Below are 110,604 nucleotides of genomic sequence, written 5' to 3'. Positions count from 1 at the left end.
GAGATCGAGGAATTCCTCGAGATCCGCAAACCCAGCGGCGACTTCAACCGCAAGGCGCTGAACCTGCACCATGGCGTGCTGCTGTCTGACGCCTTCATGGAAGCCGTGCGCGACGGCGCCGAGTTCGACCTCGTTTCTCCGCGCGACGGATCGGTCCGCAAGACCGTCGACGCGCGCAGCCTGTTCCAGAAGCTGGTCGAAACGCGGCTGGCGACGGGCGAGCCCTACATCGTGTTCAACGACACGGTGAACCGCATGATGCCCAAACATCACCGGGAGCTGGGGCTGAAGGTATCGACCTCGAACCTGTGCAGCGAAATCACCCTGCCGACGGGCCGCGACCATCTCGGCAACGATCGCACCGCGGTGTGCTGCCTCTCTTCGCTCAACCTCGAAAAGTGGGACGAGTGGAACGGGGACAAGCGGTTCGTGGAAGACGTCATGCGCTTCCTCGACAACGTGCTGCAGGACTATATCGATCGTGCGCCGGACGAGATGGCGCGGGCGAAATACTCCGCCGCGCGCGAACGCAGCGTCGGCATGGGCGTGATGGGCTTCCACTCCTTCCTCCAGATGAAGGGGCTGCCGCTCGAAGGGCCGATGGCGAAGGCTTGGAACCTGAAGATGTTCCAGCACATCAGCGCCAAGGCAGACGAAGCATCGATGGTGCTGGCGAAGGAGCGTGGACCGTGCCCCGACGCCGAGGAAATGGGCGCGATGGAGCGCTTTTCCTGCAAGATGGCGATCGCCCCGACCGCGTCGATCAGCATCATCTGCGGCGGCACCAGCGCCTGCATCGAACCGATCCCGGCGAATATCTACACTCACAAGACGCTGTCGGGCAGCTTCATCGTGAAGAACCCGTATCTCGAAAAACTGCTGCGCAAGAAGAGCAAGGATTCGACCGCGGTGTGGAATTCGATCCTCGAGCGCGGTGGATCGGTGCAGCATCTCGATTTCCTCACGGCCGAGGAAAAGGCGGTCTACAAGACCAGCTTCGAGATCGATCAGCGCTATCTGCTGGAATTCGCGGCCGACCGGTCGCCCTATATCGACCAGGCGCAGTCGCTGAACCTGTTCATCCCCGCCGATGTAGACAAATGGGACCTGATGATGCTGCACTTCCGCGCGTGGGAGAAGGGCATCAAGTCGCTTTACTACCTGCGCTCGAAGAGCGTGCAGCGCGCCGGCTTCGCGGGCGGGGTGGAAACCGACAACACCCCCGACGCGGCGAAATACGAACTCGCCGCGGGTGATGGTGCGGAAACCGATTACGAGGAATGCCTCAGCTGCCAGTGAGATTTCGGTAGTCCCCAAGCGGGTTCAAATTAAAGACCCTCGCACTCCGGACAGGATGCGGGGGGTTTCGTTTGGGTGCACGACTTTCAGTCCAAGCCGATGCGAATACCCGCACGACCATTGCGCCAACCTGTCTCGAATTCGTGCGGCCGTCCGATCATTCGTTGCATGCTCGTCCCCGACAGGACAGGAACAGCGTCGATGCGGGCGACCCCGGTATAGGGCGCGAGTCAGTCTGGGGATTTGCATGAACGACGTCGGTTGCCGTTCGATGGGATGCGTCACGTTGTGACAGGCCCGCTGTCCCTCCCACACGGCCTCGCCATCGGTCCCGGTACCTTCCGGGTGATCCTCGCCGCATTCGTGGTGGCGAGCCATCTTTCGAACTTCGAGATCGGGCGTCCGGCGGTGTTCGTGTTCTTCTCGCTGTCCGGATACTGGATCAGCGCCATCTACGACCGGCGCTACAGCAAATATCCGACGCTCTGGATATTCTACCTCTCGCGCTTCCTGCGCATCTGGCTGAGTTTCGCCGCCGCTTTCGTGTTGGCGCTGGGCGTATTCGCGCTGGTCGGAGAGCCCCGTCCGCCCATCACCCTGGCGGGGCTGGCGCTGTTCGGCATCGCGTCCAACCGGCTCGACGTATTGGGAACCGCGTGGTCGCTCGACCTAGAAATGCAGTTCTACCTCCTATTCCCTCTGCTGTGGCTCCTCGGGGCGCGCATCCGCAGCCGGGCGGTCATCGCCGCGGGCGTGATCGCCGTCACCGCCTTCGGCTGGTTTTTGCGCGAAGGGCCCGGCCTGTGGACGGCCCTCGCCTATGCCCCGTCGTTCGTACTCGGCATGGCGATCTACGCCACGCGCTGGGCACCTTCGCGGGGCCTCGTGCTCGCGGGCTTGCTGGCCTTTGGAGCGGTGGGTGTGCTGGTGTTCCTTTCGCCCACGCTATCGGCCCTGTTGATCAAGAGTGATCCGGGCCCGATCGACGAAGATATCTTCGGGCAGCTGTGGGTCGTGTTCCTGTTGCCCTTCGTCGCCTGGAACGTGCGACAGCAGAGCGGGCCCATCGATCGGACGCTCGGCAACTTCTCCTACCCGCTCTACATCATCCATTGGCCGGTTGTCGCCTTGCTGCTGCCATCGCTCGCCGCCTATGGACTGGCTGGAAAGGTGGTGGTGCTGGGCGCGATACTGATGGTCGCGATCGCCTTCTACGTCCTGGTGGACAGGCCCGCCGAAAGCCTCCGGACCCGCCTGTTGGGCGCTGCGCTGGAGAAAGTGGGATGGCAACCGGAGCATGCTTCACGCGCCGTCCGCGGCCCCCCGCTAGGTATCGATCGCGACGGCGCTCCGTGACGGCAGCACCAGCGGGACGTAGCGGGAATAGAGCGACGCGGTGAACGCCTGCGCGTACCGCAAGGCGACGCCCGCCAGTACCGACAGGAGCAGGATCACCGCCAGATTGTCGTAGTGCCAGACGAACAGGAACATGTGCACGACGATGTTGTGTGCCAGGTAGATCTGGAAGACGGCTCCGGCGATTTCGGTCACGACGCGGCGTGCGATGCCGGGCAGCGCGAGGCGCGGCAGCCATAGCAGGATCAGGGCCGATCCGACGAACCAGACGATCTGTTGGGGCATCTTGAGATAGGCGCCGGATTGCCCCTGGGAAATCGTGGCGATGGCGACGGCCATCGCGATGGCGAGGACGCTGAGTATCGTCTTCTGCGTGCGATCTTTCGCCAGCCCCACGCACCACCCGAAGGCGATGAACCAGAACAGGAATTCGGGCAGGCGGAAGGCGAGATCCGGTCGCGGAAAGGCGATTTGCGAGACGAGGCCGACGGCGCTTGCCACAGTGAAGAAGCCCAGCCCGAATGTCCATGGCGATCGCGCGGCGAGGGTGCGAACCGGCTTAAGGGAAAACAGCACCGTCAGGATCAGCAGACATTGTGCGACCAGCTCCAGAAACCAGTACGGTTCCATCAGATTGCCGAACCGGCCGGTGAAATTGCTTACGAGAAAAAAAGCGGGCCAGTCGTACTGACCGGTGCCGACACTGTAAGCGATCAGCAGAGCGTAATAGGGCAGGATGATCCGCAACAGGTAGTTGCGCAGCGGCACCAGCCGATCGAGGCCGGTCAGATGGGCACCTTGATACCGCAGGAAGTTTAGCCCGAACAGGACGAGCAGGACATTCGCACCCCCGCCGACCAGCCAGGTATCGGAAGCGTGATTGATTACCACCGCGAGGATCGCAGCGGCGCGCACCAGGATATCCGATCCGAAGGTTCGCGGCGTCCACCACGAACGGGTGCCTTGCCCGGCCCGAGGGAGCGCCGAAAGTTCGTCGATCGTCTTGTCCTGCCACTCCAGCGGAAGCTGGCGGAGGATTTCCTCCAATCCGATCGATGCCTGAACGTAAGTCAGCGAATCGCCGCCCAGACTGACGAAGGTGTCGTCACCGGACAGCGATCTGCCGGGGAAGATGTCGGCGAACAGCTCGCGAACGGTCCGGTTGTCTTGCGGCTCCGATTGATCCGCTCGTTCGCTCGCCGCGGCGATGATGGTTCCGTAATCCGGTTTCCCGGTGGGCAGGCGCGGTATCTCGCCGGTTGCGACGTGGATCGCGGTTTCCGGCAGCTTGAGCCGACTGGCGAGCCACGCGCGCTCTGCCCCGGCGTCGTGGCCGGCGGGCAATACCATCGCCAGCATGCGATCGTCGCCCGCCGCGACAGCTTCGATCCCGCGATCGCGGTAGAGTGCTTCCACGTCGTCGAGCCCGATCCGCAGGCCGAACAGCTTCACGAAGCGGCTCATCCGCCCGACGATGCGATAAAGCCCGGCCTCGTCCCGCATGGCGATGTCGCCGGTATGCAGTTCCTCGATCTCGCGACCCCGCGCCAGATCCTGGGGACCTTGCGCATATCCCAGCATGACGTTCGGGCCGCTATATACCAGTTCCCCCGCTTCGCCTGCCCGCTCGATCGTTCCGCCACTGCCGTCGGCGAGGCGAAATTCCCCGCCGGGGATCGCGCGACCGATGGCGGCCGGATTTTGCAAAGCGAGTCGGGCGGCAGATAGGCCATGCGCGCGGTGGCTTCGGTCTGCCCGTACATCACGAACAGCCTTGCCCCCTGGTCACGCGCGCGCGCCGCCACGCTCTGGACTTTCTCCGGCCCGAGACGTCCCCCGGCCTGGGTCAGGGTATCGATGGATGGCGGCAGCCGGTCGAGGAAGCCGCTCTGCTCCATCAACTCGTAGCTGTAGGGCACGCCCGCGACGCCGGTCACTTCGTGGCGCTCGCAGAGAGAACGAAACGCGGCGTCGGCCACGGATGCGTCGGTCAGGACGATCGAGCCACCGGCGACCAAGTGCGAGGTTATGACAGACAGCCCATAGCTGTAATGCAGTGGCAGCGACGTGATCGCGCGCGACCCCGCCCCCAATTCGAGATAGGTCGCGATCGACACTGCGTTCGCCTGAAGCGAGGCCAGCGACAGGCGGACCAGCTTTGGCGAACCGGTGGAACCCGACGTGGACAGCATCAGCGCGAGCTCGTCGTGCAGTGCGACCGGCGGGGCACCGGTATGCTCGGCGATGGGCGGCAGATCATCGTCGGAGCCGGCGCGGATGATGGCACTCGGATGGTAGGTGGATGCGATCGCGGCTCCCGTTCCGCCGCTTCCGGTCAGGATGACAGGATGCCCGGTTTGCAAGGCGGCGAGGAGCGAGACGACCGTGCCAACGTCGTTCTTCGCTTCGAGCAGTAGCAGCCGGCGGTCAGGCCCCAGCGCCCGCGCGGTGTCCTCCACCGCTTGCGCCAGTTCTGCATAGGTCAACTCGCGCCCGTCTCCGGCGATCAGCGCGATCCTGCTGCCGAAACGGGTAAGGTCACTAAGATCGGGCTAGTGCGTCATACCCGTACCGCGTGCCCCCAATTCGTGCTTCGCCGTGTCGCCCGATCGCAAGTTAGCGACCGTCAAGATAACTTGTCATAGAACCGGAACCGCTTCGCAGCATCCGGCGCAATCTACCCTTCGAGAAATCCGCCTAATGCGGTGGTCCAGCCAAGTATCGCCTTATTTCGTTTGGCGAGGCTCTGTCGACAAATTAGTGTCCGTCAGTCCCGATCGCGAACATCTGCTCGCCCACCCTTGTCGGATGAACGACCTCGTGCAATGGCGACAGCCAAAGGCCGAAGGGGCACCGCCGAAGTGCGAACTGCAATAAGACGAGTGCGATCCAAATATCGCGAACTCAACGAGCGTTTTCGTTACGGGCTGACCAGCCGCGATGCCTACGATGCGATCATGGTATCCTATGGCGGGAGCGGCACGACCTTCATCCTGCAATATCTCTCGCAATATCTCGCGGTGAACAGCTGGGACAGCCACAACGACGGGATAAAGCACGCGAACCGCCCCGATCATCCGATTTTCGAGCCGTTGCAGATCGGCAAATGCGTCTATGTCTACAGCGACCCGATCCAGGCGGTCCTCTCGCTGTTCCGGCGCGAGTTTCAGTCGCACATGTCGCTGAAACTGACCGACGAGGGATATTCTTCGGTCCGCGAATACAACCGCCGGACCAAGGGGCAGGGCGAGAGCTTCACGCTGGAGGAAATGCTGGATGCGGGCGAGGACAGGTTCGGCATCATCAGGCACTGGCGCAACTGGAACGACATTCCGGTTCGCTTCCCCACGCTGTTCGTGCGGTTCGAACACCTTTACGAAAACCTTCCGGCGTTCTTCGATTTCCTCGAGCTGACCGAGGAGCAGCGTGCGGCCTTCCCGCCGCAACGCAAGCGCCTGTCCTCGGTATCGCAGGTCGACGATGCGACCCGCGATGCCCTGCGTGCGATCTACGGCGAAGTGTATGACGAGATGGAGCGGCTGCCGCCGGTCTATCGGCGCGGCTAACCGACCGTAGCCAGTTGGCGAGGCGATGCCTCCCCCTCGACCTCGTAGCCCAGTTCCTCCAGAGCGAAGGGGCAGAACCGCTGCACACGCGCATTCGACGATCCGAAGCGCCCGCGGACCTGTTCATTCACCTGGCTTCGCAGGATCCGCGTCGCTCGCTCATTGCCGAGCGTCCAGCGATAGCCCAGGCTCATCAGCGCCGAACCCAGAGGCTTGAACGGCAATACGGGATCGTTGTCCATCGGACTGCGGCGGAAGTGCGAGGCAAAGCGCAGTATGGGCAAGCCGCTCGCGGGAGGGCTGCCCCCGGCGCGCTTGGCGCGCGATATCGATACGCCCGCGGGAGGAGCATTCCCGGTGGCGAAGCGGACCAGCGCTTCGAAAAACGCGTCCGGATCGCGGGCGAGCACTTCCTGCGGCAGGACGAGCACGTTCTCCTCTCCGTAAAGCATGGCGTAGTGTTCGATCAGGTGGTGATAGGCGAGCTGCCTGATGTCGAAAAAGGTATAGCCCGGCTCCGGTTCGAACGTCAGGAAATCGGCGAACGATTTCCTGCCGCCCCGCTTCACGAACTGCATGTAGGAAGCGCGCAAGGTTCCCGGTTGCGACCGAATGGTGAAAAGGATCTTCGCCGGGCCGGTAATCGCCCCCAGGCGGTCGGCGATGGTGCGGCTCTCGCGCTGGCCGGTGGTGCGTGTTCCGCACAAAACCTCCGACGAGAGGACATCGACCAGACCGTCGTTCCGCCGGCTGCGACTGCGGTCGAGCACCGCGCGCGCCACCTCCGGCTCGAAGTCGAAATCGTGCGGTTTCACGATGGCCTGGAATGCCTCTTCGTGAGACAGCGTCATGTGGAACAGGCGGCGGTCGGTGTAGACCTCCGTCTGGAGCCAGCTGGTGCCGGTCTTGTGAAACCCGGGATGAATCAGAAGGGTCATTTTCAATCCTAACTGGATTTCAAGCGCGAGCGCTGTAACGGCTCGCATGCGGTTATCGCGAGCCGTGGCGCTGATGAAGGGCCATTCAACGCAAATCGAGGCTGGATCGGACGAATGAGCTGAAATGGCGATGAAGAAATCAGCGATAGCCTATGTCAGAAATCATTTAGATTCCTTGATCTCGATCGCCATTCGCGTGGCCGGGGTGGGGCTCGGGTTCGTCGTCACCTTCTTCATCGGGCGGACCATGGGACCGGAGGCGAACGGCCAGTACGGCATAATCGCGCAAACCGGCATGTTCCTCTCGATCGTGTGCGTCGGAGGGATCGACCTGTCGGTGGTACGCAGTTTCTCCGCTGCCACGGCCCACGGCACGCTCCCGTCGCGGCACTCCCTCAATCGCCTGTTCGGCTACAGCCTCGCGCTGATCGCCGTCCTGTGCGCCGCGATCCTGATCCTGCACGACGTCGTTACCCAGCGGCTGCTCGACAATTCCGCAGTGCCGGGCGCGCTGCTGTTCCTGTGCGCGATCCTGTTCTCCCGCGCGGCGACCAGGCTGACCAGCAGCATCCTGCGTTCGCAGAAGGTCTACATCTTCGGCCAGGTCGTGGAGGTCCTGATCATTCCTGGCCTCGTCATCGCCGGGGTCGTCCTCGGCGTCACGCGAACGCTCTACGAGATTCTCGCGTCCACCGCGGTCGCAGGCCTTATCGCGGCGGCGATCGGGGTGGCGGCGTCCTATCGCAAGACGAGCGCGGCACCCGGCGCGCTGGATATTCCGATGCGCCCCCTGCTGAAGCGTGCAGGGCCGCTATGGGGCGTGGCGGTGTCCAAGAACCTGAGCGACTGGTACAGCTTGGCGGTGGTGGCCGCGAGCCTCTCGCTCTACGATGCGGGCGTGTTCCGCGTGGCGATGCAGGTGGCCACCGCGCTGCCGATCATCACCATCGGCATCTTCAGCGTGTTTTCGCCCCAGATCGGTGCCGCTCATGCACGCGAGGATTATGGGGCGATTGCCAGGCTGGCGCGATCCGCGACGCTGCTTTCCACCGTGCTGGTCATTCCGTCCGGACTGATCGTTCTGCTGTTTGCGCCAGAGGCGCTGGCGGTGATCGGTCCCGAGTTCCGCAGCGGCGCGACTGTCCTGCAGGTGCTGATCCTCGGTCAGATCTGCTATGTCTGCACGGGCCCTTCCGGGCTCGTACTCGCGATGACCGGAAACGAGCGCGTCAATTTGCTGTTCACCATGGTAAGCCTCGTAGCACTGCTCATCGGATTGCCGCTTGCAGCAGAGTACTCCGGCCTGCTGGCCCTTTCCCTCACGATGTCGGCGATCCTGGTGCTGCGCAACATTGCGAGTCTCGTGGCAGTCAGGAGGTTGACCGGTGTTTCCATTCTGACAGGCCGGTACCATCCTCTTTGATCGAGTCCGAGCAGCCTCCCGCGCGGGTTAGTCGAAGGTGGGGATGTTCATGATCCTTAGGTCCTTCACGGTGCGAACGCGCATATTCAGCAGAGAATATAGCAGGCCAGCGAGTATCGCCAGCACCGCCCCCAGAGCGAAAGCCATAGGGATCGAGAACCGGTAATCGGGATAATAGACATTTCCGGTCGCGGTCGGTTCGTCGTCAGCCTGCGCGCCGGATTGGATGGTGTTGGAGTCGAGTTGTGCGTTGGACGAAGATTGCTGCAACGCCTGATACTGTTGTTGCAGCGCCTGAAGTTCGGTAAAATACCGCTTGGCCGTCGCTATGTCGTTCGCCTTCGCGAGAAATTCCGAGCGGATTTTTTCCAGCGAGGGACCTGTGGGCGGTGGGGTTGGGACTACGCGAGCGCGTTCGGCGGCCGCTACCGATTGCTGAAGGGCGTCGCGCTTCTCCTCAAGATCCTTTATTTGCGGATGGTTCGGCCCGAGGGTTTGGGAAAGGGCCGCCAGCTGACCTTCCACTGCGGTCAGGTTCTTGCGCTCGAGCGACACGATCGGGCCAGGCAGGGTCGTTGGCTGCTCGATCTCGACTGCTGACGCTGCGTTGCGCAGCCTGATTTCAGCCAGTGCCAGACCATCCTGCGTTAGAACGACGCCGGTTTTCTTGCTGAACTCGGCCGATCGTTTCTCCAGCGTGCGGATCTGTTCCTCGAGATAGGCTTTGCGCTTCCCTACCCAGTCGACCTGGCCGCGCGCGTCGGCGCGTCGCCGGTCGAGCAGGTACTCGATATAGGCGTCGCGCAGCAGCCCAGCCATCGACTTGGCTTCTTGCGGATCGAAGCCGGCGTAAATGATGGCGAAGCCGGAACTGCCTTCCTCGAACTGGAGGGAGGTGTTGGCACTGATACGTGAGGCAAGCCAGGTTCTGAAGTCGAGCCCGGTACGGCGCCCGTAGGTGTTGTATTGCTGGGCAAGCTCGTTGGAAGAAGTCCAGTTGAGTTTGTCGACGACCCTGCCGGTGACGCGGTAGTCCTTCACCAGTTCAGCCTGTGAGCGGACATAGGTATCGACTTGCTTGTTCGATATCGAGTAGCTCCGCTGCTCGGAATTTATCTGGGAATCCATCGATACTTCCGCGATTCCGGCGTATCGGTGGGGCAGGAGATAGGTGGCGCCAATGGCTGCCATCCCGCTGATCATACTCGAAGCGAGTATGAACCACCGAAGCCTCCAAATCCTGCCGAAGAGCTGGTCGATACCCATTCCCGTTCCGTCCTACCCCGGTATCCCGTCCTGCTGCTGCGCCTTGCGAATTTGCCAGCATAGTGCCGTGATGGCACCCAGAAACATGAACAGCAGAGGATGATTTTCCTGCTGCGCGAACACCGTCTTGATGATCACGAAATTCGTTACCGAAATCATCAGGGGTATGAGCAACAGCTGCTCGCTTGTCCGGTAATTGAACAGGTTCCTGGCACCATACGATGCCGAGCTGAGGAATATGCCGAAATAGACCAGGAAGCCGATGACGCCGAATTCCAGCCCGATCAGCAGGAAATAGGAATCGATCGTCAGTCCGCCTGCCAGATTTCGGTACCCGAGCTCTAACGCGCCACGCCCGATCCCGCGCCCCCAGGGCTCCGACCAGATCAGGGGCAGGCCGCGCTCGACCTGCGCCTCGCGCGCCTGGCTGCTGAACGACTGGGCCTTCGTGCCCCAGACCATTGCTCGCATCCGGCCGATCAAGAATGTCGAGGCGATGAAGGCTGCGAAGACGGCCGGGTACGCAAGGGTCAGTGCGGGGCCGAAGAGGCTTGTGCGCTCGCGCCACCACCGCAATGCCGCCCAGGCCGCAAGGAAGAGCATGAACGACATGAAGAAGCCGGCTGCTCCCAACCGCGAGTCGGTTCGCGATATCGATATGAAAATAAGTACAAGCGTGGCGACCGCGGCCCCTTTCAGCAGCCAGTTCCGCGCAAAGACGAAGAAGAAGATGATGAAGGGGGTGGCGAGCGCGAGGAACTCCGCAAAGCCGAGCGGCGTAGTGAACTTGCTCTGCACCCGGTATATGCCCGTCGTCGATCGCGATTTGGCGGACAGGATATGCTGGACGACCGGGTCCTCGATGCGCAGGAAGCTTGGAATATGGCCTGCCCAGGGAACGGACTGCAACCGCCATTCCTGCAGACCGATGACCGAGGTAATCAGCACGAAAAGCCAGACGATCCACGCGAGTTTGCGTACGTTCCCAGGCTTGGAGAATACCCACGCGGACGCGAAGAAGATGATGATCCAATAGAGATACGCGACCACCAGCTTGTTGAGCGATGTCGCCGGGTCGTTCGAGAGAGCGACGCTGAGGGTAGCGATAGCCGCAAATCCGACGACCAGTCCGGTGGTTATCCGCGTCGCTCCGACGATTTCGAACAATCGCGCGCGGAACGCCCGCGATACCGAAAGGCATATGAACAGAAACACGGCAAGCGGCACACCGGTCAGCCGTAACGCGGTGATCCAAGGTGTTCCGGGCAGCGCAAGGGCAAGATAATCGGGCCAGACGAGCAGGGCGACGAGGAACGCGAACACGAGCGCGTTCAACCATCGTGTCGGCGGGCGTGCGCTGTCGGGAAGCGCCCAGATCACGACCAGCGCCAGGATGGCAAGCGGTGCTGTCAGCGGCATGAGCACGCTCGGCCCGAAATAGGTCAGCGCCACCCCGTAGACGATCAGGATGCCGGTATAGGCAAGAACACCCAGGATTGTGCCGGCACGAAATCTGACGGGCACGTGATAGCCGGCCAGGACCGGGCCTCGGGCAGAGCGCCCGATAAAAGGAAGCGAGGGCAGCTTCATTTCAGTCCTGCATTCCTTTCCAGCCCGTTCCGATCGTTAGGCCATGCGCCTGGGCGGGCGCGACACCGTAATGAGCGGAGGTTAATAGGACGAGCGAAAGATGGCATCGCGCCAGTTCAATCGAACGCCGACTTATCGCTTCGAAGTGAAGATCAGTCTTTGTTGGTCCCAGAAGCGCCATATTCGCTGCGCAGCGAGCGTTCCGAACGCCCGCGCCCGGTTTCCCGTCCCCGATAGCGATTTGGACGTCAAGACCTTCACGGCGTGTGGTCCGATCGACGCGGGAAGCAACCAGGTCCTTCCGAGCCATCCGGCGACTGATTTTCCCTCTGCCCGCCACAGGGCGTAGCTTTCGCGATTGATGCGTTTCCACTTCTGCAGGAAATCCCGCCAGTTGGTACGCGCAGGATGGCCAACGACGGCATCGTGCGCGTAGCCCAAGGTAAACCCGAGTTTCGTCGCTCGCTTGCACCATTCCTTGTCTTCGGAAACCACTGCTTCGAACGGGCCGATCGTCGCTGCGGTTTCCGCTCTACAGAAAAGATTGCCGGCCCCCGTGAAGCCCTCTTCCGCTACATATCGGGCGTTGTTGAAGGCGAAGACCCTTTCGAATGCTTCGACGCCGTTCATCCTGCTTTCGTGTTCGACCAGCACGACTACCCGCCCCCCGACCAGGTCGAAATCGTTTAGGCGGCTGAGCCCAGCCTCCAGCCAGCCGGGTTCGGGGACGCAGTCGCTATCGGTGAAAGCGAGAAGCGATCCGCGCGCTGCGCCAATCCCGGCATTGCGCGCTGGTCCGGCACCCTTGTCCATGGCGACGACGACGCGTGCCCGGTCACCGACAACTTCCGCGACCGCCTCGAGCCCTACGGGCGAATTGTTGTCGGCCACTATTATCTCGAACTCGCGCGCTGGCGTTATAGTTTGCAAACGCAGCGCTTCCAGGCACTTATCTAGCGCCTCGAGGTCCTGATAGTGAGGAATGATAACACTTATCTCGGGTTGCATGGTCAAGCCTGCGCCTGTCGTAAGTGCGTGCGTGCGAACGTGGGAGCCACTTTCCTCTCGCGCTCGTTCCAGCGACGCAAACTTTCGCGCGTTGGTCGCAAGAGAAGTGTGGGATCAAATTCGGCGAGCGCTCTCAACTCGGGAATCGAGAGGGTCCACCATTGCGAGGCCTCGATCTGGTCGATCACGTCCGGCGGAAAGCGATCCTTCAATTTCCGCGCCGGATTGCCAACCACGATGGAGTAGGGCGCCACATCCTTTGTTACGATCGATCCCGCACCGATTACCGCTCCTCTACCGATGAATTTGCAGGACGGAAGAATGATCGCATGATGTCCGATCCAAACGTCATCCTCGATGACGAGACAATCGTCGGACGTGAGGTCCTCATCCACTACGCCGAATCTACGCTCGTAGGATAAGGGATTGGTCGTCAACGCATGGTAGGGATGATTGATCGGCGTGTATCGCACCGTGCGCGCGATCGAACAAAACCGGCCGATCTTCATCGGGCCAGGCATGCGCCATTGGTCGAAGCAGCCGTAGCTGTGCATGCCAACGTCGATCCGAAACTTATCACAAAAATAGCTGCGTAATTCTGTACTAGTGGTCTGGTTGCGCGACCAGAGCCTGATCTTCAGCTTCTCGATCAACGTTCCAAACATGAGGCACCCATTGTCGGATACCGGACTTCCGGTTTGAGCCGGCGGTACGGAAGCCGGATGATTTGGATAAGCGATGAATCCTTAGCCCTGCATCCATTGCGATTAGATGAAGAGGCCGCAAAGGAAAAAGGGGCCCCGAACAAGTCCGGAGCCCCTTAGAATTCTGACAATCCCGGTCCTGGTGGACCGAAAGTCTATCAGGCGTAGGTCACGCGGGTCGCGACGTTGGCGGCCTTGCGACGCATGCCGAAGCCGATCGCGCCGAAGCCGAGGATCAGCATCATCCAGGTGGCCGGTTCGGGAACGCCGCCGGCGGCGAAGATGATCGCACCGTTATAGGCACCGTTCGGGCCCGAAGCGCCAGCAACCTGAATGGTTTGCTTGCCGGGCGAAACCCGCTGGGTGATCGTCTGTACTTCGGGATTACCCTTGTTGATCACGGTGAAGTTCTCGGAATTCAGCTTCACGCCGTTCACGATGAAATTCACGTTCTGATCGATAGTCTGGTAAACCGACTGAAGGGTGACGGTCAGCACGCCGTAGGTCGGCAGATTGAACGTGAACACGTCGCTAAAACGCGATTCAGGATCGTTATTCCCGTATTCGCCCGTCGGGTCGCCCAACGTCGGCGCATCGATGTAAGGTGCCGCAGTCGCCGTACCGCTCAGGCCGAGGCCCAGAGCTACGGTCGAGGCTGCAAGCGCGCATTTCTTCATAAGATTCATGGCGGAAGCTCCTGTTGAGGCCCCAATTCCGACTGCCGCGATCCACCAACGCAACAATCTTCCCCAAGGCGATTTATTAACACCGCAACAACCTTAATACCATTTTAAGGCTACAGTGCAAGGTGCCAATACGCTGGAGTGATGCCGGTTCCTAAGAATTATGCTGGCATCACCAGCTTGAGCGGAGGGGCTCTGAAGTCGTTTGGGTGCCTGATAGGTGGGTCAGACGCGCGCTATCCAAGCTTTCAAGCCAAATATAAGGAGCCAGCGCCTCTTCGACGAACTGCCATTCGGGCGCATTGCCCAATTTGAGCTCTTCCGGAGCTGTCTCGAATAGGGACGATTTTGTCGCTTCATCAACCTCGGAGAGAGCGGGTTCGTCGAGCATCCCGAGCGATTGCATCGCCTTTCCGGCGACCTCGCCGAGCGTCGCCCAACCGATTCGGTCGGCGGCGGCCTGCACCGCCCGCACCCCTTTCGCGGAGACACGGAGCCGCAATTCCCCCGCCGCCAGCTTTCCCGCCTCGACGATGTCGGCCTCGTTGACCACATCGCGACCGTCCTGACGTGCTGCCACACTGGCATGCAGCCCCAGGAGCTGCGCGAGATAGGGCAGCCCCTGCGAATAGGCGATCAGGCGTTCGCGCGCCTTGTCGTCGAATCGAACGCCGGACTTCGCCGCCCCGTTCTCCAGCAATTCTTCGACCTCCTTGGCACCCAGCGGGTCGACTTGCAGTCCGGTAAGATTGCGGCGAATGGACGGAATGTGGGATATCAGGCTGTTAAGGTTCGATGCGACGCCGGCGATCAGGAACTGGATCGTAACGTTGCGATCCGACAGGTTCTTGATCAGCTCGGCGAGCTGTTCGCGCATCCGCTCCGATTCGACGCGGTCGAATTCGTCGATGACGATCAGCAGCTGCGTTCCGTCCAGCTTCTCGAGCAGGCCGGTCATGTCGGCCACTGTCACCGGGCCTTCGCCCAGTTCGTCAGCGAAGGTTCGCCCCTCTTCCACCTGCGTGCTCGTCGGACCGAAATCGCGGTGGAACAGCAACGGCACCTTGCGCGCCTGGCTGCGCATCAGGCTGTCGAACGTCGTGTCGGACCCGCATGACGCGTACACGACGCGATAATTGGCGCTTTCGGCCAGATCGGAAACCATGCGCAGAATCGAGGTCTTGCCGATGCCGCGATCGCCATACAGCACGACGTGAAGCCCCTGCAGCTCGATCAGGTCGATCAGCCGGGCGAGGATATCGTGCCGCCCGGCAAACAAGTCGGGATCGGAAATCGGGTGCGACGGCGTAAATGCCCGTCCCAGCCGGGCGATGGCCGCGTGGCCCGAAGCATTGCCGCCGGCGACGGCTGCGAACTGTGGAAACCGAGCCCGGCGGTCGCGATCGCGTGCCTGCCGCGACGGCACGCCGGCGAGGCGCCAGTGAACCCGGTCTTCGGCCCCTTCCTCATCGACGGGATCGGAAGACTCTGCCGCTCCGGTATCGTTGGATGCGTTGTTTCGAAATATGCTTGAAAACCAGCCCACTGTCTTTTCATCCGGATTAAGGGTTGCCGTCGTGCGGTAACGATCGTGAAGAGTGCCCGTTTCCTCTTCTTCGGTGCGCATAGGGTGTTTTGTATCTCCGCGCGCGAACTTCCTGCCAGCCAACAATCTGCGCAATCGAACGAGAAGCGGTTTTTCCACCAAATAGTGAATGGGCAATGAAATCGCCACAGCCGCTGCGATCAGGATGATCTGCCCCAGTCCCCGATCCAGGAATATCGATGGAAGCTGTCCTATCCCGCTATGAAGAAAGGCGTTGAGCGGCAGATGGATGAGGTAAAGGACGTATGATGCACCGCCCAGCGCGACGAAGCCCCTGGGGGCAGGAATGCCTTCGACGCGTAGCAGGCCGTGCAGGATCAGTGCGAAGATCGATCCCATGATCGCCACGCCCAGCGTCGCGCCCGGCGAAATGTAGTCGTATTCCCCCACCCGGCCGAGACCGAGATCGTCCCGTAGTGCCAAATATAGGGTCAGCGCAGCCAAACCCGCCAGCAAGGGAATTGGCGTGCGGGCAAAAGTCCGCTCTCGATGGATCATCGCCAGCGCAATGCCCAGGACGAAATCAAGCTGGTAGGTCGAGAGGAAAAAGGCCGGCAGTCCCCCGACGGGCGAGCCCGCCACGGACGCCAGAAGCTGCGCGAGGATCAGCAACAGCCACATCGCGCCCAACGCCGAACCCGCCCGGCGCGAAAGAAGCAGAGTGGCGAAGCCGCCGTAGAACAGCAGACCGTGGCGTAAGGCCCAGATCACCTTGGGCAGTGCAGGTTGGAGCGAGGGGTAGGGAAGGAGGGATCGCAGGATCGCGGCACCCGCGATCGGCACACCGCTCGCCATCTGCGCGACCGCGGCGACCAGCACAGTCAGCCAGAGCATCGGAAACAGGCGGATTGCCCGTTTCGCGAGATAGGGAGCAATCGCCCGGGGCTTCCCGATATCGCGGTGATACGCCCGCATGACGACGAAGCCGGAGAGGACGAAGAAGAAGTCCACGCCATAGGCGAGGCTGTCCATCCACCGGAAGGTCGGCGCTCCCGCGAGCCTGCACGAAACGTTCGCGTGAAACGCCACCACGCAAAGCGCGGCCAGACCGCGCGCCATTTCCAGCGTGGTAAGCTTCGGCCGCGATCCGTTTGCCTGCGGTGCCCCTGCTAGGATGGCGTTCGGGGCGCTCGGCATCGCACCGCTAGCGCGATCGGAACGGCTTCAGAACGATGTGGGTGTAAGCCAGAACGGCGACCAGCAGCGCAACGGCTGGGATCATGTAGCCTTCGTTGCCGACATAGTTCGCCAGCGCACAGCCCACCGCGGGCGGCAGATAGTGCCAGATCGTGTCTGGCGGATTCTCCATCGAGGAGCGCTGCAGGAACAGGGTGATCAACCCTGCGAACACCAGGACGGAGACCCAGTCGTAAACAGTTTCCAAGGGTCGGCGCTCCAAAAAGGCTCATGGACGGGTCGCCATCGCGACCGCCGGGGTCAGTAGAGATACGCGGCGGGCGAAGATAGCGTAATGCTCGCCGCGTACCGGGATATGACACAATATCAGAAAACGTCGGTCAGGCCATTTAGCAGCGTGGGGCGGTGTCGGGAAGGGTGGCGCGTCGCCGATACGCGGGCGGGCTCGCCAACTAGGCCACGGTGCGGCCGACCATCATGCCGTAATGGCCAACGCGGATATCAGACCGGATCACGCGGGCCGGATTGCCGGCCACCAGCGATCTTTGCGGCACGTCGCGCGAGACGACGGACCCCGCCGCGACGATGCAGCGGTCGCCGATCCTTACGCCGGGAAGGATGATCGCGCCTGCTCCGATGAAGCAATTGTCGCCGATATAGGTGTCGACATGGCGTGCGCGCACGAAATCGTGGGTGAAGATCTGCACCCGGGGCGTCACCATGGTGTAGGCGCCGATATGGATGCCCGAAGGATTCGTGAAATCGAGATCGGCCTTCAGCGAGATTCGCGAACCTTCGCCCAGCGTCATGCCCCAGACCTTCGTCAGGTACAGCCGCCGTGTTCCGCTCATCCTGCGATGAAGGAAAGTCCGTATTTTCTTCAGCACCATATCGATCCCGACCGCCCCTGCGCGACTGGCCTTCGCCAACCTTTCGCCACCGCGATATATCCATGTCGACGACTGAGCAAAAGCGGTGTCGGGCGCTGCCCCAAAGCGAACCGGTTGCGCCATTCCCCGAGGGCTGTCACCGCAGGCGGAATGGCGCTCCGCTTGTATCGAGGAAGACCGATCGATGACGCATTTCCAGCCGATAACAGTTTCGACCACCCCGTTCGAAGGGCAGAAGCCGGGAACCTCCGGCCTGCGCAAGCAGACCGAGGTGTTCCGGCAAAAGCATTACGCGGAGAACTTCATCCAGTCGGTCTTCGACACGATCAAGGATCGTAAGGGAGCCACGCTGGTCATCGGCGGCGATGGCCGGTTCCATAACCAGACGGTGGCGCAGACCGCGATTCGCATGGCAGTCGCCAATGGATTCGGGCGTGTCGTAGTGGGGCGCAACGCCTGGCTTTCGACCCCCGCGGCCTCGCATCTCATTCGTAAACACGATGCGATCGGGGGCCTGATCCTGTCGGCAAGCCACAACCCCGGCGGTCCCGACGGGGATTTCGGCATAAAGTTCAATATCGCGAATGGTGGCCCGGCACCCGAGGCGGTGACGCAGGCCATCCATTCGCGCAGCGAATCCATCGCACAATATCGCCTGATCGATTCGCCCGAGCTGGATCTGACGCAGCTGGGATCGCACGACCTTAACGAGACCACGATCGACGTGGTCGATCCGGTCGCGGACTATGCGGATCTGATGGAAAGCCTGTTCGACTTTCCCGCGATCGCCGCGTTGCTCGCAGATGGCTTCACCATCTGCATGGACGCGATGCATGCGATCACCGGGCCATACGCAATGGAAATACTGGAAAGGCGCCTGGGAGCGCCTGCGGGCAGCGTTATCAATGCGGAGCCGCTACCCGATTTCGGGGGCGGGCATCCCGACCCCAATCTGGTCCACGCAGAGCAACTGCACGACACGATGATGTCCGCCGATGGGCCTGATTTCGGCGCGGCCTCCGACGGGGACGGGGATCGCAATCTGATCTTGGGCAAGGGCATCTATGTCAGCCCGTCCGATTCGCTGGCGGTTCTGGCGGCCAACGCCCATCTAATTCCGGCCTTTGCGCGCGGCATCGCGGGTCTCGCACGGTCGATGCCAACGAGCCGGGCGGCAGATCGCGTGGCCGAGCGGCTGGGCGTAGAGGCCTACGAAACGCCGACGGGGTGGAAGTTCTTCGGAACCCTGCTCGATGCGGGGAAGGTGTCGATCTGCGGCGAGGAGAGCGCCGGCACGGGTGGCGATCACGTGCGCGAGAAGGATGGCCTTTGGGCGATTCTGTTCTGGCTCAACGTCATCGCAGCGCGCCGCGAGCCGGTGGCGCAGATAATGGCCGACCATTGGCAGCGCTATGGGCGCGATTATTACGCGCGCCACGATTACGAGGCGCTGGACACCAAAACGGCGCAGGCCCTGATGGGCGATCTGAAGGAGCGACTGGCTGATCTGGCGGAGACGCGCGCGGGCGAGCTGACCGTCGAGCGTGCCGACAGTTTCAGCTACACCGACCCGGTCGACGGCTCGGTGTCGGAAAACCAGGGTTTGCGCCTGGTCTTCACCGATGGCTCGCGTGCCGTCTTGCGGCTTTCGGGGACCGGTACGCAAGGTGCGACGCTGCGCGTCTATCTAGAGCGGTACGAGCCCCCGAGCGGACAGCTCGACCGGGATGTCGGGGAGGTGCTCGTCCCGCTGGCGAATGCGGTGGATGAACTGGCGGGTATCAGGTCGCGAACAGGGCGCGATGCGCCCGACGTGGTGACCTGAAGCGGTTCGAAGCCGCTTCGATACCTAAAAAATGAGAGCGGCGACACCCACGACGCCGCCGATGAGCGCGGCGATACCGACTGCGGCGGAGATCGCCCGCTCGATCGCGTAGGGGGAGGTGGCTCCCTGCTGCTCGAAGATGAAGGCCGCGTTCGCTTGATCGACGCGCAGACGCGATTCGATCAGCGCATGCATGTCGCCGACCGGGCCGCCGCTTGCAGAGAAATCGCCTGCGGGCCTTGCCGGGGCGGGGCGGGGCGCCTGATCGACCGCGTCATCGATATCGTATCGTGGTTGGGGAAGCGCCATCGCCGTAACTCCTTTTCAATCGGAGCTTGCGGCAAAGGCGTTTAGAACCGGTTAAGGGATCAGCGGATGGCTGGCCGGAGCGCCTCAGCCTGCCGAAGGCTCCACAGGGCGAGGCCCGATCAGGACTGCGCGCTTGGAGGGGGGCACGGCCGAGACAAGCCCGCTCAGGAAAGCGCCGAGCTCCTCGAAATGCGTCTCGCCGTCGTCGCGGATGAGCGACGCGCGGATCAGGACACCGTCGGGGATGATCCCCTTCATCGCCAGTTGCAGCTTGTCCGACCGTTGCGCCCCAGCGGTCTGAGGGAAGCGCGGCCCCATTCGCGTCCAATAGACGATGTCCTCCGTCCGCCCGGGGGCCTGCGCCACCAGGGCGACGGACGGTATCTCGCGCCCGGCGACAGGCAGGGTGAAGCGTTCGCGCTCCACGATGCGCATGCCCACGGCGGGGTAGCAGGTTTCCGGACGGTGGAGCTGCAACGCGTCGGTCTGCGTCCCCCCATAGGCGATCATGAGGTAAATCTGCGCGCCGGTGGCCGCATTGACGTAACGCCGGGTCAACAGCTCGTCGTACAGCGTGTCGGTCAGGCTTCCTTCCTTGATCGGAACGACAAGGCTGGGGTCGTAGCTTGATTTCCAGGCACCGAAGTTCTCCGGCACAAGAGCTTCCAGGTCCTGCCGACCGAGCAGGTTCATGCGGGTGCGCGGGGTCAGCCAGGTCGCCATGCCCAGCGCCCCGAACAGCAGCCCGCCGGCCAGCATCTCTCTGCGCGCCATGCTCATGCCGGGGGCCCTTTGCGGAACAGCGTGCGCTGTAACAGCGCGTCGATCGCGATCATCATGAACAGCGCCATCGCGAACAGCGCGATGCCGGCGGTGTTGTGGAGGAAGCCCTGCGCAACCGCGTCGCCGTAATGATAGGTGAGGAGGATCAGCACCACCACGCGAATGAAGTTCGCGAAGATCGCGATCGGCAGGATCAGGAGCACGAGCAGCGCGGCGTAGCGCCAGCTCGACCGGTGGAGAATGTAGATATAGAACAGCGTTACCGAGATCAGGCCGATGATCGAGTTCATTCCCGAACAGGCCTGCTCAACCAGCAGCTGGTATTGCGCGATGTAGATCGTCACCCCGCTGCGCATGACGGGATAATCGAACATCTGCAGCAGGCTGGTGGCCGAGTATGAGATGAATTGCTGCAGGGGCGCGGTCGTTCTGTCGATGACCCATCCCGGCAGGGGAATGAGAAAGCACAGGTAGAACAGGGGAAAGGCGTTTCGCCGCAACGGCGCGAGGCCGATGAAAGCCGCCGCGATCGCCAGCACCGCACCATAGGCCGCCGCCGCCTCGACGCTCAGAAAATCATAGGCGCGCGCGAAGGTGTAGGCGGCCAGCGCAATTACTTCCAGCGCGATGAAGAACCAGAACCCGGCCGTGGTGCGGTGATCCTTTCCTGGAGAGGAAGCGGTGCTGAAATCGCCCTGGCTCAAGAGCCACACGCCGGTCGCAAGGACGATGGGAGCATGGGCACCGGCCTCGGTCGACCACGCCTGAGTCGCCATGCGATAGAACGTCGGGATCAGGAACAGCAGTACCGCGACGATGATGATCGCGTGCTGGCGGACAAACAGAGCCGCCCTGCCGACACCCCCCCGCGCCGGCCGGTCGATCGTGTCAGAAATCATTGAGATAGGTGCCGAGCACTTCCGCGCGATTGACCCTAAGATCGTCCACCAGCTTGCGAATATCCTTCACATAGCTGCGGTCCTTGCGCGCCACGATCAGGGCATAGCGCAGGACGTTGGCGATCCGCAGCGCGTCGGAGCTCTTGTTGGCGGGCGGCGTGTCGATGATCGTGAGTTCGTAATCGCGCATGCAAGCGCCGACGATATCGGCGAACCGGGTCGAGGAAAGTAGGCCCGACTCCCGCGAACTGCCGCCGCTGTAGATGATCGACAGGTTGGGGATCACTTCACGATGGACCACGGAACCGGGGTCGCGCTGATCGGTCCCCAGGCAGTCTAGTAGGCCGCCGCGGTCCTCGCGGGGGGTAAAATACCCGTCGATCTCCGGATCGCGCAAATTGGCGTCGAGCAGCAGCGTGCGGATGCCGGACATCGCCATAGCGCATGCGATGTTCGCCGCCATGTAAGAACAGCCGGTGCCGTCGCTCGCCGAACAGAACGCGATGCCGCGCCGATAGTCGTGCACATGGCGCGACAGGAGCTGCGAATGCAGCATCGAGATCGATTCGGCCTGTGTCGAGCCGGTGCGCGACAGCATGACGAGCCGATCGGACAACTCGTGCCCCGGCGCTACGTCCTGATCGACAGGTATCGCGGCCGCGCCGGAACGCTCGTCCACCAGCTCACCCATGTTGGTATTTTCCATGTTCATGCTCGTATATGACCTAGGGTGCGGCGAGGCGGGGCTGGAAGGTCAACAGGCGCGGACCGCGTCGTTCGTCTTCTTCCGGCTCCCGGCCCATCGCGCCCAGAATGGGGGCGTCGATCAATTGCAGTTCCTCGACCCCGCGCACCTTGCGGCGCAGCAGTTCGATCAGCAGCGACAGCAGGACGCCGAATGCGAAGCCGGCTGCGAGCGCACCCACGACGATGAGCGGATATTTAGGAAATTCGCGCGACTGGGGCACGACCGCATCGCCGAGAAGAGTCAGCCCGGATTCGGTCGACTGCGCTTCCTGCTCGAGCTCGGCCGCCCGGGCCGCCGTCTTCTGGTACTGGTCGCGCAGGACCGCGACGTTCGTCGCCAGGCGGCGGGCCTGATCGGCCGCGCCCGCCTTGCGCAGCACCTTCGCCTGCTGCTCGTTATAGAGCGAATCGAGCGAACGCCCGCTGGTGACGACCTTGGGCGCGGCCTGCGTTTCGCGGGCCACCGCAGCGGCCAGCGCGGTGCGCTGCTGGCGCAATTGCTGAAGGTCTGGGTGGTTGGGGCCAAGCGTCTGCGAGGCGGCGGCGATCGCTGCGTCGATCTGCGACAGTTGCGCGGACGAGGGCGCAACGGTTCCGCCGGTCATCATCTGCGTCTCGCCGGCAGGGGCGGAGCCCGCTAGTGCGGCAAGACGGGCAATGTCGGTATCGACGAGATCGTCGGTCAGGATGACGCCATTGGCCTTCTCGAAATCGTTCTTTGCCGCCTGGGCCGCCGCGAGTTCCTCGCCCACCTTCTGCGTCTGCTGCTCGAACCACTCGGCATTGCGGCGGGCGGCTTCGCGCCGGAACGCCAGCGTCTGTTCGACATAGGCGTCGCGCACGAGATCGGCCATTCGCGCCGCCGGTTCGGGCGACGTGCTGGAATTCTGGATTTCCAGGATGTTGCTGCCTTCGACCAGTCGCGCCGAAGTCCGATTGATGACGCGCTGGGCCAGCCATCGGCGGAAATCCATATCCTCACTCGCGCCGCTTTCCTTGTACTCGGCTGCCAGGATGGGCGAATCGCTCCACCCCAGCTTGTCGGCGACTATTCCGGCGACGCGGTAATCGCTGATCAGTTCGATCTGCGTCTTCACGAAGGCGCGCGCCCATTGAGAGGCGATCACTTCACCGGTGACGGGGTCGGGCTTCACGATGTCCAGCATGACGCGCGAGGTCGCGACGTAGCGCGGCGGCATCATCCATGCCACGAACAGCGCAGCGAACAGGGCCCCGAAGGTCGTGAAGGCGATCAGAAGACGCTTCGACCAGAGGATGCGGAAAAATTGGACGACGCTCATGCAGGAAATCCGTTCAATCTGGAGCGGTCAGAAGAACCGCTCGCCTACTTTGACGACGTCGCCCGCCTGGACGATGTCGTCGAGCTTGGTGTGATCTAGTTCGACGCCGTTGCGATAGACGTCGACTTTCTTCTCCGATCCGAGCGAGGTCAGACCGCCACCGCGTGCCAGTGCCATGCGCAGCGACATGCCTTCCACGACGGGGTAGCTGCCGGGGGCATTTACCTGACCGTAGATGTAGAAGACCGGACGCTCGCCCTCCTCGACCCGGGCGACATAGATCTTGTCGCCGGACTCGACATAGGGGTCCATCGCCGCACCGCCGGTAGCCATCTGCTCGACCGTGAAGGACAGCTGTTCGCCGTTCTGTCGGGTCAGTGAGACCGTTTCCGATCCGTTGGGCCCGATCCCGCCGGCGCGGGCGATGATCTCGGACAGGCGGAAATTGCGGTTGATGGGCAAGAGGCCGGGCTGATTCACCTGGCCAAGCACCGTCACGTAGCTGCTGGAATATCCGGTCACCACGACATTGACGATCGGATTGGTAAAATATCCGCCGGCCATGAGCTTCGCCGCGATCGCATCCTGCAGGCCCTGGGGTGAGAGTCCGGTGGCGCGGATGCTGCGCACATAGGGGAGTTGTACCGTGCCGTCGGGCTGGATCTGGACTTGCGTGTTGAAATCGGCTCGCCCCGGAATCGAGACCTGGATCGCATCGCCTTCGCCGAGGACATAGCCGTCCGGCAGAGGTACTGCACCACTCGTGGCGGGGGCAGGCTGGTCCTGCGCGGCGAGCGGCGAAGTGGCCGCGCCGACAGCCGTCAGCAGCAGCGCACACGACGCAAAGGCGCGAAAGATGCTAGCAATCACGTAAATGCTCCTTGCTCAGCGGACCAGCGCGATGCGACCGGTCAAACCGACGAAATATCCGTCGTAATCGAAAAAGGTGCCATTCGCGTTACGATTTTCGTATCCTCCGAACAGCGTGAAACTCAACTTCTGACTTGGCCGATAGGTCGCATTGGCCGTGACCGTCTGGAACTTGTCGTTCAGCAGCGCCCGGTCGGCGACCGGGGCCAGGAAACCGCTGTACACATAGCGCCGATTTTCGAACCGGTAGCCCGCATCGATGGTCAGCCTTTCATTGACGGCGTAATCCGCGGCCACGCCATAGGACCCGGTGCGCGTATAAAGCGCATCGTTGTTTAGCGCAGTCTGAACGTCCTTGTTGATGTTGAAGCGCAGCCGTGTGCGGGGCGTTGCGACCAGGCTCAGATCGAGATTGTAACCCGAACCCTGGAAGTCGCGGCTGACCGGCGCCCGGGAATCCACGTCGATGTAATAATATCCTAACGAACCCGACAAGCGGGCCCCGATGTCGCGCGCGAACGAAGCGCCGTAGCGACGGACCGAATATCCATCCTGCTCGCCATTGCTGAACAGGCGGTTGGGGAACGTCGTATCCTGCTTCGAGACATACAGGGATATCTCGCCGATCGAGGGCTGGGTGTACCCCACCCCGGTGCGATAGTTGTAGGTCTCATAATCCGATGTCTGGCGCCGCGGATTGCTGTTGTCGCCGCGGCTGTATCCAAACCCGCCCTGCGCCCGCAGACCAACGGGCGGGCCGCAGGAAATGTTCGCCGAGTAGGTCTGTTCAGCTTGCGTGTTGTCCACCACCAGCGTGGGATCGGGGTCGAGCAACTGATATCCCAGCTCGCTCTGCGCGCGCGAATAGGAAATCGTCGGGCTGACCCGGCAGAGGCTGGCCTTGATATCGCCGGTCGCGTCCAACGAAATTCGCTCGCTGTCGAGCCGTGTGTTGCGCGTATGGAAATCGTACCCGGCATAGGCGCTCAGCTGCACCGAATGTGGCCCGAAAGCGCGGCGCAGCGCGATCGTCGCCGCCGGGCTTATGACCTGCTCTGCCTTCACCAGGCCGCGCTGGGCGGTCCGTTCGTCGCTCGAATTGGCGACATTGCTGTCGTGCCGAAGCTGGAGCTCGAAGCCGAGCGAGAGCATATCGTCCTTGACGCTCTGTGCATGCGCGGCGGTTGCAACGGACAGTGCAAGCGTTGCCACCGTCGCTCTCAGGATCGGTCTGTTCACTCGCACGTCCCTCGCGTTAATCCTGAAATCTCAACGGTGCGGCTCTTATAGGAACCATTTCGCCTTGGGAAGAACTCCGCGCAGCCTGTTCTATTTAGGTGCGTTTCAAGTGCGCTTCATTACGATACGACGCGCAGTGCCGATCGCTTCCTTGAGCTGCGCTGCGATCTTTTCTCGGGTGGCCGCTTTGCCCACCAACAGCCCATCCATAGCCGGTACAGGTCGCGCCAGTGCCCGGGCGGCGAAGGTACGCGCCGCGACCCGCCGCTTGCGACGGGCTTGTGACGGCTGCATCAAATCGATCTCGCCAACCGGGAGCGAAGAAACTTCCATCGCACCAGCCTGGACGACCGCGTCCAGCAACGCATCCCCGACAGCCGTTCGGCTCATGATGAGGCTGCGCCCGTCCGCCTCTTCGAACTGCGGGTAGCCGCTCTCGCCGCCGTACCATGCGTCGGCACAAGCGATATCGGCGGTCCCACCCACCGCATCGGGGCAAATTTTGCAGCGGAATTGGACCTCTTTCGAGAGATGCCCACCCCAGCTATCCTCGTACAGCATTTTCCCGCTATTGCCCTGATCGTCGCGCGCAACCGTCAGACCGGGCCAACCTTCGCCGCGATAACGGAAATGGACCAATCGCTCTGGATCGAGGCCCATGGCCCGGGTGATGCGGTCGGCCCCGGCATGGCTTGGCAAACCACCGCAAAAGAAGGACAGCTTGATCGGAAAAACGTGATCGACGCGCTCGTCCTTCCTGGCGAGACGTCGCAGCGCGGAAACATCGCACGGCTTGCCGATGAAAACGGTCGGCCGTCCGCCGGACAAATGATCCTCGATCCGTTCCAGTGGTGACGATGCGGCGTAGCGCGATCCCGACCCCGCCAGCACGTCTTCAGGCGTATCCGAGATGGTGATAAGGTTGCGGGTCGGGCGTGCGGGATCGGGTGCGACGTGAAGCACGCGTTCGACCAGTCCGCTCTTCAGTGCGTGAATGGCAAGCGCCGATATTGCACCTCCGGATGAGCCGCGGTGGCGAACCTCGGGATCGGTGGCGAAGCCGGTCAGGCAGCGGCGATAGGGCCCCCAGGATGGCTCGACGGTCGTGTCGGCGAAGATCGGTTCGTCCCAGCGGGCGATTTCAAGACCTGGACAACATTCGCGAATGATCGCTTCGGTCTTGTCCGGGATTGGGGCGGTCTGCAACGGCCGGCTGTAACCGGGGGCCCGCGTGATCATGGCAATGGCCCCATCGCTCACCCCCGCGCACAAGCCGCAGCCGGAACAGAGCGAACCCTTCTCCACCCGTTGCAAGGCCGGGGACGTCTTCATCAGGCGGCAGGCACCAGTGCCGCGAACTCGCGGCCCAGCACATCCCTGTAGCCGTCCATCAGCGCGTCGACCTTCGCGAGCCCGGCCTGTTCGTCCGCTCGCAACGTGTCGCGCCGGGCAAAGGCGTCGAGCACGAAAGCGAACGCTGCGTCTTCGTCTATCCCGGTCACCGGGGTATACCAGGGATAGCCCAAAAGATCGAACAACCCGCTGAACTTGCGACTATAGGCGATGGGAACGACCGGCGTCAGCGAAGAGAATGCGCCAATGCAGGCATGCATGCGTCCGGCCACCAGAAAGTCGAGGCCGGATATGTAACTCTTCGCCTCGCTCGGCCCAGCGAAATTCGGCACGCGGACGGTCCCCGGGAACTCCTTCGCCAAGAGATCGGCACGGTGGCCGTCGTCGTCCCGCTTGTCCCCGGCGCTGTTGGCGTGGGTGATCAGGTGGACTTCCACCCCGTCGGCCTCTTGCCAGTGCGCGATAAGCCGGCGTTGCAGTGCAAGGTAATCATAGGAAAGCCCGAACCGATTCTGACCGCTTTCGGCCTGTTCGCACAGCAGGCCCGAGGCGTTGATACCGACCCGGACCTTGTCCGGTCTCCGCTCGTGCGAGCGATCCTCGAACGGCAGCATGAAGGCGACGTCGACGGCCAGATGGGCGTCGGCGCCCGGCGCGATGTCGTTGATCGCCTGCAGCGAGGTCGGGTCTCTGGCCACCACTGCCGCGGCATCGCGCATGACCTTGCTAGCGAAGGGCTTGTACGCAGGCTTGGTGAAGGGGCCGATCGTCTGCGGGGCGAAGATGAGGGGCTTTCTTTTCCGCAAGGCGATGAATTTCGACAGCCACAGGAAAGCGAACCGCTTCGCGCCGTATATGTCGGCAAAGCTGTCCCCGGCCCCGATGTCGATGACGCAGTCGAGCCGATCCAGCAGGCGCGCATAGCCGTCCGGCTTCAACAGGGTGCGCGTATCGATCTCGAACTGCTCGACACCGGGAGCGATCGATTCGGTGAACGCTTCGCGCATCGAAACGACCACGAAGCGGACCGTCACCCCCAAATCCCGCGCCACGTCTTGCACGATGGCCATGTTGGCGAGGGTCAACGCCCCGATCCCGAGATTGCCCGCCCGGAGGGAATGCCACAGCAGTCCAACCCGGATGGTCGTGTTATCCTGGCTCATCGGATCTCCGACTGGTTTGGCGATTGTACGATGGTCAGCGATCAGGGGGTGTTGGTAGAACCGGCAGCGCCGGCGGGAGCGTTTGCCGCAGATGCGGACGTCGCGCCCGGCTTGGTCTTGGGCGGCTGGAATTCCTTCGCGTACTTCACGTCGCCTTTGCGACTTTCGACGGCCTTCCCGAACGCGTTCGCCGTCTGGCCGTTGACGCGTTGTTCGAACACCATCTCGCTGGCGAGCTTCGTCGCATCGGCACCGGTGATCGGAATCGTCTGACGCGACCGAATGGCGTTGATCCGCACGCCGTTCCCCTGCGGCATGATATAGACCGCGCCGACGCCCATGCCGGAGATCGCCTTGACCACCTCCGGCGCCAGAGTGACGGAATCCACCGCCCCCATGGTCGTACGATAGGTCACTCCGTTAGAGTCGAGCAACGCCTTGATGCCGGGCAGATCGTCGATAGGCTCCATCTTCTTCACAAGGTCGGGTGAAATCTGCGGCACGACCAGCTGCTCCACGATCGTCACGAAGCGGTTCTGGAACATGCCCGGATTGTCCGACACGAACTGCTGCGCCTCGTCCGCGGAGGGTTTGGGAACCTTGTCCCGGATATCCTGCCGCAGCATGTTGATGAGCGCGACGTCCTGCGCCTTTTGCAACTCGATCGCACCAGCCGGCGTCTTGTCGAGCCCGCGCTCCCGCGCTTCGTCGGCCAGTGCGACCCGGCCGAGGATCTGGTCGAGTGCCTGGTTCGCCGCTGCCTGCCGCTGGCTGGGATCGACTTGGCCGAATCCGGCCATTTCGGCATTCACCTGCGTCTGGGTGATCTCTTGCCCGTCCATCGTCGCGGCCACCTGCCCCTCCGGTTCGGCGTCGGATCCGCAGGCGCTGAGCAGGCCCAGTATCATGATTGCAGGGGTTAGTCGGACGAAACGCATATAATTCTCCAACAGCCTGTATTGCGCCGCATTGCGAAGGTTGCGATGGAAGCTGGACCGCACGAGTAAAGAGCCGCTTCCCTAGCAAGATTGGCCGGAGAATGAACAGCTTTTTGCCTAAGCGGTTCGGAGCGGGACAGGGGTCAAGATGCGATCGCAGATTTCACGTGCATCCGGCGAAGAGCCCGTAGGCAGCAGTCTCAGACTGTGCTTGGCCGCTTCGGGTGGCGGCCATGTGCGCCAGCTGCTGGATCTCGAGCCGTTATGGCGCGACTATCGCAGCTTCTTCGTGACCGAGGATACCGCGCTTGGAGAATCGATCGCGGCAGATCGCGAATGCTATTTCGTGCCCCATGTCGCGCTCGGCCAGGCGAAGCTGGGCAATCCGCTGGCGATGCTGATGGGCGCGCTGCGTAGCATCGGTACTTCGTTTTCCATCATCCGGCGAACGCGGCCCGATGTCGTGATCACCACCGGAGCGGGATCGATGATCTTCGTCATGATGTGGGCCAAGCTGTTGGGCGCGCGCACGATCCTGGTCGATTCTTTTGCCCGGTTCGAGGAACCATCGGCCTTCGCGCGGCTCGCCGCACCGCTGGCCGATCTGCGCATCGCCCAGTCGAAGCGATCTGCCGAGAAGTGGAAGGGCGCGCTCGCCTTCGATCCGTTCAAGATGATCGATACGCCGCGCCCTGCCAAGGAACCGCTGATGTTCGCGACGGTGGGTGCGACCCTGCCCTTTCCCCGCCTGGTCGATCTCGTCCGGGGCGCACGAGCCAAGGGGCAGATCCCCGAACGCATCGTGCTGCAGGTCGGGAAGGGTGCGGACTGCGAGAGCGACGATGAGAATTTGCGCTGTGTCGAGACGCTGCCCTTCGACGAGGTCAGGAGCCTGCTGGACAAGGCCGACCTGGTTGTCTGCCATGGCGGTACGGGTTCGCTCATCACCGCGTTGCGGGCCGGGTGCCGCGTGATCGCCGTCCCGCGCCGGTTCGAGCAGGGCGAGCATTACGACAACCACCAGGCGGAAATCACGGAAACCTTCCGCCAGCGCGGGCTGCTGGAAACTGCCGATACCCCTGAGGAGTTCGCGCAGGCGCTCGAGCGGGTGCGTGGCCGCGAACCCTTGCGCGCGACCACGGACCCGAGCGATCTGATCGCCTATCTCCGGGAGTGGATAGAAGAGAAGGCGTGAACGCGCCTACGCGATCGCCGCGTAGCCGTACTGCGGCGTGTCGCCACCGCTCGCCATGACCTTCGTGCCGTAGATACTCGGGTGGGTGGTATCGAGTACGCCGCCGACGGTTTGGAAGTAGGTGGCGTTTTGCGCGTCGAAGGCGAAGGGCGCAAAATCATCGCCGTGCCCGCCGCCGCTATCGCGGATGCGTTGCAGATCGATAGCGGTTCCACCCAAGACATCGGTAGAGAAGCTGTCGAGAATGCGGTCATGCAGGTCGACCGACGTCTCTCCCGCATCGCACGCGATATTCGCCATCTGGTATGGGCGCCAGCCGCGAGCGACCACCCCGTTTGAGTTCGCATTCCAATAGGAAAGGATGGCCTGATACGTCTGTTCGGGCGAAAGTCCGCCGGAAGAGGTGTCGTTACGCCCGACCTGGAATGCCAGGATATTGTCGCCCACCCGGTCGCCCAGCTTGGCAGAGGGCCACCCATTGGCGGTGTCGCGACGGTTTACCGCATCGCTCGTCATGGCTCCGGCGATCGCCATGTTGATGACCCGCACGTTGCCAGCAACCAATCCCATCCCCGGTTCGGTAAGCGCCATGGCCGTGTTGTCGCCGGTCGGTATCTCCGAGCCCCCGGCGGTAATGCTGTCGCCTTCGAGAATGAGATTTCTGACGAGAGGCGTTAAGGAATAGAAATCCATCAGCACCCTTGAGACGCTGTCCGCCTGTTCCGTGCTCAGTTCTCCGGTGAAGAGGACGGCGCAATAGAGGTCGAACCCCGACAGGTTCGAATCATTATAGGCATACCCGCCGAAGCGCCCCCCTTTGCAATCGGTATGGGTGGACCCTGAGGCGGAATCCGCGCCCCGGACTCCGTTCATATAATAGAGCAGGCCCCCATTACCGCCAGTCCGGGAAGCCACGCCGAAGCATGCCAGTTGCGATCCCGCGGCCATATGGGCGGCGTTTGTGGTCGCATTATATCCTGCCCTGTTGGTACAGCGAAGCCATGGAGCCGCGCCGCCCGATCCGGTGGTTGCGAACAGCGCGCCCAGCGTATTCGCGCGAGTAACCCCGTCGCTCTGATACTTCGTGGAGAAGAAGCTGCAGCTATTGGTGCGTTCGTGGTGCCGTCCGACAATGAATAGGGTGAAGGATCTGGGCGTCACGGTGAAGCTGTCAGGCAGGTCCAGGCTTGCCCCGTCCTCGAACCGCCAGCACTTCGTACCGGCACCGTCGATTCTCTCTACCGGGCCGGTTCCGGTCGTAAGAAGATCGGGGGAACCGGGCGCGGCGACGACCCGGGTTATGCGGTCGCCCGATTTGGTCGTTTCCTCGCTGTCGGGATGGTAGAGAAACGCCGGCAGTAGGCCGGTGCTCGAGAAATCGGGACGATCGGGCTTGGGGGGCGGGGGCGGCCCACCTCCAGGTCTATGGAGGGCCGCCGTGTTCAAGCTGCAGTCCAGCACCATGCTCACGCGAGCCCCACGATGGTTCCGGCAGTGGTGCCGTTGGCGCGAACATGACTGGCCCGGATGGGCAACAATTGCCCCGCCTGGGCCGTGACGGCCACGTCGTGATCGCTGTCGGTGGCGCGCAACACGACCGTGCCAGGCTGTCCGATCAGCAACGCCTTGGGCAAGAGTGGAAGCGCTTCTTCGTCACTTGGCGTGATCGCGAAAGCCTGTCGCGCCGGGGCGGTTACCGAATCACCATAATTTCCAAAACGGTCTGTCATCAAAAACCTCCTGCGGTTAGTGCATATGAGCAACGACGCGGGGCGTAACCTATATGGTTATCTGTAGGAAAGGCGTTTGCGATAATGGTGATGGTATCGAGCACCCGTGACCCCGGAATGGCGGTCATACTGGTCAACTATCGGGGGGCGCACGACACGATCGAATGTCTGGCCTCTCTGTTTTCCGGTGACACCATCCCTTACGTGATCGTCGCCGACAATGCCTCGGGCGATGGGTCGGTGGACAGGATAACGGCATGGGCTGACGGGGAGGGGAGCGTTCCGGTCGCCAACCCTGCGCATGCGAACGAGGCCTACGATCGAATCGAGCGACCGATCGCGTATGAAGTGCTGGGGCCGGACGAGTTGCAGGAAGGCGTCCGGAAGCCCCTCACGGTGATCGAAACCGGAGGTAATCTCGGCTTCGCGGGGGGGAACAATCGCGGGCTCGAACTGGCGCTCAACAATCCCGAAATCGACATTCTCTGGCTGTTGAACAACGATACCATCGTCGAGGCCGACACTGTTAGGAAGCTGCGGGAAGCATTCGTCAGCGCCCCCCAACATGCCATGCTCGGCACCCCGATCCGGCTGTATCACGACCGCGATCGCCATCAGTTGCTGAACGGAATGCGCTTCGACAAATGGACCGGCGCTGCGGCTGGCATTGGGGGTGGGTCGCCGATCGACGGCCCGTTCGATCGCGATGCCGTTATCGCCCAGAGCGACTTCGTATGCGGTGCCTCGCTAGCGGTCACACGCGACTTTGTGGAGGATGTGGGACTGCTCGAAGAGCGCTTCTTCCTCTATTACGAGGAAATCGACTGGGCGATGCGGGCCCGGGGCCGTCACCAGACGGGCTTCGCCGACCAGGCGGTCGTCTATCACAAGGAAGGGGCATCCGCCGGTTCCGCCAGTCGGTTGTCGCGCCGCGCGCGGTCTCCGCTGTCGGAGTACCATCATATCCGCAGCAAGATGATCTTCTGCCGCAAGCACTTCCCGGCATTGCTGCCGCTCTATTTTGCGCAGAACCTTGCAATTCTAGCGCGACGGGTGGCGCGGCGGCAGCCGGCGCAGGCGCGGGCGGTTCTGCGTGCGACCTTCGGACTCCCGCTCGACTGAGGCGCTGACCCGCTGACGGGGCGTGCGTGTCGGTCCCGTAACACGCCCCGTCCGATAACCGGGCTTGCCGGGCGCGGGTGGAATGCCCACACTCTGCGGCAATATACGCTGCCGCCAGCTTCGGTTCACACCTGTGCGAGCACCCGCCGCGAGTGAGGAATTCAACCATGCCGACCTTCGCCAAGAGCACCACACGCCGCATCGCGATCGCGATGGGCCTCCTTCTCGCAAGTGCGGCCTGCGGACAGCCCGCAGCGCAAGCCAACGACCAGGCGTCCGAAAGCGTGGGCGAAACGGTCGTATCCTCGGTCGCGCAATTGGAACGGGCGGTCGCGAGTGCGACGCCGGGAAGCGTGATCCGTATCTCCAGCGGCCGCTATCCGGCGGTTTCGCTGAAAGACATCCGCAAGAACGGCAACGTTACGATTATGTCCGCTGATCCCGCCAACCCCGCGATTTTCTCGCGCCTGTCATTGCGCGACGTTTCCGGCCTGACACTTTCCCACCTTTCGATCATCCCGGACGAAGGTGTTTCAGAGCGTTACGCCTTGCTGGCGCTTAATTGTCAGGACGTCGAATTCAGAAATCTGACCTTTCGCGGGGCAGGCGACCGAATCAACCGGAGCATCGGCCCAGCAGTCATGCTGCGCAGTTCCAGCAATATCCGGTTCCTGCGAAGCAATTTCGCATTCTTCCGGCACGGATTGGCGATGCTCGACCTGAAGAACCTGATCATCGCCCAGAATGAATTCGATAATCTTCAGACCGACGCGATTCGGGGCGGCGGCGTGAGCGATGCGATTATCGAGAACAACGTGATGACGGGCTATCATCCCGCGCCGAAGGACCATCCCGACGGGATACAGCTGTGGTCGACGCATCAGGACGAACCCGGGCGCAACATCGTCATCCGCGACAATCTGGTGGTGCGGGGCGAGGGCGGGCCGACGCAAGGGGTCTTCATCCGCGACACGAAGAAGAAGATGCCGTTCGAGAATGTCGAGGTGTCCGGAAATCTGGTGATCGGCAGTCTCTATAATGGGATCGCCATGGGAGGTGTTCGCGGCGGCGTGATGAGAGATAACGAGGTTATCGCCTATCCCGATCGAAAGAGCTGGATCCGGATAGGCAATTCGGGCGATGTGCGAATGACGGGCAATCGCGCGTCTAAATATGTCATTCGCGATAATGTCGGCCGCATCGAACAGAGCGAGAATCGCGAAACCGAACCGACGTCTAGCGACCTCGGTGCGCGAATTCAGCAATGGGTCGCGACGAAGCCTGGCTTTGCCGAATACCGCGGCCCAGTTCTTAAAAAGCTGCTGCAGTCCCGATAAACAATTGCGCCGGGTATGACACCCGGCGCAATCGCATCAGTAAATCTGTCGAGTGGGCCTTCACAGCCACATATCGGCCTTGCTCAACGTGTGCACGCCTTCGAGCTTGAGGAAGAAATCGGCGACACCATCGCCGTCTAGGTCTCCGCCCATGAGCAGACCGTCCGCGTGATCGGTGTAATTCAATTCACCCGCGCGGCCAGTGAAAGCCGCGGCACCGATGAAGGTGAAGTTCTGGTTTCCTGACATCAGGGCGTTGGCATCCATCGCCTTGAAATTGAGCCGATCTTCTCCGGTCGTGAAATCCGTGATCGTATCGTAGGCGTCGCGCGTCAGATCGCCATCGAGGAAGGCGAATCGGTCGTTGCCCGCCCCCCCGGTAAGCGTGTCGGCACCCTCTCCGCCTCGCAGAAGATCCGAGCCGTTGCCGCCGATCAGGAAGTCGTCGCCATCGCGACCGAAGAGCGAATCGTCGCCGTCCCCACCCATGATGCGATCATTGGCCGTTCTCGCATAGGTACCGAAAAGCGACTCTCCGGCGTCCGTCCCATGGATATCCACGAACGACGGACCGCCATCTACAGGCACATCCACGGTGCCTTCGCCAGCAGGTCCCTTCCCATCGGACTCAAGCGGCACGTCCGTATCGGGTTGGGGGGTGGGAATGTGGATCGAGCCCGGATCCGGTGCGTTGTCGGGTTCCGGCGCAGGAGTTGGCTCGGGGGTCGGTTCGGGCGCGGGAGCCGGAGCTTGCCCGCTCTCGAACGCGGCAATGTACTCCGCGGCGCTGGACCCGGGCGGAACCGCATCCGCCATCGAGGCGTAATCGGCGCCTTCCGGCAACAGGGTGTTATGGTCAAAATGCGGACTATCCCGATCGTCGAAGGAATATCTGGTCGCCTCGTTATCGACGATCGTGAAGTCCTTCTCGCGGTTGACGCGAATCCAGGAACGCTGGTCCGGATATCCCGCGACGATGTTGTCCGACAGTGTGCCGCCCACGACGCCTCCGATGGCGATGCCGTTGTACAGACCGCCAAGGACGATATTGTCCGTGATCGTCACATTCTCGAACGGCAGTTCCTTGTGCGTATCGCGGATGAAGATACCCTGGATCGGGTCGCCGTCGCCGCGCACCACCACATTGCCGGTGATGGTGATATCGTGCGCGGCGGTGTCCTGATGGGTCGACCACAGCTGGATACCGTCCGGATGGTCGTTTTCCGCGGGATTGAAATTGGTGAAGTGGTTGTTCGAGATGACGGCTTCGGAGACGCCGCCGCCCCGGATGCCGTCGGTGCGGATGTCGTGAAAGCTGTTGCCGTCGATTACCGCGCCGGTCACGTCTAGCAATTTGAGTGCGTGCTGGAGATCGTAGAATTCGGAATTGGTAACGCTGACATTCGTGCTTTCGCGAATCATGAATGCTGAGGATTCCTGCGCCGAACCCAGGCCGGCGGGGCCGTGCACCGTGATATGATCGAAGCTTATGTCGTCGGTCGCGTAGAGCAGGAAGACATTGTTCCCACCCTCGACGGCGTGAAAGTCGATGTTGGAGAAGTCGATGCCAGACGCGCTCTTGATCGACATGCTGGTAATCGTTGCCGGATCGTTTGGATCGAGCGAGGTGATGCGAAGACCCGCCTGCTGGATGTCCTTGATGGACACGTTATCGTACCTGCCCGGCGCAAGGTATATCGTGTCACCGGGCGACGAGTTTGCAATCGCCTGTTCCAGCTGTTTCGTATCGCCCACGTAAAAGTCGGTCATTTCAAGCTCCTGGTGTCGACCGGACCGGTCCCTTTGAGGACGGTCGCCCCTGTTTCGATTCAGGCTCTTGAATACCCCGCGATTTGTAACGACGGCCCAAAAGCTAGGGTTAACGCGTGACGCCTGCTCGAGCAGACACACAGTCAGCGGCGATTGCGGGAATCGCCGCGAATCCGATGATCGGGGCTATCGCGCGCCCGGTTACGCGGCTTAAGATTTACTCGAGCGTAACCATGTACTTCAATTGGAGCGGAAAGAGCGCCGCAGCTGATCCGTCAAGGGGCGCAGGAAAAAGCTCAGCATCGTGCGCTCGTTGGTCTGGATGAACGCCTCCACCGGCATCCCGACTCGCAGCTTCACATTGCCCAGCCTGCGCAGCTGGTCTTCGGGGATTTCGATCGTCACGCGATAGAAGGTGTGGCCTGCATCGTCGGTCGCGCTGTCCGGAGAAACGAAGGACACCACGCCCTCGATCTCCGGGGTTGTCTGTCGGTTCAGTCCGCTGAACAGCAGGACGGCCTTCTGCCCCTCATCGATCTGGTCGATATCGTTCGGCAGGATGCGGGCCTGGACGGTCAGATCGTCGGCATCGGGCACGATCTCCAGCAGGGTTTCGCCTGCCGGGATGACCGCGCCGATGGTCTTCACCGACATCTTGTCGACGATTCCCGCTTCCGGCGCGCGGATCACCGTGCGGTCGAGCGTGTCGTCCGCCGCCACCTTCTGCTTCTTGAGATCGGCGAGCGCCGACTGGACCCGAACGAGTTCCTCGGCCGCCGCACTCTTGTCCGTGGCTCCGACAGTGCCCGCCTGTGCCCGGAATTCGCTGATCCGCGCCTGTGCTTGCTGGATGTTGGCCGAGGCAGTCTGCCGATTCGCATCGAGGCTGGCGGCGGACCGTTCCAGCGCGTTGAGCCGGTCCAGCGTCGTCAGCTTGTCGCGATAGAGCTCGCGAGTCTGTTCCAGTTCCTCGTCGATCAGGGCGGACTGGCGGGCATAGGAGTTGAGCTGGCTGCGATAGGCCTGAATATCGGCGGCGGCCTGTCGGCTGCGTTGGCTCAACTGCGCGACCTGCGCCCCCGCGATTCGCGTCCGACCTGGAAATTGCGCCGCTCGTTGCGCATGATGGCGGCGACTTCCGGGTCGTCCGCGCGACTGGTAAGCTCGGCGGGGAAGACCAGCCCGGTTCCGTCGCGTTCCGCCTTCAACCGCGCTTCGAGCGCCAGCAATTGGTCGACGCTCTGTCCCGCAAGGTCGGAGGTCGCGCCGCTGACGGTGGTATCGAGCCGCAGCAGCGGCTGGTTCTTCTCGACCCGGTCGCCATCGGCGACAAGGATATCGGACACCACTCCGCCGAAGGGATGGCCGATGTGTTTCACCGATCCTTCTACCGCGACCGCGCCGCTGGCGATCACCGCGCCGGTCATCGGAATGAAGGCGGCCATGCCGCCCAACCCGAATACCAGCACCGCGATCGCGATCAGGCCGATGCGAATGGTGCGTTGCAGTTGCGGCTGCGTCGTCTCCTCGACGAACTGCGAATAGGTCGACAGCGCCGTGCTCTGCGTGGGGCGGGTCACCAGCTCGTTCATGCCTGGCCTCTCAGCTGCTTTTCGTTGGCCGAAATCTTGCGGACGTTGAACTGCGATTCTTCGGTCGTGCTGAACCGCTCGAGCCGGCCGGCATTCATCACCAATACGTGGCTCATGTAGGTCAGAATGCTGGGCCGGTGGGCGACGACGATCACGATAGCGCCGCGCGCCCGGGCACCCTCTATCGCCGCGACGAGCGCGCGTTCGCCGTCGGCATCCAGATTGCTGTTGGGTTCGTCCAGCACCAGCAGGAAGGGGTTCTTGTAGAGCGCGCGGGCCAGTGCGAGCCTTTGCATCTGCCCCGCCGAAAGCGTGCCGCCTTGGGGGCCGAGCATGTGATCGTAACCGCCGTCGAGCCGGACGATGAAATCGTGCAATCCGGCCTCGCGGGCCGCGGCGAGAATATCTTCCATCGCGGCATCAGGCTCGAACCGGGAGATATTCTGCGCCACGGTACCCGGAAACATGTCGATCGATTGCGGGACATAACCGATCGTGCTTCCCAGCGTTTCGGGTGCCCACTGGTCGAGAGTCGCGCCGTCCAGCCGGATGTGTCCCTGCAAAGCGGGCCAGATTCCGCAAATCGCCCTGACGAGCGAGGATTTGCCGGACCCGCTGCGGCCGACGACCGCCAGTGCGTCCCCCTTCTGCAGCGAGAAGCTGATATTGCCGATCGTGACCTTCTTCATCCCCGGCGGGCCGGAAACCAGCGAGATCACTTCCAGCTTTTCGGTCGGCAGGGGCAGTGGAGTCGGGTCCGTCCGCTCGGGCACCTGGTCGAACATGCCGCCCAGCCGCCGCAGGGCCTGCACGCTGCTGACCGCGCTTTTCCACTGGGCGATGGTCTGTTCGATAGGAGCGAGCGCCCGTGCCGACAGGATCGAGCCGGCAATGATGATACCTCCGGTCGCCTCCCCCTGGATCACCAGATAGGCACCGAGCGCTAGGACAAGCGACTGGAGAAACATCCGCAGCCCCTTGGTCAGGCTGGTCATCCCGCCGGAGGTGCGGGCCAGCTTGTCGCTGAGCACCGTATTGTCGCGCTCCAGTTCGAGCCAGCCGCGCTCCTGGTTGCGCATCATGCCCATGGCCTGCAGCGTTTCGGAACCCCGCCTAATATTTTCCGCGGCGGTGTACCGGCTGGCGGAAAGTTCGGCCACTTCCCGCACCCGGCGCGAGGTCATGCGGTCGGTCGCGATCATCAGGATGACGAGGGTTATCACGCCGAACAGGGCCAGCAGCCCAAGGCTCCAGTGGAACAGGAACAGGACCCCCAGGAAGAGGAGCACCCAAGGCAGGTCGAGAAACGCGAGCGGACCGGCACTCGAGAGGAAACTGCGAATCTGGTCGAGGTCGCGGATCGGCTGGCTGGCATTGCGCAGGGGGCCGACCGACAGTTCGTAGCGCGATACCAAATCCAGCACCCGCTTGCTCAGGCGGCTTGAGGCCAGCGTGCCCAGTTGCACCATGATCCGAGAGCGGATGTAGTCTAGCCCGCCCAGGAACAGATAGACCACGATGATGATCCCGAGCAGGCCTATGAGAGTCGGTACGCTGCGGCTCGGCAGAACCTCGTCATAGACCAACAGCATGAAGAACGAGCCGCCCAGCATCAGCACGTTCAAGACCGCGCTGATGAGGACGATCGGCACCAGCGCGGGCCGCAGCGGCCGCAAAGCCTGTTTCAGTTCCTTGCCGAGTGTCATCCTCAAATAATCCGCACTTTCGGCCTCTGCCAGCTTCTCTTAGGCGAGGGTGCGTTTACGCCGTGCATAAGATCGAATCACCCGCTTCGAAGAACTTTCGACCAGCGACCTAGCTGGTATATACTTAAACAGAGTTAACCATGCACGTGTCGGGGGGACCATGCCCAGTATAACAAGGCGAGCGATCCGGCGGGGTTTGTTGCTGACCGTCGCCCTGGTCGCAGCCCCGCTTCACGCCGAAACGCTCGCAGACGCGCTGGCGAAAGCGTATCAGAGCAACCCGGAGCTGGAGGCTCAGCGCGCGCGCACCCGCGCGTCGGACGAGGTCGTCACGCAGGCTAAGGCGCAATTTGGCCCCCAGATCTCTGCCAGCGGCAGCTATGTCTATGCCGCGGAGCGCACGAATGGCGTGTTTGGCGGCGAACGCGACGGGGCCACGCACACATACGAGGTGACGCTCGATCAGCCTCTCTTCACGTCGGGCCAGCTCGCCGCCAATCTCAATTCGGCCGAAGCGGGGCGGCTCGCGTCGCTCGAACAGTTGCGTTTCACCGAACAGAATATGATCGCCGATGTGGTGATCGCCTACGTCGCGGTGCAGCGCGATCTGGCGATCTATCGCGTGCGGACGCAGATCGCGCAGCTGCTGGACGAACAGTTCGCAACGACATCGGAACGCCTGCGCTTGCGCGACGTGACGATCAGCGATCTCGAACAGACCGACAATCGCCGACAGGTCGCCTTGGCGCAGGCGCGCGAAGCGCTCGCTTCGCTACAGGGAAGCGCGGCGAATTACCGTCGGCTGGTCGGCAATTACCCCACCGACCTGGCCCCGCTGCCCATGCCGCCGGAACTGCCGGGGCTGCAACCGCTCTACGCCCTGGCCGAACAGCACAGCCCGCAAATCCTCGCCTCGCGGTACAACGAGCTCGCCTCGCGCGAGACGCTGGCACTCCGCCGGGCGGAGAGGGGGCCGGTAATTTCCGGTACGGCGTCGGCGCAGCGTTCGCCCCTGTCGCAATTCAGCGACCTGTCGCGATCGCAGGCCTTTTTCGTGGGCGTGTCAGTCCGTATGCCGCTTTATACCGGCGGTGCGCTGACATCGCGCGTGCGCGAAGCGCGCGAGCTGAACGAGGCGGATATTTTCGATGTCGAGCAGGCGCGGCGATCGGTGCGCAGTACCATCGGGGCGCGCTGGGCGCAGGCAGAGGCCGCCACCTCGGCGACCCCGATCTACGAGAACTCCATCCTCGCGGCGCAACGGGCGCTGGAAGGTGTGCGTCGGCAGGAGCAGGCGGGCACGCGCACCTCGCGCGACGTTCTGATTGCGACCAACGACCTGCTGGAATCGCGCGTCGCCGCGATCGGTTCGGCGGCGAACGGCTACGCGGCGACCGTCCTCGCGCTCGCCGAGGCGGGTCTGCTCGATGTCGCGCAGTTCGGGGCCGATGTCGCGCCCTACGATCCGCTGGCCTACGATCCGGCCCTGTCTGACCTTGCTGGCCTGCCGCTGCGTCCCCTGGTCGATCCCCTCGACAGCCTGGTGCTCGACGATGGCCGCGATATGCCCGATGTGGTGGAGGAGAACGACGGAACCTACGCATCGCCTCCGGTCGGCGCGAACGGGCAGACGATGCCTTCGGCGGTCATTCCGAACCCGCACATTTCGGAGGATCCGAGCGCTCCCGCAACGGTGCCGCAAGGCCCGTCTTATCAGCCTTAGGCAGAGATAGTCCGCCGGCTCCCTCGATTTCGATGCCCGTCGGGGCCCGAAGGTAATCGAATCCGGTCGTGGCCGAGTTCGATCACTTCGGTGTCGAGCGGTCAGTCGGCGGTCAAACGATCCACGATGTCATCTACCGCTTCTTCCCAAGGGGTCGGAGAAAAGCCGAAGTCCCTAGCGAATTTCCCGGTATCCAGCCGTGAATTGGCCGGGCGTTTCGCGGGCGTGGGATAGTCCGAAGTGGCGATAGGCTCGACGGTGACCGTCCTGCCCGTGGACCGGGTCGCCCGGTCCACAACATGCCGGGCCAGCCCATGCCAGCTCGTCGAACCGGAGTTGGTGAAATGATAGACTCCGGTCGGCGAATCGGCGTCGCCCGCCAGCCGCTTCCCAACCGTCAGAATGGCGCGGGCGATATCATGCGCGGATGTCGGATTGCCGAACTGGTCAGCGACCACGCGCAATTCATCCCGCTCTTCCGCGAGTCGCAGCATGGTCTTCACGAAGTTCTTTCCGAACGGGCTTACCACCCAGGCGGTACGCAAGATCACGCTGCGACAGGCGCTGGCCAGAACGGCTTGTTCCCCCGCCAGCTTGGTGCGGCCATATGCGCCGGTCGGACCGACATCGTCCTCCTCACGATAGGCGCGCCCGGTCAATTCGCCGTCGAAGACATAGTCGGTCGAGATGTGGACCATACCGATTCCCGCGCTCGCCGCCGCCTGCGCGAGTACGCCCGGGGCATCCGCGTTGATGCGCCGGGCGAGGTCCTCCTCGCCCTCCGCGGCATCGACGGCGGTGTAGGCGCCGCAATTGACGATCAGTTCGGCATTGGTCCGGCGAAGGAGTTCGTCGACATCGCCCGGCTGCGCAAGGTCCAGTTCGGAACGGTCCGGCGCGCAAATTTGGACCGAAGCAGCCGGGGCGAGTTCGCGCAGGGCGGAGCCGACCTGCCCGCTCCCCCCGGTTACGAGCCAGGTTTGCCCCACAGCTTGCGGATCAGCCGCCAATGCCCACCCTTTCCGCACGATATCCGCCCGACAGGATGTCTTCCCACCAATCGCGGTTATCGAGATACCACTCTACCGTGCGACGCAGCCCGCTCTCGAAGTTCTCGGCAGGCTTCCAACCAAGCTCGCGCTCGATCTTCGACGGATCGATGGCGTAGCGGAAATCGTGGCCTGGGCGGTCGGACACGAACGTGATCTGCTCGCGATAGCTGGCCCCGTCGGCGCGGGGGGAAAGATTGTCCAGCACATCGCAGATGCCATGCACCACCTGCAGATTGGTCCGCTCTGAATGACCGCCGATCATGTATGTTTCGCCCGGCGTGCCGCGATCCATGGCCAGCGTCAGCGCGCGGGCGTGGTCGTCGACGAACAGCCAGTCGCGCACGTTGCTGCCATCCCCATAGACAGGCAGTGCCTCGCCCCCGACCGCGCGAATGATGACCAGCGGGATCAGCTTTTCCGGGAAGTGGTAGGGCCCGTAATTGTTCGAGCAATTGGTGATGATCGTCGGCAGGCCATGGGTGTGGTGCCACGCGCTGACCAGATGATCGGACCCCGCCTTGGACGCCGAATAGGGCGAACGCGGATCGTAGGCCGTGCTTTCGGTGAAGTACCCCTCGTCGCCCAGCGCACCGTAGACCTCGTCGGTCGAGATATGATGGAACCGGAAGGTGTCCTTCTGCGCCCCTTCCAGCCCCTTCCAGTACCGCGTGGCGGCCTGCAGCATCTCGAACGTGCCGACGATGTTGGTCTGGATGAACTGCGCCGGCCCGTCGATCGAGCGATCGACATGGCTCTCCGCCGCCAGATGCATGATTGCATCGGGCCGGAAATCCTCGATGGCCGCGGCAACCGCTTCACCGTCGCAGATATCGGCCTGGACGAAGCGATAGCGCGGATCGTCGGCCACATCCTTCAGCGATGCGAGGTTGCCGGCATAGGTCAGCTTGTCGAGGTTCAGCACCTCCGCCTGCGTTTCGCCGATCAGGTGGCGCACCAGCGCCGAGCCGATGAAGCCCGCGCCGCCGGTAACGAGGATACGTCGTTGGTCGATCAGTGTCGCCTCCGTCATTGGGAATCGGGCCCGGTGCCCAGGATTTTCTCGAATGGCTGCCCGTCATAGCTGAAAGGGCTGTCGAATGCGGCCAGCGTCGACAGCTCGCGATCCTTTGCCGATAGTTCGGGCTCGCCGTCGAGCGGCCAGTCGATGGCCAGCTCGCGATCGTTCCAGATCACGCCGATTTCGCAATCCGGCGCGTAGTAATCGCTGACCTTGTAGATCACCTCGCAATCGGGTGTCAGCGTGACGAAGGCATGCCCGAAACCCACGGGAACGTAGAGCTGGCGACCTTCGTCGCTGTCGAGGTTGGTACCCTCCCAGCGCCCGTATGTCGGGGACTCGGCGCGCAGATCGACGACCACGTCCCAGATCGCGCCGCGCACGCACCGGACGAGCTTTGCCTGCGCGGAGGGCGGCGCCTGGAGATGGATTCCACGAAGCGTACCGCGCGCCGCCGAGTAGGAGTGATTGTCCTGGACGAACCGGTCCTCGATCCCCTGTTCGGCCAAGGCCTTCGCATTGTAGCTTTCAGTGAACCATCCCCGCGAATCGCCGAAGCGCCGGTGGGTGAAGCAGACGGGCAATTGCACGGTAGTGGAAACCTCTTTCTGTGCGGCGTGGGGAGGGCGTTATGCCCGGCGTGGCAGCGTGCCGTCCACCGCATGGGATGTCACGGCGGACCGAAGTCCGGCGATGGGCGAACTACCAGGCGGAGAAATTGTCGGTGGAAATATTGATGTAGAGAAAGTCGCGCTCCACGTCCTGGCTCTGCAAGGCATTCACCCCGTGATAGCTGTTGTTGGAGCACGGAAAGAACACACCGAGATTTTCCTTTGGTACGATGGTGGCGACCACCTCGACCTCCTCCGGGTGGGGGTGCCGCGCATGATCCTGGGGCGCTTTTTCATCCTTCAGCGCGTAGATATTGAGTTCGCCGCCCGTCGTTCCCGCCTCTTCCAGGTCCGTGAAGTAGATAATCAGGGAGCACAGTCGATTGCGGCGGTCGCAATGCGGTGGCTTCGCATAGCCGCCGATGCTTTTCTCGACATCGAGGCGGGAGAAGAGCCGAACCGCCTCCTTTCGTCCGCCGTCGCCGTGCTTGAACAGCTTGCGCCCGAGGGATTTGGCGCGATCGGCGAGGGTCTGCGTTTCCGTCAACACCTCGCGCCCTTCTACGCGCTCCCTGTCGTAAGCCTCGGGGTCGACATTCACCTTGCACCCGAGCGCGTCCAGTCGATCGCCGAAGAGTTCGTTGAACTTGCGCACGAACTCGGGGGAATTGATCCAGGCGTCGAAGCGCTTCCAAGCGGGAGAACTTTCGATCAGCTGCGCATAGGCCGCATCGCCGCGATAGATGTCGAAGCCGGTTCCCTTGCCGACCCGGCTGCCAACGCCTCCGCTCGTTTCGCCTTGCTCCGCGAAAGCACGTGTCTGGGGAAAATCCCGGCGCAGTTCGCGATAGAGATCATCGGGCAGGATTCCCTGTTTCACCGCGTGGGGGAAGGGCGACGCTGCTACGTCGGACGGAGAGAGATTCAACATGGTCTCATTTCCCTTGGCCGGCACCAACCGCCAGCTTGCCTAACATCCCGAATCGGGTGTGCTGTGGCATTGTTTGCACCGAAGAGCGAGTCAACGACGCGACACATAGCTGTGCCCTTTTCGGATTTGCCGACGGCCGAGCGTTAACACGATCAATGGGCTGCCACACCACTTTCGCGTGGGTATTCGTGCAACATATACAGGGTTAATACTCGGCGCGGTAAAACCGCTAGCGAGTCGCGAAACCGGAATCGCTGCGTTGCGATATGGGGTCTATGAATAAGCTTAGGGAATGTTAAGATTGCCGGGCAGCCTGTTCCGCTTTGAGACCGAAGCAACGCAGCGTTAGCCAATACCGACAACCGAGGATAGGACGAAAACTGCTCGTTTTTGAGCAGGAAGCACCGTTGCCACGCAGCGTAAATCGACGGAGGTGGAAGGCTCCATCATGTATCTAAGCGTCGACAAAGCCGATCCCTCTCCAGAGCCGGTTGCGGGTTATCGACCTTCGAATCTGCGTAATTCCGCGAAATTGCGCTTCCTGCTCTACACCGTGATGGCTGTCACCGATTTGGTCGCGCTGTCCGCGGGCATGTTTCTCGCCGCCGCGCTATCGCAGGGTTTGCACGCTGCGACCTTGTGGTTGCCCCTCGCCTTCACGGTACCGATTTACGTCACTTGCGGCCTTTTCGCCGGGGCCTATTCGCACGAGGCGCTGGTCGCCCTGCATGTGAGCTGGTCGCGGGCGTTCAAGGGCATCGCCCTCACCCTGCTGCTCGGTATGTTGGTGGTCGGCGCGATCCAGCAAAGCGTGCCCATGCCACCGCGAGCCGCCTGGGCAGGTCTGGCGATGGCTCTCATTCTCGTTCTGGCGGGACGCGCGGCGATCAACGTGGTCGTTCATCGCGTTCTGGCCCGTCCGATTATTTCCCGCGTTTACGTCGTCGATGGAACGGACCTGCGCGACGCCCCGCCGGGCTATACGCTGCTCGACTGCGGATCGACGGACCTTGCGCCTTCGTGCAGCGATCCGGTGATGCTCGCGCGGATCGCCGCCATACTCTCCCACACCGATCAGATCATCGTGTCGTGCCCGCCCGAGCGGCGCGAGAGGTGGTCGGTCGTGCTCAAGGGGCTGGGGCGCGATGGCGGCATACTGGTTCCCGAATTCGGCAATCTCGGCATGCAATATTCCTCGCTGGCTCCCGGTTATCCGGTGGTGCTGGTCAGCAAGGGACCCCTCAGCCTGCGCAACCGCGCGATGAAGCGTGCGCTCGATCTCGCGATCACGGTGCCGATTCTGATAGCACTGGCCATTCCGATGGCCATCGTCGCGCTGCTGATCCGGCTGGACAGTCCTGGCCCCGTAATCTTCCGCCAGAAGCGGATCGGCCAGCACAACCATATGTTCGAAATCTTCAAGTTTCGCAGCATGCGGGTCGAAAGCTGCGACGGAGACGGCGCGCGATCCACCGGGCGAGACGACGACCGAATCACCACGATCGGACGTTTCATCCGCAAGACCAGCATCGACGAAATTCCCCAGCTCATCAACGTGTTGCTGGGCGATATGAGCCTGGTCGGGCCTCGCCCTCATGCGGTGCAGAGCCGCGCGCAAGAGCTGTTGTTCTGGGAAATCGACAACCGCTATTTCCTGCGCCACGCGATCAAGCCGGGCATTACCGGCCTCGCCCAAGTGCAAGGTTATCGCGGTGCCACGGAGCGCAAGGAAGACCTGACACACCGTCTGCGCGCCGACCTTGCCTATTCCACCCAATGGTCGATCTGGCTGGACCTTGCGATCCTGCTGCGGACCGTGCGCGTGCTGATTCACCAGAACGCCTACTAAGGGGACGTCCGCCGCATCCTTTCGAGCAAGAGGCACTCGACGGGCGCTAGATCGGCGGAAACATCGACATCGCACAGCGCCTCCGGCTCCGGCGACTCGACCAGTTCGATCTCCTCGCCCCAGTCGTGCTGGGCCGCGCCACCAGCCGAGAGTTGGGAAAGCGCCGCGAAACAGCGCGCCGGGAAAGCCGCGGGAACACCCGGTCGGCCATCGGGGTAGCGGGTGAAGGCAATGGCGTCCCCATCCGCAAGGGCAATAAGGTGCTCGGACGGGACCAGCGGCATATCCGCCAGTGCGATCACCATCCGGTCGAATCCGTGCGTGGCGGCATGGCGGGCGGCGACGGCGATCGACCCGCCGATCCCTCGCTCGGCCGCCGGATTTACGGCGAGGTCCCACCCCGCAAGATCCGCGACGAAGGCTGGCGCGGCTGGAGGAACGACGATCAGCCGCCCCGTCGCCGGTAACTGCTGCAAGGCTGACGCCGCCCATGCGCCGAGCGGCCTGCCTGCGACCGACGCATCCAGCTTGCCACCTCCGAAGCGCCGCGCGGCACCAGCCGCCAGCAACACCATAAGGATACGGGGACGCTCATCCATGCGGATGGAGCGCTTCGTATTCTCCCACGATCTCGCCCAGGATGGACAGCGCCAGAGTGCGCGGCGTCCGTGATCCCGGAATGATCCCGATGGGCCCGTGGATGCGCTTGATCTCGGCCTCGCCCACTCCGGCCAGCCTCAGCTTCTCCTCGCGAGCTCCCCGCGCCGTCGCGCCGCCCTGGGCCCCGATATAGAAGCCCGGCCCGGTCACCGCGTGGCACAGGAGCGGTACCTCCCACTCGTGATCGTGGAATAGCAGCACCGTCGCGGTCCTGTGGTCGGGCGGCGGCAGGTCGGGCATCTGCCCGAGCGACAGCGAGCCGGTCTCGACCCGCTCGAAGCCGATGCCGCACGCAGCCGACAGTGTTTCGAGCGCGCCAAGCTCAGGGTCCTCGCCATAGCCGCGCACGCGCAGGGCGGGCTGATATGCGCGCTGCGACAAAAGATCGTTGGCGGGCAGGGTCAGGTTCGCCGGCTCGCGTTGCTCGAGCTTGGCCAGCACCGCCCGACAGGCGTCGCGATCGGGCGCCGGATCGAGCAGTATATCGAGCCCGCCCCCGCATGGCAGGCGAAAGTCGATCTGCGGCGAGCCATGGCCGTAGCGGCGCACATCGTGCCGGGGCATAGCGGCGATATCGCTGGCCAGCTGACGCTCCAGGCATCCATCGGCGAGGCTGCCGGTGACGCTCCCGTCCGGCCGGATGGCGAGCTGTGCACCGATGCGGCGCGAGAAGCTGCCCTCGATCCCGACGATGGTACACAGCGCGACGCCCGGCTCGCAAGCGGCGGCCAGCGCGGCGTGGTCGTCTTCGATCGGTGTCATGGGTAGGGAAGCCTCGGCGGTTGGAGTGCCCGATGTAGGCCTTGCGCGGCCTCCGCCAAGCCCATGCTGGTCTTCACCCATCGCGGGGGCTAGTTCCGGAAGTATGACCGACGAGGAAATCCTGGAGCGCCACATCGGCCGCGAAGAAACCACCTGGGACCAGGTCGACCCCGAGCGGATGCGGCGGCTCGCCGCTTTGCTCGATCGCGACTGGGAGGAGAGCGATACGCCCCCGCCGCTGGCGCATTTCGTCCTGTTCCGCCCCGATGCGCGCGAGTCGCGGCTGGGGGTGGACGGACATCCGGTGCGCGAGGCGGAGGGCATGCTGCCCGCGATTTCGCTCCCGCGTCGCATGTGGGCGGGCAGCCGTATCCGGTTCGAAGCGCCGCTGACCACCGGCATGGCGCTGGTGCGGACGTCCCGGTTGACGAAGGCTGTGGCGAAGCGCGGTCGCTCGGGCGACATGGCCTTCTGCACCGTCGAACATTCGATCCGGGCGGAGGGTCAGGACGCCCCCCTGATCGTGGAGGAACAGGACCTCGTCTATCGCGAGGCGCATCGTAGCCCGGACCTCGCCGTGCGCCGCGCGCCGGAACCCGAATTCGCAGCCAGGCACACCGCAGGGTTCACCCCCGGACCGGTCGAGCTGTTCCGCTACAGCGCGCTGACCTTCAATTCGCACCGAATCCATTACGATGCGGATTATGCGCGGTCGGTCGAGGGCTATCGTGACTGCGTGGTCCATGGTCCGCTGCTGGCGACGAAACTCTTCGAGTATCTCGAGACAATCGCCCGGGGGCGCCGGATTGCCGAATTCGCCTTCCGCGCCGTCTCGCCCAGCTTCGTAGGGGAGGATCTGACGTTGGGCGCGGCGATCGACGGGGATGCGGCACGGTTGATCGTCACCCACGGCGATGGCGTCGCGGTGACGGGCGAAGCAACACTCGGCAGTTGAGGTCAATCGCCCTGCAGCGCCGCGAGATCGGCGCGGGTGTTGATATTGGCGGGTACTTCGCCCTCCACAGCGCGCGCCCCGCACGCCTGAGCCAATGCGCGCATCGAGTGCTTCCCGTCGCCTGCGAGGATCGCCTCGACCGCTTCGAGCGCCTCGACCGGCCAGCATCCGATCACCGGCTGGCTGGCGAGGTAGGCAGGAGCCGGGGCGAGCATGTTGCGTAGGTTTTCAGGCAGGCCCGGCGCGTCGACGCCACAGGTCAGCACGCAGGCGAAGCCATGCTCGCGCGCGTATCGCAGCGATCCGGCGATGCCGCCCAGTGGCCCCATTCCGGGACCCGGATAGTCGGGCGTGGACGCAATGTCGGCCATCTCTCGCCCGACGACCACCACGCGCTCACACTGTATCGCGAGCGCAGTGACGGCATGACCGAGCAGCGTCTGTCCGTTCAACCGGGCGAGTGCCTTGTCGCTGCCGAAGCGGCTCGCCCGGCCACCCGCAAGCACCGCGCCGAGCATATTCATGCGAACAGGCCGTGCGGATCGTGCGCCACCAGCGCGGTGTCGTCGCGGGCGAGCGCAACCAGGGTCAGTCCGGCGCTGCGAGCGCGGTCCACCGCGAGGCTGGTCGGGGCGGAGATGGTCACCAGCAAAGGGCACCCGGCCCGAACGGTCTTCTCCACCAACTCGTAGGAGCAGCGCGCGCTCAGGATGACGAAGCCATCCGCCATGTCGAGCCCAACCTGCGCGCAATGGCCGACCAGCTTGTCGAGCGCATTGTGCCGCCCGACATCCTCGCGCGCGGCGAGGATCGTCCCTTCGGCATCGGCGAAGGCGGCGGCATGCACCGCCCCCGTTTCGCGCGATAGGGGCTGGTGTTTGCGCAACGCACCCAAGGCTGCGATTAGTGCCTCTGGGTTGGCTAGTGGTCTGGCGGTGAGGGGAGGGAGAGGTCGCAGCACGTCCTCGATGCTTTGCAAGCCGCATAGTCCGCAACTGCCCTCGGTCACGCGCAGCCGGACCCGGTCTCGCAGCGGCTCGGCACGGGTCGGCGGCAAGTCGGCCCGCACGATCACACCGCCATCGATCTGCGCGACCGTAATCTCTCCCAGCTCATCCGGCGTCTCGACCAACCCCTCGGACAGGGCGAAGCCGAGCGCGAAATCCTCCAGCTCGGTCGGTGTCGCCATCATCACCGCGTAGGCGAGACCGGCGAATTCGAACGCCACCGGCACCTCCAGCGGCACCGCGCGCGTAATGTCGCCCGCACCGGCGCCCGCCATGCCGATCTCTTGAAAGGTGAAGTCGCGGCTGCCGCTCATGCTGGCAGGTGAACCGTCAGAGCGGACTGCCGTCCCGGTCGCGGAAAATCTCGCGGCGGCCGACGTGATCGGCCGCACCGACCAGCCCTTCGCCCTCCATCCGCTCGATCCACTTGGCGGCGGTGTTGTAGCCCACGCCCATCTGCCGCTGGAGCCACGATCCGCTCGCCTTTTGGTTCTCGAACACGATCTGGCATGCCTGGCGGTACTTGCGCTCTTCCGGATCGTCGCTCGCGGTCAGCTCGTCGTCGAAGCCGAAACCGCCGTCCTCAGGTTCTTCGGTGACGGCATCGACATATTCGGGCTTGCCCTGGCCGCGCCAATGATCGGCAACCCGCTCGACCTCTTCGTCGGAAACGAACGGGCCGTGGACGCGGATCATTGCGCCGGTATTGGGCTTGTACAGCATATCGCCCTTGCCCAGCAGCTGCTCGGCACCCTGTTCGCCCAGGATGGTGCGCGCGTCGATCCGGCTCGTCACCTTGAAGCTGATGCGGGTCGGCAGGTTCGCCTTGATTACGCCGGTAATGACATCGACCGAGGGGCGCTGCGTCGCCATGATCAGGTGGATGCCAGCCGCGCGGCTTTTCTGAGAGAGGCGCTGGATAAGCACCTCGATCTCCTTGCCCACCGTCACCATGAGGTCGGCCAGCTCGTCCACGATCAGCACGATCAAGGGTAGCGGCTGGTAATCGAGCTGCTCCTCCTCGTACAATTCCTCGCCGGTGTCCGGATCGAAGCCGGTGGAGACGCGGCGGCCCAGCGGCTTGCCCTTCGCCGCCGCCGCGCGGACCTTCTCGTTGAAGCTGGAGAGGTTGCGCGAATTGATGCTGCTCATCATCCGATAGCGCCGCTCCATCTCCTCGACCGCCCATTTGAGCGCGCGCACCGATTTGTGCGGCTCGGTCACCACGGGGCTGAGGAGGTGGGGAATATCGTCGTAGGTCTTGAGCTCCAGCACCTTGGGATCGATCAGGATCAGGCGGCATTCGTCGGGCGTGAAGCGATAGAGGAACGACAGCAGGATCGCGTTGAGCCCGACCGACTTGCCCGAACCGGTGGTGCCCGCGACCAGCAGGTGCGGCATCGCTGCCAGGTCGGTGACGATCGGCTCGCCCGAAATATCCTTGCCCAAGATCATCGGCAGGCCACCCTTCGCATCGGCGAAGGCGGCGCAGCTCGCCAACTCCTTGAAATTGACCATCTGGCGGTGCGCATTGGGCAGTTCGATACCCATCACGGTCTTGCCCGGGATGGGCGAGACGCGGGCGCTGATCGCGCTCATATTGCGGGCGATGTCTTCAGCCAGGCCGATGACGCGGCTGGCCTTGATGCCGGGCGCGGGCTCCAGCTCGTACATGGTGACGACGGGTCCGGTGCGGACCGCGGTGATCTCGCCCTTGACGTTGAAGTCGTCGAGCACGGTTTCCAGCAGGCGGGCGTTTCTTTCCAGCGCCATCTTGTCGAGCTTGGGCGCCGCGCTTCCATCGCCTTCTTCCAGCAGGTCGAGGCTGGGGAGGTCGAAGCTGGCGAACATGTCCCGTTGTTTCGCTGCCTTTGCCGGATCGGCCTTGCGCGGCGCGGCGCTAGGGGCGGCGATCTCGGGTGCGCGGCGCGCGGGGGCGAGGGAGGGCGCGTCGTCCCGCTCTTCTTCGCTATCCGTTGTCGGCGTGGCCCGCTTCGCACGGCGCGGCATGCGGGGTTTGCTCTCGCCCGGATCGCTCGCGGCCCGGTCGAGCGCCCGGCGATGGAGGAACAGCGGCAGGGTCAGCAGCCCGCGCCAGTCGATCGCGAAGACGCGCGTCACCAGCGCCAGCCCGCCGCCCAACGCCAGCAGCGCCACGGCCAGGATCACCCAGCCGGCCGCACCGCCCGCCACTCGCGTGGCGATCGCCGCGGTGGCCTTTGCCCCCAACAGCCCCGTGATGCCGCCGAGCCCGGCGGGGAGCGAACCGCCCGGCCCATCGAAGGCGAGCGACAGCACGATCGACAGCAGCGCCATGCCCGCGACCAGTGTGAGCACCGGGCGCCACCAGCGCGTTTCGGTGTCGCGGTCTTCTTCCTCGACATCGCGCCACAGCTTGCGCGCGCCGACATAGAGCAGCGGCAGCAACAGCGCGCCGGTGATGCCGAACAGAAACAGGACGCGTTCCGACGCCCAAGCGCCAGCGCCGCCCATCCAGTTGGAGACGTTGCCGGCGGCGGCCGCGGTTGAGGGGCTCGGATCGGTCTGGGTGTAGCTGAGCAATGCGAGCCCGAGGAACAGCATCGCGCAGAACAATGCCCCCGCGCCCGTCATCTGCGCCGCGCGGCGCAGGCTGCGACGGAAGGCCGCGCGAACGTCGGCGGCGGATTGGGGCGAAAGTGCACGCGTAGCCATGGGGATCCTTGCAGGTCTCGGCGCTCATCATGAGTCCTGCCGGACTCCGGGTCAAGCTGGGTGCGGCGGAGCGAGGGCTCAGGACAGCCCGTCGATCGCCGCCCAGCGAGACCAGTCGAGCTGTCGCGCGCGCTCCGCCGTCATGCCGCCCAGCGCGATGACGGGGAGGCGCGTGGCTTCGGCGAGGGCGTGGAATCCGGCGATGCCCAGCGTTTTGGCGTCCGCATGCGATCGCGTCGGGAAGACCGGCGAAAGCATGATGGCATCGGCCTCCACCGCTTCGGCCCGCGCTATCTCGTCCGCATCGTGCGCAGTGGCGATCCGCAGCAGTTCGGACGGCGGGCCGAGACGGTCGGGGGGAGCGTAAGCGCCGTCGGCTCCCCATGCGGCGGCGGTTTCCGCGCCGCCCGAGAGGACCATCGCGTGCCCGTTCTTGCGGGCTAGTGCCGCGCGCGCATCGAACCGTTTGCGCCGTGCCGCTTCGTCGAGGTGGTAATGCCGGAACACCACGGCGGACCCGGTCGGCAAGCGCGCGATCGCCTGTTCCAACCGCGCATCGTTGCGCACATCGGTCAGCAGCCACAGCATCGGCAGGGGGTGGATCGCGGGCATCGCGCGGCTATAGGCTCGTGCGATGGAAAGCGCAGCCTCCCGCCTCGAAGATGTCGAGTCCCGCATCGCAAAAGCATGCAAGATTGCCCGGCGCCCGCGCGAGGAGGTGACGCTAATAGCGGTCAGCAAGACCCACGACGCGCAGGCGATTCAGCCGCTGATCGACGCAGGACAGCGCGTCTTCGGAGAGAATCGGGTGCAGGAAACGGAGGCGAAATGGCCCGCTCTGCGTGAGCGGCACCCCGATATCGAACTCCACATGATCGGCTCCCTCCAATCGAACAAGGCCGAAGATGCGGCGCGGAAGTTCGACTTTATCCACTCATTGGACCGGCCAAGTCTGCTGACGGCGCTCGCCAAGGCATACGACAAGACCGGACGCCGCGTTCCGTGCTTCGTGCAGGTCGATGTGGGGGAGGAGGAGCAGAAGGGCGGCTGCGCGATTGCGGATCTGCCCGCGCTGCTCCAGCAGGCACGCGAGCTCGACGTACCGGTCGTCGGGCTGATGTGCATCCCCCCGCTGGAAATCGAGCCCGCCCCGTTCTTCGCCCTGCTCGACAAGCTGGCGCGCGACCACGGGCTGGAGGGGCGCAGCATGGGCATGAGCGGCGACTACGAAACCGCCGTGCAACTGGGCGCAACGCATGTACGGGTCGGCACCGCGCTGTTCGGCGCGCGGGATTAGGGCCTGACCCGAACGCGGTCGGACGCAGGGCGGTACCGCTCAGGCCGTCTCCAGCTCCGCCTGCCGCTCGTCGCTGGCAGCTTCGGCCAGCGCGGTCTTCATCGCCTCCAGCCGCGCCTTGGCGGTGATCTTGTCGCCGGTCAGGTCGGTGACGTAGAACGTGTCCGCAGCGCGCTCGCCATAGGCGGTGATATGCGCGGAGTGGAGGATGGTGCGTTGTTCGAACAACGCGCGGCCAAGTCGGTTGAGCAGGGCCGAGCGGTCGCGCGCGTTGACCTCGACCACGGTGAAGCGGTTGGAGGCTTCGTTGTCGACCGTCACCAGCGGCGCGACGTCGAAGGCACCGGCGCGTTTGCGGGGTAGCGGGCGCTGCGCCAGCCGGGGCACCAGCTCGCCGCGATTGGCCAGCGCCTCGTCGATCGATTTCTTCAACCGGGCGAGTTGTTCTTCCTCGCCGAAGGGGCGTCCGACCGGGTCCTGCACCAGGAAATTGTCGACCGCCCAGCCGCTGCGCGTCGTGTGGATGCGCGCGTCGATGATGTTCGCGCCGGCGAGGTGGATGCCGCCCGCGATGCGGGTGAACAGGCCTGGATGGTCGGCGGCGATCACGGTGACCAGCGTCGCGCCCCGCTCCTCGTCGAACTCGGTGTGGATCGACAGCTCGTGGCTGGCATCGCGCGCCGCGTCGTATTGCACCAGATTGCGCGCGATGACGTCGGTCGGCTCGGCGATCCAGTAGGCGTCGGGCAGCAGCCCTTCATATTGTTCGAGCAGGTCCGCACGCTCGCCCAGCAGCTCGCGCACGTCGCGCATGCGCTGATCCACCCGCGCCTGCCGGTGGTTGACGGTGTGGCCCAGCCGCATCCGCTCGACCGAGGCATCGTAGAGCTGGCCGAGCAATTGCCCCTTCCAGCTGTTCCAGGTGCCCGGCCCGACCGCGCGAATATCGACCGAGGTCAGGATGGCGAGATGGCGCAGCCGCTCCACCCGTTGCACCTCGGCGACGAAATCCTCCACCGTCTTGGGGTCGGACAGGTCGCGCTTGAACGCGGTTTCGCTCATCAGCAGGTGATAGCGCACCAGCCAGGCGACGAGGTCGGTCTCCGCGTCGGTCAGGCCGAAGCGGGGGCACAGCGCCTCGGCCACTTCCGCACCCAGAATCGAGTGGTCGCCGCCACGCCCCTTGGCGATGTCGTGCAGCAGCGTGGCGACATAGGCGATGCGCCGGTTCTCGACCTTCTTGATCAGGCGGGTGGCGCGGGGGTGGTCCTTCTCCAGCTCGCCCTTCTCGATCTGGCTGAGGAAGCCGATCGCGCGGATGGTGTGCTCGTCCACCGTGTAGTGATGGTACATGTTGAACTGCATCTGCGCGTTGACGCGGCCGAAATCGGGCACGAAACGGCCGAACACGCCGGCCTCGTTCATCCAGCGCAGGACCTTTTCCGGGTCGTTCCTCCCTGCCAGCAGATCGAGAAACAGCGCGTTGGCGCGCGGGTCGTTTCGCGTCTCTTCCCGGATGAAGCCGCTTTCGCGATCGGCCTGGCGCATGGTGCGCGGGTCGACCTCCAGCTCGTGCTCCTCGGCCAGCTGGAAGATTTCGATCAGGCGCACCGGATCCTTCTCGAACCAGTCGTCGGACGGGGCGGCGATCCGCCCGCCCTCGACGCGATAGCCCTTCACCTGGCGCGGACGGGCGCGGAATCCGGCGAAGAAGCCGCTACGCGCGGTCTTTTTGGCGAAGCCGTCCTCGATCTGCGCCAGGAATACGCCGGTCAGCGAGCCCACCCGCTTCGCCTGCAGGAAGTAATATTGCATGAAGCGTTCGACCGAACTCTTCCCGCGCCGGTCGGCGAACTGCATTCGGCCCGCGACCTGTTTCTGCAGATCGAAAGTCAGCCGGTCCTCCGCCCGCCCGGTGATGTCGTGCAAATGGCACCGCACCGCCAGCATGAATCCCTCCGCCCGGCGGAAGGAGCGGTATTCCGCATCGGTGAACAGGCCCGCATCGACCAGTTCCGCCGCGCTGCGCACGCCGTGCACATACTTGCCGATCCAGTAGAGCGTCTGCAGGTCGCGCAGGCCGCCCTTGCCTTCCTTCACATTGGGCTCGACGACATAGCGCGTGTCGCCCATCCGCTTGTGCCGCGCGTCCCGCTCGGCCAGCTTCTCTGACACGAACTGGCGCTCGGTGCCCTTGACGACCTCGGCCCGATAGCGCGCCGCGGCGGCATCGTAGAGGTCGCGATCGCCCCACAGGAAGCGCCCTTCGAGCAAGGCGGTGCGGATCGTCAGGTCTTCCTTCGACATGCGGATCACGTCGTCGGGGGTGCGGCTGGAGTGGCCGACCTTCAGGCCCAGGTCCCACAGCAGGTACAGCATCGCCTCGGTCACCTGCTCGCACCACGGCGTGCGGCGGGCGGGGTGGAGGAAGGCGATGTCCACGTCCGAATGCGGCGCCATTTCCGCCCGGCCGTAGCCACCCACCGCCATGACCGCGATCCGTTCGGAGGCGGACGGGTTGGCGACCGGATGGACGTGCTGGACCACGTAATCGTGGATCAGGCGCACGATCTGGTCGATCAGGAAGGCGTAACCGGCGGTGATCTGGTGCCCGGCGGACGGCTGATGTTCCAGCCGCGTGCGCATCTCCACCCGCCCGGTATGGAGCGCGTTTCGCAACAAATGGAGCACGCCGGCCCGCGCGTCCTTCCCCTCCCGCTCGATCACCTGTTCGATGGCGGTGGAAAGGGCGCGCCGGTCGATCACGGCGCGCTGGTTGGGGATTTTGAGATTATTCAATCGCCGAGGATTTCCTTGGTGTAGTGGTCGCGTAGGGTACGCTTGTCGATCTTCTGCGTGCCCAGCCGGGGCAGCGGCTCATGCGCCTGCCAGATTTTCTCCGGCCGCTTGAACGGTGCCAGGCGCGTCTCGAGGAAGCTGCTCAGCTCGTCCGCGGACACGCGGTGCCCTTCCTTTGCCAGATAGGTGGCGCCGACGATTTCGCCATAGCGTTCGTCGGGCAGGCCGAAGACGGAACATTCGGCGATGCCTTCGCAGCCGTAGATCGCTTCCTCCACCTCGATGCAAGAGATGTTCTCGCCGCCGCGGATGATGATGTCCTTCTTGCGGTCGACGATGAAGAGATAGCCGTCCTCGTCGAAGCGCCCGAGGTCCCCGGTGCGGAAGAACATGTCGTCGGTGAAGGCGGCCCTGGTCGCTTCCTCGTCGTTCCAGTAGCCGATGAAGTTGCAGGCGGTGCGCAGGCAGATTTCGCCGATCGAACCCTGCGGCAGCCGGTTTCCGTCATCGTCCATGATCGCCATGTCCACCAGCGGACGGCTCGGCTTGCCGGTGCTGTTGGGCTTGGCCATGTAGTTCTCGTTGAAATTGCCGCAGCCAACCGCGTTGGTTTCGGTGAGGCCGTAGCCGAGCAGGGGGAAGCCCTCGGGAAACGCTTCCTTGATCTTCGCCACATGGTCCGCCGGGCGCGGCGCGCCACCGGCGGCGAAGCTGCGGCAGGTGGACATGTCGAATTGGTCGCGTTCGGGATGGGTCGCCATCTCGTAGGTCATCAGCGGGACGCCCGCGAAGTAGGTTACGCGCTCGGCCTCGATCAGCCGCATCGCTTCGGCCGCGTCCCACTTCGCCATCAGCACGATCTTGCGGCCCAGCGCGTAGCTTTGCAGGAACAGCGGCACTTCGCCGGTAACGTGGAACAGCGGCACCGCGATCAGCGTACACGGCTGTTCGCTGGGGGCGTCCCCGGTCGCCTCGAGATAGCTCTTCGCCATCAGCGATTGCAGCGCGTAGCTCATGGTGCCGTGGACGACGCCGCGATGGTCCGAATAGGCGCCCTTGGAGCGGCCGGTGGAGCCCGAGGTGTAGAGCAGGGTCGCGTAATCGTCCGGCCCGATCTCGGGCAGCGATGTCGCATCGGGATCGCCCCAGACGGCTGCCAGTCCTTGCGCCGGTGCCTTGTCGTGTTCGAGCGGCAGCAGGGTGGCACCATGGTCGATCCCGTCGAGCCGCGCCGCGCGCTGGCGGTCGGCCAGCACCAGGCGTGAATCGACCATGTCGATCGCGTCGGCCATTTCCTCGCCATTGGAGAAACCGTTGACCAGCGTGGCACAGCCGCCCGCCATCATGATCCCCATATAGGCGACGATCCAGTTGACCGAATTGCGCGCCGCGATGCCGACCCGGTCGCCCTTGACCACGCCGTGGGTCGCGATCAGGCCCGCCGCGACGTGGCGCGCCGCATCGAAGGCCTCGGCGAAGGTCAGCCGGTTGTCCGCATCGACCAGGAATTCCAGGTCGGCGTGCTCGGCACAGTAATGGGCGAAATAGTGCACCATGCTGGGCGGCGCGTTCTTCAGCACCGGCATCTGCGCGCCGTTGCGCGTGAACGGAACGGTCTCCGCCGGGGCCCCCGGTGCGGTCATCTTGTCCATGATTGCATCGAGGGAATTGTCGAGCTGGGTCGGCATGGTCTCTCCTGGTCGTCGTTCGCCCCGTCCGGTAAACGCGCAGGGTTTCTTCGGGCTCCGGCATGTGCCAAAGCCCGCCCCAGCAAATCCGACGGGTTTCTTGCTGCTACCGATAAGGGGTCTCGCGCGTGCTGTCACTACTGGCCGGGGCTGTGGCCCAGCATCCGATCTACTGGGCCGATCTGGGTCTGCGGCCCGGCATCGATCTCGGCTTCTTCACGCTGCGCTTCTATTCGCTCGCCTACATCGCGGGCATCGTGCTGGGTTACTGGCACCTCAGCAAGATGGTGAAGGCCCCTGGCGCACCGATGGCGCAGCGGCATGCGGAGGATTTGTTCTTCTACTGCACGCTCGGCATCATCCTGGGCGGGCGGCTGGGCTTCGCGCTGTTCTACCGCCCCGAACTGTTCACCGATTTCAGCCATTCCGGCTGGATGCCCTGGGGCCTGCTGCGGCTGTGGGACGGCGGGATGAGCTTCCACGGCGGGGTACTGGGCGTGCTTGCGGCGATCGCCTTCGTCAGCTGGCGCGGCCAGCTCAACTGGATCCGCGTGTGCGACTACATCGCGGTCAATGTCCCGTTCGGCATGTTCTTCGGCCGGATCGCGAACTTCATCAATGGCGAGCTCTACGGCCGCCCGACCGATGTGCCGTGGGCGATGATCTTCCCGACCGACCCGCTGCAGGTGCCGCGCCATCCCAGCCAGCTCTACCAGGCGGCGCTGGAGGGGCTGGTGCCCGCGATCGTGTTACTATGCGTCTTCTGGTACACCAAGGCGCGCTGGCGGCCCGGCCTGCTGGTCGGCCTGTTCACGGTGTTCGTCGCGGGTGCGCGCTTCATCAACGAATTCTTCCGCGCGCCGGACAGCTACCTCGCCTATGTGGTAACGGAAACCGGCCTGTCGCGCGGGCAGTGGCTGTCGATCCCGATGATCCTGGTCGGGCTGGCGATCATGGCGTGGTCGCTCTGGCGCCGCCCGACCGTCACCAAGCCCGTGGGAGATACGCGCCTCGATGCCTGACGAGCCGGGCGTGGAGGAAGGGGTGCGCGATACCGCAGCGCGCTTCCGCCGCCTGATCCGCACCCACGGGCCGATCCCGGTCTCGCAGTTCATGGGCGAGAGCAATGCGCGCTATTACGCGGCGCGCGACCCACTGGGCGAAGCGGGCGATTTCACCACCGCGCCGGAAATCAGCCAGATGTTCGGCGAGCTGATCGGGTTGTGGCTGGCCGATCTGTGGATGCGCGCGGGCAAGCCGGAGCACGTGCTCTATGTCGAGCTCGGCCCCGGACGCGGAACGCTGGCGAAGGATGCCCTGCGCGCGATGCGGCAGGTCGGCCTCGCGCCAGAGGTGCATCTGGTGGAGGGCTCACCCGCCTTGCGCGCGGTGCAGGCGCAGGCCGTGCCGGAGGCGCATTTCCACGATGATCCCGCCGGCGTGCCGGAGGATGCGCCGCTGTTGCTGGTCGCGAACGAATTCCTCGATGCCCTGCCGGTGCGCCAGCTGGTCCGGTCCGGGCCGGGCTGGCGCGAGCGGATGGTGGGGCTCGATGGCGAGGCCTTCGTCTTCGTCGCTGGCGACCGTCCGATGGACAGCGCCGTGCCGCCGGAACGCCGCGACACGCCCGAGGGCACGATCATCGAAACCAGTCCCGCTGCGGCGGCGAGCGTTCAGGAGATCGCGCGGCGACTGGCGGCGCAGGGCGGTGCGGCGCTGCTGATCGATTACGGATACGACGCGCCGCGCACCGGCTCCACGCTGCAGGCGGTGAAGCGGCACGAGAAGGTCGGTGTCTTCGCCCATCCGGGGGAGGCGGATCTGACCGCGCATGTGGACTTCGCCGCGCTGCGCGACGTGGCCCACGCGCATGGCGCGCGCTGGGACGGCACGACGGACCAGGGCCGATGGCTGCGCGCGCTGGGGATCGACGCGCGCGCCGCGGTGCTCGCCAAGTCGGCCCCGAACCGCGACGAGGAAATCCGCGCAGCGCACCGCCGGCTGACCGATCCGGAGGAGATGGGCGCGCTGTTCAAGGTGATGGCGCTCGCTTCTCCCGACTGGCCGCAAGGGGCAGGGTTCGGCTAAGGTAACGGCAGCGGGAGCGTCATCCCGCCTCTTTGCAGGAAGGATTGTCGATGAGATCCCATGTCGCCGCCGCCGTGCTCGCGCTTTCGCTCGCGGCCCCGACCGCCCCCGCTCTCGCGCAGGAATCGGTCGCCGGGCGGTGGATCACGCAGGATGGCGATGCGATCGTGGAGATCGGGCGCTGCGGCGAAACCGTGTGCGGCAAGGTGGTGAAATTCCTGAAGGCCCCGCCACAGGGTGCGGGCCAGCGCGACGTGAACAATCCCGATCCCAAGCTGCGCAGCCGGCGCCTTCTCGGTATGGCAGTGCTGACGGGCTTCCGCCCCTACAAGGGTAACGAGTGGAAGGGCGAGATCTACGATCCCAAGGCGGGTAAGACCTACAGCTCACGCCTCGAACGCGCGGACGCCAACACGCTGACGGTGAAGGGCTGTATCGGTCCGTTCTGCAAGTCGCAGACCTGGAAGCGCGCGCGCTAGTCCAGCCCGATTTCCCGCGCGAGCCATTGCGCGGCCTGCTGGGGCGAGACCTTTTTCGCGTCGGTGCGATCGACCGATAGGTTCGCCTGCCGCATCGTTTCGACGTCGATCGCGCCCAGCAGCGGCTCCAGCGCGGCGCGCAACCGTGCATCGTCGGCCACGGTCGGGGCGAGCAGGATCAGCGCATCGTAGCTCGGCAAGGCGCCCTTCGGATCGGCCAGCGTCACCAGAGCATCCGCCGCGATCCGCCCGTCGGAGCTGTAGGCGCTGATGACGTCGGCCTCGCCCGATTTCAGTGCGTTGTACATGAAGGTGGGGGAGAAGGTCCGCGCCTCGGCGAAGCGCAGGCCGTAGGCGTTCTCGACCGCCAACCATTCGGGCCGTTCGAACCATTCGGGATCGCCGCCGATCACCAGCCGCGAGGCCACGGGCGCGAGGTCGGCGATGGACGAAACGCCCAGCGCGCGAGCTCGGTCTCGCCGCATCGCCAGCGCGTAGGCGTTCTCGAAGCCCAGCCGACCGAGCACGGTCACGCCCGCATTCCGCCGTTCCCAGTCCACGACGGTGCGGTACATCGCCTCCCGCCCCGGATTGTCCTCCCGCTTCAGCTCATTGGCCCACAGCGTACCGGTGTAGTCGGCCGCGATGTCGATCGCGCCGCTCGCAACCGCCTGCTGCACCACCGCCGAGCCGAGCCCGTCGCGATAGTCGACCCGGTAGCCCGCGCCCTCCAGCCGGTCGCCGATCAGGCGCGAGAGGATGTATTGCTCGCTGAACGGCTTGGCCGCGATGGTGATCGTTCGCCCTTCGCGGCGCGGGCTGGGGCCGTACAGGACCCAGGCGGAGGCGGCGATGCCGAGCGCCGCGATGCCGAACCCGGTCCATACCAGCCAGCGCCTGCGGCTGGCGAAGCCGCGCTCGATCGTGCCCAGCAGGGCGTCCGCCACCATCGCCAGCGCCGCGCTGGCAACGCAGCCCGCCAGCACCAGCGTCCAGTTCTGCGTCTGCAACCCGGCGAAGATCGGATCGCCCAGGCTCGGCTGGCCGATGGTGGTGGAAAGCGTCGCCGCGCCGATCGTCCATACCGCCGCGGTGCGGATGCCTGCCATGACATAGGGCGCGGCGAGTGGTGCCTCGACCAGCCGCAGCTTCTGCCACCCGCTCATGCCGACGCCGTCCGCCGCCTCCAGCACGCCGGGCTCCATATGCTCGCGCGCGGTGACCGCGTTCCTGAGGATCGGCAGCAGCGCGTAGAGCGACAGCGCCAGCAGGGCGGGCAGGAAGCCGAGCGTGGGCAGGCCGTCGCCGAAGATGCCGCGCGCGAACAGCAGGACGGGGAAGAACAGGGCGAGCAGCGCCAGCGCGGGGATCGTCTGGACCAGACTGGCGAAACCCAGCGAAAGGCGCGCCACGGCGGCATTGCGGCTCGCCCACAGGGCCAGCGGCAGCGCCACCGCGATGCCCAGCGCGATCGCGGCGGAGGCCAGCACGACATGCGCGGCGAGCTTGTCGCCGAGCCCGAACAGCGTGGCCCAGAACCCGCTCAAATCTCCAGTTCCGCCAGCCGTTCGGCCTGCGCGCGCGGCACCGCGACGAAGCCTTGCGCCACCTCGCCGCCCGCGCCGTTGACCAGTGCGCGCGGTTCCTCGTCGGCGACGACGCGTCCGCCATCCATCACCAGCACGCGGTCGGCGAGCAGCAGCGCCTCGGCCATATCGTGCGTCACCATCACGCTGGTGAGGTCGAGATCGCGGTGCAGCTTACGCACCCGCTCGCCCAGCTGGTCGCGCGTGACGGGGTCGAGCGCGCCGAACGGCTCGTCGAGCAGCAGCAGCACCGGATCGCCCGCCAAGGCGCGCGCCACGCCGATGCGCTGGCGCTGCCCGCCCGACAGCTCGCTCGGCATCCGGGTGGCATAGCTGCCGTCGAGTTCCACCAGTTCGAGCAGTTCGGCGATCCGGTCGGACCCGATCCGATCGCCTGCCAGGCGCGGAATGATGCCGATATTTTCGGCCACGGTCATATGAGGGAACAGGCCGATCGACTGGAAGACGTAGCCGATCCGGCGGCGCAGCTTCGCGGGCGGCAGGCTGGCGACGTCCTCGCCGCGCAGCAGGACGCGCCCGCTATCGGGCACCACCAGCCGGTTGACCGTCTTCATCAGCGTCGATTTGCCCGAACCCGACGCACCGACCAGCGCGACGAAACTGCCCGGCGCTATGGCGATCGAGACATCGTCCACCGCGCGGACGCTGCCGAAGCGCTTGGAAACGCCTTCGAAACGCAGCGCGGTGTCGGTTTCCCCCTTGGCCATCGCCCGACCGTCGCAGGCGGGCGGGCCGGGCGCAAGCGAATCAGTCGCCGGTTTCGATCGTCAATCGTAGTCGCTGGCGCGCATGTCCTCGGCGAGGTCGGAGAAGCGGGTGATCCGCGGCTCGAACTTCAGGCGCACCTTGCCGGTCGAACCGTGGCGCTGCTTCGCCACGATCAGCTCGGCGAGGCCGTAGACCTGTTCCATCTGTGCCGCCCATTGCGCGTGCTGTTCGTGGATCGCCTGATCGTCCGCCTCGGTGGGCCGCTTGGGCTCCTTCGCGGCGACGTAATAATCCTCGCGATAGACGAACCAGACCATGTCGGCGTCCTGCTCGATCGAGCCCGATTCGCGCAGGTCCGACAGCATCGGGCGCTTGTCGTCGCGCTGTTCGACCGCGCGGGACAGCTGGGAAAGCGCGATCACCGGCACCTCCAGCTCCTTCGCCAGCGTCTTCAGGCCCCGGCTGATCTCCGAAATCTCGTTCACGCGGTTGTCGTTGGCGCGGCCCGAACCCTGCAGCAGCTGGAGGTAGTCGACCACGATCAGGCCGATCTCGTGCTTCCTCTTCAGCCGCCGCGCACGGGTGCGCAGCCCCGCGATGGTGAGGGCGGGGGTGTCGTCGATGAACAGCGGCAGCTCGGCCAGCTTCTGGCTGGCGATCGCGAGCTTCTGAAAATCGTCGCGGCTAATCTTGCCCATGCGCAGCGCCTCGGAACTGATCTGCGCCTGTTCGGCCAGGATACGCGTGGCGAGCTGGTCGGCGCTCATTTCCAGGCTGAAGAAGGCGACGCCCGCCCCGATCGATTCCTCGATCCCGTCGCGCCGATCGCGCAGCAGCCGGTCGGCGCAATTAAAGGCGATATTGGTCGCGAGCGAGGTCTTGCCCATGCCGGGACGTCCGGCCAGGATGATGAGGTCGGAATCGTGCAGCCCGCCGACCTTCTCGTTGACGCTGGTCAGTCCGGTGGTCTTGCCCGAAATGCCGCCGCCCGCATTGATCGCGAGCTGGATCAGGCTCAGCGCCTTGGTCGTCGCGGCGGAGAACTTGCTCGCCTCGTTCGCGGTAATCGCGCCTTCGGCCACGGCGTAGAGCGAGGCCTCGGCCCGCTCGATCTGCTTCATCGGTTCGACCTCCTGCGAGGTGTCGAACGCCTCCTCCACCAGCCCGCGGCCCACGCTGATAAGCTCGCGCAGCAGGGCGAGGTCGTAGATCTGCTGGGCGAGATCGCGCGCCGCCAGCAGCCCGGTGCCGTCCTGCGTCAGCTGCGCGAGATAGGTCGTCCCGCCCAGTTCCTTGAGCAGCTCGTCCCCTTCGAAATAGGGCTTCAGCGTCACCGGGCTGGCGGTGGCGTTGCGATCTATCAGCGTCAGCACGCGCTCGAAGATGCGGGCGTGGATCGGCGCGTGAAAATGCTCGGGCCGAATCGGGGCAGCCAGGTCCTCGACCACGCGATTGTCGATCAGCACCGCACCCAGGAACGACGCCTCCGCCTCCAGATTCGCGGGCAGCGCGCGCGCGCCGGCAGCCTCGGCAGAGGATGCGATTTCGGGGCGTTCGAGCAGGGTATCTTGGGCCATGCACCCTCTCATGCGGATCGCCCGGGATGCTGGCAAGCGATCCGGCAACACCCGCGCTGTGGAAAGCGGGGATGATGCGCGAGCCCCTTGCCGAGCGGTCGCTTCTTCTGCGATTGCGCTTCCCGAACCGATGGACCAGCACCGCATCTCTCATATCTCGCTCGACGAGGAGACCATCCTGTGGCGCAACGCCGATATCGAGCAGGAACGGCGGGTGGCGATCTTCGACCTGATCGACGAGAACACCTTCCGCCCGGTGCGCAGTGCGGAAAACGGGCATGACGGGCCGTACCGGCTCCAATTGAGCGTGGTCGACGGGCGGTTGAAGATGGACATCCGCTCCGACGACGACGAACCGCTGGAGGAATTGCAGCTCGGCCTTGCGCGGTTTCGCCGCCCGATTCGCGATTACTTCGCCATCTGCGACAGCTATTATCAGGCGATCCGCAAGGCGACTCCGGCGGAAATCGAGACGATCGACATGGCCCGGCGCGGGGTCCACAACAACGCTGCCGAGCTGCTGATGGAGCGGCTGGAGGGGAAGGTGGAGACCGACTTCGCCACCGCCCGGCGGCTGTTCACGCTGATCTGCGTCCTCCACATCAAGGGCTGAGGAGCGATGGCGCGCACCACGAAGAAGGCCAGGCGCTGGCGTGCGCGGATCATCGGCGCGCTGGTGCTCTTCGCATTGCTCGCCGGGGGCTGGTGGTGGTGGGAAACGCGCACTTTCCGCCCGGCGGAGGACGCCTATCCCGACCAGGGCGCATTCGTGAGTGCGGAGAGCGGCGCGGTCGAGTTTCCGGTGCTGCACGCGATCGGGGCCGACTTCGTCTATCTGCTGGCGACGTCGGGCGCGGACGGGGAGGACCCGGCCTTCGCGCGCGACTACGCCGCGGCGCGCGCCGCCGGCTTGCAGGTCGGGGTGGTGCACGTGTTCGACCCGTGCCGGCTGGCGGACGGGCAATCGGCCAATTTCGTCACGACCGTGCCGCGCGGGCAGGCGATGCTGCCGCCCGCGATCGCGCTGACGAAGACCGGCGAGGAATGCGACCCGCAAGTGGGCGACGCGCAGGTGGAAAGCGAGCTGATGACCTTCATCAACCAGATCGAAATGCATGTCGGCAAGCCGGTGATTCTGAAGGTCTCGCCCGAATTCGAGGATCGCTACACCATCGCCGCGCGGCTGGAGCGGCAGCTGTGGCTCACCCGCGACCGCTTCGCCCCGACCTATGGCGGGCGGCCCTGGCTGCTGTGGAGCGCCAACCACGCGCTCCCGACGCAGGCCGCCGACGAACCGCTCGAATGGGTGGTGGTGCAGCCGTGAGCGCGCTCGCCATTCGGCCGCGCACACAGTAGGGCACACCGCATGACCGAAGACGACCTCATCGCCGCCGCGCGCGAAGCGGCGGAGCGCTCCTATGCCCCCTATTCGAACTTCGCGGTCGGCGCGGCGCTGGCCTTTGCAGATGGTTCGATCGTCACGGGCACCAATATCGAGAACGCCAGCTACGGCCTGTCGCTCTGCGCCGAGACGGTGGCGGTGTCGAAAGCGATGGCCGACGGGGTGCGCGGCGGGCTGGTGAAGGTCGCGGTGACCGGCCCCGGCGTGGAGCCGATCACGCCATGCGGGCGGTGCCGCCAGGTGCTCAATGAACTCGCCCAGCTGGGCGGGACCGACCCGGAAATCCTGTGCGTCGGCCCCGAGCAGACGCATCGGGTCAAGCTCAGCGATCTCCTCCCACGCGCCTTCGGACCTGCCAGCCTCGGCTGACGCGGGTCGGTTATCCCAGACACAGCCGCGCGCGCATCGGGCGGTGATCCGCGCCGACATCGCGGAGCACCGAGAAGCTTTGGACCTCCATCGCGTTCTTCACCAGAATCTGGTCGAGTGGCCATCCCAGCCATAGATGACCGGCGGGGAAGGTCGGGAACGTCCCGCGTCCGATACGCGGATCGCGATAGCCGCCCTCGTGCCGGAAACGGCTGGTGGTGCTCGACCAGGGGACATCGTTGAAATCGCCCATTACCAGCACATCGGCCAGTCGGTTCGGCGTGACCCGCCCCGCGCGGGCGATGTTCGCATCGCGCGTATCGGTATCCTGCCCCGGTCTGGGCGGGCGCGGATGCAGCCCCACGAATTCGAACCTTCGCCCGTTGGGCAGGCCCAGCGTCGCGTACATAGTCGGCGTGTCGGCGGAGGTGTTGGCCACCATTCGCGCCTGTTCGAGTTCCAGCCGGGTGGCGAAGATCATGCCGTAGGTGTTGTCGAGCGGCATGGCGCTCACATGGGCGAACCGGGCCAGTTCGTCGGACAAGGCGCTTTTCCAGGCGCCATCGGTTTCCATCAACAGCAGCAGGTCCGGCTCCTGCTCGCGGATCAGGGAGGCGACGGGCGCATACTGGTCGTTCGATTGTTTCACGTTGAGCGCAAGGGCGGTGAAGCACGCCCCCGCGCCGGTCTTGTGCGACAGACGGATCTGGTCGTTCGCCAGCGGGACATAAGGCCAGATACGCACCAGCTGGATCAGCACGGTCGCCACGAACAACGCGCCAACGGCATAGCCCGCCGGACGTTTGACCAGGACCGCCACGACCCCCAGCAACAGGGCCAGCCAACCCCAGGGTTCGCGGAGGAAATCGAGCACCCGCACGAACCACTGGTTGGAATTCGACAGCGAAATCAGGCTGGCGACGAGAAAGACGGCTCCGACGACACCCAGGGTGACGACGGTAAAGTTACGTACCGGTTCAGCCTTCATCGAGCCATTCGAGCAGTGCGGCGAGGCAGTCGCGCGCCAGAGCCTTGCACCGCTCGGGGCTCCACCCCTGCGCCGGATCGGGCCAGTCGGCGTTGTCCTTGAACGGCATTTCCAAAGTCATCGCCGTCGCGCCGTAACGCTCGGCGACCTGATTGGTGCTTATCGTCATGTTGGCGGTGCCGGGCTTCGACTTGGGATAGCCCTTCTCGGCCTGGAAGTCGGGCGTGCGCCGGGCGAGGATACGCTGGAAGCGATAGAAGCGCTCGCCGCCTTCGTCGGTCCAGCTCGGGATGCCTTCGTACCCGGCGAGGAAATTGGCCGCGATCGCCTCGTCGCCGTGGACGTCCATCGCGAAATCGACGCCGGTCTGGTCCATCGCGTTGCGGATGGCGAGCACTTCGGGCGATTTTTCCGCGCTCGGGCTTTCCCATTCGCGGTTGAGATTGGTGCCGATGGCATTGGTGCGCAGATGCCCGCGGCGTGAACCGTCCGGATTGCAATTGGGCACGATATGGAAACGGCACTTTTCACGCAGGGCGCGGGCCAGCGTGTCGGCCGGGTCGGTCAGGCATTCGAGCGCGCCCTCCATCCACCATTCGGCCATGCTCTCGCCCGGATGCTGGCGCGCATAGAGCCACACCTGTTTCTCGCCCTCGCCCATTTCGAGGCAATCGAGCGGCTGCCCGTCGAGCGTCGCGCCCAGGCGGCGATAGGCGACGCCTTCCGCCGCGGCGGCCTCGGCCACCAGATCGTGGTGCCGCTCCATCGAATAGGGCGCGAAATAGGCGAACCACGCGATGTCGCTTGCGGGGGTGTAGCGGATGGTGAGCGTGCCGTTTCCGGCGTCCTTGTCGAAAGTCGTGTCGGCCCGGCCCCAGAAGGCGCGATCTTCCGACACGCAGGCACGGTAGTCGGGCCAGCCCGCCGGATAGGCGCTGTCGTTCAGACCTGTCAGCGTCAGTTCGAGCGCGCGCCCCGCGGCACCCGTCACCCGAAAATGGAACCACTGCGCGAATTCGCTGTCCTTATCCTTGCGCAAGGCGAGCTGCGCGCTCGCGCCGTCCACCGATTTGACTTCGATATTTCCGCTGTCGAACTGGGTATCGATCGCGATGTCGCTCACTCGGGAACCTCCACACTTACTGTTTCGCCATTATTGCCGGGAAAGTTCTGGAACACGGCGTCCGCCAGCACCTGCGCGCTCCCGGCAGGGGTCGCATAGCGCGATGCGGCGGGCGCGTCGAAATCGGCGCGGCCTTCCCACAGCACCTCGTTGGTCGCGCGGTCGCGGATCATCACGCCCAGCTGGGTCGCAATGCGCGGGCCGCCGCCACCGCCGCCCAGATTGATGCCGAGCCCAAGCCCGAGGCCCGAGCCATAGCTGCCGGTGCTACCGCCCACGCCGACGCTGACGGGGCTGCGCCGGCCCTGCGCGTCGATCTGCGAACGCTGGATGCGCACCTGCACCACCTGATCCGCCGTGCCGCGCGCCGTTTCGCGATAGCCGATGCGGTTGAGCTGCGAGGCGACTGCGGAAATATAGGGGCTCATCGCCAGCCCGTCCTCCGGCGATCCGGGTGCTGCCTCGACGAAGGCGGTGCCGGTGCCCAGCCGCGCGGTCGCGCTTGGCTCGACGAAGCGGGTCACGTCGACCGGGCTGGGGCTGCCCATGGTCGCGCACGCGGCGAGGGTAATGGGCAGGGACGCGGCAAGCAGGGCGGACCGGATACGCATGGGAGGACTCCTCTCTCTTCCCCACCCAAACGCGCCGCCGGCGCTTCTGTGCCGAGCCGTGCTCTCGGCGGTTCGGCGCTTGACTCGCATCGGGCCCCCGATTATCCGCCCGCCTTGATTTTTGCGGCATCGCAGACCATCTGCGGTGCCGATTTCAATTCCCGGGAACGAAACCATGAAGATTCGCAACAGCCTCAAGTCGCTGAAGAACCGCCATCGCGATTGCCGCGTGATCCGCCGTCGCGGTCGCACCTACGTCATCAACAAGACGGTGCGCAAGTTCAAGGCCCGCCAGGGCTGATGGCGCGCGTCCGCATGCCGGACGCTTCGCAGAATCCGACAGCATGAGCGACCGGGCGGACCCTTCCGCGCCGGTCGTTTCGCGTGTGGACGCGGTCGTCTTCGATGTCGGCCGCGTGCTGGTGCAATGGGATCTGCGCGTGCTGTTCGCGCAGGTGCTGGACGATCCGGACGAGATCGCGTGGGTCTATGCCCACGCCGTGACGGAAGCGTGGCACGGGCAGGTCGATCGTGGTCGCGCCCTGCTGACATGGTGGCCGAACGCCGGGCGCTGTTCCCGCAATATGCCCCGGTGATCGAAGCCTACGCGACCCGCTTCCCCCAGAGCATTCCCGGGCCGGTGCCGGGCACGGCCGAGCTGGTCGAGGCGCTGGCGGCGCGTGGGATGCCGCTCTACGCGATCACCAATTTCGGTGCCGAGTTCTGGGACCAGTTCTCACCCGACTGGCCGGTGCTCGACCATTTCAGCGACATCGTCGTCTCCGGGCGCGAGAAGCTCGCGAAGCCCGATCCGGCGATCTACCGCCTTGCCGCGCGGCGGTTCGGCCATGCGCCCGAACGAATGCTGTTCATCGACGACAATGCCGACAATATCGCCGCGGCGCGTGCGCTCGGCTGGCAGGGGCACCACTTCCGCGATGCCCCGACCCTGGCGGAGGATTTGCGTGCGCGCGGGCTGATCTAGCGCGTCATTTCGCGCAGTCGGCGATTTCCTCCGCGCTGAAATCGACACCCTCGACCGTGAAGCGGGTCACTTCGCCGGCCTTCTTCGCCAGATGGCGGCAGACGTGGATCGGGCGCAGATTGCTCTTCTTCGAGGCGGCGCAGACCGTATCCTGGCACGACCAGGCGGTACCGCGCGCGATGATCGTGGCTTCCCCTGCGGGCTGGGCCAGCTCCGCGCGATAATAGGGGCCGCCATCGGCGGAGGCGGGCGCGGGACTCAGCGCCGCGCCGAAGCTCAGCGCGGTCCAGCCGAGGGCGAGCCCGGCTATGGAAGCGCAGGCGGCGAGAGAGCGGGTCGATTTCGCGGGGTTCAGCATGGGTTGTCCTTCCTTCGTGCATCGAACCGCAGATGACGACGCAACGCTTTCGCTCCGGTTCGAGTTGCGGATCGCCACCTATTATGAAAGGTAGCAGGTTGCAACCTGAAACGTATATTCCCTTGGGTGATTGCCTGCGCGGGCGTAGCGTGACCCGTTCGAGAGGATTGCGATGATCGACAAGGTACGAGAGCCCCTACGCGAACTGAGTGCCTGTGGCCTGCCCGAAGCGCTGGAGGTGATGGGCGAGCGTTGGGCGTTCATGATCCTGCGCGCCAGTTTCAACGGGCTGCATCATTTCGAGGAATTTCTGAACGAGCTCGGCATCGCGCGCAACATCCTCTCCAACCGACTGACCAAGCTGGTGGAGAATGGCATTCTCGACCGCGAGCCGCACCCCGAGGACCGACGGCGGATCGAGTATCGGTTGACGGAGAAGGGCAAGGACCTGCTGCCCGCCATGCTCGCGCTGCGCCAGTGGGGGCAGAAATACGCCGCCGAACGCACCCCGACCGACCCGGTGCTGGTGGACGAGCGCGACCGCATGCCGGTCGGCCCGATCGCGCTGCTCGCGCATGACGGGCGGATGCTGACCGGCATGGATCTTACCATGATCGCCCGCGCCAATTTGCCCGAACGAGCCCGCGGCGTGCGCGAGGGCACGCTCGATCGCGAGCTGACCGAGCCCGCCGGGTAGGTGAGTGATCGCAACGAGGGGCCGGAGCATACGCCCGACGGCCGCTACATCGTGGTCGACGGCGTGCTGTGGCGCGCGACCGACCCCTCCCTTCCCGAAGAGCGCCGGCAGGCGCTGGTTAACGACCTGATGGATGCCCGCCGCGCGGTCGGCGCAGCGAAGCGCGCCGGCGATACCGGAGCGGAAAAGGCCGCCCGTACGCGGGTTCACGCGGCCAAAGTCGCGCTGGGCGAACGCGGCCCGGTGTGGTGGAACGACGGCGCGCCGGATTACACGCGCTGCAAGCTCGCGAACACGCGCTACGCCGAGAGCTAGGCCTGCGCCTCACCGCCCGGATGCGATCCGGCGCGCTGCGGGATCAGCCACACCAGCAGCGCCACCGCCGCCAGCAGCACCAGCGAGGCGATCGGGCGGCTGAGCGCCAGTCCGCCCTTCGCCACCGGCTTGTCGAGGAAATCGCCCACCGTCGCGCCCAGCGGGCGGGTCAGCACGAACGCCGCCCAGAACAGCGCCACGCGGTTCGCGCTGGTGGTGAGATAAAGCAGCGCCAGGATCGCCAGCCCGCCGCCGAACAGCGCCGCCCCGCCCAGATAGCCCAGCCCGCCGGTATCCGCCGCCCAGTCGCCCAGCGCGGTGCCGAGCGTCTGCGAAAAGGTGATCGTGACCCAGTAGAAGGTCTCGGCCCGCGGGCTGGCGATCCGGTTGACCGATACGGTACCCATCGCGCGGTGCCATACCAGCAGGCTCAGCAGGACCAGCGCCAGCAGCAGGCTCGCCCCGCCGGGATAGCCGATCCCGATGGAGCGGGTCGCGAAATCCGCCATCGTGGTCCCCGCCGTGGTCGAGGCGATGATCGTCGCCCAGTACAGCGCCGGGTGGAACTTCGCCGCGCGCACCTGCCAGATCACCAGCGCGACCAGCGGCACCACGAAGATCGCGGTGCTGACGAGGTAGCCCAGATTGAAGGTCATCGACAGCGTGTCGCCGCCGGTTTCGCCCAGCGTTGTGGCGAGGATCTTCACGATCCAGAAGCCCAGCGTGACGGCGGGCACCTTGGACAGGGTGTCTCTGGCAATGTCTCGATCGGTGGTCATGGCGTACCTCGTGCTGCGTGTGAGCGGCGGAGCTAGTGCCGGGCGCACGCAGCGGCCATAAGCAGGCGCTTACCCGAGAGGATTCCAGCGAAAGCGGATGCACGAATGACCACCCCAACCCTGCCGCAAGACGCCGTCGCGCCGCTCGCCATCGTGGCGGTGCAGCTTGCCGCCGCGCTCTATTTCGTGATCGACGGCGTGGCCGACTGGCTGGAGCTGGCGACGCGCGGCGCGGTGGGCGAGGTGCTGCTCGAATGCCTCGTCGCGCTGGCGCTGTTCCTCGCCGTGGCATTGGGCGCGAAGGTGCTGCGCGACACGCTGCGCCGCGCGGCGCGGCAGGAGGAGGCACTGGCGATCGCGCGCGGGGCCATGGCCGACCTGCTGGACGCGCGCTTCGCCGCCTGGTCGCTCTCGCCCGCGCAAGCCGACGTCGCCGTATTCGCACTGAAAGGCTGCAGCGTCGCCGAGATCGCGGCGATGCGCGGCGCGGCGGAGGGCACCGTGCGTTCCCAGCTCAGCCAGGTCTATGCCAAAGCCGGCGTCACCAGCCAGGCAATGCTGATGGCGCTGTTTATCGAGGAGCTGGTGTGAGGGAAGTAGGGTAACGGCGCGCCCAAATGCACGCGCCGTCGGATCGAGAATACGCCGTATTCGGAAGCTTAAGGTTCGTCCGCGTCCGGAGCGGGTTTCTCTCTCACCGCCGATGCCGGCGCATCGTAAGCCGCCGGGTTTGCGATCCGACCAACGAAAAGAACGGTATCGGTTTCGAGGTCGCGAACGACGAACGCGAAGGGGCGGTCGACGATGAACTTTTCGGGTTTTGGTGGCTCCCGTCTCGGTCCGGTGACCACTATCACGGACAGTACCGTCACCGCTGCAGCTCGCGTTCCTTTTTCGAACACTTGCAACCGGGTAAAATGTTTGACCCTGTTGATCGATAACGCAGGCTCGCCAGGCTCTGACATGCGGGAAAAATCGGCTTCGTCACTGAAGGGCAAGCGAAGGCCCAGCGTCTTCAGAGGTTCGATCAGTCCGGTATCGAAGGCTGCTTCGAAACGCGGGAGCGACAGTTCGGTATAGCGGGGCTCGTTTTGGCTTAGCGCATGCGTAAGCTTATCGATCGTGCCTAGATCTGGTGCCTTCGCCATCACGGTGCGCCGCTTGGGGATGATGACATCCATTACATAGCGCCGCTCGGCGTAGGGGATCCGCACCGCTTTCCAGCCGCCTTTGGATGCGTGCACTAGGTGAGCTCGCTCGTGCATGAGGACGAACGGTTTCTCCTGACCATTTCCGAACAGGAACGGCTGCTCGCTCGCGGAACCGAATTTGTTCGCCCAACCGCCTTCGAAATAAAGCGCGTTGGCCAGGATCGCGGTCGTACCTGGGCCGATATCATTCTCGCGGATGATCTTGGGGATAAGCTCTCGCGTTGCCTCTTTGGACCAGGCGTTCACCCGATCCACCACCGCTTCCTTGTTCCTGAAATCGACCTGTTCGGCGGTGGCGGCATAACGTGCCGCCGCATCTGCAACATATTCTTTGCTGAAGCGGATGCGGTCCGACAACCAGAGTGAATTCGCGATCGAAACCGTGGCGTCTTCGCTTTCGAATTCCAGCGCGTGAGAATCGGACGGTGGAGACAGGATGGCTTGGATCTGCTCGCGCGTAGCGCCATCCGCGCCCAATTCCGCAAGGCCGAACGCTTGTTCGACGCTGGCGGGCGAAAGAATTGCATTCTCTTCTGGCCCGACCTTCTCATCGAGCAAGGGAAGGAGTGCTAGCGCGCCAACGCTGTCGGCGTGCGCTTGTGCGCTATCGGCCTGAACCCTCTCGCGTGCATCCAAGGGACGATGAGACAACAGCACCGCGACTATGAACACTGACCAGCGCAACCGCATTTTCTCTTCCCCCGCTTGCCGATGCAGAAGAAGATAGGGCGGAAGTGTTAATTTAACCGATTACCCCCGCACCCCCATCCGGCGGTAGCTCAGCGCTTCCGCCACGTGGATGCGCCCGACATTCTCCGCGCCAGCGAGGTCGGCGATGGTGCGCGCGACCCTCAGCATCCGGGTGTAGCCGCGAGCGGAGAGGCGCATCGCCTCGGCAGCCTGCATCAGCAGTTTGCGGCCCGCCTCGTCCGGGGTGGCGAAGCTTTCCAGCGCGTCGCCGTCCAGCTCTGCATTGGTGCGCGCGCCGCTTGCTTCGCCGCGGGCCGTCTGGCGGCGGCGGGCTTCGGCGACCCGCGCGGCGACTTCGGCGCTGCCCTCCGCAGGTGGGGGCAGGGCGAGGTCCGCCGCGCTGACGGGGTCGACCTCCACATGCAGATCGATCCGGTCGAGCATCGGGCCCGAAACCTTGCTCTGGTAATCGGCGGCGCAGCGCGGCGCGCGGCTGCAGGCGAGCGCGGGGTCGCCCAGATGGCCGCAGCGGCACGGGTTCATCGCCGCGACCAGCTGAACCCGGGCGGGGAAGCTGACATGCGCGTTGGCGCGCGCGACATCCACCTTGCCCGTCTCCAGCGGCTGGCGCAGCGAATCGAGCACCGCGCGCTGGAATTCGGGCAGCTCGTCGAGGAACAGCACCCCCAGATGCGCGAGGGAGACCTCTCCCGGCTTCACCTTCAGCCCGCCGCCGGTCAGCGCCGCCATGCTGGCCGAATGGTGCGGCGCGCGGAATGGGCGGGTGCGGCTCATCCGCCCGCCCTCCAGCGTACCCGCCACCGATTGGACCATGCTCACCTCCAGCGCCTCTCCGGCGGAAAGCGGCGGCAGGATGCCGGGCAGGCAGCTCGCGAGCAGGCTTTTGCCTGCGCCCGGCGGCCCGACCATCAGCAAATTGTGCCCACCTGCGGCGGCGATCTCCAGCGCGCGCTTGGCGGTTTCCTGCCCCTTGACCCGCTTGAGGTCCGGCCCCGGCTCGGTCTCGGCGACGCCGCCGGGCTCTGGATCGGGCAGGCGCGCGGTGCCCTTCAGGTGATTGAGCAGGCCGATGAGATCGGGCGCGGCGACCACCGGTACCCCGCTCGCCCAGCGGGCCTCCGCCCCTTGCGCGGCGGGGCAGATTAGCCCGCATTCCGCTTCGCTCGCATGCAACGCGGCGAGCAGCACGCCGGGGCTCGGCACCACGCGGCCATCCAGCGCGAGTTCTCCCACCGCGACGAAATCGGCGAGCTGTTCGGCATCGGTCACGCCCATCGCGGCGAGCAATGCCAGCGCGATCGGCAGGTCGTAATGCGACCCTTCCTTGGGCAGATCGGCGGGAGAAAGGTTGATCGTGATCCGCTTGGGCGGCAGCGCCAGTCCCATGGCGGAGAGCGCGGCCTGCACCCGCTCGCGGCTCTCGCCCACCGCCTTGTCCGGCAGGCCGACCACGGCGAAGCGCGGCACGCCGGGCGCGACCTGGCACTGCACCTCCACCGCGCGCGCTTCCAGCCCAAGATAGGCGACCGTGCGAACCAGTGCGACCAAGCCGAAATTCCCCCTGTTGGCGGCCACGATGGCGCAGCGCGCGCGGCAAGTCGAGCCCCGCCGCGCGTCGGCTAGCGCGAAAGCAACCATTCCGGTTGTACCGTCGCCAAGCCTGCCGCTTGGGCCGATGACAAGGGCTGGCGCGCGGCGCGGCCACGGTCGATGTCGCGATGGCCGGCCGGCCTGCCGTACCATGCATCGCCTATCTTGACTTGGATTGCGGCGGCCTTTAAGTGCGCGCGCTGTATGGCGGTCGCCTTCGCGGGCGGCCCTTTTTGTTTTACCGGCGCTGATGCGTCGCCCATTCTATCGAACGAGGACGATCCGATGAAGCGGACATTCCAGCCCAGCAATCTCGTACGCGCCCGTCGCCACGGGTTCTTCGCACGCAAGGCGACCGTCGGCGGCCGCAAGATCCTGCGCGCCCGCCGCGCGCGCGGTCGCAAAAAACTCTCTGCCTGAGTTTTTTGCCGGTTTCTTGTTAGACCCTCAGACGCCGGGCGCGCGCATCCGCGCGCTTGGCTTTCGCGGCACTGGCCGCGACGCGCGGTCGCGCTTGCGGGCTCCCTGACGGGAGCCCGTTCGTGTATTCGGCTCCTGTGAACGACTCCATCTCCACCCTCCGCAAGCGCGCCGATTTCCTCGCCGCGAATCGCGGGCTGCGGGTCGCGCGGCCCGGCTTCGTGCTGCTGGCGCGGGCGAACGACGGGGCTGGCAAGCGGTTTGGCATCACCGTGACCAAGAAGATCGGCAATGCCGTGGTCCGCAACCGGATGAAGCGGCGCTTTCGCGAATTGCTGCGCGCGGCGCTGCCGGCCGAGGGGCTGGCCGACCACGACCACGTGCTGATCGGGCGCGAGGGCGGGGTGGAGCGCGATTTTGCCGAGCTGCGCGCGGAGCTGTCCGCCGCGCTCGCGCGGGCTGCCGCGGGGAAGGGCGATCCGCCGCGGCGCCGCCGTCCCAGTCGCAAACCGCAAAAGGCGCACGGGCGGGGCCGCCAGCCATGAAGCGCGTGCTGATCTGGATCGCGCGCGGCTGGCAACTGGGCCCGTCGCTCCTGATACCGCCGACCTGCCGCTATTCGCCCAGCTGCTCGCATTACGCGATAGAGGCGCTGGAGAAGCACGGGGCAATCAGGGGTGGATGGCTGGCGACGAAGCGTATACTGCGCTGCCATCCATGGGGCGGGCACGGCTACGATCCGGTGCCCGAACGCTCCGACAAGGGCTGACACTACCGATCGGACGGGATCGACGTTTTGGAAAACTCACGCAATATCATCTTCGCCGTGCTGGCGTGCGCGCTGATCATCTTCGGATGGGACGCGGCGATGAACTATTACTATCCGCAACCCGACAAGGGCGAAACCAATCGCGCCGATACGCCCGCGGAGCGGCTGGAGCAGGAAACCGGCGATGCGCCGGTCGCCCCCGGCTTGCCCGGCGCCCAGGGGGCGGTCAAGCAGGTTGATCTCGCCACCGCGCTGTCCAGCGCGCAGCGGGTGCGGATCGATGCGCCGCGCGTGGCGGGTTCCATCAACCTGGTCGGCGCGCGGATCGACGATGTCGAGCTGAAGGATCACCGCGAGACGGTGGAGAAGGACAGCGGCCCGGTGCAGCTGTTCGCGCCCGAGGGCACCGCGACGCAGGAATACGCCCAGTTCGGCTGGGTCGGCAGCGGGGCGAAGCTGCCCGACGCGCAGACCCGCTGGCAGGCCGATGGCGATCTGCTGACCCAGGCGAAGCCGGTTACGCTGAGCTGGAACAACGGCGAAGGGCAGACCTTCCGCATCCGTTTCTCGATCGACGACAACTACATGATCACGGCGGAGCAGACCGTGGGCAACAGCGGGGGCGGGCCGATCGTCGCGCGCCCCTTCGCCACCATCACCCGCACCTCCAAGACCGCGAGCAAGGACACCTGGATCTCCCATTCCGGGCCGATCGGTACCTTCGCGGATTCGGTCGAATACGATCCCAATTACGGCGATCTGGTGGATGACGGGCCGTTCACGCCCACCGGCAAGGTCGGCTGGATCGGCTTTACCGACATCTACTGGCTGGGCGCGCTCGTGCCGCAAACGGGCGCTGCGCCGGAGGCGGGCTTCCGCTCGCTGGGCAACGACCTGTTCCGCGCCGACCTTATCTACCGCCCCGCCTCCATCGCACCGGGCCAAGCGCTGACCCGCACCACCCGGCTGTTCGCGGGGGCGAAGGATTCGACCATTCTCGACGCCTATCAGGATGCGGGGATTCCGCAGTTCGGCCTGGCGGTCGACTGGGGCTGGTTCCGCTGGTTCGAGAAGCCGATGCTGTGGCTGCTGCGCCAGCTGTTCTCCATCGTCGGGAATTTCGGCGTCGCGATCATCCTGCTGACGGTGATCGTGCGCGGGATCATGTTCCCGGTCGCGCAGAAGGGCTTCGCCAGCATGGCGAGCATGAAGGCGATCCAGCCGAAGATGAAGGCGCTGCAGGAACGCTACAAAGACGACAAGATGAAGCAGCAGGAGGAAATCCAGAAGCTGTTCAAGTCCGAAGGCGTCAATCCGCTGGCGGGCTGCCTGCCGATGCTGCTGCAGGTTCCGGTGTTTTTCGCGCTCTACAAGGTGCTGATCCTGGCGATCGAGATGCGCCACCAGCCCTTCGTGCTGTGGATCCACGACCTGTCCGCGCCCGACCCGGCGCATGTGCTGAACCTGTTCGGCCTGCTCGATTTCAGCCCGCCGGGCTTCCTGGCGATCGGCCCGCTTGCGCTGCTGCTCGGCTTCACCATGTGGGCGACGTTCAAGCTCAATCCGGCGGCGATGGACCCGACCCAGCGGCAGATTTTCAACATCATGCCGTGGATCATGATGTTCGTGATGGCCCCCTTCGCGGCCGGCCTGCTGCTGTACTGGAACACCTCCAACCTGCTGACCCTGCTCCAGCAGCGCTACCTCTATTCCAAGCACCCGCAATTGCGCGCGCAGGCGGACGAGGAGCGCAAGGCCAAGGAAGCGGACAAGGGTAAGGCAAAGGCGTGACCATGCCAGGTCCGGATGAGCGGGACGAAGAGGACGCCGCCCGCCTGCGCGCGCTGGAGCGCGAGGCGCAGCGGCTGTTCTCGGGCCGGGTGGAGTTCCTCCTGTCCGCCCCGCAGCTGAAATTCCTGCCCGAGCCGACCGTGCCGGAGATCGCGTTCTGCGGGCGCTCCAATGTGGGCAAGAGCTCGCTGCTCAACGCGCTGACCGGCAGGCGGGCGATCGCGCGCACCTCGGTCACCCCGGGCCGCACGCAGGAGCTCAATTTCTTCGAGGTCGGCGATCCGACGAAGTTCCGCCTCGTGGATATGCCCGGCTACGGCTTTGCCAAGGCACCGGTCGCGGTGGTGGAGAAATGGCGTCAGCTGGTGCGCACCTTCCTGCGCGGGCGGCAGGTGCTCCACCGCACCCTAGTGCTGGTCGACAGCCGCCACGGGCTGAAGGATGTCGACCGCGAGATGATGACCATGCTCGACGAGACCGCCGTCGGTTACCGCGTGGTGCTGACCAAGGCGGACAAGATCAAGGCGAGCGAGCTGCAGGCGGTGGCGGACCGGGTGACAGAGGAAGTGCGCAAGCGCCCTGCCGCCTTCCCTGCGCTGCACCTGACCAGCGCGGAAAAGGGCATGGGCATTCCGGAATTGCGCGCCGCCGTGCTGGATGATGCCGGCATCATGCCCTAGCGCGCGCCGGGCTCTTTACCTCCGCGCAACCGGCGGCGAAGCCACCACCCGAAACCGGCGGCCAGCGCCGCCAGCAGCACGATCGCCAGCGCGTAATGCTCGACCGTGCGCAGTCGCGCCCCCAGCGCGGCGAGCGTGCCCGCCAGTGCGTAGCCGACCGCGGTCACGGCGCTCGACCACACCAGCGCGGCGACCGCGTTCAGGATGGCAAAGCGCCGCCAGTCTATCCGCGAGGTACCGATCGCGACCGGGCTGACCGTGCGCAGGCCCCACAGGAAGCGGAAGGCGAAGATGAAGGCGGTTGGGTAGCGCTCTATGAGGCGCAGCGCCCGCGCGTAGGCGGATTGGCGGCGGATGCGCGCGACGATCCGGCTCTGCCGGGCGGAGCGGCCGAGCCAGAAGAATCCCTGATCGGCCAGGAACGACCCCGCAGCGGCGGCCGCGATCACCCCCGCTAGCGGCAGCAGCCCGCGATGCGCGATCAACCCGCCGGTCGCGACCACCGTCTCCCCTTCGATCGCGGCACCGACGAAGATCGCGGGCAGTCCGAAACGGGCGATGAGGGTCTCGATCGACATCGTATCGGCCAACGCGCGCGCTCGACTCCATGGCAATCGGCAAGTTCGCCGCCGACCCTGATCGCTCGACACTGCCCGGTCGAACGCTTACCTCGCAGGGCAACGGAGCAAGGTGGACCCGGCATGAAACTGATCATCGGTAACAAGAACTACTCGAGCTGGAGCCTGCGCGGCTGGCTGGCGGCGAAGCAGTCGGGCCTCGCCTTCGAGGAGATCATCGTGCCGATGTTCGGGGAGGAGTGGGAGTCGCGCAAGGACGACGGCGAGTTCCAGCCGTCGAGCGGCAAGGTCCCGATCCTGTGGGACGGGGAAACGGTGGTGTGGGACAGCCTCGCCATCCTCGAATATCTGGGGGACAAGGTCGGGCGCGAGCGCTTCTGGCCGAAAGACGATGCGGCGCGCGGCATGGCCCGCGCGATGGTCGCCGAAATGCACAGCTCCTACGTCGCGCTGCGTTCCGAATGCCCGATGAACGTGCGCCGCCGGGTCGAAGGCGCGAAGATCAGCGAAACGGCGCGGCAGGACGTGGTCCGCATTCTGGGCTTGTGGGCGGAGGCGCGGGCGCGCTTCGGCCGGGGTGGCCCGTTCCTGTTCGGCACGTTCGGGGCGGCCGATATCTTCTACGCGCCGGTGGTCAGCCGTTTCCTTACCTACGGTTTCGGCGTACCGGGCTTCGCGCAAAGCTACATGCAGGCGGTATGGGAACACGAGTGGTTGCAGCAGTGGATCAACGCCTCGGAAGACGAGGAATGGGTGCTCGAACAATACGAAAGCGTGCCCGCCGCCTGATCGGCGGCGCGCTGGCGCTGCTCGCGCTGGCCGTGCCGCTGCCTGCGGGCGCGTGGGGCTGGTACGGCCACCAGACGATCGCCGAGATCGCGCTGGCGAATGTGAAGCCCGCGACGCGGGCGAAGATCCGCAAGCTGTTCGCGGCGGAGCGGCTGGTCGGCACCCCCGACTGCAAGCTGTCGAACATGGACGACGCGGCCACCTGGCCCGACTGCATTCGGGGCGACCGCGATCGCTGGGGCCACACCGGTGCCTGGCACTACAAGGATGCGCCGATCTGCGAGCAATACGATCCGCGCGCGGACTGCCCCGGCGGCAACTGCGTGAACGCGCAGATCGAGCGAAACCTGCGCATCCTGTCGGACGAACGCCTGCCCGATAACGTGCGGCTGCAGGCGCTCGCCTTCGTGGTGCACTTTACCGGCGACATCCATCAGCCGCTGCACTCCGCCGACGATCACGACCGGGGCGGCAACGACAAGCAGGTCGATTACGGCATCATCCCGGGCAAGAACCTGCATTCGATCTGGGACACCGCGCTGGCCGAACGCGCGATCAGCTCCGCGCATCCCCCGCTGGTGCGCCGTTATTCGCCCGCCGAGCGCGCCCGGCTCGCAGGCGGCACGCCCGACGACTGGGGCCGCGAAAGCTGGCAGATCGCGCGCGACACGGTCTACCCCGAGGCATTCGACCGGGACGCGTGCGACGAGGGCAAGTTGCCCGCGGAAGGCGAGCTGACGCAGGACGACATCGTGCGCGCGATCCCCGTGGTGCAGCGCCGGGTGGAACAGGCGGGGCTGCGCCTCGCGGACGAGCTCGACGCCGCCTTCGCGCCGGGCCGGATCGAGGAAGAGCCGCGCGCGCGGTAGGCGGGGTTAGCGCGCGCGCTTCGCCGGGTAGGGCGTACCGTCCTTGTGGAAGTACCCCTCGCCCGAGAACGCCATGTCGATGTCGGGGTACTCTCCGCTGTCGGCCTCGCGATCGCCCGCGCTGATCGCGACGAAGACGCACGGTGCGCCGGTGCGGTTCTGGAGGTGGTGGCCGTTCTCTACCCCCGCGGGCCAGGCGGCGATGTCGCCGGGGCGCATCACGGTCTCGCCCGTGTCTTCGACCAGCACCGCCTCGCCTTCGAGCATGATGAGCAGTTCGTCTTCCTCCGCATGCCAATGGCGCTGGCTCGACCAGGCGCCCGGTTCGAGCACGACGTGGCTTGCACCCATGCGCGTCAGGCCGGCGGCGGGCGCGAGGCGGCGATAGTGCCGGCTCCGCACCGCTTCGTCGAAGGGCGGCGGATAGCCGGTGGCGTTGGTCTGCGCGATGGCGGCGAGATCGATGCGGGGCACGCGGCTACTCCTGCGGCTGGCAAGCGGGCAAGCGCTGGTCTAACGCAGGCGTCATGGGAAGAGCCATCGAAATCGCGCGAGACCTGATCGCCGCCGAAAGCGTCACCCCGGCGACGGGCGAGGTGTTCGACGTGCTGGAGGCGCAGCTCGCACCGTTCGGCTTCGGGGTGCATCGCTTCACGCGGGGTCAGGGCGCGCCCGGCAGCGACGAGGCACCGGTCGAGAACCTGTTCGCGGTGCGCCGTGGGCCGGCGGGATCGCGCCACTTCGCCTTCGCCGGGCATCTCGACGTGGTCCCGCCGGGCGAAGGCTGGGCCAGCGGCGCGTTCGAACCCGAGGTTCGCGGCGAATTGCTCTACGGTCGTGGCGCGGTCGACATGAAGGGCGCGATCGCCTGCATGGTCGGTGCGGTGGCGAACGTACCGGCCGATGCCGGGACGATCAGCTTCATCGTCACCGGCGATGAGGAAGGCCCCGCGCTCCACGGCACCCGCGCGCTGATCGACTGGATGGCGGCGGCGGGCGAGCGGCCCGACCTGTGCCTCGTCGGCGAACCCACCAGCGTCAACCGGCTGGGCGACATGATGAAGATCGGGCGGCGCGGTTCGATCAATATCTGGCTGGAGGCCGAGGGGACGCAAGGCCACGTCGCTTACCCGCACCTCGCCGACAACCCGATCCCGCGCCTGGTCGCGATGCTGGCGGAACTGGACGCGCTGGTGCTGGACGAGGGGACCGACTGGTTCCAGCCGAGCAATCTGGAAATCACCGATCTGGAGGTCGGCAACCCGGCTCACAACGTGATCCCCGCGCTGGCGAAGGCGCGCATCTCGATCCGCTTCAACGACACGCATACCGGCGCGCAGCTGGCGGCACGCGTGACCGAAATCGCCGAGCGGCATGGTGGACGGGCGCGACCGGTCATTTCGGGCGAGCCGTTCCTGACCCCGCCGGGCGACTTCTCGAACCTGATCGCGCGCGCGGTGGAGGCGGAAACGGGCGTGGTGCCCGAGGCATCGACCAGCGGCGGCACCTCGGACGCGCGGTTTTTGCGCAGCATCTGCCCGGTGATCGAATTCGGCCTGGTCAACGCGACCATGCACAAGCGCGACGAAGCAGTGGCCATCGCCGATCTCGATACGCTAAGCCGCATCTACGCCCGCGTGGCGACCGCCGCCCTGGCGGACAGGGGAGAATAGCTTTGCTCGCAAAATGGTTCGCCATCCCGCTGTGGCAGCGGGTGATCGCAGCGCTGGTGCTCGGTACCATTACCGGGCTCGTCTGGGGGCCGGGGGCGGAAAACATCAAGATCGTGGGCGACGTGTTCATCGCTTTCATCAAGATGCTGGTCGTGCCCCTGATCTTCTTCAGCCTCGTCTCCGGCGTAGCGGCGATAGGCGACCTCAGGAAACTGGGCGCGGTCGGCGGGCGCGCCCTGCTGCTGTTCGTGGTGACGGGCCAGATCGCGGTGTGGCTGGGGCTGTTCCTCGGCACGGTGATCCAGCCGGGCATCGGCGTCGACACCGCCGGGCTCGACCTCGGCCCGACGCCGCCGCCGAACGAGACGACCTGGCGCGAGATGATCCTGGGCATCGTTCCGCAGAGCCCGGTGCAGGTGATGGCAGACGTCAACGTCCTGCCGCTGATCGTATTCAGCCTGCTGATCGGGGTCGGCATCCTGATGGCGGACAAGGACGGCACGCCGGTCCAGAAGATCTTCGATTCGGGATCGGTCGTGATGCAGAACGTCACCATGGTGGTGATGGAGCTCACACCGTTCGGGGTCTATGCGCTGATGGCATGGGTCGCGGGGACGCTGGGCTTCGACGCGCTGATCGCGCTCGGCAAGCTGGTCGGGCTCAATTATCTCGGCTGCCTGCTGATCATCGGCCTCATGTATTCGGCGATGATCAAGTTCATGGCGAAGCTCTCGCCGGTCGATTTCTTCCGCGGCATCGTGGACGCGATGGCGGTGAGTTATTCCACCGCAAGCTCCAACGCCACGCTGCCCGTCACGCTGCGCTGCGCGGAGCGGAACCTCGGCGTCTCCAACTCGGTCGCCAGCTTCGTGATCGCGCTGGGCGCGACGATCAACATGAACGGCACCGCGATGTATCTGGGCCTCGCCACGCTGTTCGGCGCGCAGGTGTTCGGCGTGGATCTGAGCTGGGGGCAGTATTTCCTGATCTCGATCCTGGCGACGCTGGGCGCGGTCGGCGCGGCGGGGATACCGGGCGCGGGGTTGATCATGATGGCGCTGGTGTTCGGGGCGGTCGGCGTGCCGCTGGAAACGATAGCCTTCGTCGCGGGCGTGGACCGGATCATGGACATGATGCGCACCACGACCAATGTCAGCGGAGACGCGGCGGTGGCGGTGACGGTGGCCAACATGACCGGCGAACTCGACCGCGCGGAACTGACCTCGGCGGACGATGTCTAGGGTTGCGCTTCTCTCGCTGGCGCTCGCCGTCGCAGGATGCGGGCAGGGCGGGGATGGGCAGGCGAACTGCGATGGCCCGGTGTTCGAGGTGCCATCCAGCGGCGCCACCGTGCCGCAACTGATGGCCCATGCGACTGCGATGGGCATGACCCAGCGCGAGGCGGAAACACTGATTTATCTCGAGGGTCTCAATCCGCAGGTGACGATCGAGGGAGGGACCACGATCTGCCTCGATGGCCGGCCCGATTCGTGACTGCAATTCCGGCGGTAATCGGCGCGCTTTCCTATTGAGAGGACTGTCCGGCAACTGCTCCAGCCGTGCTTGGACAGATGCGCGGGGGCAGGCCGCGATCCGTCGGGAAGCGCTAGACTGCTCCCGGCTGCCCGGCAGGCGTTCTTTGCCTGTGTGCGGTGTCGACAAGTTGGCCCATCAATTCGATCAAACGCTGCTGCTCCTCGCATGAAAAGGACGCCAGCATATCCCGGTTGACGCCATCGGCTGCCTGCGTCGCGGGATCTCGCAGGCTTCTTCCGCGCTTCGTCAGCCAGACGCGCTGCACCCGTCCATCGGCCTGATCCCGCTCCCGCCTGATCAATCCATCGCGCTCCATTCGGGCGAGCGTATTGGCGATCGTCGCCTGCTCGATGTCGAGGCGGTTCACCAGGTCCTTCTGGGTCAGCCCGTCGCCGGCCCAGAGTTCTAGCAGCGCGGGGAAGACACCCGGGGTGATGCCAAGCGGCCTGATCCGCTCGGCCAAGGCTCTTTCGAACATGCGCGCGAGATGATTGACCAGATAACCGGCAGAGAGATTCTTCTCGAATTCCATCGTTCCAACCCCTGGCCTTGAATAGCTAGCTATGCAAATATATATAGCGTGCTATATGATAACGGAATCAAAGGCTCACCCATGCTCAAGGCAATCCATCCGCTCGCCGGGGCGCTCGCCCTGTTTTTGATAGGGGGATTCTGGCTCTCCACCGTGACGGTCGAACTGATCGGCACGCTGGACCAGATAGCATCCGTCAAAATGGCGATACCGTGGTTCTTCCTCGTTCTCGTTCCGGCGATGATGGCGGCAGGCGGTTCGGGGCAGCGCCTTGCCGCAGGATTTCGCAACCCGCGAATCGCCACCAAGCGTCGGCGCATGATCGCGATCGCCAGCAACGGTATCCTCATCCTCATGCCGTCCGCGATCTTTCTCGCGCTGGAGGCGGGTGAGGGTGCGTTCGATCGATCCTTCTATGTCGTCCAGACGATCGAACTCGTCGCCGGCGCCGTGAACATCGCGCTGCTGGGCTTGAACATGCGCGATGGGTGGCGGTTGGTCCGAAACCGGCCCGGTCAGCGCAAGGCGCGAACCTGAAGGCAGGTGCGGGGCTCACCGCCCTTTCGGCTTCTCCAGCACCTTCTTGCGATAGCTGCACAGGTCCACGACCGGGCAGCGCCAGCATTCGGGCGTGCGTGCCTTGCACACGTAGCGGCCGTGCAGGATCAGCCAGTGGTGCGCGCCGAGGCGGAAGGGCGCGGGGACGCGCTTTTCCAGCTTCGCCTCGACCGCCTCGGGCGTCTTGCCCTTGGCGAGGCCGGTGCGGTTGCCGACGCGCAGGATGTGGGTGTCGACCGCGAAGGTTTCCTGCCCGAACCAGCAATTGAGCACGACATTGGCGGTCTTGCGCCCCACGCCGGGCAGGCGGACGAGGTCCTCGCGCGTGTCGGGCACCTCTCCGCCATATTCGTCGACCAGCAGCCGGCTCAATGCGATGACGTTCTTCGCCTTGGAGTTGAACAGGCCGATCGTCTTGATGTGCTCCTTCAACCCCTCCTCGCCCAGCGCCAGCATCTGCCCGGGCGTTTCCACCTGCGCGAACAGCGCCCGCGTCGCCTTGTTCACCCCGACATCGGTCGCCTGCGCCGACAGCGCCACCGCGACCACCAGCTGATAGGCGTTGCCATATTCCAGCTCGGTCTCTGGCGCGGGATTGTCCTCCGCCAGCCGACGGAAGAATTCGAAAATCTGGTCCCTGGTCACGTCGCGGTCAGAGCCCCAGCACGTCCTGCATGGTGTAGCGGCGCGGCTCGCGCCCGATCAGCCACGCGGCCCCCTGCACCGCGCCGCGGGCGAAGATCGCGCGGTTTTCGGCGCTGTGGGACAGGGTCAGGCGTTCCTGTTCGCCCGCCAGGATGACGCTGTGCTCGCCCGCCACAGTCCCGCCGCGCAGGGCCGCGAAGCCGATCGTGCCCATGCCGCGAGCACCGGTGTGCCCGTCCCGCCCGCTCTCGGTATTCGCGGCGAGGTCCACGCCGCGCCCGGCCGCCGCCGCTTCGCCCAACAGCTTCGCCGTGCCGCTGGGCGCATCGACTTTCATCCGGTGGTGCATCTCGACGATCTCGATGTCCCAGTCCGGTCCCAGCCGCGCCGCCGCCTCGTGCACCAGATGCGCGAGCAGCGTCACGCCGAGCGAAGTGTTGCCCGTCTGGAGTACGGGTACCGCGCGCGCGGCGTTGTCGATCGCCGTATGATGCTGGTCCGCCAGCCCGGTGGTCCCGATCAGGATCGGCACCCCCGCGCCGACCGCGGCGTGCAGGTTCGCCTCCAGCGCCGCCGGCGCGCTGAAATCGACCAGCGCGTCGCTGTTGTCGGCCAGCGTCGCCACGTCGCCACCGCGGTCCACGCCGCCCGCCAGCTCGTGGTCCATCTGTGCGACGACGCTCGCCAGCGCCTCGCCCATGCGCCCGTCTCTGCCGATGATGCCTATTCTTGCCATTGATTACCCCGCTCGCCCCGAGCTTGTCGAAGGGCCGTCCTTACTTCTAGGGCAACGCTGAAGGAAATGCGGTCCTTCGACAAGCTCAGGACGAGCGGAACGGGGAGTTTGCGCGCGTGCACAACATCGTCATCCTGACCGGAGCGGGGATTTCCGCCGAGAGCGGCCTCAGGACCTTTCGCGCCGACGACGGGCTGTGGGAGGAACACCGGGTTGAGGATGTCGCCACGCCCGAGGCGTTCGCGCGCGATCCGGCTCTGGTGCAGCGATTCTACGACGCGCGGCGCGAACAGATCCGGGCGGCCCGGCCCAATCCGGCGCACGAGGCTCTCGCCCGGCTCGACCGGGAGTGGGACGGCGAGCTGCTGATCGTGACGCAGAACATCGACGATCTGCACGAACGCGCCGGGGCCATGCGCACGCTTCATATGCATGGAGAGGCGCTGTCGGCCTGGTGCACCGCGTGCGATGCGCGGCACGGCTGGACCGGCACGCTCGGCGATGCGCCCGCCTGTCCCTCCTGCGCGGCGGAGGGGCATTTGCGACCCGACATCGTGTGGTTCGGCGAAATGCCCTACCGGATGGAGGAAATCTTCGCCGCGCTGGGCCGGGCCGACCTGTTCGTGTCGATCGGCACCTCGGGCGCGGTCTATCCCGCGGCGGGATTCGTGCAGGAGGCGGCGGCACATGGCAGCCGCACGCTGGAGCTGAACCTCGAACGCAGCCAGGGCTCGCACCTGTTCGAGGAGACGCGGCTGGGCAGCGCGAGCGAGCTGGTGCCGCGCTGGGTGGACGAGGTGCTGTCCACCCAGCACTGATTCGCGTTAGCTCATCAATTCGCGCACGAACGGGATCAGCCCGGTCTGGCGCTGCCGCTTCATCCGTTCTGCGTCCAGGATCTCGCGCACCTTGTCGAAGCAGGCGTCGACATCGTCGTTGATGACGACATAGTCGTAGGCGTCCCAGTGGCTGATTTCCGCGCGCGCACGCTCCATCCGCGCGTCGATCACCTCATCGGCATCGGTCGCGCGCGATTCGAGGCGGCGGCGCAGCTCCTCGATGCTGGGCGGCAGGATGAATACGCGCACCACGTCCTGCTGATCCTTCTGGAACAGCTGCTGCGTGCCTTGCCAGTCGATGTCGAACAGGAAATCCTGCCCTTCCTTCAATGCGTTGCGGATGCGCCCCTTGGGCGTACCGTAACGATGGCCGAAGACGTGCGCCCATTCGTAGAAATCGTCTTCCTCCACCATCGCGTCGAACTGCGCGTCGGTGACGAAGTGATAATGGATGCCTTCGACTTCCCCTTCGCGGGGGGCACGGGTGGTCACGCTGACGGACAGCTTGATCTCGTCTTCCGCGTCTAGCAGCATGCGGGAAATGGTGGTTTTCCCCGCGCCGCTGGGCGAGGAAAGGATGAACATCAGGCCGCGGCGCTGCAGCGTGTCGGGATCGGTCAAGTCCATGAGCGCTGATGCGCCGAAGCGCGGGTGCGAATCAACCCCGCGCGATTAACGAAACCCCGGGAGAGGGCGGCGCGCGTCGATCACTCCTCCGCCTGTTGCAGCAATTCGTGATCGCCCTTGCGCGTGGACTTCGCCTGACCCCGCCGGGCGCGGCGCCGGTCGAACAGCGTTTTCGCCAGCATTCCTCCGCCGACCACCAGCGCGCCGGGCAGCGATCGGGTCGCGACCTTGGCCAGCGCTACGCTGGCCAGCGTCTGCGCCACCGACCGGTTTTCCACGATCTCGCTGGCGGTTTGGCGGCCATAGCGGCCCGACAGGAACCCCTTCTGCACCGCGTTCTTCATCAGGCGGGTCCCTGCGCGCATCGCGATGTCGGCCATGATGAGATTGGTCGCGGGGTTCGGGCTCGGCCCCGGAACCTCGTCCGGATCGCTGGGGGTCGCGCGTCGCACGTCGGCGACTGCGTTGCGTCCGATTTTTTCGATGTGTTTTACCATGCCTGCCCCACTTGCCCTGCGGCAGCGGAGCCGCGCGGCTATTTCTTTCGGCCGAAATCGACCGTCACGACGTTGGAACCGTCTTCGTTATCGGTAACGGCCGGATGCGCGCCCTGTTCCGCGCCGTCATTGCCCGCCTCGTCGTGCGGTTCCGGCTCGCTGTCGGTCTCCACGGCTTGGAACTGGAGGCCGAAATCGACCGCCGGATCGACGAAGGCGGTGATCGCGGCGAAGGGAATCTCCAGCTGCGCCGGGACCTGGTTGAAGCTGAGGCCCACGCCGAAGCCGACATCGGTCACCTTCAGATCCCAGAACTTGTTCTGCAGCACGATCGTCATCTCGTCCGGGAAGCGTTCGCGCAGGCTCTTGGGAACCGAGACGCCCGGGGCGCCGGTCTTGAAGGTGATGTAGAAGTGATGCGTGCCGGGCAGTTCCCCGCCCGCGGCCACCACTTCGCGCAAGACGCGGCCCACCACGGCGCGCAAGGCGTCCTGCACTATCTCGTCATAGGGGATCAGGCTGTCGGGCGTGTCTTCGCTCATGGCGCCGATAACTGAAGCCGGGCGCGGGCGGGGTCAAGCGCAGATTGCTTGCGCCGCGCGCCTGCCCACGATAGCGCGCTTCCCCATGCGAACCGGCCGGATAGAGCGCAACACTGCGGAAACCAAGATCGCCGTCGAGGTCGATCTCGACGGGAACGGCACCTATCGGGTGTCGACCGGCATCGGCTTTCTCGATCACATGGTCGAACAATTCTCCCGCCATTCGCTGATCGATGTAACGATGGACGTCGACGGCGATCTGCATGTGGACCAGCATCACACGACGGAAGACAGCGCCATCGCGCTGGGCCAGGCGATCGCGCAGGCGCTGGGGGACAAGGGCGGGATCGGGCGCTACGGCCACGCCTATTCGCCGATGGACGAGACGCTGGCGCGCGTCGCGCTCGACATATCGGGACGGCCCTATCTGGTCTGGAATGCGCGGTTCAGCCAGGAAAAGCTGGGCGAGTGGGACACCGAGCTGATCGAGCACTGGTTCCATTCGGTTGCGCAGGCCTGCGGCATCACGCTGCATTGCGAGCTGCTCTACGGCACCAACAACCACCATATCTGCGAGGCGCTGTACAAGGGCTTCGCCCGCGCCATGCGCACCGCGGTCGAGGTCGATCCGCGCAAGGGCGGCGCGATCCCGAGCACCAAGGGGCAGTTGGGTGGGTGAGTTTGTTTGTTTCCGCACGCCCATCCGGGCGCGCGATATCCTCGCTCACGCGATCGAAGATCGCATCGCTGCGGGCGGGCGGTCGCCCTTGCGGTCGCTGCGCGACCGGGGACCCGGCAGGTGAGCGGGCATACCGCACTCATAGACTACGGCGCCGGAAACCTGCACTCGGTCGAGAACGCGCTGCGCACGGTGGGCGCGGACATTCGCGTGACCGACGATCCGGAGGTGGTCGCGAAGGCGGATCGCGTCGTGCTGCCGGGCGTCGGATCGTTCGCTGCGTGCGCGGACGGCCTGCGCGCGGTGGCGGGCATGGTCGAGGCGCTCGACCGGCGGGTGCGGAGCGACGGGGTGCCGTTCCTCGGCATCTGCGTCGGCATGCAGCTGCTCGCGACGCGCGGGCTGGAACATGGCGAGACGCCGGGGCTGAACTGGATCGCGGGCACGGTGAAGCGGCTCGAAGCGCCCGATCCGACGGTGAAGGTGCCGCATATGGGCTGGAACGATGTCGAGCCCATGCCCCACGCGGGCGCGGCACAGCTGATCGTGCCGGGGGAGGCCTATTTCCTTCACTCCTACGCCTTCCACGTGGGCCACGGGCGCGACATCGCGGCGATGACCGACCATGGCGGCGGCGTGGTCGCCGCGGTTGCGCGCGAGAACATCTTGGGGGTGCAGTTCCACCCGGAAAAGAGCCAGAAATACGGGCTGGCGCTGCTGGAGCGCTTTTTGGAGTGGAACCCATGATCGTCTTCCCAGCAATCGACCTGAAGGGCGGCGAAGTGGTGCGCCTGGCCGAAGGCGACATGGACCGCGCCACCGTTTACGGCGACGATCCAGCGGCGCAGGCGATGCTGTTCGCCGATGCGGGGGCGCAGCACCTGCACGTGGTCGATCTCGATGGGGCCTTCGCGGGGGAGAGCCGCAACCGCGCGGCGGTGGAATCCATCGTCGAGCGCTTCCCCGGCTACGTCCAGCTGGGCGGCGGCATCCGCGATGCGGCGGCGGTGCGCGGTTGGTTCGACCTGGGCGTGGCGCGGGTGGTGATCGGCTCCGCCGCGCTCAAGGACCCGCAATTCGTGAAGGACATGGCCGCCGAGTGGGACAACGGCATCGTCGTCGCGGTCGATGCGAAGGACGGCATGGTCGCGACCGAGGGCTGGGCCAGCGTGTCCGACGTGCCCGTCGCCGACATGGCCCGCCGGTTCGAGGATGCGGGCGTCGCTGCACTGCTGTTCACCGACATCGGGCGCGACGGGCTGCTGAAGGGCTGCAATATCGACGCGACGCTGGAGCTGGCGCGCGCCGTCGACATCCCGGTGATCGCCAGCGGCGGCGTGCGCGGGCTCGACGATATCCACGTCCTCTCGCTGCATGCCAGCGAAGGGATCGAGGGCGTGATCACCGGCCGCGCGCTGTACGAAGGGCGGCTGGACCTGGCGGCGGCGATCGCGATGGCGAACCGATGACCGTCCGCATCCGCGTCATTCCCTGCCTCGACGTCGCCGACGGGCGCGTGGTGAAGGGCGTCAATTTCGTCGACCTGAAGGACGCCGGCGACCCGGTCGAACAGGCGAAAGCCTATGACGAGGCGGGCGCGGACGAGCTGTGCTTCCTCGACATCTCGGCCAGCCACGAGGGGCGCGGCACGCTGCTCGATATCGTGCGCCGCACCGCCGAGGTCTGCTTCATGCCGGTCACCGTCGGGGGCGGGGTGCGCAGCGTGGAGGATGCGCGCGCGCTGCTGTTGGCAGGCGCAGACAAGGTCGCGGTCAACTCCGCCGCGGTCGACCGGCCCGAACTGGTGGCGGAAATCGCCGACCGCTTCGGCAGCCAGTGCATCGTCGCCAGCGTCGATGCACGCGCGGCGGTGTCGGGCGACATGCGCGGTTGGGAAGTGTTCACCCATGGCGGGCGCCGCGCCACGGGCATCGACGCGGTGGCCCATGCAGAGCGGCTGGCGCAGCTGGGCGCGGGCGAGCTGCTCGTCACCTCGATGGACGGCGACGGGACGAGGGCGGGCTACGACCTCGACCTCACCCGCGCCATCGCTGACGCGGTGCCGGTGCCGGTCGTCGCCAGCGGCGGTGTCGGCACGCTCGATCATCTGGTCGAGGGGGTGAAGCGCGGCCATGCCAGCGCGGTGCTCGCCGCCAGCATCTTCCATTTCGGGCAGCATTCCATCGCCGAGGCGCATGCCGCCCTGCGCGCCGCCGGGTTGCCCGCCCGCTCCGACTGACGGTCCCGCTGCGGGACTGATCGCGCTTGACGGCGCGCCTTTGCCCGCCCCAAGGCTGGCGGCGATGGACACCCTTTTACGCCTCGAAGAGACGATCGCCGCGCGCCGCTCGGCCGATCCGGACTCCAGCTATGTCGCGCAGCTCAACGCGCGCGGCCTGCCGGTGATGGCGCGCAAGCTGGGCGAGGAGGCGGTCGAGACGATCACCGCCGCACTGGCGGGCAGCCGCGAGGAACTGGTCGGTGAAGCGGCCGACACGCTGTTCCATCTGCTGGTGCTGCTGGGCGCGCGGGACATCCCGCTGGCCGAGGTGCTGGCGGAACTCGACCGGCGCGAGGGCGTCTCGGGCCTGGAAGAAAAGGCCAACCGGAGGACCTGATGCCGATCGACCCGAAAGCCCCCTACGACCCGAACAACATCTTCGCGAAAATCCTGCGCGGCGAGATCCCGTGCACCAAGGTGTACGAGGACGAATGGGCCTTCGCTTTCGAGGATATCAATCCGCAGGCGGAGGTGCACACGCTGGTGCTGCCCAAGGGGGCCTATGTCAGCTGGGACGATTTTTCCGCCAACGCCTCCAATGCGGAGATCGCCGGGCTGGTGCGCGCGGTCGGGATCGTGGCGCGGGAGAAGGGGCTGGTCGAACCCGGTTACCGCCTGCTCGCCAATGTCGGCGAGAATGGCGGGCAGGAGGTGCCGCATCTGCACGTCCATATCTTCGGCGGGCAGCGGCTGGGGCGGATGATAGCCTGAGCGCATGAACGATCCATCGTAGCGGCGGCCCCGTTCATCGCGGGGCTATCTCCCCATGCCCATTTGCCTTGCCGGGAGAGTCGCCTGTTCGCTAAAGCCCGCGCCGCATGAGCATTCAACCGCATCCCCCTGGCGGTGTGTTCGACGGGCCGCGGCATCTGTACGCGGTCAGGGTCTATTACGAGGATACGGACCTGTCGGGCATCACCTACCACGCCAATTACCTGCGCTGGTTCGAGCGCGCGCGGTCGGACGTGCTGCGCATGCTGGGGATCGACCAGCGCGCCGCGATCGAGGCGGGCGGGGGTGCCTATGCGGTGGCCGACCTGTCGATGCGTTACCTGCGTCCGGCGAAGCTGGACGACGACGTCGTGATCGAGACGCGCTGCACGCAGATCCGCGCCGCCAGCGTGCGCATGGCGCAGCGCGCCCTGCGCGGCGATGAAACCTTGTGCGAGGCGAATTTCCGGGTCGGCTTCGTCGCCCCCGACGGTCGCCCGTGCCGCCAACCGCCCGAATGGGTCGCCGCCTTTCAATCCGTTCTGAGCGAGGACGATAGCTAGATGTTCCTGATGACCGCCGCCATTGCCGAGGCCCCGACCCGGCTCGATCCGATCAAGCTGTTCCTTGATGCCGACATCGTCGTGCAGGCGGTGATGCTGGGCCTGCTCGCCGCCTCCGTGTGGAGCTGGATGATCATCGTCAGCTTCTCCATGCGCACCGCCGCCGCCAATCGCCGGGCGCAGCAGTTCGAGAGCGAGTTCTGGAAGGCCGACGATTACGAAAGCACGCTGAAGACCAGCGCCGCCGCCGATTCGCCTGCCGGTCGCGTGGTGCGCGCCGCGCTGGGCGAATGGCGCCGCTCGCGCAAGGCGGGGGTCAGGGACAACGAGGCGACCCATGCGCGGGTCGTCACCGCGATGGACGGGCAGGTGGCGGAAGAGGCCGATACGATGGCCAGCCGCCTCAACTTCCTCGCCACGCTAGGCTCGGTCGCGCCCTTCGTCGGCCTGTTCGGCACCGTATGGGGCATCATGAACAGCTTCTTCCAGATCGGCAGCCAGGAAAGCTCCTCGCTCGCGGTGGTCGCGCCGGGCATTTCGGAGGCGCTGTTCGCCACCGCGATCGGCCTCTTCGCGGCGATCCCCGCCGTCATCGCCTACAACCGGTTCAGCCACCGGGTGAACCTGTTCGAGGCGCGGCTGACGCGCTTCGCCGATCGCTTCGCCGCGGAACTCGGCCGCGACATGGAGCACGGCTGACATGGCGATGGGCCTGCGGGGTGCGGCACGCGGCCGCGGTCGCCGGGGGCGGGGTACGCGCCGCGCGCCGGTGGCGGAGATCAACGTCACCCCGCTGGTCGACGTGATGCTGGTGCTGCTGATCATCTTCATGGTCACCGCCCCGCTGCTGACCGCGGGCGTTCCGGTCGACCTGCCCGAAAGCCGCGCCAATGCCCTGCCGCAGGAAAGCCAGCAGGTCACCATTTCGATGCGGTCCGATGGGTCGGTCTATATCGACGATACGCCGGTGTCGGGCGGCATTGGCGACGCGCTGGCGGCAATCGCGCCCGGGCCGGACGGCAAGCCGCCCGAAGTGGTGCTGCGCGCCGATCGCGGGCTCGATTATGGCCGGGTGATGGGCGTGATGGGGGAACTGAGCCGCGCCGGTTTCACCTCCATCTCGCTGGTCACCGACGGTTCAGACCGCCAGCCATAGGCCCGCAGGGATGGCAGCAACCGCTCTTCGCCGCGACGAGAAGGTCGGCCTCGGCATCGCCCTGGCCCTGCATCTGGCGCTGGTCGCCGTGCTGCTGTTGCAGGACGACGAGCGCCAGCCGATCGAGCAGCCGCAGCGGGTGACGGTCAATCTCGCCAGCGATGTCGGCCTGACCTCCGCCGCGCCGCAGCCGGTGCCCGAAAGCCGCACGGCGGAGGCCCCGGTCCTGTCCGACCTGCCGCCGCCGCCCGCGCTCGAGGCCCCGCTGCCCGAGCCGCTGCCGCAGCCGAGCGCCCAGCCGCAACCGCAGCCCCAGCCGAAACCCCAGCCCAAGCCGCGCTCGCAGCCGACCAGCAAGCCGCAGCCCAAACGCACCAGCACGCCGACGAAACGCACCGAGACCCGGCAGGCGAGCAAGCCCGCACCCAAGACCGCGACCACCACGAAGAAGACCGGCGGCGCGAGCCGCATCGGCAAGGATTTTCTCGACGGTGCCGGTGAAAGCCGCACCTCGCAGGATACGCGCGTCCCCGCGTCGCAGATCGGCGCGAGCGCGCAGGCCTCGCTGGCGCAGGCGATCGCGCGGCAGCTGAAGCCGCACTGGCGACCCGTCGACGGGGCCGATCGGGAAAAGCTCGTCTCCGTCATCAGCTGGCGCATGAACCCGGACGGCTCGCTGGCGGGCAAGCCGCGGCTCGTGCGCCAGAGCGGCATTACCGACGCGAACAAGGCCCAGGCCGCGCGCCATGCCGAAAACGCCATTCGCGCGGTCGAGCTTGCCGCGCCGTTCAATTTGCCCGACGAATACTACAATGGCTGGAAATACGTTTCCGCCTTCAGCTTCGACTGGAAACTCTCGCAATGAAACTCTTGATCCTCCCCCTCCTGGCGCTGTTCGCCGCTCCGCTCGCGGCGCAGGATCTGGGCTCGCCGCCCCCGACCACCGCGCCGGTTGAAACGACCGACGAGGGCGGGCCGCCGGAGGAAGGCGGCCTCACCGGCTCGGTCAGCTTCGAAGGCAATCTCGACGATCTCGGCATCGCCATCCCCGCCTTCGCGGCGCAGCGCGACGTCGCGACGCCCGCCAATGCCAGCGGCACCGCCGCGCTCGGCGTGGAGCTGGCGCGCGTTATCACCGCCGACCTCAAGAACAACGGGCTGTTCAAGCCGAGCGGCCCCGACGCGCTGCCGCGCCCGACCTATCCGCAGATCACCGATCCGGTGTGGGCGACGTGGAGCAATCGCGGGGCGGAGATGCTGGTGCAGGGCTATGTCCGCCCGCGCGCCGACGGGCGGCTGATCGTCGGCTGCTATCTCTACGACATGGCGCTGAAGGACGAGCTCGCGCGGTCGGGGTGGGTCGTCGCGCCTGCCGACTGGCGCCGCGCGGCGCATAAATGCGCCGACCTCGTCTATTCGCGCCTGACCGGGGAAAGCCCGTTCTTCGACAGCCGGATCGCCTATATCGCGGAAACCGGGCCGAAGGATAACCGGACCAAGCGGCTCGCGATCATGGACAGCGACGGGGCGAACCACCGCTTCATCACCACCGGGCGCGCCACCGCGCTGACCCCGCGCTATTCGCCCGATTACCGCGAGCTGCTGTACCTCAGCTATGTCGACGGGCAGCCGCGCATCTACATCTACGATATCGGCACCGGGCAGCAGCATCTGGTGACGCAGAGCAAGAACCCGACCTTCGCCCCGCGGTGGAGCCCGGACGGCAAGTGGGTGCTGTATTCGATGGCGGTCAATGGCAATACCGACATCTACCGCGTCTCGCGCAATGGCGGGCAGAGCGAGCGGCTGACCGATGCGCCGGGGATCGACGTCGGCGGGTCCTATTCGCCCGACGGCAGCCGGATCGTGTTCGAAAGCGACCGTTCGGGCGAGCAGCAGGTCTATCTGATGAACGCCGACGGATCGAACCAGCGCCGCATCACCTTCTTCGGCGGACGCGCGGCGACGCCGGAATGGAGCCCGCGCGGCGACCAGATCGCTTTCACCTACATCCCCGGCGACTTCAACATCGCGGTGATGAGCCCCAACGGCAAGAACCTGCGCAAGCTGACCAATGGCTGGCAGGACGAGGCACCGACCTGGGCACCCAACGGCCGTATCATCCAGTTCTTCCGGACCGAGAGGAACACCGGCCATACCGCGATCTATCAGGTCGATCTGACGGGCGAGAACCTGCGCGAGCTGCCGACCCCGGTCGACGCGTCGGACCCCGCCTGGGGACCGATCCTGCCCTAGGCCGGTTGATGACAGGACTTTCGAGTGGGTCGCACCATTCGTTCAACAAGGGAATATGAGGAAATGCCGATGAACGTTCGTATCGCTACCGCCGCGCTGCTGATCGGCGCCGCTTCGCTCGCCGGGTGCAAATCCAAGGCTCCCGAGACGCTGCCGCCCGCCGGTGGCGCGGTGTCCACCCCGCCGCCCGCGCAGAACACGCAGCCGACCGGCCCCGCCGTGGGCACGCAGGATCACTTCGTGAACGCCGTGCGCGGCCAGAACGTGATCTATTTCGATACCGACAACTATACGATCGACAGCGCCGACGCCGCCGCGCTGCAGACGCAGGCGCAGTACCTCGCCGCCTATCCTAACCTGACGGTCACGATCGAAGGACACGCGGACGAACGCGGCACGCGCGATTACAATATCGCGCTGGGCGAACGGCGCGCCAATGCGGCGAAGAACTATCTCGTCAGCCTGGGCGTCTCGGCCAATCGCATCGGCACCGTCAGCTATGGCGAGGAACGCCCGGTCGCGCTCGGCTCCAGCCCCGATGCGTGGGCCAAGAACCGCCGCGCGGTGACGGTGGTGGTCAACTAGGTCGTAGATCGAGGCGGCGCGCGGCTTCCAGCGGGAAGTCGCGCGCCGTTTCCTTCAGCGTAGCGCCGCGCCCACCGCGAACGTGTCGCTGGCGTCACCCGGTGCCCCAAGGCCGGTGGCAATGGCGAACAGTGCCAGCACCAGCGTGCAGGCAAGGGCGGCAAAGGTGAGTTGCTTGCTCATCGAAATCTCGGATTGGGGGGTGATGGGCCGCATTAGCCGGCGAGAATGAACGAGGCGTTGCGCGTTCCGGCGACCTCTCGCGAAACCGCCTTTCCACCCGCACCGCGCCTTGCATGTGGCGGGCCGATCCCTAGAATCGAAGACGATGCTACCGCTTTCCACCCGATCCGCTTCCCATGGCTAAACCGCGCCGATCCAACGATTGGGGCTTCCCCCGCTGGCGCGGCTATGGCTCCGCGCGCGAGGCGGCGAATGTCCGCATCTGCGACCGCCATGGCTGCGACGAGCCGGGCGACTGTCCCGCGCCCAAATCTCCCAACAGCCCGGAACGATGGTATTTCTGCCAGAAGCATGCCGCCGAATACAATTCGAAGTGGGACTATTTCGAAGGGCTCGACAAGGCGGAGAAGGCCGCCCGGACGAAGTCGGAGCAGGCTGCCAGCGCCGGCTATGCCGAGGCGCAGCATTACGGCTGGAGCGGCAGCGGCGACGGGTCGCGCAGCGCCGACGAGATGCGCGCGCTCGACCTGCTGGGGCTGGAAGCGGACGCAGACTTCGCCACCGTCAAAAAGGCGTGGCGGGAAAAGGCGAAGACCGTCCACCCCGATGTGAAGCCCGGCGATGCCGAGGCGGCGCAGCAATTCCAGGCCTATCAGGTCGCCTACGAAGTGCTGAAACAGGCGGAAGAGCGCCGGGAGTGGAAGGGGTAGCGGATCGCTGCCCCGTCTCGTAACGATGGGGGCATGACGAACCTGAGCGCGAACGCCATTCCCGTATCCCTCAAGACGATCGCGCTCGCCGCGCTAGCCCTGCTGGCGGCGCTCGCAAGCCCGGCCGCCGCAGCGACCTGCCCGCTGGTTCCCGGCGGCGAACGCATGGTGGCACCGGGCGAGGGGATGAAGGCGGCAGGCGTGCACGTTCCTGCCGGACTCGACGAAGCGAAACCCGCGCCGCTCGTCATCCTGCTGCATGGCAGTACGGCGACCGGCGCGCAGATGTTGCGCGATTCGGGCCTGGCCGAGACCGCTGATCGCCATGGTTTCCTGCTCGCCTACCCCGATGCCGGTATCCCCGCCGGAAAAGGCTTCGTGTGGAACATTCCGGGCGTGCCCACCGTCGAAGGGACCATTCCGGGTGAGGGCGACCGGGACGATGTCGCATATCTGACGACGCTGGTCGACCAGCTGGTGGCGGATGGCTGCGTCGACCCCGCGCGGGTCTATGTCACCGGGCTGTCGGGGGGCGGACGGATGACGTCGTGGCTGGGCTGCGTCGCTTCCGATCGCTTCGCCGCGATCGCGCCGGTGGTCGGACTGCGCGCCGGCAACCCGCTGGCGGAGGATCCCACGCGCCCCGATCCCGCGACCTGCCGGCCCGATACGCCGATCGCGGTCGTCGCTTTCGCCGGGGCCGAGGACCGGACCAATCCGATCGCGGGCGGCGGTGGCGGATACTGGCAATATTCCATGCATGCGGCAGAGCAGCGCTGGGCGCAGCTGAACGAATGCAAGGCCGCGCCGACGACGCGCTGGGTTTCGTCCGACGTCTACGAGGAGCGCTACGGTGACTGCCGCGACGATGCCGAGGTGATCGGCCGCGTGGTGGTGGGGAAGGGGCACAGCTGGGTGCCCGACAACGAGGCGCTGTGGGAGCTGCTGTCACGCCACCGGCGGGACTGAGCGCGCCCGTTTTCCTACCGCCGTGTGTGATCCTATGACGGGCGGATGCCCGATCGGTGCCGGAGCCTGCGACAGCCGCCACGATTCACTGCCGGAGCGAGTTGCGGTCCGCTTTGGCCAAAGTTGACCCGGCGAAGCCGGATTTCGCCACCAAGCCACTGTTCGCAAATGCGTTTCGCGGAGCGCGAAGTTTTCCAAAGGCGGGGGTTCGGTGTTCCATCCCGCCTGCAATCGGCGAATGGCGAGCGCTCGGAAACCGGGCGCTGCGCCAGCGGCGCGGCCCGATTTCCGGCGCTGTCGTTCAGACCTTGTCGAGCGCCTGTTCGAAGTCGGCGATCAGGTCGTCCGCATCCTCGATCCCGATGCTTATGCGCACCAGGCTGTCGGTTATGCCGAGCTCCTGCCGCCGCCCGTGGGCGACCGACAGGTGCGTCATGCTGGCGGGGTGGCTGGCGAGCGTCTCGGTGCCGCCCAGGCTCACCGCCAGCTTGGCGACGGTCAGCGCGTCGAGGAAGCGGAAGCATTCCTCCTCCCCGCCCTTCAGGAACAGCGAGAAGGTGGAGCCGGCGCCCAGGCAATGACGGTCGTAGATGTCCTTCTGCCGCTCGTCGGTCAGATGGCCGAGATAGCCCAGCCCGTCGACCTTGGGGTGGTCTTTCAGGAAGGCGCAAACCTTGGCCGCGTTCTCGCCCGCACGGCTCATGCGCAGCTCGACCGTCTCCAGGCTGCGCAGCAGCATCCAAGCGGTGTTGGGATCGGCGATGCCGCCCATCGTGTTGCGCAGGGACCGGACCGGGTCCATCCACTTCTTGTCGCCCGCAATGCTGCCCGCGACCAGATCGGAGTGCCCGCCGACATATTTGGTCAGCGAATAGGCCACGATATCGGCGCCATGATCCAGCGGTCGCTGCCACAATGGGCCGAGGAAGGTGTTGTCGATGGCGATGGGGCAGGACCAGTCCAATGCCTCGTCGCGCGCCGCCTTGACCGCCTCGATATCGACCAGTGCGTTGGTCGGGTTGCCCGGGCTTTCGAGGTAGATCATCGCGACCTTGCCGCCCTGATCGCTCGCCATGCCCTTCGCCTTCGCCAGCACCTCGTCCAGTTCCTCGCGGCTGGCCCCGGCGGGGAAGGGGACGTAGGTGACGCCGAACTTCGACAGCACCTTCGCGACGAAGCCTTCGCTGGCGGCGTAGAGCGGGCCGGAATGGACGATCACGTCGTTCTGCCCGCAATAGGCCATCATCAGCACGCAGATCGCGGTCATCCCGCTGGAAAAGCACAGCGCGTCCTCGGCCCCGTCCCAGATCGCCAGGCGATCTTCCAGGATTTCCTGGTTCGGCCCGTTGAAGCGCGAATAGACCAGGCCCTCGGCCCCGCCCTCGCGAATGCCGGTGATGCCTTCGAAATGCCGCTTGCCCGCCGCCGCGCTTTCGAAGGCGAATGTGCTGGTGAGGAAGATCGGCGCCTTCAGCGACCCTTCCGAAAGGGACGGGTCGTAGCCGTGGCCCATCATCAGGGTGCTCGGCTTCAGCTGGCGTCCGGCCAGCTTCTCGATCTCGGGCTTCGGCTTGCGGCGGGGGGTGGGCTGGTCGATGGAGTCGACGGCGTCGGTCATGGGTCTAAACCTTCCTTTGCGTGTCTGCTCCTAGGAAGGCAGGAGCCGGGCGATGCGTTCCGGGGCCGCCCGTTCCTAACCTCCGCAGGAACGCCTCTCCACCGGGCACAATCTGGTTACATGTGCAATTATGCGCTGCCGCGACCGGACGCAACCGTGGCCAGCCGTCCGATCACGCCGGCTGCTGCTGTGGCTGGGGCTGATGCAGCGTGTCGCCCTCGTCCAGCGGGTGCACATAGGCGCGGGTGATGAAATCGTTGCGCTCGATCATCTTCTTCTCGATTCGCCCGACCAGCTTTTCAAGCTCTCCGGTCGGCATCGCATCGTCGAAATCGACCGTCACCACGCAGAACACCTGTTCTGGGCCGAGATGGACGGTGAAGACATCGGAAACCGCGATCACCCCCGTTTCCGCCTCCACCTCCCGGCGGATCGCGCGGGCCAGCTTCGGGTCCGCGCTTTCCCCGATCAGCAGGTCCTTCGCTTCGCGCAGCAGCACCACGGCGACCGTGGCGAGCAGGCCCGCAATGCCAAGCGATGCGACCCCGTCCCACACCGGATTGTCGGTCAGCAGCTCCAGTCCGATGCCTGCCGCAGCCAGCACCACGCCGGTGACGGCGGCGGAGTCTTCGAGCAGCACGACCAGCGAAGTGGTGTCCTTCGTCTGCCGGATGCCCTCGAGGACCGACAGGTCGCCGCGATGCTTGTTGAACGCCTTCCACGCGGTCAGCCACGACCACCCTTCGAGGAGAAAGGCGATACCCAGCACGGCGAAGGCGATCAGCGGCGACTCGGTCGGATGCGGGTTGATCAGCGTATGAATGCCTTCATAGGCCGATACGCCCGCGCCGAGCGCGAAGATCAGACCGCCACGACGAAGGCCCAGAAATACAGCTCCCGTGCGTAGCCCATCGGGTGCAGTTCGTCGGGCGGTTTCTTCGCCCGCTTCTCCCCCACCCACATGAAGACCTGGTTCAGCGTATCGACCGTGGAGTGGATGCCCTCGGTCATCATGGCTGCGGACCCGGTGATGATCGCGGCGGTGAACTTGGCCACCGCGATGCCCAGATTGGCGATGAAGGCGCGCAGGATGACGGTGTTGGATTCGCCTTCGCCGCCTTCCCCGGACTTCGCGCCGCTCATCCGACGGGCTTCAGATCGACCTGCGCGACATGCCAGTTGAGTTGATAGGGGGTGGCGCCCGGCACGTCGTTGACGCGCCGCAGGGCGATGGTGCCGTTGATCTTGCGGCCGGTGCTACCGCTCACTGTTGCCGGGACGCTGTAATAGGAAGAGCCCGCCGCCCCCTCCATCCGGCCCGTGGGAGCCTCGACCGAAATCCTGCCCATCCCGTCGAACAGCGCGCGGAAATCGGCCTCGCTATGCTGTTGGCGATAGCCCGGTTCGGTGAGGGCGTAGGCGACGCGGAAATCCTTCATCTCGATCGCGCGGAGGAAGCCGAGCAGCACGTTGCGCGCGCCTTTCTCGCCCTTCTGCGCATCTGTGGTCAGCGGCGCGGGCATCAGCTGGTGCGGATCGTCCACCGCCGGATCTCCATTCGCGGTGGTCGCGGTCGGCATGGGCGCAGGTGGGGTATTTGCAGGTGTCGCGGGGGCCGAATCGGTTGGTGTCGGCGTGGGGAGGGCCGAGGACGGCGAAACCTGGTCCTCGGCGACCGCGCCGGTTGCGGTCGCTTCGCTCGATGGCTCGGGGTTCTCGGCGGGCGGGGCCGGCTCGCAGGCGGACAGGGCGAGACCGATGGCGAGGGAGCCGATCGCGGCTCGCACGGGGAGGTTGAAGCGCATGCGAATGCAAAGCGGGGAACCCCGTCAGGGTTCCCCGGCCATGCATCCATATGTCTGGAACATGCGGCGCGCCGCGCCTTATTTCGGGGCCAGCACCATCAGCATCTGGCGCCCTTCGAGGCGGGGGAAGGATTCGACCTTGGCGATCTCCTCCGTATCGTCGCGCACGCGGTTGAGCAGATTGATGCCCAGTTCCTGGTGCGCCATCTCGCGCCCGCGGAAGCGCAGCGTGCACTTCACCTTGTCGCCGTTCTCGATGAACTTGACCACGTTGCGCATCTTCACGTCGTAATCGTGCGTGTCGATGTTGGGCCGCATCTTGACCTCTTTGATGTCCTGGGTCTTCTGCGTCTTGCGCGCCAGATTGGCCTTCTTCTGCGCTTCGTAGCGGTGCTTGCCGACATCGAGGAACTTGCACACCGGCGGGTCCGCATTGGGGGACACCTCGACCAGGTTCAGGCCCTTCTCCTGGGCCTGCTCGATCGCTTCGCGGGTGTACATGACGCCGAGGTTCTCGCCCTCGTCATCGATGACGCGGACCTTGGGCGACTGGATGAAATTGTCGTAGCGAGGGCCGCTCTTGACCGGCGGCTGCAGGGAACGACGGGGTGGACGGGCTATGGGGCACTCTCCTGAAATGGCGAATTGAACAGCTTTCTATTTAAGGTGTCCAACGCCGAATCGCAAAGGGGTTCCCGCGAATAGCTGCGATTACGCCGCGCGACTGTCCCCCGCCTGCCACAAGGGGATGGTCACGGCGCGGTCGCGCGCGGGCACCACCGCCTCGATCCGGTGGGCCGGACGCAGGGCGCGCAGCACCGCCGGATCGGCGGCCGACATGCCGCCGGTGAAGGTGCCGAAGGCGGGCAGGACCATGCGGTCGGCCCCGTCCGCCCCGCGCCCGATCACCGCGCAGGGCCGATTGATCCGCCGCCCGTGGATGCGCATCTGCAGCTTGGGATGGAAATGCCCCGACAGCTCCGGCCCCACCGCGCCGGCATGCGCCTCGTGCCGCAAGGCCACGCCGCCCAGCTCCATTTCCGCCGCCAGCGCGCCGCCGCAGCGTGCCTCCGCCACGAAGCCGTCCTTGCCGACATCGTGGTTGCCGGTGATCCAGATCCATTCGACCCGCGCGGTCAGCTCTTCCAGCATGGCGCATGCCCCCTCCTCCAGCCGCGTGGCGCCGTCGGGATCGTGGAAGTTGTCGCCCAGCGTGATGACCCGCCCCGCGCCGGTCGCCTCGATCTGCTCCGCCACGCGGCTCAATGTCTCGCGGCTGTCGTAGGGCGGCAGGAACTGCCCGGTGCGGGCGAAAAAGCTCGCCTTCTCGAGGTGCAGGTCGGCCACGAACAGCGTGCCCATGCGCGGCCAGAACAGCGCACCGGCGCGCGTCAGCGCCATTTCCTCACCTGCGAACGAAAGGGGAACCATGCCGCCCACTTGCCGCAATCGGAATCCGGTGGCAAGCCCCCGGCCATGAGCGAGAGCATGACCGACTGGAGCCCGTACACACAGCGCGCGCGCGACTGGTTCGAAGCCTTGCGCGACGATATCTGCGCGCAGTTCGAGGCGATCGAGCGGGAGGCGGGATCGGACGCAGCCTTCGAATACACCCCCTGGCAGCGCGAGGAGGAGGGGAACGAGGACCCCGGCGGCGGCACGCGCGGCGTGATGAAGGGCAAGGTGTTCGAGAAGGTCGGCGTCAACGTTTCCACCGTGCACGGCACTTTCGCGCCGGAATTCGCGAAGACCATGAACGGCGTCGATCCCGACGATCCCTCCTTCACCGCCACCGGCATCAGCCTCGTCGCGCACATGGCCAATCCGCATGTTCCCGCGGTGCACATGAACACCCGGTTCCTGACTACGGGCAAGGCGTGGTTCGGCGGCGGGGCGGACCTCAATCCGCCGCTTCCCTACGAAGAGGATACAGCGGAGTTCCACGCCGCCTTCCGCGCCGCCTGTTCGAAGCACAATCCGACCTATTACGACCGCTTCTCCAAATGGGCGGACGAGTATTTCTTCATTCCGCACCGCGGCGTCCATCGCGGGGTCGGCGGCATCTTCTACGACCACCTCGAATGCGCGGACGAAGCGGCGTGGGAACGCAATTTTGCGCTGACGCAGGACGTGGGCCGCGCTTTCCTGGAAGTGTTTCCCAAACTTGTCCGCCGCCGGATGGACCAGACGTGGACGGACGACGACAAGCGCACCCAGCTGGAATGGCGCGGGCGCTACGCCGAATTCAACCTGGTCTACGATCGCGGCACGCTGTTCGGCCTGAAGACCGGCGGCAATATCGACGCCATCCTGATGAGCCTGCCGCCGGAAGCGGTGTGGAGCTGACCGGCGCGCTGCGCGCCAATGGACGGTTTCTCGCCGACAATGCCCGCTGGCTGAGCGCGGGCATGCTGCTGACGCTGTTTTCCAGCTTCGGCCAGACCTTCTTCATCGGGCTGTCGGGGGCGGACATCCAGCGCGAGTTCTCGCTGACGCCGGGCGAGTTCGGCGGCCTCTACATGGTGGCGACGCTGCTGAGCGCGGCGAGCCTGCCGTGGATGGGGCGGCTGCTCGACCTCATGCCGGGGTGGAAGGTCGCGCGTTTCTGCCTGCCGCTGCTCGCGATTGCCTGCCTGGTGCTGGTCACGGCGCCGCATGTCGCGGTGCTGGTGCTGGCGATCTATCTGCTGCGGCTGTTCGGGCAGGGCATGATGACGGAGATCGCCTTTACCGAGCTCGGCCGCTGGTTCGTCGCCAATCGCGGACGGGCCATGGCGCTGGCGGCGATGGGGTTGCAGGCCGGGATGGCCTTCATGCCCGTGCTGTTCGTCGCCGTGTCGGGTATGGGCACCTGGCGGACCGCATGGATCGCGGCGGCGGGGGCGATCGTGGTCCTCGGCTGGCCGGCCATCACGCTGCTGATGCGGCGCGAACGCGTGGCGAGCGGGGCGGAGGCCGACCAGGGGAAGCAGGGGCTGGCCCGCGACTGGACCCGGGCGGAGGTGATCCGCGATCCGGTGCTCTATCTGCTGCTGGCGGGCACGCTCGCGCCGCCCTTCATCGGAACCATCGTCTATTTCCACCTCGGCTATCTCATCGAGCTGCGCGGATACGATCCGCTCGCCTTTGCGCTCGCCTTCCCGATCGCGTCGATCACCACGGTGCTGTTCGCGCTCGTCTGCGGTTTCCTGATCGACCGGTTCGGTGCGCTGCGCCTGCTGCCGCTCTATCTCCTGCCGCTGGCCGCCGCCTCGCTGGCGGTCGGGCTGGTGGAGCCGGTCTGGGGCATTTACCTGTTCATGTTCCTGCTCGGCATCAGCAACGGTTTCACCCAGACGCTGATCGGCGCGCTGTGGCCGGAGGTCTATGGCCTTGCCAATCTGGGCGGCATTCGTGCGATCACGGTGGCCGCGATGGTGGTGTCGACCGCGATCGGGCCGGGGCTGACCGGGCTGCTGATCGATTGGGGCGTCCCGCTGCCGCACCAGATGATCTGGATGGCGGCATGGTGCCTGGCGGCGTCTTTCGGGCTCGCCGTCGCCTCGCGCGCGGTGCGGCGGAGAGAGAGCCACGCTTGACGCGGCATTCATGGCTGCGGCAGGCAGCGATGGTATAGCCTGAAATCAAATCGTTTTCGACAATCCGGAGTTTCGCCCATGCGCCGTATCGCCATCCCCCTTTCCATCCTGATGGCGACGACCGCCTGTTCCACCATGCAATCCGGGGAACCGGGCATGCGGGGCGCGACTTCGGCAAATGGAATGATCTCGCCGATCCTCACTAGTGCCGACGCTGTCGACAGCTCCACCTATGCGCAGCCGCAAAAGGCGCGCGTGACGCATGTCGCGCTCGACCTCGATCTCGATTTTGCGGACAAGCGCGTCGGAGGCACCGCGACGCTGGACGTGAAGGCGGCGCCGGGCGTCGACACGATCATCCTCGACGATCGCGGTCTGAAGATCGCTTCGATCACCGACGAGGCCGGGCAGCCGTTGTCCTACACCGTGGGCGATCCGCAGGGCGACAAGGGCGCGCCGCTGGCGATCGTCTTCGGCGACGCGAGGAAGATCCGCATCGCCTACACCGCGCCTGCCGAGGCGGAGGCGCTGCAATGGCTGGCCCCGGAGCAGACCGCGGGCGGCGAATATCCCTTCCTGTTCAGCCAGGGGCAGGCGATCCTCAACCGCAGCTGGATCCCGACGCAGGACAGCCCCGGCATCCGCCAGACCTGGGAAGCGCGCATCACCGCGCCCAATCCGCTGGACGTGGTGATGAGCGGGGTGCGGCAGGGCGAGCCGGAGGACGTCGGCAACGGCCGCCGTGCTTTCCGCTTCGTGATGGACAAGCCGGTGCCGCCCTACCTTATCTCGCTGGCGGCGGGCGACATCGATTTCGCGGCGACCGGCCCGCGCACCGGCGTATGGGCTGAACCTTCGGTACTGCCCGCTGCGGCGCAGGAAGTGGGTGATACCGAACAATTGGTGGAGGCGGCGGAGAAGCTCTACGGCCCCTATCGCTGGGGCCGCTACGACATGATCGTGCTGCCGCCCTCCTTCCCCTATGGCGGGATGGAAAACCCGGTGATGACCTTCCTCACACCCACCTTCATCGCCGGGGACCGGTCGAACAACGGCCTCGTCGCGCACGAGCTGGCGCATAGCTGGTCGGGCAATCTCGTCACCAATGCCGTCTGGGAAGACAGCTGGCTGAACGAAGGCGTCACCTCCTATTTCGAGAACCGCATCGTGGAGGCGGTGTACGGCAAGAAGCGTGCCGAGCAGGAGGCCGCGCTCGCCTTCGCGGGGATCGAGGACACGCTGGCCGAAGTGGGCATGGATGCGCCGGGCACCGCGCTGCACCACGAGCCGGGCGCGGACGAGCTGGGCAGCGCCATCACCTACGACAAGGGGCATTATTTCCTGCGCACGGTGGAAAGCATCGTCGGGCGCGAGCGGTTTGATGCCTGGCTGCGCCAGTGGTTCGACAACCACGCCTTCCAGCCCGCGACCAGCCAGATGTTCTACGACGACATGATGGCGAACCTCGTCCGCTCGCCGGAAGAGGCGCAGCGGCTGAAGCTGCACGAGTGGATTTTCGAACCCGGCCTGCCGAGCAACGTCGCGCGGCCCGACCCGGCCGCTTTCGCGGAAGTCGATGCGGCGGTGCGGGCCTATGCCGATGGCGGAACCCTGCCCGCCGGCTATGGCGCGTGGACCAGTGCCGAGCGAATGCGGTTCCTCGACAACATTCCCAAGCAGCGCAGCGCGGAGCAGCTCGCCCGGCTGGACAGCGCGCTGGGCCTGTCGAAATCCGGCAACAACGAGATCCTGTTCCTGTGGCTGGAGCTGGCGCTGGCCAATCGTTACCAGCCCGCGGTGCCGCAGGCGGAGAGGTTCCTTTCCACGGTGGGCCGGGCGAAGTTCGTGCGCCCGCTGTTCGCAACGCTGATGGGCGAGGGCGATTGGGGCCAGCCGATCGCGAAACGCATCTATGCGAAGACCCGCGGCAGTTACCACTCGGTCACCCGCGGGGCGGTCGACGCGATCGTGCGCGGCAAATCCTGAGCGGATAGCGAGAGGCGCGGCCCATGGCCTCCGACAGCGGCTTTGCCAGCAAGCGCAAGCGCCCGAGCGTGCCGATCCTGATCGTGATCGCGCTGCTCCATGTCGCCGCGTTCTACGGGCTGATGAAGGCGCTCGCGCCGGATGTGGCGGCCAATGTCGAAAACAGCGTGCTCTCCTCCTTCAGTGTGACCGTAACCGCGCCCACACCGACGCCCACGCCCAGCGAGACCCCGCCATCGCCGGAGCCCGAGCCGGACGAGGGCGCACAGGGCGATCCGGGGCGCGACGCGGTGCCGCAGCCCCGCACCGCGCCTTCGCCGAAGATTCGCCTGAAGGAAGACCCGCCCCAGCCCCGCGTCAGCTCGACGGGGACGCAGGACAGCGCGGGCGCGGCCGAAAGCGGCAGCGGCACCGGCGCGGCGGGCAGTGGCGACGGCCTCGGCTCGGGCCGCGGCGGGGACGGGCGCGGCGGGATGGTAGCGACGAAACCGGTGAAGATTGCAGGCGATATCCGTTCCGCGCGCGACTACCCCGCGCCGGAGGGCGGGCGGGAGTCCCGCTTCGGCCAGTCGGTCACCATCGTGATGACCGTGGGCGTGGACGGGCGCGCCTCCGACTGCCGCGTGGTCAATCCCAGCAACGATCCGGCAGCGGACCGGATCACCTGCGAACTGGCCGTCAGTCGCTTCCGTTTCAAACCCGCGCGCGACCAGAACGGCGATCCGGTGGCCGCGCCCTATGGCTGGCGGCAGACATTTTTCGCCAAGCCTTAAAGCGGTGCTTTTCGGCGGCGTTTTACGACTAGCGCCACAGCCCCCAAGGCATGCTAGGGCAGGAGCGAGCAAGAGGACGTCGTGACAGAGCAGCCGAGAATTCACCCCGTGATCCTGTGCGGCGGAGGCGGCACCCGGCTGTGGCCGCGCAGCCGCGCGGACCGGCCCAAGCCCTTCCTGCCGCTGACGGGCGAGCGGACGTTGTTTCAGCAGGCGCTGGGGCGCTGCTCGGGCGAGGGGTTCGCCGCGCCGATCGTGGTGGCGGGCACCGCACATGTGCCGCTGGTGCGCGAGCAGGCGGGTGATGTGCATATCATCGCCGAACCGGCGGGGCGCAACACCGCCCCGGCCATCGCGCTGGCCGCTCTCTCCCTGCCGGCCGATGCGGTCATGCTGGTGTGCCCCAGCGACCATCACATCGCGGACGAGGATGCGTTCCGGCGCGCCGCCTTCGCCGCTGCCGCGCTGGCGGCGGACGGCTGGCTGGTCAGTTTCGGCATCACCCCCGATCGCCCCGAAACGGGTTACGGCTATCTGCGCCATGGCGAGCCGCTCGGTCCCAGCGCTATGGCGATCGCGAGGTTCGTGGAGAAACCCGACGCGGCCACCGCACGGCAGTTCCTCGAAGACGGCGGCTACAGCTGGAACGGGGGCATCTTCGCCCTGCGCGCGGGAACATAT

119 protein-coding genes (2 of these 119 running past the window's edge) are annotated in these 110,604 nt (G+C 65.4%); 55 read left to right on the top strand and 64 right to left on the bottom strand.

The window, feature by feature from the left end:
• Positions 1-1,299: the 3' portion of a ribonucleoside-diphosphate reductase subunit alpha gene (locus F7D01_RS05510; protein WP_215229207.1), read on the top strand. It extends 732 nt beyond the left edge of the window; the window shows 1,299 of its 2,031 coding nt (coding positions 733-2,031); the start codon falls outside the window, past its left edge; the stop codon is at positions 1,297-1,299.
• 288 nt (positions 1,300-1,587) lie between these two features.
• Entirely contained in the window at positions 1,588-2,655 is a 1,068-nt protein-coding gene (locus F7D01_RS05505; RefSeq protein WP_215229206.1) for an acyltransferase, read from the top strand.
• Here the strand turns inward: F7D01_RS05505 and F7D01_RS05500 are convergent.
• Both F7D01_RS05500 and F7D01_RS15495 read right to left on the bottom strand, forming a co-directional pair.
• The gene (locus F7D01_RS05500) at positions 2,626-4,233 is read right to left on the bottom strand and encodes an acyltransferase family protein (protein WP_371819712.1); all 1,608 of its coding nucleotides are present in this window, start codon (positions 4,231-4,233) and stop codon (positions 2,626-2,628) included. The two genes, F7D01_RS05505 and F7D01_RS05500, sit on opposite strands and share 30 nt — an antisense overlap.
• On the bottom strand, positions 4,116-5,141 hold the full coding sequence (locus tag F7D01_RS15495; RefSeq protein WP_371819688.1) for an AMP-binding protein: 1,026 nt from the start codon (positions 5,139-5,141) through the stop codon (positions 4,116-4,118). The genes F7D01_RS05500 and F7D01_RS15495 overlap by 118 nt, the downstream gene beginning before the upstream one ends.
• 396 nt (positions 5,142-5,537) lie before the next feature.
• On the opposite strand from F7D01_RS15495, the gene F7D01_RS05495 reads away from it, so the two are divergent.
• On the top strand, positions 5,538-6,221 hold the full coding sequence (locus tag F7D01_RS05495; RefSeq protein ID WP_215229204.1) for a hypothetical protein: 684 nt from the start codon (positions 5,538-5,540) through the stop codon (positions 6,219-6,221).
• On the opposite strand, the gene F7D01_RS15175 is transcribed toward F7D01_RS05495, so the two are convergent.
• A complete protein-coding gene (locus F7D01_RS15175; protein ID WP_251567086.1) occupies positions 6,218-7,159 on the bottom strand; it encodes a hypothetical protein in 942 nt (313 codons plus the stop codon). The two genes, F7D01_RS05495 and F7D01_RS15175, sit on opposite strands and share 4 nt — an antisense overlap.
• 175 nt (positions 7,160-7,334) lie before the next feature.
• On the opposite strand from F7D01_RS15175, the gene F7D01_RS05485 reads away from it, so the two are divergent.
• Positions 7,335-8,582, top strand: coding sequence for a lipopolysaccharide biosynthesis protein (locus F7D01_RS05485; RefSeq protein WP_215229203.1), 1,248 nt, complete (start codon positions 7,335-7,337; stop codon positions 8,580-8,582).
• A gap of 27 nt (positions 8,583-8,609) precedes the next feature.
• Here the strand turns inward: F7D01_RS05485 and F7D01_RS05480 are convergent, their stop codons facing one another.
• The 8 genes from F7D01_RS05480 to F7D01_RS05445 form a co-directional block, all read right to left on the bottom strand.
• Positions 8,610-9,848, bottom strand: a complete 1,239-nt coding sequence (locus tag F7D01_RS05480; protein ID WP_215229202.1) for a hypothetical protein — start codon at positions 9,846-9,848, stop codon at positions 8,610-8,612.
• 12 nt (positions 9,849-9,860) lie between these two features.
• Positions 9,861-11,438 carry an O-antigen ligase gene (locus tag F7D01_RS05475; RefSeq protein ID WP_215229201.1) on the bottom strand — a complete coding sequence of 526 codons (1,578 nt, stop codon included), beginning with the start codon at positions 11,436-11,438 and terminating at the stop codon, positions 9,861-9,863.
• Positions 11,439-11,570: 132 nt separating this feature from the next.
• A complete protein-coding gene (locus F7D01_RS05470) occupies positions 11,571-12,446 on the bottom strand; it encodes a glycosyltransferase family 2 protein (RefSeq protein WP_215229681.1) in 876 nt (291 codons plus the stop codon).
• 2 nt (positions 12,447-12,448) lie between these two features.
• A complete protein-coding gene (locus F7D01_RS15490; protein ID WP_371819687.1) occupies positions 12,449-13,099 on the bottom strand; it encodes a CatB-related O-acetyltransferase in 651 nt (216 codons plus the stop codon).
• Between the two features lie 209 nt (positions 13,100-13,308).
• Positions 13,309-13,836 (bottom strand): FxDxF family PEP-CTERM protein, encoded by a 528-nt coding sequence (locus F7D01_RS05460; RefSeq protein WP_215229199.1) that lies wholly within the window; start codon positions 13,834-13,836, stop codon positions 13,309-13,311.
• 169 nt (positions 13,837-14,005) lie between these two features.
• Positions 14,006-16,576, bottom strand: a complete 2,571-nt coding sequence (locus F7D01_RS05455; RefSeq protein ID WP_215229198.1) for an acyltransferase family protein — start codon at positions 16,574-16,576, stop codon at positions 14,006-14,008.
• A 7-nt stretch (positions 16,577-16,583) separates the two neighbouring features.
• Positions 16,584-16,823, bottom strand: a complete 240-nt coding sequence (locus F7D01_RS05450; RefSeq protein WP_215229197.1) for an XrtV sorting system accessory protein — start codon at positions 16,821-16,823, stop codon at positions 16,584-16,586.
• A 205-nt stretch (positions 16,824-17,028) separates the two neighbouring features.
• Positions 17,029-17,505: a DapH/DapD/GlmU-related protein gene (locus F7D01_RS05445; RefSeq protein ID WP_251567084.1), complete on the bottom strand. Its 477-nt coding sequence runs from the start codon at positions 17,503-17,505 to the stop codon at positions 17,029-17,031.
• A 145-nt stretch (positions 17,506-17,650) separates the two neighbouring features.
• On the opposite strand from F7D01_RS05445, the gene F7D01_RS05440 reads away from it, so the two are divergent.
• Positions 17,651-19,291, top strand: coding sequence for an alpha-D-glucose phosphate-specific phosphoglucomutase (locus F7D01_RS05440; protein WP_215229195.1), 1,641 nt, complete (start codon positions 17,651-17,653; stop codon positions 19,289-19,291).
• Between the two features lie 24 nt (positions 19,292-19,315).
• On the opposite strand, the gene F7D01_RS05435 is transcribed toward F7D01_RS05440, so the two are convergent.
• The 10 genes from F7D01_RS05435 to F7D01_RS05390 all read right to left on the bottom strand — a co-directional run bounded on the left by F7D01_RS05435 (position 19,316) and on the right by F7D01_RS05390 (position 28,893).
• A complete protein-coding gene (locus tag F7D01_RS05435; RefSeq protein WP_215229194.1) occupies positions 19,316-19,600 on the bottom strand; it encodes a hypothetical protein in 285 nt (94 codons plus the stop codon).
• An 84-nt stretch (positions 19,601-19,684) separates the two neighbouring features.
• Positions 19,685-20,380, bottom strand: a complete 696-nt coding sequence (epsI, locus tag F7D01_RS05430; RefSeq protein WP_215229193.1) for an exosortase-associated protein EpsI, V-type — start codon at positions 20,378-20,380, stop codon at positions 19,685-19,687.
• Complete coding sequence (xrtV, locus tag F7D01_RS05425; protein ID WP_215229192.1) at positions 20,377-21,282, bottom strand: exosortase V; 906 nt, start codon at positions 21,280-21,282, stop codon at positions 20,377-20,379. Before xrtV ends, epsI begins: the two co-directional genes overlap by 4 nt.
• The gene (locus F7D01_RS05420; protein WP_215229191.1) at positions 21,272-21,988 is read right to left on the bottom strand and encodes a CpsD/CapB family tyrosine-protein kinase; all 717 of its coding nucleotides are present in this window, start codon (positions 21,986-21,988) and stop codon (positions 21,272-21,274) included. Before F7D01_RS05420 ends, xrtV begins: the two co-directional genes overlap by 11 nt.
• 19 nt (positions 21,989-22,007) lie before the next feature.
• Positions 22,008-23,330, bottom strand: a complete 1,323-nt coding sequence (locus F7D01_RS05415; protein ID WP_215229190.1) for a chain length determinant protein — start codon at positions 23,328-23,330, stop codon at positions 22,008-22,010.
• A 27-nt stretch (positions 23,331-23,357) separates the two neighbouring features.
• A complete protein-coding gene (locus F7D01_RS05410) occupies positions 23,358-24,200 on the bottom strand; it encodes an SLBB domain-containing protein (RefSeq protein WP_215229189.1) in 843 nt (280 codons plus the stop codon).
• 15 nt (positions 24,201-24,215) lie between these two features.
• Entirely contained in the window at positions 24,216-25,439 is a 1,224-nt protein-coding gene (locus tag F7D01_RS05405) for an outer membrane beta-barrel protein (protein ID WP_215229188.1), read from the bottom strand.
• A 105-nt stretch (positions 25,440-25,544) separates the two neighbouring features.
• Positions 25,545-26,678 (bottom strand): Coenzyme F420 hydrogenase/dehydrogenase, beta subunit C-terminal domain, encoded by a 1,134-nt coding sequence (locus tag F7D01_RS05400; protein ID WP_215229187.1) that lies wholly within the window; start codon positions 26,676-26,678, stop codon positions 25,545-25,547.
• A gap of 92 nt (positions 26,679-26,770) precedes the next feature.
• Positions 26,771-27,955: a polysaccharide pyruvyl transferase family protein gene (locus F7D01_RS05395; protein WP_215229186.1), complete on the bottom strand. Its 1,185-nt coding sequence runs from the start codon at positions 27,953-27,955 to the stop codon at positions 26,771-26,773.
• A gap of 41 nt (positions 27,956-27,996) precedes the next feature.
• Positions 27,997-28,893 (bottom strand): hypothetical protein, encoded by an 897-nt coding sequence (locus F7D01_RS05390; protein WP_215229185.1) that lies wholly within the window; start codon positions 28,891-28,893, stop codon positions 27,997-27,999.
• Positions 28,894-29,041: 148 nt separating this feature from the next.
• On the opposite strand from F7D01_RS05390, the gene welK reads away from it, so the two are divergent.
• Positions 29,042-30,088: a beta-1,4-glucuronosyltransferase WelK gene (welK, locus tag F7D01_RS05385; RefSeq protein ID WP_215229184.1), complete on the top strand. Its 1,047-nt coding sequence runs from the start codon at positions 29,042-29,044 to the stop codon at positions 30,086-30,088.
• A gap of 6 nt (positions 30,089-30,094) precedes the next feature.
• Here welK and F7D01_RS05380 read toward each other — a convergent pair whose 3' ends face one another.
• Both F7D01_RS05380 and F7D01_RS05375 read right to left on the bottom strand, forming a co-directional pair.
• Entirely contained in the window at positions 30,095-31,534 is a 1,440-nt protein-coding gene (locus F7D01_RS05380; protein WP_215229183.1) for an SGNH/GDSL hydrolase family protein, read from the bottom strand.
• 20 nt (positions 31,535-31,554) lie between these two features.
• A complete protein-coding gene (locus tag F7D01_RS05375; RefSeq protein WP_215229182.1) occupies positions 31,555-31,818 on the bottom strand; it encodes a hypothetical protein in 264 nt (87 codons plus the stop codon).
• 90 nt (positions 31,819-31,908) lie between these two features.
• Between F7D01_RS05375 and F7D01_RS05370 the strand changes: the two genes are divergently transcribed.
• Together F7D01_RS05370 and F7D01_RS05365 are read left to right on the top strand one after the other, a co-directional pair.
• Positions 31,909-32,940, top strand: coding sequence for a glycosyltransferase family 2 protein (locus tag F7D01_RS05370; protein ID WP_215229181.1), 1,032 nt, complete (start codon positions 31,909-31,911; stop codon positions 32,938-32,940).
• A 167-nt stretch (positions 32,941-33,107) separates the two neighbouring features.
• Entirely contained in the window at positions 33,108-34,277 is a 1,170-nt protein-coding gene (locus F7D01_RS05365) for a right-handed parallel beta-helix repeat-containing protein (protein WP_215229180.1), read from the top strand.
• Positions 34,278-34,337: 60 nt separating this feature from the next.
• Here the strand turns inward: F7D01_RS05365 and F7D01_RS15410 are convergent, their stop codons facing one another.
• The 4 genes from F7D01_RS15410 to F7D01_RS05350 form a co-directional block, all read right to left on the bottom strand.
• Positions 34,338-36,047: a right-handed parallel beta-helix repeat-containing protein gene (locus F7D01_RS15410; protein WP_215229179.1), complete on the bottom strand. Its 1,710-nt coding sequence runs from the start codon at positions 36,045-36,047 to the stop codon at positions 34,338-34,340.
• A 240-nt stretch (positions 36,048-36,287) separates the two neighbouring features.
• Entirely contained in the window at positions 36,288-37,133 is an 846-nt protein-coding gene (locus F7D01_RS05355; protein ID WP_251567196.1) for an HlyD family type I secretion periplasmic adaptor subunit, read from the bottom strand.
• Positions 37,106-37,639: an HlyD family secretion protein gene (locus F7D01_RS15155; protein ID WP_251567082.1), complete on the bottom strand. Its 534-nt coding sequence runs from the start codon at positions 37,637-37,639 to the stop codon at positions 37,106-37,108. The genes F7D01_RS05355 and F7D01_RS15155 overlap by 28 nt, the downstream gene beginning before the upstream one ends.
• On the bottom strand, positions 37,636-39,345 hold the full coding sequence (locus tag F7D01_RS05350; RefSeq protein ID WP_215229178.1) for a type I secretion system permease/ATPase: 1,710 nt from the start codon (positions 39,343-39,345) through the stop codon (positions 37,636-37,638). Before F7D01_RS05350 ends, F7D01_RS15155 begins: the two co-directional genes overlap by 4 nt.
• Positions 39,346-39,544: 199 nt before the next feature.
• Here F7D01_RS05350 and F7D01_RS05345 point away from each other — a divergent pair, with 199 nt between their 5' ends.
• Positions 39,545-41,068 carry a TolC family outer membrane protein gene (locus F7D01_RS05345; RefSeq protein WP_215229177.1) on the top strand — a complete coding sequence of 508 codons (1,524 nt, stop codon included), beginning with the start codon at positions 39,545-39,547 and terminating at the stop codon, positions 41,066-41,068.
• Positions 41,069-41,169: 101 nt separating this feature from the next.
• Here the strand turns inward: F7D01_RS05345 and rfbD are convergent, their stop codons facing one another.
• From rfbD to F7D01_RS05325, 4 genes are all read right to left on the bottom strand, one after another.
• Positions 41,170-42,078, bottom strand: a complete 909-nt coding sequence (gene rfbD / locus F7D01_RS05340) for a dTDP-4-dehydrorhamnose reductase (protein ID WP_251567079.1) — start codon at positions 42,076-42,078, stop codon at positions 41,170-41,172.
• Positions 42,068-43,150, bottom strand: coding sequence for a dTDP-glucose 4,6-dehydratase (rfbB, locus tag F7D01_RS05335; RefSeq protein ID WP_215229176.1), 1,083 nt, complete (start codon positions 43,148-43,150; stop codon positions 42,068-42,070). The genes rfbD and rfbB overlap by 11 nt, the downstream gene beginning before the upstream one ends.
• Entirely contained in the window at positions 43,147-43,728 is a 582-nt protein-coding gene (gene rfbC, locus F7D01_RS05330) for a dTDP-4-dehydrorhamnose 3,5-epimerase (protein ID WP_371819686.1), read from the bottom strand. The genes rfbB and rfbC overlap by 4 nt, the downstream gene beginning before the upstream one ends.
• 112 nt (positions 43,729-43,840) lie before the next feature.
• Positions 43,841-44,680 (bottom strand): 2OG-Fe(II) oxygenase, encoded by an 840-nt coding sequence (locus tag F7D01_RS05325; RefSeq protein ID WP_215229175.1) that lies wholly within the window; start codon positions 44,678-44,680, stop codon positions 43,841-43,843.
• A 556-nt stretch (positions 44,681-45,236) separates the two neighbouring features.
• Between F7D01_RS05325 and F7D01_RS05320 the strand changes: the two genes are divergently transcribed.
• On the top strand, positions 45,237-46,529 hold the full coding sequence (locus F7D01_RS05320) for an exopolysaccharide biosynthesis polyprenyl glycosylphosphotransferase (RefSeq protein ID WP_215229174.1): 1,293 nt from the start codon (positions 45,237-45,239) through the stop codon (positions 46,527-46,529).
• Here the strand turns inward: F7D01_RS05320 and F7D01_RS05315 are convergent.
• Together F7D01_RS05315 and F7D01_RS05310 are read right to left on the bottom strand one after the other, a co-directional pair.
• The gene (locus tag F7D01_RS05315; RefSeq protein ID WP_215229173.1) at positions 46,526-47,128 is read right to left on the bottom strand and encodes an NTP transferase domain-containing protein; all 603 of its coding nucleotides are present in this window, start codon (positions 47,126-47,128) and stop codon (positions 46,526-46,528) included. The genes F7D01_RS05320 and F7D01_RS05315 overlap by 4 nt on opposite strands.
• On the bottom strand, positions 47,121-47,951 hold the full coding sequence (locus F7D01_RS05310; protein WP_215229172.1) for an XdhC family protein: 831 nt from the start codon (positions 47,949-47,951) through the stop codon (positions 47,121-47,123). The genes F7D01_RS05315 and F7D01_RS05310 overlap by 8 nt, the downstream gene beginning before the upstream one ends.
• A 103-nt stretch (positions 47,952-48,054) precedes the next feature.
• Between F7D01_RS05310 and F7D01_RS05305 the strand changes: the two genes are divergently transcribed.
• A complete protein-coding gene (locus tag F7D01_RS05305; protein ID WP_215229171.1) occupies positions 48,055-48,906 on the top strand; it encodes a MaoC family dehydratase N-terminal domain-containing protein in 852 nt (283 codons plus the stop codon).
• A gap of 2 nt (positions 48,907-48,908) precedes the next feature.
• Here the strand turns inward: F7D01_RS05305 and F7D01_RS05300 are convergent, their stop codons facing one another.
• The 4 genes from F7D01_RS05300 to F7D01_RS05285 all read right to left on the bottom strand — a co-directional run bounded on the left by F7D01_RS05300 (position 48,909) and on the right by F7D01_RS05285 (position 53,219).
• The gene (locus F7D01_RS05300; RefSeq protein WP_215229170.1) at positions 48,909-49,430 is read right to left on the bottom strand and encodes a molybdenum cofactor guanylyltransferase; all 522 of its coding nucleotides are present in this window, start codon (positions 49,428-49,430) and stop codon (positions 48,909-48,911) included.
• Positions 49,427-50,227, bottom strand: coding sequence for a formate dehydrogenase accessory sulfurtransferase FdhD (fdhD, locus tag F7D01_RS05295; protein ID WP_215229169.1), 801 nt, complete (start codon positions 50,225-50,227; stop codon positions 49,427-49,429). The genes F7D01_RS05300 and fdhD overlap by 4 nt, the downstream gene beginning before the upstream one ends.
• A 16-nt stretch (positions 50,228-50,243) precedes the next feature.
• Positions 50,244-52,607, bottom strand: coding sequence for a DNA translocase FtsK 4TM domain-containing protein (locus tag F7D01_RS05290; RefSeq protein WP_215229168.1), 2,364 nt, complete (start codon positions 52,605-52,607; stop codon positions 50,244-50,246).
• A 78-nt stretch (positions 52,608-52,685) separates the two neighbouring features.
• Positions 52,686-53,219 carry a thiamine phosphate synthase gene (locus F7D01_RS05285; protein WP_215229167.1) on the bottom strand — a complete coding sequence of 178 codons (534 nt, stop codon included), beginning with the start codon at positions 53,217-53,219 and terminating at the stop codon, positions 52,686-52,688.
• A gap of 22 nt (positions 53,220-53,241) precedes the next feature.
• Here F7D01_RS05285 and F7D01_RS05280 point away from each other — a divergent pair, with 22 nt between their 5' ends.
• On the top strand, positions 53,242-53,904 hold the full coding sequence (locus tag F7D01_RS05280) for a YggS family pyridoxal phosphate-dependent enzyme (RefSeq protein WP_215229166.1): 663 nt from the start codon (positions 53,242-53,244) through the stop codon (positions 53,902-53,904).
• A 39-nt stretch (positions 53,905-53,943) separates the two neighbouring features.
• Here F7D01_RS05280 and F7D01_RS05275 read toward each other — a convergent pair whose 3' ends face one another.
• The gene (locus F7D01_RS05275; RefSeq protein ID WP_215229165.1) at positions 53,944-56,703 is read right to left on the bottom strand and encodes a [protein-PII] uridylyltransferase; all 2,760 of its coding nucleotides are present in this window, start codon (positions 56,701-56,703) and stop codon (positions 53,944-53,946) included.
• Positions 56,700-58,391 carry a class I adenylate-forming enzyme family protein gene (locus F7D01_RS05270; RefSeq protein WP_215229164.1) on the bottom strand — a complete coding sequence of 564 codons (1,692 nt, stop codon included), beginning with the start codon at positions 58,389-58,391 and terminating at the stop codon, positions 56,700-56,702. Before F7D01_RS05270 ends, F7D01_RS05275 begins: the two co-directional genes overlap by 4 nt.
• 128 nt (positions 58,392-58,519) lie before the next feature.
• Here F7D01_RS05270 and lgt point away from each other — a divergent pair, with 128 nt between their 5' ends.
• The 3 genes from lgt to F7D01_RS05255 are packed head-to-tail and all read left to right on the top strand — an operon-like array spanning position 58,520 to position 60,958.
• Entirely contained in the window at positions 58,520-59,413 is an 894-nt protein-coding gene (gene lgt, locus F7D01_RS05265; RefSeq protein WP_215229163.1) for a prolipoprotein diacylglyceryl transferase, read from the top strand.
• On the top strand, positions 59,406-60,479 hold the full coding sequence (locus F7D01_RS05260; RefSeq protein ID WP_215229162.1) for a class I SAM-dependent methyltransferase: 1,074 nt from the start codon (positions 59,406-59,408) through the stop codon (positions 60,477-60,479). Before lgt ends, F7D01_RS05260 begins: the two co-directional genes overlap by 8 nt.
• A gap of 50 nt (positions 60,480-60,529) precedes the next feature.
• On the top strand, positions 60,530-60,958 hold the full coding sequence (locus tag F7D01_RS05255) for a DUF2147 domain-containing protein (protein WP_215229161.1): 429 nt from the start codon (positions 60,530-60,532) through the stop codon (positions 60,956-60,958).
• Here the strand turns inward: F7D01_RS05255 and F7D01_RS05250 are convergent.
• From F7D01_RS05250 to F7D01_RS05240, 3 genes are read right to left on the bottom strand one after another with little or no spacing between them, the layout of a single operon-like run.
• Positions 60,955-62,505, bottom strand: coding sequence for an ABC transporter permease/substrate-binding protein (locus F7D01_RS05250; protein WP_215229160.1), 1,551 nt, complete (start codon positions 62,503-62,505; stop codon positions 60,955-60,957). The two genes, F7D01_RS05255 and F7D01_RS05250, sit on opposite strands and share 4 nt — an antisense overlap.
• Positions 62,502-63,272 carry an ATP-binding cassette domain-containing protein gene (locus F7D01_RS05245; protein ID WP_215229159.1) on the bottom strand — a complete coding sequence of 257 codons (771 nt, stop codon included), beginning with the start codon at positions 63,270-63,272 and terminating at the stop codon, positions 62,502-62,504. Before F7D01_RS05245 ends, F7D01_RS05250 begins: the two co-directional genes overlap by 4 nt.
• Positions 63,273-63,332: 60 nt before the next feature.
• Positions 63,333-64,850 (bottom strand): replicative DNA helicase, encoded by a 1,518-nt coding sequence (locus F7D01_RS05240; RefSeq protein ID WP_215229158.1) that lies wholly within the window; start codon positions 64,848-64,850, stop codon positions 63,333-63,335.
• 130 nt (positions 64,851-64,980) lie between these two features.
• Between F7D01_RS05240 and F7D01_RS05235 the strand changes: the two genes are divergently transcribed.
• From F7D01_RS05235 to F7D01_RS05225, 3 genes are read left to right on the top strand one after another with little or no spacing between them, the layout of a single operon-like run.
• Positions 64,981-65,463, top strand: coding sequence for a UPF0262 family protein (locus F7D01_RS05235; protein ID WP_215229157.1), 483 nt, complete (start codon positions 64,981-64,983; stop codon positions 65,461-65,463).
• A 6-nt stretch (positions 65,464-65,469) separates the two neighbouring features.
• Positions 65,470-66,174: a glycoside hydrolase family 25 protein gene (locus tag F7D01_RS05230; RefSeq protein ID WP_215229156.1), complete on the top strand. Its 705-nt coding sequence runs from the start codon at positions 65,470-65,472 to the stop codon at positions 66,172-66,174.
• 42 nt (positions 66,175-66,216) lie between these two features.
• On the top strand, positions 66,217-66,621 hold the full coding sequence (locus F7D01_RS05225) for a cytidine deaminase (protein ID WP_215229155.1): 405 nt from the start codon (positions 66,217-66,219) through the stop codon (positions 66,619-66,621).
• Positions 66,622-66,631: 10 nt separating this feature from the next.
• On the opposite strand, the gene F7D01_RS05220 is transcribed toward F7D01_RS05225, so the two are convergent.
• Genes F7D01_RS05220 through F7D01_RS05210 form a run of 3 tightly spaced genes read right to left on the bottom strand, consistent with a single transcriptional unit; the run spans position 66,632 to position 69,343 of the window.
• The gene (locus tag F7D01_RS05220; protein ID WP_215229154.1) at positions 66,632-67,609 is read right to left on the bottom strand and encodes an endonuclease/exonuclease/phosphatase family protein; all 978 of its coding nucleotides are present in this window, start codon (positions 67,607-67,609) and stop codon (positions 66,632-66,634) included.
• Positions 67,599-68,732 (bottom strand): M14-type cytosolic carboxypeptidase, encoded by a 1,134-nt coding sequence (locus F7D01_RS05215; protein WP_215229153.1) that lies wholly within the window; start codon positions 68,730-68,732, stop codon positions 67,599-67,601. The genes F7D01_RS05220 and F7D01_RS05215 overlap by 11 nt, the downstream gene beginning before the upstream one ends.
• On the bottom strand, positions 68,729-69,343 hold the full coding sequence (locus F7D01_RS05210) for a DUF4136 domain-containing protein (RefSeq protein WP_215229152.1): 615 nt from the start codon (positions 69,341-69,343) through the stop codon (positions 68,729-68,731). Before F7D01_RS05210 ends, F7D01_RS05215 begins: the two co-directional genes overlap by 4 nt.
• Positions 69,344-69,518: 175 nt before the next feature.
• Between F7D01_RS05210 and ykgO the strand changes: the two genes are divergently transcribed.
• Genes ykgO through F7D01_RS05200 form a run of 3 tightly spaced genes read left to right on the top strand, consistent with a single transcriptional unit; the run spans position 69,519 to position 70,328 of the window.
• On the top strand, positions 69,519-69,644 hold the full coding sequence (gene ykgO, locus F7D01_RS05205) for a type B 50S ribosomal protein L36 (RefSeq protein ID WP_160735550.1): 126 nt from the start codon (positions 69,519-69,521) through the stop codon (positions 69,642-69,644).
• A 43-nt stretch (positions 69,645-69,687) separates the two neighbouring features.
• The gene (locus F7D01_RS15485) at positions 69,688-69,939 is read left to right on the top strand and encodes a hypothetical protein (protein ID WP_371819685.1); all 252 of its coding nucleotides are present in this window, start codon (positions 69,688-69,690) and stop codon (positions 69,937-69,939) included.
• On the top strand, positions 69,894-70,328 hold the full coding sequence (locus F7D01_RS05200; RefSeq protein ID WP_371819684.1) for an HAD-IA family hydrolase: 435 nt from the start codon (positions 69,894-69,896) through the stop codon (positions 70,326-70,328). Before F7D01_RS15485 ends, F7D01_RS05200 begins: the two co-directional genes overlap by 46 nt.
• Before the next feature lie 4 nt (positions 70,329-70,332).
• Here the strand turns inward: F7D01_RS05200 and F7D01_RS05195 are convergent, their stop codons facing one another.
• Entirely contained in the window at positions 70,333-70,686 is a 354-nt protein-coding gene (locus tag F7D01_RS05195; RefSeq protein ID WP_215229151.1) for a hypothetical protein, read from the bottom strand.
• A gap of 172 nt (positions 70,687-70,858) precedes the next feature.
• Here F7D01_RS05195 and F7D01_RS05190 point away from each other — a divergent pair, with 172 nt between their 5' ends.
• The gene (locus tag F7D01_RS05190; RefSeq protein ID WP_215229150.1) at positions 70,859-71,383 is read left to right on the top strand and encodes a helix-turn-helix domain-containing protein; all 525 of its coding nucleotides are present in this window, start codon (positions 70,859-70,861) and stop codon (positions 71,381-71,383) included.
• A complete protein-coding gene (locus tag F7D01_RS05185) occupies positions 71,384-71,698 on the top strand; it encodes a hypothetical protein (protein WP_215229149.1) in 315 nt (104 codons plus the stop codon).
• Here F7D01_RS05185 and F7D01_RS05180 read toward each other — a convergent pair.
• Positions 71,695-72,477 carry a hypothetical protein gene (locus F7D01_RS05180; protein ID WP_215229148.1) on the bottom strand — a complete coding sequence of 261 codons (783 nt, stop codon included), beginning with the start codon at positions 72,475-72,477 and terminating at the stop codon, positions 71,695-71,697. The two genes, F7D01_RS05185 and F7D01_RS05180, sit on opposite strands and share 4 nt — an antisense overlap.
• A gap of 105 nt (positions 72,478-72,582) precedes the next feature.
• Between F7D01_RS05180 and F7D01_RS05175 the strand changes: the two genes are divergently transcribed.
• The gene (locus tag F7D01_RS05175; protein WP_215229147.1) at positions 72,583-73,068 is read left to right on the top strand and encodes a LuxR C-terminal-related transcriptional regulator; all 486 of its coding nucleotides are present in this window, start codon (positions 72,583-72,585) and stop codon (positions 73,066-73,068) included.
• A gap of 68 nt (positions 73,069-73,136) precedes the next feature.
• Here F7D01_RS05175 and F7D01_RS05170 read toward each other — a convergent pair whose 3' ends face one another.
• Together F7D01_RS05170 and F7D01_RS05165 are read right to left on the bottom strand one after the other, a co-directional pair.
• The gene (locus tag F7D01_RS05170; protein WP_215229146.1) at positions 73,137-74,246 is read right to left on the bottom strand and encodes a serpin family protein; all 1,110 of its coding nucleotides are present in this window, start codon (positions 74,244-74,246) and stop codon (positions 73,137-73,139) included.
• Between the two features lie 192 nt (positions 74,247-74,438).
• On the bottom strand, positions 74,439-75,947 hold the full coding sequence (locus F7D01_RS05165; RefSeq protein WP_215229678.1) for a YifB family Mg chelatase-like AAA ATPase: 1,509 nt from the start codon (positions 75,945-75,947) through the stop codon (positions 74,439-74,441).
• Positions 75,948-76,274: 327 nt separating this feature from the next.
• On the opposite strand from F7D01_RS05165, the gene rpmH reads away from it, so the two are divergent.
• The 5 genes from rpmH (at position 76,275) to yihA (ending at position 79,649) form a co-directional block, all read left to right on the top strand.
• A complete protein-coding gene (rpmH, locus tag F7D01_RS05160; RefSeq protein WP_160597292.1) occupies positions 76,275-76,409 on the top strand; it encodes a 50S ribosomal protein L34 in 135 nt (44 codons plus the stop codon).
• 122 nt (positions 76,410-76,531) lie between these two features.
• On the top strand, positions 76,532-76,954 hold the full coding sequence (gene rnpA / locus F7D01_RS05155) for a ribonuclease P protein component (protein WP_371819683.1): 423 nt from the start codon (positions 76,532-76,534) through the stop codon (positions 76,952-76,954).
• Complete coding sequence (yidD, locus tag F7D01_RS05150) at positions 76,951-77,178, top strand: membrane protein insertion efficiency factor YidD (RefSeq protein WP_215229145.1); 228 nt, start codon at positions 76,951-76,953, stop codon at positions 77,176-77,178. Before rnpA ends, yidD begins: the two co-directional genes overlap by 4 nt.
• Positions 77,179-77,205: 27 nt before the next feature.
• Complete coding sequence (yidC, locus tag F7D01_RS05145) at positions 77,206-78,969, top strand: membrane protein insertase YidC (protein ID WP_215229144.1); 1,764 nt, start codon at positions 77,206-77,208, stop codon at positions 78,967-78,969.
• Between the two features lie 2 nt (positions 78,970-78,971).
• Positions 78,972-79,649 carry a ribosome biogenesis GTP-binding protein YihA/YsxC gene (gene yihA, locus F7D01_RS05140; RefSeq protein ID WP_215229676.1) on the top strand — a complete coding sequence of 226 codons (678 nt, stop codon included), beginning with the start codon at positions 78,972-78,974 and terminating at the stop codon, positions 79,647-79,649.
• On the opposite strand, the gene F7D01_RS05135 is transcribed toward yihA, so the two are convergent.
• Positions 79,646-80,227, bottom strand: a complete 582-nt coding sequence (locus F7D01_RS05135; protein ID WP_215229143.1) for a DedA family protein — start codon at positions 80,225-80,227, stop codon at positions 79,646-79,648. The genes yihA and F7D01_RS05135 overlap by 4 nt on opposite strands.
• A gap of 123 nt (positions 80,228-80,350) precedes the next feature.
• Here F7D01_RS05135 and F7D01_RS05130 point away from each other — a divergent pair, with 123 nt between their 5' ends.
• Positions 80,351-81,016 carry a glutathione S-transferase family protein gene (locus F7D01_RS05130; RefSeq protein ID WP_215229142.1) on the top strand — a complete coding sequence of 222 codons (666 nt, stop codon included), beginning with the start codon at positions 80,351-80,353 and terminating at the stop codon, positions 81,014-81,016.
• Positions 80,977-81,885, top strand: a complete 909-nt coding sequence (locus tag F7D01_RS05125; protein WP_215229141.1) for a S1/P1 nuclease — start codon at positions 80,977-80,979, stop codon at positions 81,883-81,885. The genes F7D01_RS05130 and F7D01_RS05125 overlap by 40 nt, the downstream gene beginning before the upstream one ends.
• Positions 81,886-81,891: 6 nt before the next feature.
• Here the strand turns inward: F7D01_RS05125 and F7D01_RS05120 are convergent, their stop codons facing one another.
• Positions 81,892-82,359: a cupin domain-containing protein gene (locus tag F7D01_RS05120; RefSeq protein WP_215229140.1), complete on the bottom strand. Its 468-nt coding sequence runs from the start codon at positions 82,357-82,359 to the stop codon at positions 81,892-81,894.
• 53 nt (positions 82,360-82,412) lie between these two features.
• On the opposite strand from F7D01_RS05120, the gene dapE reads away from it, so the two are divergent.
• The 3 genes from dapE to F7D01_RS05105 are packed head-to-tail and all read left to right on the top strand — an operon-like array spanning position 82,413 to position 85,052.
• The gene (dapE, locus tag F7D01_RS05115) at positions 82,413-83,558 is read left to right on the top strand and encodes a succinyl-diaminopimelate desuccinylase (RefSeq protein ID WP_215229139.1); all 1,146 of its coding nucleotides are present in this window, start codon (positions 82,413-82,415) and stop codon (positions 83,556-83,558) included.
• A 2-nt stretch (positions 83,559-83,560) separates the two neighbouring features.
• On the top strand, positions 83,561-84,799 hold the full coding sequence (locus F7D01_RS05110) for a dicarboxylate/amino acid:cation symporter (protein ID WP_215229138.1): 1,239 nt from the start codon (positions 83,561-83,563) through the stop codon (positions 84,797-84,799).
• Entirely contained in the window at positions 84,792-85,052 is a 261-nt protein-coding gene (locus F7D01_RS05105) for a hypothetical protein (protein ID WP_215229137.1), read from the top strand. The genes F7D01_RS05110 and F7D01_RS05105 overlap by 8 nt, the downstream gene beginning before the upstream one ends.
• A 112-nt stretch (positions 85,053-85,164) precedes the next feature.
• Here F7D01_RS05105 and F7D01_RS05100 read toward each other — a convergent pair whose 3' ends face one another.
• The gene (locus tag F7D01_RS05100) at positions 85,165-85,626 is read right to left on the bottom strand and encodes a MarR family winged helix-turn-helix transcriptional regulator (RefSeq protein ID WP_215229136.1); all 462 of its coding nucleotides are present in this window, start codon (positions 85,624-85,626) and stop codon (positions 85,165-85,167) included.
• An 81-nt stretch (positions 85,627-85,707) separates the two neighbouring features.
• On the opposite strand from F7D01_RS05100, the gene F7D01_RS05095 reads away from it, so the two are divergent.
• A complete protein-coding gene (locus tag F7D01_RS05095; RefSeq protein WP_215229135.1) occupies positions 85,708-86,163 on the top strand; it encodes a hypothetical protein in 456 nt (151 codons plus the stop codon).
• 15 nt (positions 86,164-86,178) lie between these two features.
• Here F7D01_RS05095 and nth read toward each other — a convergent pair whose 3' ends face one another.
• Positions 86,179-86,829: an endonuclease III gene (nth, locus tag F7D01_RS05090; protein WP_215229134.1), complete on the bottom strand. Its 651-nt coding sequence runs from the start codon at positions 86,827-86,829 to the stop codon at positions 86,179-86,181.
• A 7-nt stretch (positions 86,830-86,836) separates the two neighbouring features.
• Positions 86,837-87,565, bottom strand: a complete 729-nt coding sequence (gene dapB / locus F7D01_RS05085) for a 4-hydroxy-tetrahydrodipicolinate reductase (RefSeq protein ID WP_215229133.1) — start codon at positions 87,563-87,565, stop codon at positions 86,837-86,839.
• A 116-nt stretch (positions 87,566-87,681) separates the two neighbouring features.
• Here dapB and F7D01_RS05080 point away from each other — a divergent pair, with 116 nt between their 5' ends.
• Complete coding sequence (locus tag F7D01_RS05080; RefSeq protein WP_215229132.1) at positions 87,682-88,383, top strand: NAD-dependent deacylase; 702 nt, start codon at positions 87,682-87,684, stop codon at positions 88,381-88,383.
• A 6-nt stretch (positions 88,384-88,389) separates the two neighbouring features.
• Here the strand turns inward: F7D01_RS05080 and gmk are convergent, their stop codons facing one another.
• The 3 genes from gmk to F7D01_RS05065 all read right to left on the bottom strand — a co-directional run bounded on the left by gmk (position 88,390) and on the right by F7D01_RS05065 (position 90,070).
• Complete coding sequence (gene gmk / locus F7D01_RS05075) at positions 88,390-89,031, bottom strand: guanylate kinase (RefSeq protein WP_241555212.1); 642 nt, start codon at positions 89,029-89,031, stop codon at positions 88,390-88,392.
• Positions 89,032-89,111: 80 nt separating this feature from the next.
• On the bottom strand, positions 89,112-89,528 hold the full coding sequence (locus tag F7D01_RS05070; RefSeq protein ID WP_251567077.1) for a hypothetical protein: 417 nt from the start codon (positions 89,526-89,528) through the stop codon (positions 89,112-89,114).
• A 38-nt stretch (positions 89,529-89,566) separates the two neighbouring features.
• Positions 89,567-90,070, bottom strand: a complete 504-nt coding sequence (locus tag F7D01_RS05065) for an SspB family protein (RefSeq protein ID WP_215229131.1) — start codon at positions 90,068-90,070, stop codon at positions 89,567-89,569.
• A gap of 85 nt (positions 90,071-90,155) precedes the next feature.
• On the opposite strand from F7D01_RS05065, the gene hisB reads away from it, so the two are divergent.
• From hisB to pal, 12 genes are all read left to right on the top strand, one after another.
• On the top strand, positions 90,156-90,749 hold the full coding sequence (gene hisB, locus F7D01_RS05060; protein WP_215229130.1) for an imidazoleglycerol-phosphate dehydratase HisB: 594 nt from the start codon (positions 90,156-90,158) through the stop codon (positions 90,747-90,749).
• A gap of 120 nt (positions 90,750-90,869) precedes the next feature.
• A complete protein-coding gene (gene hisH, locus F7D01_RS05055; RefSeq protein ID WP_215229129.1) occupies positions 90,870-91,496 on the top strand; it encodes an imidazole glycerol phosphate synthase subunit HisH in 627 nt (208 codons plus the stop codon).
• Positions 91,493-92,218 carry a 1-(5-phosphoribosyl)-5-[(5-phosphoribosylamino)methylideneamino]imidazole-4-carboxamide isomerase gene (gene hisA / locus F7D01_RS05050; RefSeq protein WP_215229128.1) on the top strand — a complete coding sequence of 242 codons (726 nt, stop codon included), beginning with the start codon at positions 91,493-91,495 and terminating at the stop codon, positions 92,216-92,218. Before hisH ends, hisA begins: the two co-directional genes overlap by 4 nt.
• On the top strand, positions 92,215-92,988 hold the full coding sequence (hisF, locus tag F7D01_RS05045) for an imidazole glycerol phosphate synthase subunit HisF (RefSeq protein ID WP_215229127.1): 774 nt from the start codon (positions 92,215-92,217) through the stop codon (positions 92,986-92,988). Before hisA ends, hisF begins: the two co-directional genes overlap by 4 nt.
• A 64-nt stretch (positions 92,989-93,052) precedes the next feature.
• Positions 93,053-93,367: a phosphoribosyl-ATP diphosphatase gene (locus tag F7D01_RS05040; protein WP_215229126.1), complete on the top strand. Its 315-nt coding sequence runs from the start codon at positions 93,053-93,055 to the stop codon at positions 93,365-93,367.
• Positions 93,367-93,741 (top strand): histidine triad nucleotide-binding protein, encoded by a 375-nt coding sequence (locus tag F7D01_RS05035; protein ID WP_215229125.1) that lies wholly within the window; start codon positions 93,367-93,369, stop codon positions 93,739-93,741. Before F7D01_RS05040 ends, F7D01_RS05035 begins: the two co-directional genes overlap by 1 nt.
• Before the next feature lie 107 nt (positions 93,742-93,848).
• Positions 93,849-94,304 carry a YbgC/FadM family acyl-CoA thioesterase gene (locus tag F7D01_RS05030; RefSeq protein WP_215229124.1) on the top strand — a complete coding sequence of 152 codons (456 nt, stop codon included), beginning with the start codon at positions 93,849-93,851 and terminating at the stop codon, positions 94,302-94,304.
• On the top strand, positions 94,305-95,003 hold the full coding sequence (gene tolQ / locus F7D01_RS05025; protein WP_215229123.1) for a protein TolQ: 699 nt from the start codon (positions 94,305-94,307) through the stop codon (positions 95,001-95,003). It abuts the gene before it with no gap.
• Position 95,004: 1 nt separating this feature from the next.
• Positions 95,005-95,460 (top strand): ExbD/TolR family protein, encoded by a 456-nt coding sequence (locus F7D01_RS05020; RefSeq protein WP_215229122.1) that lies wholly within the window; start codon positions 95,005-95,007, stop codon positions 95,458-95,460.
• Between the two features lie 10 nt (positions 95,461-95,470).
• The gene (locus F7D01_RS05015; RefSeq protein WP_215229121.1) at positions 95,471-96,325 is read left to right on the top strand and encodes a TonB C-terminal domain-containing protein; all 855 of its coding nucleotides are present in this window, start codon (positions 95,471-95,473) and stop codon (positions 96,323-96,325) included.
• Positions 96,283-97,716, top strand: a complete 1,434-nt coding sequence (gene tolB, locus F7D01_RS05010; protein ID WP_371819710.1) for a Tol-Pal system beta propeller repeat protein TolB — start codon at positions 96,283-96,285, stop codon at positions 97,714-97,716. Before F7D01_RS05015 ends, tolB begins: the two co-directional genes overlap by 43 nt.
• Positions 97,717-97,785: 69 nt before the next feature.
• Positions 97,786-98,301 (top strand): peptidoglycan-associated lipoprotein Pal, encoded by a 516-nt coding sequence (gene pal, locus F7D01_RS05005; RefSeq protein WP_215229120.1) that lies wholly within the window; start codon positions 97,786-97,788, stop codon positions 98,299-98,301.
• Between the two features lie 54 nt (positions 98,302-98,355).
• On the opposite strand, the gene F7D01_RS15365 is transcribed toward pal, so the two are convergent.
• On the bottom strand, positions 98,356-98,484 hold the full coding sequence (locus F7D01_RS15365) for a hypothetical protein (RefSeq protein WP_256443720.1): 129 nt from the start codon (positions 98,482-98,484) through the stop codon (positions 98,356-98,358).
• A gap of 176 nt (positions 98,485-98,660) precedes the next feature.
• Here F7D01_RS15365 and F7D01_RS05000 point away from each other — a divergent pair, with 176 nt between their 5' ends.
• Both F7D01_RS05000 and F7D01_RS04995 read left to right on the top strand, forming a co-directional pair.
• Positions 98,661-99,194 (top strand): J domain-containing protein, encoded by a 534-nt coding sequence (locus tag F7D01_RS05000; RefSeq protein WP_215229119.1) that lies wholly within the window; start codon positions 98,661-98,663, stop codon positions 99,192-99,194.
• A gap of 33 nt (positions 99,195-99,227) precedes the next feature.
• Complete coding sequence (locus F7D01_RS04995; RefSeq protein WP_215229118.1) at positions 99,228-100,163, top strand: PHB depolymerase family esterase; 936 nt, start codon at positions 99,228-99,230, stop codon at positions 100,161-100,163.
• Positions 100,164-100,464: 301 nt separating this feature from the next.
• Here F7D01_RS04995 and F7D01_RS04990 read toward each other — a convergent pair whose 3' ends face one another.
• The 6 genes from F7D01_RS04990 to pdeM form a co-directional block, all read right to left on the bottom strand.
• Positions 100,465-101,781, bottom strand: coding sequence for a cystathionine gamma-synthase family protein (locus F7D01_RS04990; RefSeq protein ID WP_215229117.1), 1,317 nt, complete (start codon positions 101,779-101,781; stop codon positions 100,465-100,467).
• Between the two features lie 172 nt (positions 101,782-101,953).
• Complete coding sequence (locus F7D01_RS04985; RefSeq protein ID WP_215229116.1) at positions 101,954-102,742, bottom strand: cation diffusion facilitator family transporter; 789 nt, start codon at positions 102,740-102,742, stop codon at positions 101,954-101,956.
• A complete protein-coding gene (locus F7D01_RS15480; RefSeq protein WP_215229115.1) occupies positions 102,643-102,924 on the bottom strand; it encodes a cation diffusion facilitator family transporter in 282 nt (93 codons plus the stop codon). The genes F7D01_RS04985 and F7D01_RS15480 overlap by 100 nt, the downstream gene beginning before the upstream one ends.
• Entirely contained in the window at positions 102,921-103,586 is a 666-nt protein-coding gene (locus F7D01_RS04975) for a hypothetical protein (RefSeq protein ID WP_215229114.1), read from the bottom strand. Before F7D01_RS04975 ends, F7D01_RS15480 begins: the two co-directional genes overlap by 4 nt.
• Positions 103,587-103,664: 78 nt before the next feature.
• On the bottom strand, positions 103,665-104,183 hold the full coding sequence (gene infC, locus F7D01_RS04970; protein ID WP_215229672.1) for a translation initiation factor IF-3: 519 nt from the start codon (positions 104,181-104,183) through the stop codon (positions 103,665-103,667).
• Between the two features lie 114 nt (positions 104,184-104,297).
• The gene (pdeM, locus tag F7D01_RS04965) at positions 104,298-105,017 is read right to left on the bottom strand and encodes a ligase-associated DNA damage response endonuclease PdeM (RefSeq protein ID WP_215229113.1); all 720 of its coding nucleotides are present in this window, start codon (positions 105,015-105,017) and stop codon (positions 104,298-104,300) included.
• A gap of 57 nt (positions 105,018-105,074) precedes the next feature.
• Here pdeM and hemF point away from each other — a divergent pair, with 57 nt between their 5' ends.
• From hemF to F7D01_RS04940, 5 genes are all read left to right on the top strand, one after another.
• Positions 105,075-105,932 carry an oxygen-dependent coproporphyrinogen oxidase gene (hemF, locus tag F7D01_RS04960; RefSeq protein ID WP_215229671.1) on the top strand — a complete coding sequence of 286 codons (858 nt, stop codon included), beginning with the start codon at positions 105,075-105,077 and terminating at the stop codon, positions 105,930-105,932.
• A complete protein-coding gene (locus tag F7D01_RS04955) occupies positions 105,923-107,164 on the top strand; it encodes an MFS transporter (RefSeq protein ID WP_215229112.1) in 1,242 nt (413 codons plus the stop codon). Before hemF ends, F7D01_RS04955 begins: the two co-directional genes overlap by 10 nt.
• Positions 107,165-107,242: 78 nt before the next feature.
• Positions 107,243-109,150 carry a M1 family metallopeptidase gene (locus F7D01_RS04950; protein WP_215229111.1) on the top strand — a complete coding sequence of 636 codons (1,908 nt, stop codon included), beginning with the start codon at positions 107,243-107,245 and terminating at the stop codon, positions 109,148-109,150.
• 23 nt (positions 109,151-109,173) lie between these two features.
• Positions 109,174-109,923: an energy transducer TonB gene (locus F7D01_RS04945; protein ID WP_215229110.1), complete on the top strand. Its 750-nt coding sequence runs from the start codon at positions 109,174-109,176 to the stop codon at positions 109,921-109,923.
• Between the two features lie 81 nt (positions 109,924-110,004).
• Positions 110,005-110,604, top strand: partial view of a mannose-1-phosphate guanylyltransferase gene (locus F7D01_RS04940; RefSeq protein ID WP_215229109.1) — the 5' portion only. It continues 429 nt past the right edge of the window; only the first 600 of its 1,029 coding nucleotides appear in the window; its start codon is at positions 110,005-110,007; the stop codon falls past the right edge of the window.

Source organism: Erythrobacter sp. 3-20A1M, from assembly GCF_018636735.1.
Classification (GTDB): domain Bacteria; phylum Pseudomonadota; class Alphaproteobacteria; order Sphingomonadales; family Sphingomonadaceae; genus Alteriqipengyuania.
Note: the sequence above shows the minus strand (reverse complement) of the source record. Positions and strands in the feature narration are given on the sequence as shown.

Excerpts from the sequence above, each read along its gene's own strand:
- F7D01_RS15175 (WP_251567086.1), bottom strand. The coding sequence starts at position 7,159 with ATGACCCTTCTGATTCATCCCGGGTTTCACAAGACCGGCACCAGCTGG.
- F7D01_RS05480 (WP_215229202.1), bottom strand. The coding sequence starts at position 9,848 with ATGGGTATCGACCAGCTCTTCGGCAGGATTTGGAGGCTTCGGTGGTTC.
- F7D01_RS05475 (WP_215229201.1), bottom strand. The coding sequence starts at position 11,438 with ATGAAGCTGCCCTCGCTTCCTTTTATCGGGCGCTCTGCCCGAGGCCCG.
- F7D01_RS05470 (WP_215229681.1), bottom strand. The coding sequence starts at position 12,446 with ATGCAACCCGAGATAAGTGTTATCATTCCTCACTATCAGGACCTCGAG.
- F7D01_RS05460 (WP_215229199.1), bottom strand. The coding sequence starts at position 13,836 with ATGAATCTTATGAAGAAATGCGCGCTTGCAGCCTCGACCGTAGCTCTG.
- F7D01_RS05455 (WP_215229198.1), bottom strand. The coding sequence starts at position 16,576 with ATGCCGAGCGCCCCGAACGCCATCCTAGCAGGGGCACCGCAGGCAAAC.
- F7D01_RS05440 (WP_215229195.1), top strand. The coding sequence starts at position 17,651 with ATGACGCATTTCCAGCCGATAACAGTTTCGACCACCCCGTTCGAAGGG.
- F7D01_RS05435 (WP_215229194.1), bottom strand. The coding sequence starts at position 19,600 with ATGGCGCTTCCCCAACCACGATACGATATCGATGACGCGGTCGATCAG.
- epsI (WP_215229193.1), bottom strand. The coding sequence starts at position 20,380 with ATGAGCATGGCGCGCAGAGAGATGCTGGCCGGCGGGCTGCTGTTCGGG.
- xrtV (WP_215229192.1), bottom strand. The coding sequence starts at position 21,282 with ATGATTTCTGACACGATCGACCGGCCGGCGCGGGGGGGTGTCGGCAGG.
- F7D01_RS05420 (WP_215229191.1), bottom strand. The coding sequence starts at position 21,988 with ATGGAAAATACCAACATGGGTGAGCTGGTGGACGAGCGTTCCGGCGCG.
- F7D01_RS05415 (WP_215229190.1), bottom strand. The coding sequence starts at position 23,330 with ATGAGCGTCGTCCAATTTTTCCGCATCCTCTGGTCGAAGCGTCTTCTG.
- F7D01_RS05400 (WP_215229187.1), bottom strand. The coding sequence starts at position 26,678 with ATGATCACGCGGGCCCCCGGTTACAGCCGGCCGTTGCAGACCGCCCCA.
- F7D01_RS05395 (WP_215229186.1), bottom strand. The coding sequence starts at position 27,955 with ATGAGCCAGGATAACACGACCATCCGGGTTGGACTGCTGTGGCATTCC.
- F7D01_RS05390 (WP_215229185.1), bottom strand. The coding sequence starts at position 28,893 with ATGCGTTTCGTCCGACTAACCCCTGCAATCATGATACTGGGCCTGCTC.
- welK (WP_215229184.1), top strand. The coding sequence starts at position 29,042 with ATGCGATCGCAGATTTCACGTGCATCCGGCGAAGAGCCCGTAGGCAGC.
- F7D01_RS05375 (WP_215229182.1), bottom strand. The coding sequence starts at position 31,818 with ATGACAGACCGTTTTGGAAATTATGGTGATTCGGTAACCGCCCCGGCG.
- F7D01_RS05370 (WP_215229181.1), top strand. The coding sequence starts at position 31,909 with ATGGTATCGAGCACCCGTGACCCCGGAATGGCGGTCATACTGGTCAAC.
- F7D01_RS05365 (WP_215229180.1), top strand. The coding sequence starts at position 33,108 with ATGCCGACCTTCGCCAAGAGCACCACACGCCGCATCGCGATCGCGATG.
- F7D01_RS15410 (WP_215229179.1), bottom strand. The coding sequence starts at position 36,047 with ATGACCGACTTTTACGTGGGCGATACGAAACAGCTGGAACAGGCGATT.
- F7D01_RS15155 (WP_251567082.1), bottom strand. The coding sequence starts at position 37,639 with ATGAACGAGCTGGTGACCCGCCCCACGCAGAGCACGGCGCTGTCGACC.
- F7D01_RS05350 (WP_215229178.1), bottom strand. The coding sequence starts at position 39,345 with ATGACACTCGGCAAGGAACTGAAACAGGCTTTGCGGCCGCTGCGGCCC.
- rfbB (WP_215229176.1), bottom strand. The coding sequence starts at position 43,150 with ATGACGGAGGCGACACTGATCGACCAACGACGTATCCTCGTTACCGGC.
- F7D01_RS05325 (WP_215229175.1), bottom strand. The coding sequence starts at position 44,680 with ATGTTGAATCTCTCTCCGTCCGACGTAGCAGCGTCGCCCTTCCCCCAC.
- F7D01_RS05320 (WP_215229174.1), top strand. The coding sequence starts at position 45,237 with ATGGCTGTCACCGATTTGGTCGCGCTGTCCGCGGGCATGTTTCTCGCC.
- F7D01_RS05315 (WP_215229173.1), bottom strand. The coding sequence starts at position 47,128 with ATGGATGAGCGTCCCCGTATCCTTATGGTGTTGCTGGCGGCTGGTGCC.
- F7D01_RS05310 (WP_215229172.1), bottom strand. The coding sequence starts at position 47,951 with ATGACACCGATCGAAGACGACCACGCCGCGCTGGCCGCCGCTTGCGAG.
- F7D01_RS05305 (WP_215229171.1), top strand. The coding sequence starts at position 48,055 with ATGACCGACGAGGAAATCCTGGAGCGCCACATCGGCCGCGAAGAAACC.
- F7D01_RS05300 (WP_215229170.1), bottom strand. The coding sequence starts at position 49,430 with ATGAATATGCTCGGCGCGGTGCTTGCGGGTGGCCGGGCGAGCCGCTTC.
- fdhD (WP_215229169.1), bottom strand. The coding sequence starts at position 50,227 with ATGAGCGGCAGCCGCGACTTCACCTTTCAAGAGATCGGCATGGCGGGC.
- F7D01_RS05290 (WP_215229168.1), bottom strand. The coding sequence starts at position 52,607 with ATGGCTACGCGTGCACTTTCGCCCCAATCCGCCGCCGACGTTCGCGCG.
- F7D01_RS05285 (WP_215229167.1), bottom strand. The coding sequence starts at position 53,219 with ATGCCCGCGATCCACCCCCTGCCGATGCTGTGGCTGCTGACCGATGTG.
- F7D01_RS05280 (WP_215229166.1), top strand. The coding sequence starts at position 53,242 with ATGGAAAGCGCAGCCTCCCGCCTCGAAGATGTCGAGTCCCGCATCGCA.
- F7D01_RS05270 (WP_215229164.1), bottom strand. The coding sequence starts at position 58,391 with ATGCCGACCCAGCTCGACAATTCCCTCGATGCAATCATGGACAAGATG.
- F7D01_RS05260 (WP_215229162.1), top strand. The coding sequence starts at position 59,406 with ATGCCTGACGAGCCGGGCGTGGAGGAAGGGGTGCGCGATACCGCAGCG.
- F7D01_RS05255 (WP_215229161.1), top strand. The coding sequence starts at position 60,530 with ATGAGATCCCATGTCGCCGCCGCCGTGCTCGCGCTTTCGCTCGCGGCC.
- F7D01_RS05245 (WP_215229159.1), bottom strand. The coding sequence starts at position 63,272 with ATGGCCAAGGGGGAAACCGACACCGCGCTGCGTTTCGAAGGCGTTTCC.
- F7D01_RS05240 (WP_215229158.1), bottom strand. The coding sequence starts at position 64,850 with ATGGCCCAAGATACCCTGCTCGAACGCCCCGAAATCGCATCCTCTGCC.
- F7D01_RS05235 (WP_215229157.1), top strand. The coding sequence starts at position 64,981 with ATGGACCAGCACCGCATCTCTCATATCTCGCTCGACGAGGAGACCATC.
- F7D01_RS05230 (WP_215229156.1), top strand. The coding sequence starts at position 65,470 with ATGGCGCGCACCACGAAGAAGGCCAGGCGCTGGCGTGCGCGGATCATC.
- F7D01_RS05225 (WP_215229155.1), top strand. The coding sequence starts at position 66,217 with ATGACCGAAGACGACCTCATCGCCGCCGCGCGCGAAGCGGCGGAGCGC.
- F7D01_RS05220 (WP_215229154.1), bottom strand. The coding sequence starts at position 67,609 with ATGAAGGCTGAACCGGTACGTAACTTTACCGTCGTCACCCTGGGTGTC.
- F7D01_RS05210 (WP_215229152.1), bottom strand. The coding sequence starts at position 69,343 with ATGCGTATCCGGTCCGCCCTGCTTGCCGCGTCCCTGCCCATTACCCTC.
- ykgO (WP_160735550.1), top strand. The coding sequence starts at position 69,519 with ATGAAGATTCGCAACAGCCTCAAGTCGCTGAAGAACCGCCATCGCGAT.
- F7D01_RS15485 (WP_371819685.1), top strand. The coding sequence starts at position 69,688 with ATGAGCGACCGGGCGGACCCTTCCGCGCCGGTCGTTTCGCGTGTGGAC.
- F7D01_RS05200 (WP_371819684.1), top strand. The coding sequence starts at position 69,894 with ATGGTGGCCGAACGCCGGGCGCTGTTCCCGCAATATGCCCCGGTGATC.
- F7D01_RS05195 (WP_215229151.1), bottom strand. The coding sequence starts at position 70,686 with ATGCTGAACCCCGCGAAATCGACCCGCTCTCTCGCCGCCTGCGCTTCC.
- F7D01_RS05190 (WP_215229150.1), top strand. The coding sequence starts at position 70,859 with ATGATCGACAAGGTACGAGAGCCCCTACGCGAACTGAGTGCCTGTGGC.
- F7D01_RS05180 (WP_215229148.1), bottom strand. The coding sequence starts at position 72,477 with ATGACCACCGATCGAGACATTGCCAGAGACACCCTGTCCAAGGTGCCC.
- F7D01_RS05175 (WP_215229147.1), top strand. The coding sequence starts at position 72,583 with ATGACCACCCCAACCCTGCCGCAAGACGCCGTCGCGCCGCTCGCCATC.
- rpmH (WP_160597292.1), top strand. The coding sequence starts at position 76,275 with ATGAAGCGGACATTCCAGCCCAGCAATCTCGTACGCGCCCGTCGCCAC.
- yidD (WP_215229145.1), top strand. The coding sequence starts at position 76,951 with ATGAAGCGCGTGCTGATCTGGATCGCGCGCGGCTGGCAACTGGGCCCG.
- yihA (WP_215229676.1), top strand. The coding sequence starts at position 78,972 with ATGCCAGGTCCGGATGAGCGGGACGAAGAGGACGCCGCCCGCCTGCGC.
- F7D01_RS05135 (WP_215229143.1), bottom strand. The coding sequence starts at position 80,227 with ATGTCGATCGAGACCCTCATCGCCCGTTTCGGACTGCCCGCGATCTTC.
- F7D01_RS05130 (WP_215229142.1), top strand. The coding sequence starts at position 80,351 with ATGAAACTGATCATCGGTAACAAGAACTACTCGAGCTGGAGCCTGCGC.
- F7D01_RS05125 (WP_215229141.1), top strand. The coding sequence starts at position 80,977 with ATGGGTGCTCGAACAATACGAAAGCGTGCCCGCCGCCTGATCGGCGGC.
- dapE (WP_215229139.1), top strand. The coding sequence starts at position 82,413 with ATGGGAAGAGCCATCGAAATCGCGCGAGACCTGATCGCCGCCGAAAGC.
- F7D01_RS05105 (WP_215229137.1), top strand. The coding sequence starts at position 84,792 with ATGTCTAGGGTTGCGCTTCTCTCGCTGGCGCTCGCCGTCGCAGGATGC.
- F7D01_RS05100 (WP_215229136.1), bottom strand. The coding sequence starts at position 85,626 with ATGGAATTCGAGAAGAATCTCTCTGCCGGTTATCTGGTCAATCATCTC.
- F7D01_RS05095 (WP_215229135.1), top strand. The coding sequence starts at position 85,708 with ATGCTCAAGGCAATCCATCCGCTCGCCGGGGCGCTCGCCCTGTTTTTG.
- dapB (WP_215229133.1), bottom strand. The coding sequence starts at position 87,565 with ATGGCAAGAATAGGCATCATCGGCAGAGACGGGCGCATGGGCGAGGCG.
- gmk (WP_241555212.1), bottom strand. The coding sequence starts at position 89,031 with ATGGACTTGACCGATCCCGACACGCTGCAGCGCCGCGGCCTGATGTTC.
- F7D01_RS05070 (WP_251567077.1), bottom strand. The coding sequence starts at position 89,528 with ATGGTAAAACACATCGAAAAAATCGGACGCAACGCAGTCGCCGACGTG.
- F7D01_RS05065 (WP_215229131.1), bottom strand. The coding sequence starts at position 90,070 with ATGAGCGAAGACACGCCCGACAGCCTGATCCCCTATGACGAGATAGTG.
- hisB (WP_215229130.1), top strand. The coding sequence starts at position 90,156 with ATGCGAACCGGCCGGATAGAGCGCAACACTGCGGAAACCAAGATCGCC.
- hisA (WP_215229128.1), top strand. The coding sequence starts at position 91,493 with ATGATCGTCTTCCCAGCAATCGACCTGAAGGGCGGCGAAGTGGTGCGC.
- hisF (WP_215229127.1), top strand. The coding sequence starts at position 92,215 with ATGACCGTCCGCATCCGCGTCATTCCCTGCCTCGACGTCGCCGACGGG.
- F7D01_RS05040 (WP_215229126.1), top strand. The coding sequence starts at position 93,053 with ATGGACACCCTTTTACGCCTCGAAGAGACGATCGCCGCGCGCCGCTCG.
- F7D01_RS05035 (WP_215229125.1), top strand. The coding sequence starts at position 93,367 with ATGCCGATCGACCCGAAAGCCCCCTACGACCCGAACAACATCTTCGCG.
- F7D01_RS05030 (WP_215229124.1), top strand. The coding sequence starts at position 93,849 with ATGAGCATTCAACCGCATCCCCCTGGCGGTGTGTTCGACGGGCCGCGG.
- tolQ (WP_215229123.1), top strand. The coding sequence starts at position 94,305 with ATGTTCCTGATGACCGCCGCCATTGCCGAGGCCCCGACCCGGCTCGAT.
- F7D01_RS05020 (WP_215229122.1), top strand. The coding sequence starts at position 95,005 with ATGGCGATGGGCCTGCGGGGTGCGGCACGCGGCCGCGGTCGCCGGGGG.
- F7D01_RS05015 (WP_215229121.1), top strand. The coding sequence starts at position 95,471 with ATGGCAGCAACCGCTCTTCGCCGCGACGAGAAGGTCGGCCTCGGCATC.
- pal (WP_215229120.1), top strand. The coding sequence starts at position 97,786 with ATGAACGTTCGTATCGCTACCGCCGCGCTGCTGATCGGCGCCGCTTCG.
- F7D01_RS15365 (WP_256443720.1), bottom strand. The coding sequence starts at position 98,484 with ATGAGCAAGCAACTCACCTTTGCCGCCCTTGCCTGCACGCTGGTGCTG.
- F7D01_RS05000 (WP_215229119.1), top strand. The coding sequence starts at position 98,661 with ATGGCTAAACCGCGCCGATCCAACGATTGGGGCTTCCCCCGCTGGCGC.
- F7D01_RS04995 (WP_215229118.1), top strand. The coding sequence starts at position 99,228 with ATGACGAACCTGAGCGCGAACGCCATTCCCGTATCCCTCAAGACGATC.
- F7D01_RS04990 (WP_215229117.1), bottom strand. The coding sequence starts at position 101,781 with ATGACCGACGCCGTCGACTCCATCGACCAGCCCACCCCCCGCCGCAAG.
- F7D01_RS15480 (WP_215229115.1), bottom strand. The coding sequence starts at position 102,924 with ATGAGCGGCGCGAAGTCCGGGGAAGGCGGCGAAGGCGAATCCAACACC.
- F7D01_RS04975 (WP_215229114.1), bottom strand. The coding sequence starts at position 103,586 with ATGCGCTTCAACCTCCCCGTGCGAGCCGCGATCGGCTCCCTCGCCATC.
- pdeM (WP_215229113.1), bottom strand. The coding sequence starts at position 105,017 with ATGGTTCCCCTTTCGTTCGCAGGTGAGGAAATGGCGCTGACGCGCGCC.
- hemF (WP_215229671.1), top strand. The coding sequence starts at position 105,075 with ATGACCGACTGGAGCCCGTACACACAGCGCGCGCGCGACTGGTTCGAA.
- F7D01_RS04950 (WP_215229111.1), top strand. The coding sequence starts at position 107,243 with ATGCGCCGTATCGCCATCCCCCTTTCCATCCTGATGGCGACGACCGCC.
- F7D01_RS04945 (WP_215229110.1), top strand. The coding sequence starts at position 109,174 with ATGGCCTCCGACAGCGGCTTTGCCAGCAAGCGCAAGCGCCCGAGCGTG.